This is a genomic window from Streptomyces sp. HSG2 (genome assembly GCF_016598575.1).
GTDB lineage: Bacteria > Actinomycetota > Actinomycetes > Streptomycetales > Streptomycetaceae > Streptomyces.
Genome location: NZ_CP066801.1, coordinates 4,150,295 through 4,265,637 on the forward strand (window position 1 = coordinate 4,150,295; position 115,343 = coordinate 4,265,637).

The 115,343-nt window shown below is 71.7% G+C and carries 100 protein-coding genes and 1 tRNA gene (2 of these 101 running past the window's edge); 70 read left to right on the forward strand and 31 right to left on the reverse strand.

The features are described 5' to 3' along the window. From murG to JEK78_RS17980, 8 genes are all read left to right on the forward strand, one after another. On the forward strand, positions 1-306 hold the final stretch of the coding sequence (murG, locus tag JEK78_RS17945; RefSeq protein WP_200260809.1) for an undecaprenyldiphospho-muramoylpentapeptide beta-N-acetylglucosaminyltransferase. It extends 780 nt beyond the left edge of the window; the window shows 306 of its 1,086 coding nt (coding positions 781-1,086); the start codon falls outside the window, past its left edge; the stop codon is at positions 304-306. 149 nt (positions 307-455) lie between these two features. Next, a complete protein-coding gene (locus JEK78_RS17950; protein WP_200260812.1) occupies positions 456-1,232 on the forward strand; it encodes an FtsQ-type POTRA domain-containing protein in 777 nt (258 codons plus the stop codon). Positions 1,233-1,514: 282 nt separating this feature from the next. Beyond that, entirely contained in the window at positions 1,515-2,720 is a 1,206-nt protein-coding gene (ftsZ, locus tag JEK78_RS17955) for a cell division protein FtsZ (RefSeq protein WP_200260815.1), read from the forward strand. Continuing rightward, entirely contained in the window at positions 2,717-3,442 is a 726-nt protein-coding gene (gene pgeF / locus JEK78_RS17960; RefSeq protein WP_200260818.1) for a peptidoglycan editing factor PgeF, read from the forward strand. The genes ftsZ and pgeF overlap by 4 nt, the downstream gene beginning before the upstream one ends. A gap of 6 nt (positions 3,443-3,448) precedes the next feature. Beyond that, complete coding sequence (locus tag JEK78_RS17965) at positions 3,449-4,168, forward strand: YggS family pyridoxal phosphate-dependent enzyme (protein WP_200260821.1); 720 nt, start codon at positions 3,449-3,451, stop codon at positions 4,166-4,168. Between the two features lie 129 nt (positions 4,169-4,297). Then, positions 4,298-4,951: a cell division protein SepF gene (sepF, locus tag JEK78_RS17970; protein WP_200260824.1), complete on the forward strand. Its 654-nt coding sequence runs from the start codon at positions 4,298-4,300 to the stop codon at positions 4,949-4,951. Positions 4,952-5,023: 72 nt separating this feature from the next. Beyond that, positions 5,024-5,308, forward strand: coding sequence for a YggT family protein (locus tag JEK78_RS17975; RefSeq protein ID WP_200260827.1), 285 nt, complete (start codon positions 5,024-5,026; stop codon positions 5,306-5,308). A gap of 55 nt (positions 5,309-5,363) precedes the next feature. Beyond that, complete coding sequence (locus tag JEK78_RS17980) at positions 5,364-6,587, forward strand: DivIVA domain-containing protein (RefSeq protein WP_200260830.1); 1,224 nt, start codon at positions 5,364-5,366, stop codon at positions 6,585-6,587. Between the two features lie 158 nt (positions 6,588-6,745). Here the strand turns inward: JEK78_RS17980 and ileS are convergent, their stop codons facing one another. Further along, positions 6,746-9,907, reverse strand: a complete 3,162-nt coding sequence (gene ileS, locus JEK78_RS17985; protein WP_200260833.1) for an isoleucine--tRNA ligase — start codon at positions 9,905-9,907, stop codon at positions 6,746-6,748. Positions 9,908-10,482: 575 nt separating this feature from the next. Between ileS and JEK78_RS17990 the strand changes: the two genes are divergently transcribed. From JEK78_RS17990 to JEK78_RS18000, 3 genes are all read left to right on the forward strand, one after another. Next, positions 10,483-11,295 carry a TraR/DksA family transcriptional regulator gene (locus JEK78_RS17990; RefSeq protein WP_200260836.1) on the forward strand — a complete coding sequence of 271 codons (813 nt, stop codon included), beginning with the start codon at positions 10,483-10,485 and terminating at the stop codon, positions 11,293-11,295. An 86-nt stretch (positions 11,296-11,381) separates the two neighbouring features. Continuing rightward, positions 11,382-12,050: a signal peptidase II gene (gene lspA, locus JEK78_RS17995; protein WP_200260839.1), complete on the forward strand. Its 669-nt coding sequence runs from the start codon at positions 11,382-11,384 to the stop codon at positions 12,048-12,050. 84 nt (positions 12,051-12,134) lie between these two features. Beyond that, positions 12,135-13,079 carry an RluA family pseudouridine synthase gene (locus JEK78_RS18000; protein ID WP_200260841.1) on the forward strand — a complete coding sequence of 315 codons (945 nt, stop codon included), beginning with the start codon at positions 12,135-12,137 and terminating at the stop codon, positions 13,077-13,079. A gap of 115 nt (positions 13,080-13,194) precedes the next feature. On the opposite strand, the gene JEK78_RS18005 is transcribed toward JEK78_RS18000, so the two are convergent. Further along, complete coding sequence (locus JEK78_RS18005; RefSeq protein ID WP_200260844.1) at positions 13,195-14,349, reverse strand: mechanosensitive ion channel domain-containing protein; 1,155 nt, start codon at positions 14,347-14,349, stop codon at positions 13,195-13,197. Positions 14,350-14,454: 105 nt separating this feature from the next. Here JEK78_RS18005 and JEK78_RS18010 point away from each other — a divergent pair, with 105 nt between their 5' ends. Further along, entirely contained in the window at positions 14,455-15,105 is a 651-nt protein-coding gene (locus tag JEK78_RS18010; protein ID WP_200260847.1) for a dienelactone hydrolase family protein, read from the forward strand. Here the strand turns inward: JEK78_RS18010 and JEK78_RS18015 are convergent. From JEK78_RS18015 to JEK78_RS18030, 4 genes are all read right to left on the reverse strand, one after another. Next, positions 15,090-16,751: an alkaline phosphatase D family protein gene (locus JEK78_RS18015; RefSeq protein ID WP_200260850.1), complete on the reverse strand. Its 1,662-nt coding sequence runs from the start codon at positions 16,749-16,751 to the stop codon at positions 15,090-15,092. The genes JEK78_RS18010 and JEK78_RS18015 overlap by 16 nt on opposite strands. A 134-nt stretch (positions 16,752-16,885) precedes the next feature. Beyond that, the gene (locus JEK78_RS18020; protein ID WP_200260853.1) at positions 16,886-17,686 is read right to left on the reverse strand and encodes a thioredoxin domain-containing protein; all 801 of its coding nucleotides are present in this window, start codon (positions 17,684-17,686) and stop codon (positions 16,886-16,888) included. A gap of 76 nt (positions 17,687-17,762) precedes the next feature. Then, positions 17,763-18,476, reverse strand: coding sequence for a hypothetical protein (locus JEK78_RS18025; RefSeq protein ID WP_200260856.1), 714 nt, complete (start codon positions 18,474-18,476; stop codon positions 17,763-17,765). 67 nt (positions 18,477-18,543) lie between these two features. Continuing rightward, positions 18,544-19,860 (reverse strand): DUF2252 family protein, encoded by a 1,317-nt coding sequence (locus JEK78_RS18030; protein WP_200260859.1) that lies wholly within the window; start codon positions 19,858-19,860, stop codon positions 18,544-18,546. A gap of 204 nt (positions 19,861-20,064) precedes the next feature. Between JEK78_RS18030 and dnaE the strand changes: the two genes are divergently transcribed. After that, positions 20,065-23,607, forward strand: coding sequence for a DNA polymerase III subunit alpha (dnaE, locus tag JEK78_RS18035; protein ID WP_200260862.1), 3,543 nt, complete (start codon positions 20,065-20,067; stop codon positions 23,605-23,607). A 65-nt stretch (positions 23,608-23,672) separates the two neighbouring features. Here dnaE and JEK78_RS18040 read toward each other — a convergent pair whose 3' ends face one another. Further along, entirely contained in the window at positions 23,673-23,843 is a 171-nt protein-coding gene (locus JEK78_RS18040; protein ID WP_200260865.1) for a hypothetical protein, read from the reverse strand. Positions 23,844-24,067: 224 nt separating this feature from the next. Here JEK78_RS18040 and JEK78_RS18045 point away from each other — a divergent pair, with 224 nt between their 5' ends. The 4 genes from JEK78_RS18045 to JEK78_RS18060 all read left to right on the forward strand — a co-directional run bounded on the left by JEK78_RS18045 (position 24,068) and on the right by JEK78_RS18060 (position 28,161). Further along, positions 24,068-25,273, forward strand: a complete 1,206-nt coding sequence (locus JEK78_RS18045) for an NYN domain-containing protein (RefSeq protein WP_200260868.1) — start codon at positions 24,068-24,070, stop codon at positions 25,271-25,273. A gap of 120 nt (positions 25,274-25,393) precedes the next feature. Then, a complete protein-coding gene (locus JEK78_RS18050) occupies positions 25,394-26,368 on the forward strand; it encodes an ABC transporter ATP-binding protein (RefSeq protein WP_200264236.1) in 975 nt (324 codons plus the stop codon). A 217-nt stretch (positions 26,369-26,585) separates the two neighbouring features. Next, positions 26,586-27,407, forward strand: coding sequence for an ABC transporter permease (locus JEK78_RS18055; protein ID WP_200260871.1), 822 nt, complete (start codon positions 26,586-26,588; stop codon positions 27,405-27,407). Between the two features lie 34 nt (positions 27,408-27,441). Further along, positions 27,442-28,161 carry an AAA family ATPase gene (locus JEK78_RS18060; RefSeq protein ID WP_242483130.1) on the forward strand — a complete coding sequence of 240 codons (720 nt, stop codon included), beginning with the start codon at positions 27,442-27,444 and terminating at the stop codon, positions 28,159-28,161. 12 nt (positions 28,162-28,173) lie between these two features. Here the strand turns inward: JEK78_RS18060 and ybaK are convergent, their stop codons facing one another. The 3 genes from ybaK to JEK78_RS18075 all read right to left on the reverse strand — a co-directional run bounded on the left by ybaK (position 28,174) and on the right by JEK78_RS18075 (position 31,154). Further along, positions 28,174-28,674, reverse strand: coding sequence for a Cys-tRNA(Pro) deacylase (ybaK, locus tag JEK78_RS18065; RefSeq protein WP_200260874.1), 501 nt, complete (start codon positions 28,672-28,674; stop codon positions 28,174-28,176). Positions 28,675-28,720: 46 nt separating this feature from the next. Next, entirely contained in the window at positions 28,721-29,461 is a 741-nt protein-coding gene (locus JEK78_RS18070; RefSeq protein WP_200260877.1) for an LON peptidase substrate-binding domain-containing protein, read from the reverse strand. A 115-nt stretch (positions 29,462-29,576) separates the two neighbouring features. Further along, entirely contained in the window at positions 29,577-31,154 is a 1,578-nt protein-coding gene (locus JEK78_RS18075; protein WP_200260879.1) for an oxidoreductase, read from the reverse strand. 182 nt (positions 31,155-31,336) lie between these two features. On the opposite strand from JEK78_RS18075, the gene hisD reads away from it, so the two are divergent. The 7 genes from hisD to hisF all read left to right on the forward strand — a co-directional run bounded on the left by hisD (position 31,337) and on the right by hisF (position 36,731). Next, positions 31,337-32,662 carry a histidinol dehydrogenase gene (hisD, locus tag JEK78_RS18080; RefSeq protein WP_200260882.1) on the forward strand — a complete coding sequence of 442 codons (1,326 nt, stop codon included), beginning with the start codon at positions 31,337-31,339 and terminating at the stop codon, positions 32,660-32,662. Continuing rightward, positions 32,659-33,765, forward strand: a complete 1,107-nt coding sequence (locus JEK78_RS18085) for a histidinol-phosphate transaminase (RefSeq protein ID WP_200260885.1) — start codon at positions 32,659-32,661, stop codon at positions 33,763-33,765. The genes hisD and JEK78_RS18085 overlap by 4 nt, the downstream gene beginning before the upstream one ends. Next, a complete protein-coding gene (gene hisB / locus JEK78_RS18090; protein ID WP_200260887.1) occupies positions 33,762-34,364 on the forward strand; it encodes an imidazoleglycerol-phosphate dehydratase HisB in 603 nt (200 codons plus the stop codon). Before JEK78_RS18085 ends, hisB begins: the two co-directional genes overlap by 4 nt. A gap of 2 nt (positions 34,365-34,366) precedes the next feature. Next, positions 34,367-34,525, forward strand: coding sequence for a hypothetical protein (locus tag JEK78_RS18095; RefSeq protein ID WP_200260890.1), 159 nt, complete (start codon positions 34,367-34,369; stop codon positions 34,523-34,525). A gap of 4 nt (positions 34,526-34,529) precedes the next feature. Then, positions 34,530-35,168 (forward strand): imidazole glycerol phosphate synthase subunit HisH, encoded by a 639-nt coding sequence (gene hisH, locus JEK78_RS18100; RefSeq protein ID WP_242483131.1) that lies wholly within the window; start codon positions 34,530-34,532, stop codon positions 35,166-35,168. Positions 35,169-35,170: 2 nt separating this feature from the next. Beyond that, complete coding sequence (priA, locus tag JEK78_RS18105; RefSeq protein ID WP_200260897.1) at positions 35,171-35,896, forward strand: bifunctional 1-(5-phosphoribosyl)-5-((5-phosphoribosylamino)methylideneamino)imidazole-4-carboxamide isomerase/phosphoribosylanthranilate isomerase PriA; 726 nt, start codon at positions 35,171-35,173, stop codon at positions 35,894-35,896. A 76-nt stretch (positions 35,897-35,972) separates the two neighbouring features. After that, the gene (gene hisF, locus JEK78_RS18110; protein ID WP_200260900.1) at positions 35,973-36,731 is read left to right on the forward strand and encodes an imidazole glycerol phosphate synthase subunit HisF; all 759 of its coding nucleotides are present in this window, start codon (positions 35,973-35,975) and stop codon (positions 36,729-36,731) included. 88 nt (positions 36,732-36,819) lie between these two features. Here the strand turns inward: hisF and JEK78_RS18115 are convergent, their stop codons facing one another. After that, on the reverse strand, positions 36,820-37,440 hold the full coding sequence (locus JEK78_RS18115; protein WP_200260903.1) for a TIGR03085 family metal-binding protein: 621 nt from the start codon (positions 37,438-37,440) through the stop codon (positions 36,820-36,822). A gap of 92 nt (positions 37,441-37,532) precedes the next feature. Between JEK78_RS18115 and hisI the strand changes: the two genes are divergently transcribed. From hisI to JEK78_RS18185, 14 genes are all read left to right on the forward strand, one after another. Continuing rightward, on the forward strand, positions 37,533-37,940 hold the full coding sequence (hisI, locus tag JEK78_RS18120) for a phosphoribosyl-AMP cyclohydrolase (protein WP_200260906.1): 408 nt from the start codon (positions 37,533-37,535) through the stop codon (positions 37,938-37,940). Positions 37,941-37,951: 11 nt separating this feature from the next. After that, positions 37,952-39,442, forward strand: a complete 1,491-nt coding sequence (locus tag JEK78_RS18125; RefSeq protein WP_200260910.1) for an anthranilate synthase component I — start codon at positions 37,952-37,954, stop codon at positions 39,440-39,442. A 119-nt stretch (positions 39,443-39,561) separates the two neighbouring features. Beyond that, positions 39,562-40,260, forward strand: coding sequence for a TIGR02234 family membrane protein (locus JEK78_RS18130; RefSeq protein ID WP_200260913.1), 699 nt, complete (start codon positions 39,562-39,564; stop codon positions 40,258-40,260). A gap of 128 nt (positions 40,261-40,388) precedes the next feature. After that, positions 40,389-40,640 carry an HGxxPAAW family protein gene (locus JEK78_RS18135; protein WP_200264237.1) on the forward strand — a complete coding sequence of 84 codons (252 nt, stop codon included), beginning with the start codon at positions 40,389-40,391 and terminating at the stop codon, positions 40,638-40,640. Positions 40,641-40,724: 84 nt separating this feature from the next. Beyond that, positions 40,725-41,177, forward strand: a complete 453-nt coding sequence (locus JEK78_RS18140; RefSeq protein ID WP_200260916.1) for a DUF2752 domain-containing protein — start codon at positions 40,725-40,727, stop codon at positions 41,175-41,177. 112 nt (positions 41,178-41,289) lie between these two features. Continuing rightward, complete coding sequence (gene trpC / locus JEK78_RS18145; RefSeq protein WP_200260919.1) at positions 41,290-42,099, forward strand: indole-3-glycerol phosphate synthase TrpC; 810 nt, start codon at positions 41,290-41,292, stop codon at positions 42,097-42,099. Between the two features lie 21 nt (positions 42,100-42,120). Beyond that, positions 42,121-42,309, forward strand: a complete 189-nt coding sequence (locus JEK78_RS18150) for a hypothetical protein (protein WP_200260922.1) — start codon at positions 42,121-42,123, stop codon at positions 42,307-42,309. A 197-nt stretch (positions 42,310-42,506) separates the two neighbouring features. Next, the gene (trpB, locus tag JEK78_RS18155) at positions 42,507-43,790 is read left to right on the forward strand and encodes a tryptophan synthase subunit beta (protein WP_200260925.1); all 1,284 of its coding nucleotides are present in this window, start codon (positions 42,507-42,509) and stop codon (positions 43,788-43,790) included. Beyond that, on the forward strand, positions 43,787-44,602 hold the full coding sequence (gene trpA / locus JEK78_RS18160) for a tryptophan synthase subunit alpha (RefSeq protein WP_200260928.1): 816 nt from the start codon (positions 43,787-43,789) through the stop codon (positions 44,600-44,602). The genes trpB and trpA overlap by 4 nt, the downstream gene beginning before the upstream one ends. An 83-nt stretch (positions 44,603-44,685) precedes the next feature. Beyond that, entirely contained in the window at positions 44,686-45,453 is a 768-nt protein-coding gene (locus JEK78_RS18165) for a thioredoxin domain-containing protein (RefSeq protein WP_200260931.1), read from the forward strand. A 206-nt stretch (positions 45,454-45,659) separates the two neighbouring features. After that, positions 45,660-46,688 (forward strand): prolipoprotein diacylglyceryl transferase, encoded by a 1,029-nt coding sequence (gene lgt / locus JEK78_RS18170; RefSeq protein ID WP_200260936.1) that lies wholly within the window; start codon positions 45,660-45,662, stop codon positions 46,686-46,688. Positions 46,689-46,817: 129 nt separating this feature from the next. Beyond that, complete coding sequence (locus JEK78_RS18175) at positions 46,818-47,549, forward strand: VIT1/CCC1 transporter family protein (protein ID WP_200260939.1); 732 nt, start codon at positions 46,818-46,820, stop codon at positions 47,547-47,549. Between the two features lie 318 nt (positions 47,550-47,867). Continuing rightward, complete coding sequence (gltB, locus tag JEK78_RS18180; RefSeq protein WP_200260942.1) at positions 47,868-52,493, forward strand: glutamate synthase large subunit; 4,626 nt, start codon at positions 47,868-47,870, stop codon at positions 52,491-52,493. Then, the gene (locus tag JEK78_RS18185; protein WP_200260946.1) at positions 52,486-53,949 is read left to right on the forward strand and encodes a glutamate synthase subunit beta; all 1,464 of its coding nucleotides are present in this window, start codon (positions 52,486-52,488) and stop codon (positions 53,947-53,949) included. The genes gltB and JEK78_RS18185 overlap by 8 nt, the downstream gene beginning before the upstream one ends. Positions 53,950-54,151: 202 nt before the next feature. On the opposite strand, the gene JEK78_RS18190 is transcribed toward JEK78_RS18185, so the two are convergent. Beyond that, the gene (locus tag JEK78_RS18190; RefSeq protein WP_200260949.1) at positions 54,152-55,051 is read right to left on the reverse strand and encodes a chitosanase; all 900 of its coding nucleotides are present in this window, start codon (positions 55,049-55,051) and stop codon (positions 54,152-54,154) included. A gap of 230 nt (positions 55,052-55,281) precedes the next feature. Here JEK78_RS18190 and JEK78_RS18195 point away from each other — a divergent pair, with 230 nt between their 5' ends. Then, positions 55,282-55,653, forward strand: coding sequence for a chorismate mutase (locus JEK78_RS18195; RefSeq protein ID WP_200260952.1), 372 nt, complete (start codon positions 55,282-55,284; stop codon positions 55,651-55,653). Between the two features lie 128 nt (positions 55,654-55,781). Continuing rightward, positions 55,782-58,286: an aminopeptidase N gene (gene pepN, locus JEK78_RS18200; protein WP_200260955.1), complete on the forward strand. Its 2,505-nt coding sequence runs from the start codon at positions 55,782-55,784 to the stop codon at positions 58,284-58,286. A gap of 106 nt (positions 58,287-58,392) precedes the next feature. Here pepN and JEK78_RS18205 read toward each other — a convergent pair whose 3' ends face one another. Further along, the gene (locus JEK78_RS18205; RefSeq protein ID WP_200260958.1) at positions 58,393-59,001 is read right to left on the reverse strand and encodes a superoxide dismutase; all 609 of its coding nucleotides are present in this window, start codon (positions 58,999-59,001) and stop codon (positions 58,393-58,395) included. Between the two features lie 443 nt (positions 59,002-59,444). On the opposite strand from JEK78_RS18205, the gene JEK78_RS18210 reads away from it, so the two are divergent. The 3 genes from JEK78_RS18210 (at position 59,445) to pyk (ending at position 63,823) form a co-directional block, all read left to right on the forward strand. Then, on the forward strand, positions 59,445-60,860 hold the full coding sequence (locus tag JEK78_RS18210; protein ID WP_200260962.1) for an aminotransferase class V-fold PLP-dependent enzyme: 1,416 nt from the start codon (positions 59,445-59,447) through the stop codon (positions 60,858-60,860). Positions 60,861-60,894: 34 nt separating this feature from the next. Next, the gene (locus tag JEK78_RS18215; protein ID WP_200260965.1) at positions 60,895-62,271 is read left to right on the forward strand and encodes a SidA/IucD/PvdA family monooxygenase; all 1,377 of its coding nucleotides are present in this window, start codon (positions 60,895-60,897) and stop codon (positions 62,269-62,271) included. Positions 62,272-62,395: 124 nt separating this feature from the next. Next, positions 62,396-63,823, forward strand: a complete 1,428-nt coding sequence (pyk, locus tag JEK78_RS18220; protein WP_200260968.1) for a pyruvate kinase — start codon at positions 62,396-62,398, stop codon at positions 63,821-63,823. A 146-nt stretch (positions 63,824-63,969) separates the two neighbouring features. Here the strand turns inward: pyk and JEK78_RS18225 are convergent. Then, positions 63,970-64,043 (reverse strand) — tRNA-Leu (locus JEK78_RS18225). A 101-nt stretch (positions 64,044-64,144) separates the two neighbouring features. Here JEK78_RS18225 and JEK78_RS18230 point away from each other — a divergent pair. After that, on the forward strand, positions 64,145-64,801 hold the full coding sequence (locus JEK78_RS18230; protein ID WP_200260971.1) for a response regulator: 657 nt from the start codon (positions 64,145-64,147) through the stop codon (positions 64,799-64,801). A gap of 60 nt (positions 64,802-64,861) precedes the next feature. On the opposite strand, the gene JEK78_RS18235 is transcribed toward JEK78_RS18230, so the two are convergent. The 6 genes from JEK78_RS18235 to JEK78_RS18260 form a co-directional block, all read right to left on the reverse strand. Next, entirely contained in the window at positions 64,862-65,578 is a 717-nt protein-coding gene (locus JEK78_RS18235) for an ABC transporter ATP-binding protein (protein ID WP_200260974.1), read from the reverse strand. Beyond that, the gene (locus JEK78_RS18240; RefSeq protein ID WP_242483132.1) at positions 65,575-66,525 is read right to left on the reverse strand and encodes an ABC transporter ATP-binding protein; all 951 of its coding nucleotides are present in this window, start codon (positions 66,523-66,525) and stop codon (positions 65,575-65,577) included. Before JEK78_RS18240 ends, JEK78_RS18235 begins: the two co-directional genes overlap by 4 nt. A gap of 1 nt (position 66,526) precedes the next feature. After that, positions 66,527-68,347, reverse strand: coding sequence for a branched-chain amino acid ABC transporter permease (locus JEK78_RS18245; RefSeq protein ID WP_200260977.1), 1,821 nt, complete (start codon positions 68,345-68,347; stop codon positions 66,527-66,529). Positions 68,348-68,352: 5 nt separating this feature from the next. Then, the gene (locus JEK78_RS18250; protein WP_200260981.1) at positions 68,353-69,285 is read right to left on the reverse strand and encodes a branched-chain amino acid ABC transporter permease; all 933 of its coding nucleotides are present in this window, start codon (positions 69,283-69,285) and stop codon (positions 68,353-68,355) included. Positions 69,286-69,409: 124 nt separating this feature from the next. After that, positions 69,410-70,651, reverse strand: a complete 1,242-nt coding sequence (locus JEK78_RS18255) for a branched-chain amino acid ABC transporter substrate-binding protein (protein ID WP_200260984.1) — start codon at positions 70,649-70,651, stop codon at positions 69,410-69,412. Between the two features lie 269 nt (positions 70,652-70,920). After that, positions 70,921-71,409, reverse strand: a complete 489-nt coding sequence (locus JEK78_RS18260) for a hotdog fold thioesterase (protein WP_200260987.1) — start codon at positions 71,407-71,409, stop codon at positions 70,921-70,923. 257 nt (positions 71,410-71,666) lie between these two features. Between JEK78_RS18260 and polA the strand changes: the two genes are divergently transcribed. Beyond that, positions 71,667-74,393 carry a DNA polymerase I gene (gene polA, locus JEK78_RS18265; protein WP_200260990.1) on the forward strand — a complete coding sequence of 909 codons (2,727 nt, stop codon included), beginning with the start codon at positions 71,667-71,669 and terminating at the stop codon, positions 74,391-74,393. Positions 74,394-74,565: 172 nt separating this feature from the next. Here the strand turns inward: polA and JEK78_RS18270 are convergent, their stop codons facing one another. Further along, positions 74,566-75,423: a DUF4184 family protein gene (locus JEK78_RS18270; RefSeq protein WP_200260993.1), complete on the reverse strand. Its 858-nt coding sequence runs from the start codon at positions 75,421-75,423 to the stop codon at positions 74,566-74,568. A gap of 242 nt (positions 75,424-75,665) precedes the next feature. Between JEK78_RS18270 and JEK78_RS18275 the strand changes: the two genes are divergently transcribed. From JEK78_RS18275 to JEK78_RS18285, 3 genes are all read left to right on the forward strand, one after another. Beyond that, the gene (locus tag JEK78_RS18275) at positions 75,666-77,618 is read left to right on the forward strand and encodes a lytic transglycosylase domain-containing protein (protein ID WP_200260996.1); all 1,953 of its coding nucleotides are present in this window, start codon (positions 75,666-75,668) and stop codon (positions 77,616-77,618) included. Positions 77,619-77,778: 160 nt separating this feature from the next. Beyond that, positions 77,779-77,913, forward strand: a complete 135-nt coding sequence (locus tag JEK78_RS18280) for an SPW_0924 family protein (RefSeq protein ID WP_200260999.1) — start codon at positions 77,779-77,781, stop codon at positions 77,911-77,913. A gap of 26 nt (positions 77,914-77,939) precedes the next feature. Then, positions 77,940-78,935 (forward strand): DUF3068 domain-containing protein, encoded by a 996-nt coding sequence (locus JEK78_RS18285; RefSeq protein WP_200261002.1) that lies wholly within the window; start codon positions 77,940-77,942, stop codon positions 78,933-78,935. Between the two features lie 31 nt (positions 78,936-78,966). On the opposite strand, the gene JEK78_RS18290 is transcribed toward JEK78_RS18285, so the two are convergent. Then, positions 78,967-79,779 carry a class I SAM-dependent methyltransferase gene (locus JEK78_RS18290; RefSeq protein ID WP_347341208.1) on the reverse strand — a complete coding sequence of 271 codons (813 nt, stop codon included), beginning with the start codon at positions 79,777-79,779 and terminating at the stop codon, positions 78,967-78,969. A gap of 366 nt (positions 79,780-80,145) precedes the next feature. Between JEK78_RS18290 and rpsA the strand changes: the two genes are divergently transcribed. From rpsA to JEK78_RS18310, 4 genes are all read left to right on the forward strand, one after another. Beyond that, on the forward strand, positions 80,146-81,642 hold the full coding sequence (rpsA, locus tag JEK78_RS18295; protein ID WP_200261008.1) for a 30S ribosomal protein S1: 1,497 nt from the start codon (positions 80,146-80,148) through the stop codon (positions 81,640-81,642). 154 nt (positions 81,643-81,796) lie between these two features. Next, on the forward strand, positions 81,797-82,735 hold the full coding sequence (locus JEK78_RS18300) for a PAC2 family protein (RefSeq protein ID WP_200261011.1): 939 nt from the start codon (positions 81,797-81,799) through the stop codon (positions 82,733-82,735). An 85-nt stretch (positions 82,736-82,820) separates the two neighbouring features. After that, positions 82,821-83,459, forward strand: coding sequence for a dephospho-CoA kinase (gene coaE / locus JEK78_RS18305; protein ID WP_200261014.1), 639 nt, complete (start codon positions 82,821-82,823; stop codon positions 83,457-83,459). 47 nt (positions 83,460-83,506) lie between these two features. Continuing rightward, positions 83,507-83,887, forward strand: coding sequence for a tetratricopeptide repeat protein (locus JEK78_RS18310; RefSeq protein ID WP_200261017.1), 381 nt, complete (start codon positions 83,507-83,509; stop codon positions 83,885-83,887). Positions 83,888-83,953: 66 nt separating this feature from the next. On the opposite strand, the gene JEK78_RS18315 is transcribed toward JEK78_RS18310, so the two are convergent. From JEK78_RS18315 to JEK78_RS18325, 3 genes are read right to left on the reverse strand one after another with little or no spacing between them, the layout of a single operon-like run. Next, entirely contained in the window at positions 83,954-84,439 is a 486-nt protein-coding gene (locus JEK78_RS18315) for an RNA-binding S4 domain-containing protein (RefSeq protein ID WP_200261020.1), read from the reverse strand. Positions 84,440-84,473: 34 nt separating this feature from the next. Then, on the reverse strand, positions 84,474-84,941 hold the full coding sequence (locus JEK78_RS18320; RefSeq protein ID WP_200261023.1) for a hypothetical protein: 468 nt from the start codon (positions 84,939-84,941) through the stop codon (positions 84,474-84,476). Next, on the reverse strand, positions 84,938-85,630 hold the full coding sequence (locus JEK78_RS18325; RefSeq protein WP_347341191.1) for an ATP-binding protein: 693 nt from the start codon (positions 85,628-85,630) through the stop codon (positions 84,938-84,940). Before JEK78_RS18325 ends, JEK78_RS18320 begins: the two co-directional genes overlap by 4 nt. Positions 85,631-85,917: 287 nt before the next feature. Between JEK78_RS18325 and JEK78_RS18330 the strand changes: the two genes are divergently transcribed. Both JEK78_RS18330 and JEK78_RS18335 read left to right on the forward strand, forming a co-directional pair. Continuing rightward, complete coding sequence (locus JEK78_RS18330; protein ID WP_200261029.1) at positions 85,918-86,778, forward strand: helix-turn-helix transcriptional regulator; 861 nt, start codon at positions 85,918-85,920, stop codon at positions 86,776-86,778. Continuing rightward, positions 86,779-87,042, forward strand: coding sequence for a DUF397 domain-containing protein (locus tag JEK78_RS18335; RefSeq protein ID WP_200261032.1), 264 nt, complete (start codon positions 86,779-86,781; stop codon positions 87,040-87,042). 104 nt (positions 87,043-87,146) lie between these two features. Here the strand turns inward: JEK78_RS18335 and JEK78_RS18340 are convergent, their stop codons facing one another. Beyond that, a complete protein-coding gene (locus tag JEK78_RS18340) occupies positions 87,147-88,640 on the reverse strand; it encodes a glutamate synthase subunit beta (RefSeq protein ID WP_200261035.1) in 1,494 nt (497 codons plus the stop codon). Positions 88,641-88,714: 74 nt separating this feature from the next. Continuing rightward, positions 88,715-89,740, reverse strand: a complete 1,026-nt coding sequence (locus JEK78_RS18345; RefSeq protein WP_200261039.1) for a glycerophosphodiester phosphodiesterase family protein — start codon at positions 89,738-89,740, stop codon at positions 88,715-88,717. Between the two features lie 203 nt (positions 89,741-89,943). Here JEK78_RS18345 and uvrB point away from each other — a divergent pair, with 203 nt between their 5' ends. The 3 genes from uvrB (at position 89,944) to aroQ (ending at position 94,069) form a co-directional block, all read left to right on the forward strand. Beyond that, positions 89,944-92,103, forward strand: coding sequence for an excinuclease ABC subunit UvrB (uvrB, locus tag JEK78_RS18350; protein WP_200261042.1), 2,160 nt, complete (start codon positions 89,944-89,946; stop codon positions 92,101-92,103). Positions 92,104-92,429: 326 nt separating this feature from the next. After that, positions 92,430-93,440, forward strand: coding sequence for a TerC family protein (locus JEK78_RS18355; RefSeq protein WP_200261045.1), 1,011 nt, complete (start codon positions 92,430-92,432; stop codon positions 93,438-93,440). 155 nt (positions 93,441-93,595) lie between these two features. Beyond that, positions 93,596-94,069, forward strand: coding sequence for a type II 3-dehydroquinate dehydratase (aroQ, locus tag JEK78_RS18360; RefSeq protein WP_200261048.1), 474 nt, complete (start codon positions 93,596-93,598; stop codon positions 94,067-94,069). A gap of 157 nt (positions 94,070-94,226) precedes the next feature. Here aroQ and JEK78_RS18365 read toward each other — a convergent pair whose 3' ends face one another. Together JEK78_RS18365 and JEK78_RS18370 are read right to left on the reverse strand one after the other, a co-directional pair. Beyond that, positions 94,227-94,880 carry an MBL fold metallo-hydrolase gene (locus JEK78_RS18365; protein ID WP_200261051.1) on the reverse strand — a complete coding sequence of 218 codons (654 nt, stop codon included), beginning with the start codon at positions 94,878-94,880 and terminating at the stop codon, positions 94,227-94,229. 38 nt (positions 94,881-94,918) lie between these two features. Then, positions 94,919-95,605 carry a maleylpyruvate isomerase family mycothiol-dependent enzyme gene (locus tag JEK78_RS18370; RefSeq protein ID WP_200261054.1) on the reverse strand — a complete coding sequence of 229 codons (687 nt, stop codon included), beginning with the start codon at positions 95,603-95,605 and terminating at the stop codon, positions 94,919-94,921. 215 nt (positions 95,606-95,820) lie between these two features. Between JEK78_RS18370 and uvrA the strand changes: the two genes are divergently transcribed. Then, entirely contained in the window at positions 95,821-98,916 is a 3,096-nt protein-coding gene (uvrA, locus tag JEK78_RS18375) for an excinuclease ABC subunit UvrA (RefSeq protein ID WP_200261057.1), read from the forward strand. Between the two features lie 132 nt (positions 98,917-99,048). Here the strand turns inward: uvrA and JEK78_RS18380 are convergent, their stop codons facing one another. Continuing rightward, positions 99,049-99,957, reverse strand: a complete 909-nt coding sequence (locus JEK78_RS18380) for a carbohydrate kinase (RefSeq protein ID WP_200261061.1) — start codon at positions 99,955-99,957, stop codon at positions 99,049-99,051. A 255-nt stretch (positions 99,958-100,212) separates the two neighbouring features. Here JEK78_RS18380 and JEK78_RS18385 point away from each other — a divergent pair, with 255 nt between their 5' ends. Next, entirely contained in the window at positions 100,213-100,635 is a 423-nt protein-coding gene (locus JEK78_RS18385) for a Rieske (2Fe-2S) protein (protein ID WP_200261064.1), read from the forward strand. A gap of 54 nt (positions 100,636-100,689) precedes the next feature. Here the strand turns inward: JEK78_RS18385 and JEK78_RS18390 are convergent, their stop codons facing one another. Beyond that, positions 100,690-101,634, reverse strand: coding sequence for a hypothetical protein (locus tag JEK78_RS18390; RefSeq protein WP_200261067.1), 945 nt, complete (start codon positions 101,632-101,634; stop codon positions 100,690-100,692). Positions 101,635-101,960: 326 nt separating this feature from the next. Between JEK78_RS18390 and uvrC the strand changes: the two genes are divergently transcribed. The 11 genes from uvrC to pgi all read left to right on the forward strand — a co-directional run. Continuing rightward, the gene (gene uvrC / locus JEK78_RS18395; protein WP_200261070.1) at positions 101,961-104,078 is read left to right on the forward strand and encodes an excinuclease ABC subunit UvrC; all 2,118 of its coding nucleotides are present in this window, start codon (positions 101,961-101,963) and stop codon (positions 104,076-104,078) included. Next, positions 104,075-105,100 carry an RNase adapter RapZ gene (gene rapZ / locus JEK78_RS18400; RefSeq protein ID WP_200261073.1) on the forward strand — a complete coding sequence of 342 codons (1,026 nt, stop codon included), beginning with the start codon at positions 104,075-104,077 and terminating at the stop codon, positions 105,098-105,100. Before uvrC ends, rapZ begins: the two co-directional genes overlap by 4 nt. Continuing rightward, positions 105,097-106,188 (forward strand): uridine diphosphate-N-acetylglucosamine-binding protein YvcK, encoded by a 1,092-nt coding sequence (gene yvcK, locus JEK78_RS18405; RefSeq protein ID WP_200261076.1) that lies wholly within the window; start codon positions 105,097-105,099, stop codon positions 106,186-106,188. Before rapZ ends, yvcK begins: the two co-directional genes overlap by 4 nt. Further along, positions 106,179-107,168: a DNA-binding protein WhiA gene (gene whiA, locus JEK78_RS18410; RefSeq protein ID WP_200261079.1), complete on the forward strand. Its 990-nt coding sequence runs from the start codon at positions 106,179-106,181 to the stop codon at positions 107,166-107,168. Before yvcK ends, whiA begins: the two co-directional genes overlap by 10 nt. A gap of 301 nt (positions 107,169-107,469) precedes the next feature. Next, the gene (locus JEK78_RS18415) at positions 107,470-110,427 is read left to right on the forward strand and encodes a M14 family metallopeptidase (RefSeq protein ID WP_200261082.1); all 2,958 of its coding nucleotides are present in this window, start codon (positions 107,470-107,472) and stop codon (positions 110,425-110,427) included. Between the two features lie 222 nt (positions 110,428-110,649). After that, entirely contained in the window at positions 110,650-111,657 is a 1,008-nt protein-coding gene (gap, locus tag JEK78_RS18420) for a type I glyceraldehyde-3-phosphate dehydrogenase (protein ID WP_200261085.1), read from the forward strand. A gap of 136 nt (positions 111,658-111,793) precedes the next feature. After that, on the forward strand, positions 111,794-113,005 hold the full coding sequence (locus tag JEK78_RS18425; RefSeq protein WP_200261088.1) for a phosphoglycerate kinase: 1,212 nt from the start codon (positions 111,794-111,796) through the stop codon (positions 113,003-113,005). 4 nt (positions 113,006-113,009) lie between these two features. Then, positions 113,010-113,786 carry a triose-phosphate isomerase gene (gene tpiA, locus JEK78_RS18430; RefSeq protein WP_200261091.1) on the forward strand — a complete coding sequence of 259 codons (777 nt, stop codon included), beginning with the start codon at positions 113,010-113,012 and terminating at the stop codon, positions 113,784-113,786. A 120-nt stretch (positions 113,787-113,906) separates the two neighbouring features. After that, the gene (secG, locus tag JEK78_RS18435) at positions 113,907-114,143 is read left to right on the forward strand and encodes a preprotein translocase subunit SecG (protein ID WP_200261094.1); all 237 of its coding nucleotides are present in this window, start codon (positions 113,907-113,909) and stop codon (positions 114,141-114,143) included. Between the two features lie 251 nt (positions 114,144-114,394). Then, positions 114,395-114,682 carry an RNA polymerase-binding protein RbpA gene (locus tag JEK78_RS18440; RefSeq protein ID WP_242483427.1) on the forward strand — a complete coding sequence of 96 codons (288 nt, stop codon included), beginning with the start codon at positions 114,395-114,397 and terminating at the stop codon, positions 114,680-114,682. Positions 114,683-114,874: 192 nt separating this feature from the next. Further along, a protein-coding gene (pgi, locus tag JEK78_RS18445) for a glucose-6-phosphate isomerase (RefSeq protein ID WP_200261100.1) crosses the window boundary here: on the forward strand, positions 114,875-115,343 show its 5' end (the start). Its footprint extends 1,184 nt past the window's final position; the window shows 469 of its 1,653 coding nt (coding positions 1-469); the start codon lies at positions 114,875-114,877; the stop codon falls past the right edge of the window.

Below are 115,343 nucleotides of genomic sequence, written 5' to 3' on the forward strand. Positions count from 1 at the left end.
CTCTGCCGGGCCGGTGCCATGACCGTCGCGGAGCTGTCCGCCGTCGGACTCCCGGCCGCCTACGTCCCCCTGCCCATCGGCAACGGGGAACAGCGACTCAACGCCCAGCCCGTGGTCAAGGCGGGCGGTGGGTTGCTGGTGGACGACGCCGACCTCACCCCCGAGTGGCTGCAACAGCACGTCCTCCCGGTGTTGGCCGACCCGCACCGGCTGTACGAGATGTCCCGCGCGGCCTCCGAGTTCGGCCGCAGGGACGCCGACGAGCTGCTCGTCGGCATGGTGCGCGAGGCCGTCGCCGCACGGTAGGGCGGGGCGAACGCGCGACCGAGGCCGGCCGCTGTGCCTCGTGGCGCGGGGGCGACGGCGCGGCGAGGCGTCGTGCCGTCGGGAGCCGGGCGAGACTGGCGAGGCGCGCGAGGACCCTCTCCCGCGCTCCTTCACGAAAGGCAGGGGATGTGGCCGGACCGACAGCCACCGCCGAGCGCGTTGCCCGTACCCCGGGGACGTCCGGCCCGGCCCGACGTCCCCGGCTCCGCGGGTGGTTTCGTAGGATCGTCATCCTGGGGCTTCCGTCCGTGTTCCTTGCCGCGTCGGGTTGGTCGCTGTACGGGTCGGACTGGTTCCGAGTCGAGCGGGTGTCGGTGGAAGGCGCCCGTGTCCTGACCGACGACGCGATCCGCGACGTTGCGGGCGTTCCCCTGGGCGACCCCTTGGTCTCCGTCGACACCGACGCCGCGGCGGAGCGAATCCGCCGCGAACTCCCCAGGATCGACACGGTCGATGTGCGCCGGTCCTGGCCCGGTGAGATCGTCCTCGCCGTGGTCGAACGCACCCCGGTGCTGGTGGTGGCCGAGGGGGACGCCTTCGTCGAGGTCGACGACGACGGAGTCCGGTACGCCACCGTCGCGCGCGCGCCCTCCGGAGTACCGCTCCTGGACATCTCGCCCCGTTCGACCGCCTCCAATCGGTTCGGGGAGGACCGTTTGGCGCGCGAGGCCGTGCTGGTGGCCCAGGAGATCCCGGACGAGGTCGCCCGGGTCGCCCGGACCGTCGAGGTCCGCTCCCTCGACGAGATCACGCTGGAGTTGAGTGACGGGCGCACCGTGTCGTGGGGGAGCGGCGAGCGGGGCGCCGACAAGGCACGCGCTCTCACCGCGCTGATGAAGGCGGCACCGGACGCCCGTCACTTCGACGTGAGCGCACCCAGCGCCCCCGCGTCATCGGGCAGTTGACGCACACCTGCGCGGCCCAGCACCCTGAGTGGGCAGCGCTACGGCTGATCACATAGGGTGAAAAGAAAAACGGGAGGTTCGGCGTGTTCGTTGAACGCGCGCCTCGTGTCGACCTAGTGTCCTGTTCGGAAGACTTCAGGGAACAGACACACTGGTAACCCTAAACTTCACCGTTAGGGTTCGGGTCGGCGCTACGGACCGCCCCATTCGGCATCAGTCGTCGTCGGCGAGGCAGCGCCTCGCGGGTCGGCGACACGTAACTCGAGGCGAGAGGCCTTCGACGTGGCAGCACCGCAGAACTACCTCGCAGTCATCAAAGTCATCGGTGTCGGCGGCGGTGGTGTCAATGCCATCAACCGGATGATCGAGGTCGGTCTCAAGGGCGTCGAGTTCATCGCCATCAACACGGACGCGCAGGCGCTGTTGATGAGCGACGCCGACGTCAAGTTGGACGTCGGTCGTGAACTCACCCGCGGACTCGGCGCCGGCGCCAACCCGGCCGTCGGCCGCAAGGCCGCCGAGGACCACCGTGAGGAGATCGAGGAGGTCCTCAAGGGGGCCGACATGGTCTTCGTGACGGCCGGTGAAGGCGGCGGCACCGGCACCGGCGGGGCACCCGTGGTGGCCAACATCGCCCGCTCGCTGGGCGCCCTCACCATCGGCGTGGTCACCCGTCCGTTCACCTTCGAGGGGCGCCGCCGGGCGAACCAGGCGGAGGACGGCATCGCCGAGTTGCGCGAGGAGGTCGACACCCTCATCGTCATCCCGAACGACCGCCTGCTGTCCATCTCGGACCGTCAGGTCAGCGTGTTGGACGCCTTCAAGTCGGCCGACCAGGTGCTGCTCTCCGGCGTCCAGGGCATCACGGATCTGATCACCACCCCCGGCCTGATCAACCTGGACTTCGCCGACGTCAAGTCCGTCATGTCGGAGGCCGGTTCGGCGCTCATGGGCATCGGCTCGGCCCGGGGCGACGACCGCGCGGTCGCCGCGGCGGAGATGGCCATCTCCTCGCCGCTGCTGGAGGCGTCCATCGACGGTGCCCGAGGGGTGCTCCTCTCCATCTCGGGAGGCTCCGACCTCGGCCTCTTCGAGATCAACGAGGCCGCCCAACTGGTCAGCGAGGCCGCGCACCCCGAGGCCAACATTATCTTCGGCGCCGTGATCGACGACGCCCTCGGCGACGAGGTCCGGGTCACCGTGATCGCCGCGGGGTTCGACGGCGGACAGCCTCCCGCGAAGCGGGACAACGTCCTGGGCAGTACCTCGACCAAGCGCGAGGACCCCGCGCCGTCCCGTCAGGCGGAATCCCGTCCCTCCTTCGGCTCACTCGGAAGCGTGGCCCCCAAGGAGGAACAGCCCGAGCCCGCCGCCCCCGAGCCGGCGGTCGACCTCCCGCCGGTCACGCCCGTACCACCGGTCCCCGCCTCCCGGAACTACGTGGACAGCGCGGCAGAGGAGCTGGACGTGCCGGACTTCCTCAAGTGATAGGTCGGCGCGAGACCCTCGACGGCGCGCACTTCGCCTTCACCGACCGGTGGGGCGGGGTGAGCGCCGTTCCGTACGAGGAGCTGAACCTGGGCGGGGCGGTCGGCGACGACCCGGCGGCGGTGCGGGCCAACCGGGAGTCGGCGGCCCGGTCGCTCGGCCTCGACCCGGCCCGGGTCGTCTGGATGAACCAGGTACACGGCGCGGAGGTCGCCGCCGTCACCGGCCCTTGGAGCGGTACGGCGCCCGGCGTGGACGCGCTGGTCACCACCGAGCGTGGCCTGGCCCTCGCGGTCCTGACCGCCGACTGCGTCCCCCTGTTGCTCGTCGACGTCCGAGCCGGTGTGATCGCCGCCGCCCACGCCGGCCGGCCCGGCCTCGTCGCCGGGGTGGTGCCCGCCGTGGTCCGCGTCATGGTCGAGCACGGTGCCGATCCGGCGCGCGTCGTCGCCCGTTCCGGCCCCGCCGTGTGCGGCGGCTGCTACGAGGTCCCCGAGGCGATGCGGGACGAGGTGGTCGCCGTGGAGCCCGCGGCCTGGGCTCGGACGGGCCGGGGCACCCCCGCGGTGGACGTCGCCGCCGGCGTGCATGCCCAGCTGTCCCGGTCGGGCGTGCGCGACCGGGAGCGCTCCCCGGTGTGCACCCGGGGCTCGGACGATCACTTCTCCTACCGCCGTGACCGGGTCACCGGTCGCCTGGCGGGCTACGTATGGCTGGATTGACGAGGCATGACGCACCGTAGGAACGAGATCACCGACAACCTCGGGCGCGTGGAGGAGCGGATCGCGGCGGCGTGCGCGGCGGCCGGCAGATCGCGCGACGAGGTGACCCTGATCGTCGTGACCAAGACCTATCCCGCGAGCGACGTGCGGATTCTCGCCGAGGCGGGTGTGCGACACGTTGCCGAGAACCGTGACCAGGACGCCGCTCCGAAGGCCGCGGCTTGCGCCGATCTCCCGCTCACCTGGCACTTCGTGGGGCAGTTGCAGACCAACAAGGTCCGGAGCGTGGTCGGTTACGCCGATGTGGTGCAGTCGGTCGACCGCCCACGCCTCGTCGCGGCCCTCTCCCGGGAGGCGGCGCGTGCCGGGCGGGAGGTGACGTGTCTGGCCCAAGTGGCTCTGGACGCCGGGGTGGACGGACGTGGCGGGCGGGCGGGCGTGGCGCCGGACGGCGTGGCGGAGTTGGCCGACCTCGTCGCCGGTTCGCCCGGTCTGCGACTCGGTGGACTGATGACGGTCGCCCCGCTGAGCGGTCCCTACGCGGGGCGCCGACCCGAGGCCTTCGGCCGGCTCCTCGCGTTGTCGAGGGAGCTGTGCCGCTCCCACCCCGCCGCGACCATGGTCTCGGCGGGGATGAGCGCGGACCTCGAGGACGCCGTGGCGGCCGGTGCGACACATGTGCGCGTCGGCACTGCGGTACTCGGAGTCAGACCCGGGCTCCGGTAACGTCGCCAAGAAGTCGGACCACAGTAGAAAATATGGTCATTACCGCCTGATGGCGGATGCAACGACCCCGTGGATCGCGGGCACTTGGCAGTCGTCAGTCGATCCACCACAGAGCGGAGGACTCAGAGCATGGCCGGCGCGATGCGCAAGATGGCGGTCTACCTCGGCCTCGTGGAGGACGATGGGTACGACGGTCGGGGGTTCGACCCCGACGACGACTTCGAACCGGAGCTGGATCCGGAGCCCGAGCGGGACCACCACCGCCGTCACGAAGCGTCTCACCCGTCCCACGACCCGCACGGTCCGCACCCCGCCCAAGCGGAGGACGGGGCGCGTCTCGTGGCGCCGGCCCCTCCGCGCGAGCCGGTGTCCCGGGTCTCTTCCCCGGCTACCGAATCCGGGCGTCCGGCGCGTATCGCGCCCGTGGCGTCGATCACACAAGAACGCGCGAGTCTGGAAAAGAGCGCACCGGTCATCATGCCCAAGGTCGTGTCCGAACGAGAGCCCTACCGGATCACCACGCTGCACCCGCGGACCTACAACGAGGCCCGTACCATCGGGGAACACTTCCGCGAGGGCACTCCGGTGATCATGAACCTCACTGAGATGGACGACACAGATGCCAAGCGACTTGTCGACTTTGCGGCGGGTTTGGTGTTTGGTCTTCACGGGAGCATCGAGCGGGTGACGCAGAAGGTGTTCCTGTTGTCGCCTGCTAACGTCGATGTCACGGCGGAGGACAAGGCCCGCATCGCAGAGGGCGGGTTCTTCAACCAGAGCTGAGACGCAGTCCGGTGAGAGTACGGACCGGGGAAGGATCCCGGGGATGGATCAGGGGAGAGGGAAGCGCAGACCATGAGCGTGTTTCTGGACGTCGTGTACATCGCGCTGATGTGCTTCCTCCTGGTGCTCATCTTCCGCCTCGTCATGGACTACGTCTTCCAGTTCGCCCGTTCGTGGCAACCCGGCAAGGTGATGGTGGTGGTCCTGGAGGCCACCTACACTGTCACCGATCCACCGCTGAAGCTTCTGCGGCGGTTCATCCCGCCGCTGCGTCTCGGGGGCGTGGCGCTCGACCTGTCCTTCTTCGTCCTGATCATCATCGTCTACATCCTGATCTCGATCGTGAGCCGGCTGTGAGCGATGAGAGACCTTCGGGCTTGCCGAATGCCGACGACAACGTTGAGGTGAAGAGATGCCGTTGACCCCCGAGGACGTGCGGAACAAGCAGTTCACGACCGTCCGCCTCCGAGAAGGCTATGACGAGGACGAGGTCGATGCCTTCCTCGACGAGGTCGAAGCCGAGCTGACCCGTCTGCTCCGCGAGAACGAGGACCTGCGGGCCAAGCTGGCCGCCGCCACCCGGGCCGCCGCGCAGAACCAGCAGAACATGCGCAAGCCCCCGGAGCAGCAGGACGGACCGCAGCAGGGCGGCATGCCCCAGCAGGGAGGCATCCCGCAGCAGGGCGGGATGCCGCAGCAAGGCGGCATGCAGCAACAGGGCATGAGGGGTCCCGGCGGACCGGTGCCCGCCGGAATATCGGGCCCGCCGCAGCAGCACGGTGGACCGATGGGTGGTCCGCCCCAGCTGCCGAGCGGTGCTCCGCAACTGCCCGCCGGCCCCGGCGGACAGGGAGGCCCCCAGCAGGGGCACGGACCGATGGGGCAGGGACCGGGACCGATGGGCCAGGGACCGGGGCCGATGGGTCAGGGTCCGATGCAGGGACAGATGGGCCAAGGACCCATGGGCGGACCGATGGGAGGCCCGCAGGGTCCTGGCGGCCCCGGCGGCCTGCCCGGACAGGGCGGCCCCGGCGGGGACAGCGCCGCCCGCGTGTTGTCGTTGGCCCAGCAGACGGCCGACCAGGCGATCGCCGAGGCGCGTTCCGAGGCCAACAAGATCGTCGGCGAGGCGCGGTCCCGGGCCGAGGGGTTGGAGCGGGACGCCCGCGCCAAGGCCGACGCCCTGGAGCGGGACGCGCAGGAGAAGCACCGCGTCGCGATGGGCTCACTGGAGTCCGCCCGCGCCACGTTGGAACGGAAGGTCGAGGACCTGCGGGGCTTCGAGCGCGAGTACCGCACGCGCCTCAAGTCCTACCTGGAGTCGCAGCTGCGTCAACTGGAGACCCAGGCCGACGACTCGCTGGCGCCGCCGCGCACCCCGGCGACGGCGTCCCTCCCGCCGTCCCCCGCTCCCTCGATGGCCCCGGCGGGAGCCGGTTCTCCCTCCTACGGGGGCAACCAGTCGATCAACGGCGGTGCTCCCGGCCCCTCCTCGGGTCCGTCCTACGGTGGTCAGCAGCAGATGTCCCCGGCGATGACCCAACCCATGGCGCCGGTCCGTCCGCAGGGACCCTCACCCATGGGGCAGGCACCCTCGCCGATGCGGGGCTTCCTGATCGACGAGGACGACAACTGATCTCTCATACGGTGTAGGCGTCGCACGCGTTCAGAGCGGGCCCGGGTTTCTTCGACCCGGGCCCGCTCGCGTTCCCCGCCCCGCGGCCGCCTTCCCGCTTGGACCGAGGCCGGCCGGCGCCCCTCGCGAGGGCCGGCCGGCCTCCGGAACTCCTGGCCTCACACCTTGCGAAGCCGGAAGGTGAGAGCGAGCGAGTCGTCGGTGAACGCCTCGCCGAAGCCGTCCTCCGCGTTCCCGGCGGCGAAGTCGGTGGCGAGGACCTCTTCGGCGATCAGCGCCGCGTGCTCGGTGATCGCCGCCGCGGTGGCCGGATCCGCCGCCGTCCAGCGCAGTGCGATCCGGTCGGCGACGTCCAGTCCGCTGTTCTTGCGTGCCTCCTGGATCAGCCGGATGGCGTCCCGGGCGAGGCCGGCGCGCCGCAACTCCTCCGTGACCTCCAGGTCGAGAGCCACGGTGAGTCCGGCGTCGGACGCCACCGACCAGCCCTCCCGCGGCGTCTCGGTGACGATGACCTCCTCGGGGGTCAGCGTGATCTCCTCGCCGTCGACCTCCACCGAGGCGGAACCCTCGCGCAGCGCGAGGGAGAGCGCGGCGGCGTCGGCCCGCGCGATGGCGCCGGCCACCTCCTGGACCCGCTTGCCGAACCTCTTGCCCAGGACTCGGAAGTTGGCCTTCGCCGTGGTGTCCACCAGGCTGCCCCCCACCTCGCCCAACGAGGCGAGCGAGGCGACGTTCAGTTCCTCGGCGATCTGGGCGCGCAGCTCCTGGTCGAGGCCGGCGAAGCCCGGCGCCGCGATCAGCGCGCGGGACAGCGGCCTGCGGGTCTTGACCCCGGACTCCGCCCGCGTGGCGCGGCCCAGCTCTACCAGGCGGCGAACCAGCGTCATCCGCCGGGACAGTTCGGGGTCGACCGCGGCCGAATCCACCTCCGGCCAGGAGGCCAGGTGAACCGACTCCGGCGCCCGGGGTGTCACGGGGACGACCAGGTCCTGCCATACCCGTTCGGTGATGAAGGGCGTCAGAGGGGCCATCAGCCGGGTCACCGTCTCCAGGACCTCGTGCAGAGTGCGAAGCGCGGCCTTGTCGCCGCGCCAGAAGCGTCGTCGGGAGCGACGCACGTACCAGTTGGACAGGTCGTCCACGAAGCCCGACAGGAGCTTGCCGGCCCGTTGCGTGTCGTATGCGTCCAGCGCCCGGGTGACCTCCTCGACGAGGGAGTTGGTCTCCGAGAGCAGCCAGCGGTCGAGCACCGGACGTTCCGCGGGCGCCGGGTCGGCATCACCGGGAGCCCACCCCGAGGTGCGGGCGTACAACGCCTGGAAGGCGACGGTGTTCCAGTAGGTGAGGAGCGTCTTGCGGACGACCTCCTGGATGGTTCCGTGACCGACGCGCCGGGCCGCCCAGGGCGAGCCGCCGGCCGCCATGAACCAGCGGACGGCGTCGGCGCCGTGCCGGTCCATCAGCGGGATCGGCCGCAGGATGTTGCCCAGGTGCTTGGACATCTTCCGGCCGTCCTCGGCGAGGATGTGACCGAGGCAGACGACGTTCTCGTAGGGAGACTTGTCGAAGACGAGCGTGCCGACGGCCATCAGGGTGTAGAACCACCCGCGGGTCTGGTCGATGGCCTCGCTGATGAACTGCGCGGGGTAGCGGGCCTCGAAGAGCTCCTTGTTCTTGTAGGGGTACCCCCACTGCGCGAACGGCATGGAGCCGGAGTCGTACCAGGCGTCGATGACCTCGGGCACCCGGACGGCCGTCTCCGCGCATTCGGGGCAGCCGAACGTCACGTCGTCGATGTAGGGACGGTGCGGATCGAGGTCCGACTGGTCGGAGCCGGTCAGCGCGGCCAGCTCGGCGCGGGATCCGACGCACGTCAGATGACCCTCGGCGCACCGCCAGATCGGCAGGGGGGTGCCCCAGTAGCGGTTGCGGGACAGAGCCCAGTCGATGTTGTTGTTCAGCCAGTCGCCGAACCGGCCGTGCTTCACGGTGTCCGGGAACCAGTTGGTCCGGTCGTTCTCCGCGAGCAGGCGGTCCTTGACCGCCGTGGTGCGGATGTACCAGGACGGCTGCGCGTAGTAGAGCAGCGCGGTGTGGCAGCGCCAGCAGTGTGGATAGCTGTGCTCGTAGGCGACGTGGCGGAACAGCAGCCCCCGGGCGTCGAGGTCGGCGGTGAGCCGCTCGTCCGCCTTCTTGAAGAAGACCCCGCCGATCATCGGCAGCTCCTCGTCGAAGGTGCCGTCCGGCCGGACCGGGTTGACCACCGGAAGACCGTAGGCTCGGCAGACCGCGAGGTCGTCCTCGCCGAAGGCGGGGGACTGGTGCACCAGACCGGTGCCGTCGTCGGTCGTGACGTACTCGGCGTTCACGACGAAGTGCGCCGCCGGAGCACCACCCTCGCCGGCGTCCGGGAAGGCGACCCACTCGAAGGGGCGCCGGTAGGCCCAGCGCTCCATCTCGGCGCCGGTGAACGATTGCCCGGTGGCCTCCCACCCTTCGCCCAGGGCCGTCGAGAGCAGGGGCTCGGCGACGAGCAGGCGCTCCGACCCGTCCGTGGCGACCACATAGGTCACCTCGGGGTGCGCGGCCACGGCGGTGTTGGACACCAGGGTCCAGGGCGTCGTCGTCCAGACCAGGAGTGATGCCTCGCCGGCCAGCGGACCGGAGGTCAGCGGGAAACGGACGTAGACCGACGGGTCGACGACCGTCTCGTAGCCCTGCGCCAGCTCGTGATCGGACAGGCCCGTGCCACAGCGCGGACACCAGGGCGCGACCCGGTGGTCCTCGACCAGCAGGCCCTTGTCGAAGATCGTCTTCAGAGACCACCAGACGGAGTCGATGTACTCCGGGTCCATGGTCACGTACGCTGCGTCGAGATCCACCCAGTAGCCCATGCGGGTCGTCAGCTCCGCGAAGGCGTCGGTGTGGCGCAGCACGGAGTCGCGGCACCGCTCGTTGAACTCCGCGACGCCGTACGCCTCGATGTCCTTCTTGCCGGAGAAGCCCAGCTCCTTCTCCACCGCCAGTTCCACGGGCAGCCCGTGGCAGTCCCATCCCGCCTTGCGGGCCACGTGGTAGCCCCGCATGGTGCGGAAGCGGGGGAAGACGTCCTTGAAGACCCGGGCCTCGATGTGGTGGGCGCCGGGCATGCCGTTGGCGGTGGGCGGGCCCTCGTAGAACACCCACTCCGGGCGCCCCTCGGACTGTTCCAGGCTCTTGGCGAAGGTCTTGTGCGTGCTCCAGAAGTCGAGCACCCCGCGTTCGAGGGCGGGCAGATCGACCTGGGCGGGCACCTCGCGGTACCGAGGCTGTGTACTCAACGGACTCCTCCGGCGGATGTGCTGCCTTCCGTCGGAGGGACGAGAGCCGTGCTCCCGCGGTACCACCCTCCTTGACCCTCGGCGCCGGTGTGCGCCGCGAGCCCCCTCGTTGGGTGCGAAGCCGGCTCTACCACCGTGACGCGAACGCCACGGCTTCCTCCGGCGGCTCCGGGGTGATCTTCACGACGCGCTGTGCCTCCGGGCTCCCACCGTCCCCGGATCGCTCTCGGCCGCCACGCCGCTACTCGTCCCCATCCACGCCTTTCGCTGCGCCCAGTGTAAGGCGGGGCGGCGCGGGCCGCCGACAGGTTTTCGACCGGCCCTTTCGCGCCGGCCGACCCACCCGAGCCGTTCGGGCGGAGTCCCCCGAACGGCGTCGTCGGGGCGGCGGCGGGCATCGGTCCTCCTCGTCCCGACGACCCGTGGGAGAGCCGAGGGTGAGGGTCCGGGTTCGGCCATCCGGGGGGTGCCTGGGGGCGATTCGGGCGGTGCGCCCCGTTGCCGTGGGGGTCGAGTCGATTTATCGTCCCAGCACGACGCGCGAGCAAGATCACAATACGTGAAGGGGCCGCGGGATGGTGGCGAAGAAGTCCGCCGCAGGCAGGGCGGCGTCCGACAGGCCCACCCGGGCGCGACCCGACGGCGAGGGCGCCGCCACGCCGACAGGCGAGGAACCGGTCGCCGAGACCACCGGAGCGGACGCCGCCACCGGCGGGGCCGGGCACCCCGCTGCGAGGAAGACGCCGGCGAGGAAGGCCACCGCCGAGAAGACGCCCGCGAAGAAGGCCACCGCCAAGAAGACGGCGACGAAGAAGACGGCGACGAAGAAGACCGGGGCGAGGAAGACGGCCGCGAAGCGCACCGCGACGGGTGTCGGAAGCGGGAACGGGAAGGCGGACGCGCCGCCGCCCGCGGAGCAGACGGGAGTCACGAGGGTGGTTGCGAAGAAGAGCGCCGGAACGGCCACGGCGACCGAGAGGGCGGTGGAGCCCGGTGATCTCGCCGTGCGCCCTGGCGAGGATCCCTGGACCTCCGAGGAGGTCGAGGCGGCCCGTGCCGAGCTGAGGTCCGAGGAGAGCCGACTGCGGACCGAGATCGACTTCTCGGAACGCTCCCTGGCCGGCCTCATGCGGGACTCGGGGGAGGGGGCGGGCCACGACGAGGCGGACACCGGGTCGAAGAACATCACGCGCGAGCACGAGCTGGCACTCGCCGCCAACGCCCGGGAGATGCTCTCGCAGACCGAGCGTGCCCTGGAACGGCTGGAGACCGGCACCTACGGTCGCTGCGAGAACTGCGGCAACCCCATCGGCAAGGCGCGCATGCGTGCCTTCCCCCGCGCGACGCTGTGCGTGGAGTGCAAGCAGAAACAGGAGCGCCGCTACTGAGAGCCCGCACACGGCCCGTCGGAGTGCCGGGTGGAGGGCGTGCCGTACGCTCGACCTCAATCAGGTACCTAGGCCGAGGGACTCACGTGACAGAGGCGGAGCGCATCATCGGTACGCCGGAGAACCCGGACGCGTCCGGGGAGGGGCGCGGGCGGCCCGACACCCCCGGGGTTCCGGCCCCGGCGGCCGACGCGGCCGGGGCCGAGGGCGCGCCCGAAGGCGCCGGAGCCGAGCCCGCCGACCGCGAGGACGCCGCTGCCGGCTCCCGGGGCCCCCGCCGGATCGCGGTGCTCTTCGCCGTCGCCGCCGTCGCCTACGTGCTCGACCTGGTCAGCAAGATGATCGTGGTGGCCAAGTTGGAGCACCACGCCCCGATCGAGGTGTTCGGGGACTGGCTGAGGTTCGACGCGATCCGGAACGCGGGCGCCGCGTTCGGCTACGGCGAGGCCTTCACCGTGATCTTCACTGTGATCGCCGCGGCGGTCATCGTCGTGATCGTCCGACTCGCCCGCAAGCTGTACAGCCTGCCCTGGGCCGTCGCGCTCGGCCTGCTGCTCGGTGGCGCCCTCGGCAACCTCACCGACCGGATCTTCCGCTCGCCCGGGGTCTTCCGCGGCGCGGTGGTCGATTTCATCGCGCCCAAGCATTTCGCGGTGTTCAACCTCGCCGACACGGCGATCGTCTGCGGAGGGATCCTGATCGTGCTGCTGTCCTTCCGCGGCCTCGACCCGGACGGGACCGTGCACAAGGACTGACGCCCGGGACGGCCACCGGTCGCCCGCCCCTCGGGCCCGAGCGCCGGTACGGAGTGGTGGGGCAGGTCCGGCATACTCGACGGAGTGAGCACGCTTCCCGATATTCGTACCCTGCCCGTACCGGACGGCCTGGAGGGAGAGCGCGTCGACGCCGCGCTCTCCCGTATGTTCGGCTTCTCCCGGACCAAGGCCGCCGAGCTCGCCGCGGCGGGAAAGGTGGCGGTCGACGGGGCGGTGGTCGGCAAGTCGGAGCGGGTCCGAGGCGGTGCCTGGCTGGAGGTCGAGATGCCCCGGGCTCCCGAGCCGGTCCGGGTGGTGGCCGAGCCGGTCGAGGGCATGGAGATCGTGCACGACGACGAGGACGTCGTCGTGGTCGACAAGCCGGTCGGTGTCGCCGCCCACCCCTCGCCCGGCTGGTCCGGACCCACCGTGATCGGCGGTCTGGCCGCCGCCGGGTTCCGCGTCTCGACCTCCGGCGCCGCCGAGCGCCAGGGCATCGTGCACCGACTGGACGTGGGGACGTCCGGCCTGATGGCGGTCGCCAAGTCCGAGCGGGCCTACACCTCCCTCAAGCGTCAGTTCAAGGAGCGCACCGTCGACAAGCGCTACCACACCCTGGTCCAGGGGCATCCCGACCCGACCAGCGGCACCATCGACGCGCCCATCGGTCGACACCCGAGCCACGACTACAAGTGGGCGGTGACGGCGGAGGGCAAGCCGTCCGTCACCCACTACGACCTGATCGAGGCCTGCCGTGCGGCGTCTCTGCTGGACGTGAAGCTGGAGACCGGCCGCACCCATCAGATCCGGGTGCACATGGCGGCCCATCGGCACCCCTGCGTCGGCGACCTGACCTACGGCGCCGACCCGACGCTCGCCAAGCGTCTGCGCCTCACCCGCCAGTGGTTGCACGCCGTCCGGCTGGGTTTCGAGCACCCCGGCACCGGCGACCGGGTGGAGTACGCCAGTGCGTACCCGGAGGATCTCCGGCGAGCGCTGGACCGGGTGCGCGAGGAGACCCACGGCTGACCGGCGGCGCCGGGAGGTCCACCGTCGCCCCGAGGGCGCGGCTGTCGCGGCGGCCGTCGGTTCGTGGCAGGCCGGGGACAGGGGGCGCGCGCCCTCGAACCGTCCCTCGCGAGCCTCAGCGGCCCCCGGCCTGACGTTCGGGGGAGGGACGTCCGTTCCGTTCGGCCAGGGGTCGGTCGGTCGCCCGGGGGTCCCGAGGGACCGGTGTGTCCGCGTCCTCGGTCGCTCCCGGCGGCGGGGCCGCCCGCGCGGTGGTGACGCGTGGGAGGGCGTACGGGTGCTCGGCCGTCAGCCAGCGCAGCATCTCCTCGCGCACGTGCACCCGGAGGGTCCAGATGTCGTCCGCGTCCTTGGCGGTCACCAGTGCTCGGACTTCCATGGTGGTGGGCGTGCTGCCGGTGACGCACAGGCTCTGGTTGCGGCCGTCCCAGGCGGCGTTCTCGCGCACGATGTCGCGGAGCCGCTCGCGCATCGCGTCGAGCGGTGCCGAGTGGTCCAGCTGCCAGAAGACGGTTCCCGTCATCTGCGCGCCGCCGCGCGACCAGTTCTCGAACGGCTTCGACGTGAAGTACGACACCGGCATGGTGATGCGGCGCTCGTCCCACGTGCGCACGGTGAGGAAGGTCAGGGTGATCTCCTCGACGGTCCCCCACTCGCCGTCCACGACCACCGTGTCGCCGATGCGCACCAGGTCGCCGAAGGCGATCGTGAGGCCGGCGAAGAGGTTGCCGAGGGTGGACTGGGCGGCGACACCTGCGACGATGCCGAGGATGCCGGCGGAGGCGAGCAGCGACGCCCCCGCCGCGCGCATCTCCGGGAAGGTGAGCAGCATGGCCGCCGCCGCCACCACCCCGACGACGGCGGAGACCACGCGCATGATCAAGGTCACCTGGGTGCGCACCCGCCGGACCCGTGCCGGGTCCCGGGTGGCGTTGGCCTGGGCGTAGCGGTAGTACGACGTCTCCACGATCGCCGCCGCGATCTGGATGACCAGCCACGCCACGGAGCCGATCAGCACCAGCGTCAGCGTCCGGCCCACCCCTGTCCGGTGGTCGGGCAGCACGCCCGCCTCGACGTAGGTGGCCCGCAGCAGCGCCGCGCAGAGCGCCAGCTGGTACGGGACGCGGGCCCGGCGGAGCAGCCCCCACAAGGGGGTCTCCGGGTGGCGTGCGTCTGCCTTGCGCAGGAGCAGGTCGGTGGCCCAGCCGATGATCAGTGTCAGTACGACGGAGCCCCCGACCACGGTCAGCGGGCGGAGTACGGTCTCCATTCCTCGAACCTAACCGGCATCCGCGCTCGCGAACGTGTGACTTCGCGGACATATCCTCTCGGGGCCCGTGTGCCCGGTGTCGGACCACGCCGGCACGATGGCCCGATGGACATCATCCTCTTTCACTCGATCCTCGGCGCGCGACCGGCGGTACGGCGGGCCGCGGACCTGCTGCGTGACGCCGGTCACCGGGTGTGGACCCCGGATCTCTTCGACGGCCGCGTGTTCGACTCGATGGAGACCGCGCGCGCCTACCAGGAAGAGGTGGGTCGGGAGGAACTGCTCGGACGGGCCGTGCGCGCAGCCGCGCCGCATTCGGACCGGGGCGTGGTCTACGCCGGTTTCTCGCTCGGCGCCGCGGTGGCGCAGACCCTCGCCCTCGGTGACCGTCGGGCCCGTGGCCTGCTGCTTCTGCACGGCACGTCGGACATCGCGCCCGACGTCGAGGTCGACGCGCTTCCGGTGCAGCTGCACGTGGCCGGGCCCGATGTCTTCGAGCCGGACGACTGGCTGAGCGCCTGGTATCTGGGGATGGTCCGGGCCGGCGCCGAGGTGGAGGTGTTCCGCTACCCGGGCGCCGGCCACCTGTACACCGACCCCGACCTGCCGGACCACGACGCCGAGGCCGCCGGGGCCACCTGGCGGGTGGCCCTCGGCTTCCTCGATTCCCTGGCCGATCCGGCGACCGGGACGGACGCGCCGTCGGTGCCGGTGTCGGAGCCGACGTCGGGGGAGGCGCGTCAGACCGGCGAGTAGGCGCGCTCGACCTCCTGGGTGCCGCTGCGCGTGCGGTAGGAGCGTGTCCAGGAGGACGAGGCGTCCGGGTCGGTCTTGTCGGACACCACGTAGTAGTCCATCTGCGCGCGCTCGGGGGTCACGTCCAGGACTCCGTACCCGTGTCGATCGGTGTCGACCCAGTGGACGTGCCGGTTGGCGGCGCGGATGATCGGTGAGGCGATCCCGGAGACGAGCCCCTCGCGGACCTTGACCATGTCGTCGAGGTTGTCGGAGGTCACGGAGGCGACGACGAACTCCGTCGCGGCCGAGCCGGAGTGCGGATAGGTTCCCGCCGTGTGCGGCACGTCGTTGGCCCACGCCATGTGGATGTCCCCGGTGAGGAAGACGGTGTTGCGGACGGCGTGTGTCCGGATGTGTTCCAGCAGCTCGCGGCGGTCGTCGGTGTAGCCGTCCCACTGGTCGGTGCTGAGCGCGATGCCCTCCCGGGGCAGACCGAGCAGCTCGGTGAGGGGCTTGAGCAGCTCGGCGGGGAGGGCACCGACGGCGAAGGGCGAGATCATCACCGAGTTGCCGACCAACCGCCAGGTGGTGTCGGACGAGGCCAGCCCCGATTTCAGCCAGTCCAGTTGGGCGCGGCCGGTCAGGGTTCGTTCGGGATCATCCACCTCGGCGTCGCCGACGCCGACCTGTTGGGAGCGGTAGGTCCGCAGGTCCAACAGGGACAGGTCGGCGAGCTTGCCGAAGCGCAGGCGGCGGTAGGTGGTGCCGGCGATGGCCGGCCGGACGGGCATCCACTCGAAGTAGGCCCGCTTGGCCGCGCTCTGGCGATCCGACCAGGTTCCCTCGATGCCCTCGGTGTGGTTCTCCGCGCCGTCGGACCAGGCGTCGTTGGCCAGTTCGTGGTCGTCCCAGATGGCGATGACGGGTGCCGCCGCGTGCAGCGCCCGCAGGTCGGGATCGGTCTTGTAGTGCGCGTGCCGCACGCGGTAGTCGGCGAGGGTGACGATCTCGTGGGCGGGCGCGGTGGACCGCACGGCGCCGCCGCGGGTCCCGTACTCGCCGGTCGGGTACTCGTAGAGGTAGTCGCCGAGGTGGAGCCAGGCGTCGAGGTCGCCTCGGTCGGCCAGGTGGCGGTAGGCGGAGAAGTGGCCCGCCTCCCAGTTGGAGCAGGAGACCACGCCGAACCGCAGGGCCGACACGTCGGCGTCGGTCGCCGGAGCCGTGCGGGTGCGGCCGACGGGGGAGTCGACGCCCCCGGCGGAGAAGCGGAAGTAGTAGTCCGTGGCGGCGCTCAGTCCGCGCACGTCCGCCTTGACGGTGTGGTCGGTCGCGGCCGTCGCCGAGACCGAACCGCGCGCCACGATCCGGGTGAAGGCCCGGTCGGTCGCGACGAACCAGTCGACGTCGGTGTCGGGGCCCGCTCCGGAGCCCGGTATCGCCTCGGGTGTCGGGGTCACCCTGGTCCACAGCAGGACGCCGTCGGACAGCGGGTCGCCGGAGGCCACGCCGTGCAGGAAGGCCGGGCCCGATTCGGCGGCGGCGGCGGACGCGGCACCGGCCAGCGGGGCGGCCAACACGGCGCTTGCGGCGGCGGCCTTGACGACCGTGCGTCGGGTGGGCGCGAGGGAGGGGGAACTGTCGGAGGATCTATATCGATTGATCACGGACGATCATGCTACTGATCAGTAGTGACCGAGAGGGGGCGAAATCGTGAAAGCTTCGCCCCCTCTCGGGTCGCTCCTCGTCCCGGAGTCCCGGACCACGCGGTCGACACCGACGCGCCGGCGACCCGGCGGTGTCACTCGGTGACGCCGGCCTCCTTCAACGCGGCCTCCCAGTCGGCCGCGGTGGCGGGGTTCTGGACGACCTTGTCGTTGATCTTGACGGTGGGCGTCGAGTTGACGTCCTCCGTGTCCTGGAACGACTCGCTCATCCGCATGGCCCAGGCGTCGTAGGTGCCCTTCTCGACGTCCGCCTGGAAGTCCTTGTCGCCCTTCAGGGCCTCCACCGAGTCGGCGACCTCGATCAGGTACGCGTCGTCGGCGAACTGGTCGGTCCCCTCGGAGGGGTGGTGCTCGGCGGAGAACAGGGCTTCCTTGTAGTCGAGGAACGCCTCGGGGCTGACGTTGAGCGCGGCGCCCATGGCGCTCAGCGCGTTCTTGGACCCCTCGCCGCCGGCGTTGTCGTCGATGAAGGTGCCGACGGTGAAGGCCAGCTTGTAACTGCCGTCCTCCATGCCCTTGTTGATGCTCTCGCCCATGGCCTGTTCGAAGGAGGCGCAGGCCGGGCAACGGGGGTCCTCGTAGACGCGCACGACGTTGTCGGAGTCCGAGTCTCCGATGAGGATCGTGGTGCCGTCCTTGCCCGAGGTGTTGGCCGGGGCCACCACCTCGGCCTGCGCCGCCTCTTCCCAGCCCGTCGGCTTGGACGCCTGGGACACGCCGTAGCCGATGCCGCCGGCCAGGGCGAGGGCCGCGACGACGGAACCGGCGACGATCAGGCGACGCTTGGTCCGGTCGCGCTTGGCCTGCCGCTCGCGCTCCTGGCGCAGCCGCTCGCGGGCCGCCGTCTTCGCGGCCTGACTGTTCCGCTTGCTCATGATGGGGTTCTCCCTGGGGACGCGCACACCGAGGTGTGCGGAGGTTCGCTGCGTGGGGTGTCGTGCTCGGCGCCGGTCACCCGAAGGCGACCGCGTGGGCCGGGCACGGTGGGCCGCGCAGCCCCAGGGCGTGGACCAGCAGTCGATCGCGGGCCGCCGCGGCGCGCCGGGTGGGTCGCCCGGAGAGGCGGGGCGCCGGAGTGGGGGCCGCGGAGAGCGAGGTGACGGCGAGCAGCAGCGGGCGGAACGTCGTCGCCGCGACCGCGCCCACCGTCCGGGCCAGCGCTCGCTCTCCTCGGCTCAGCCAGGCGGCGGCGAGCAGCCCGACGGCGACGTGGACGGCCAGCAACAGCCAGGCCGTCCCCGGGTGGGCCTCGGCGAGCAGGGTCGCCAGGTGGTCGGCCTCCGCTTCGGTGACTCGGGTGAGCGGCGCGGCGACGCCCGCGTGCACCGACGCCCCGTCGCCGCAGAGCACGTCGAAGCCGACGGTTCGCAGCGGACCGGCGACCGGCCCGCCCACCGGTCCGTAGCAGAGGTGTTGGCCGGTGGTGAAGACGGTGTCCGCCGCGAGTTCCAGCGGGACCAGGAGCAGGGCGATGCGACGGAAGGAGCGCTCCCGTCCCGCCAGGACGTACGCGGTCGCGAAGACGGCCCCCGCCACCGGGGCCACCGTGGTGACCGGCAGCGGGACCCCGGAAAGCAGCACGTGCGACGCGGCGGCGAGCATCACGACGAGTGCCGTGAAGTACGCCGCGCGGACGGCTCTGAGCGGGATCCCGGATATCTTCATACCGAGGACAGAGTGTGGCACGGAGGTCGGTAAAGGAACCCTAAAGTGTCCTGTGGGGTGGCCGATGTTACAGACCCGGAATCATCCCCCTGCGGAGCAGGTCGACGAAGATCCGGTGGTCCTCCAGGGCGCGCTCCGCGGAGGCGCGCGCGTGGTCGACGAGCAGAGGCGCGAAACCGTCCTCGTCGGCGGCGATCGCCGCGTCGATGGCCCGTCCGGTGGGGAAGGGAACCACCGAGCCGTCGGCCGGGACGGCCGACGCCGCGTGCGTCGTCGCCGTGACACGGCCCAGGTCCGCGGCGACATCGGCGACCTCCGAGGGTTCCACGACCGGGTCCCAGTCCAGGCTCACCGCGTACGGCGACACCTCGCCGACCAGCCGCCCCTCGCCGTCCAGCTCCGTCCAGCCGAGCCAGGGGTCGGCGTACGGCGTCAGGGCACGCCGGGCCACCACCGCGCGGTGTCCCTCGTGCGTGAAGTGGGCGTCGAGGGCGGCCTCGGCCAGGTGGCGCGCCACCGCGGGCGGCCCGATCCTCCTGATCCGCACCACCACGTCGTGCTCCAGGGCGTCGCTGCCACCTTCCACCAGGAGGTGGTGGGTCGACGGCTCGTCCTCGGCGGAATGGCGTCGCCCGACGACGTCCTTGACACGGTAGGCGTCCGGGCGGGAAAGAGAGGTGTCGGGGAGCGTCTCGAGGTATCCGTCGAACGCGGCCAGCACCTTGTACCGGGTGGCCGCGTCCAGTTCCACGGTGTCGTCGCACGAGCGGAAGCGACGCTCGGCGCCGCGGACCTCCGTGAGCGAGTCCAACAGCGTGGAGCGGGTGCGGGAACGGGCCGAGAGCAGCGTGTCCAGCAGGGGGCCGCGGGCGGTCTCCATCGTCGGAGCCGCCGTCTCGTGGCCCTCGGCGCCGGTGGCCAGAGCGTGCACGCGCTCGCGGTAGGCGTGTGCGTAGCCGCGCACCGCGTCGGCGATCCGCGCGTCGCTGAGCGCCCGCGCGTGTCCGAGCAGGGCGAGGGAGGCGACGAAGCGCTTCAGGTCCCAGGTGAACGGCCCCACGTACGCGTCGTCCAGGCCGGTGGCCTGGAAGACGAGCCGGCCGGTCCCGTCGAGACGGGCGCCGAAGTTTCCGGTGTGCAGGTCGCCGTGGATCCATACACGGGAGGTCCGTTCGTCCAGGTAGCGACCGCCTTCCGGGTCGGCGGCCAGATCGTGCGAGGAGAGGCACGCCGAGCCGCGGTGGAAGGCGAGGGGCGACGCGGCCATCGCTCGGAACCTGGCGCTGACCGCCGCCCGCCCGGCGGGGAGCCCGCCGAAGGCGGTGGCGAAGACGGCGAGGATCTCCTCGCCGCGCCGCTCGTCGCGGAACTCGGGGACAGGCATCGCGGGGTGCCTCCTGGAGGTGTGACGGTGGTGATCGAGGGTCCTCGACCGGGCAACGTGCGGCGGCCCGCGGTCGTGCCCGTGACCCTGGCAGTAGGTACGCGTCCGAGCCCGCCGAGTGTCACCGCGGCGGCATAGACTTCGGGACCGTCCCCCCCGGACCGAGCACCGACCGTCGCGCGTACTTTCCCCTGGAGGCCGAGCGTGTCCAAAGCGCCGTTCACGCACCTGCACGTCCACACCCAGTACTCCCTGCTGGACGGCGCCGCGCGGCTGAAGGACATGTTCGACGCGTGCGGCGAGATGGGCATGACCCACATCGCCATGTCCGATCACGGAAACCTGCACGGCGCGTACGACTTCTTCCACTCCGCCCGAAAGGCCGGCATCACCCCGATCATCGGGATCGAGGCGTACGTGGCCCCCGAGTCCCGCCGCACCAAACGCAAGATCCAGTGGGGCCAGCCGCACCAGAAGCGGGACGACGTCTCCGGTTCCGGTGGCTACACCCACAAGACGATGTGGGCGGTCGACCGCACGGGGCTGCACAACCTCTTCCGACTGTCGTCGGACGCCTATGCCGAGGGCTGGCTGCAAAAGTGGCCCCGGATGGACAAGGAGACCATCTCCCGGTGGTCCGAGGGCATCGTGGCCTCCACCGGCTGCCCCTCGGGCGAGGTACAGACGCGGCTGCGCCTGGGTCACTTCGACGAGGCGCTGCGCGCGGCGGCCGACTACCGCGACATCTTCGGCAAGGACCGCTACTTCCTGGAGTTGATGGACCACGGCATCGACATCGAGCGTCGCGTCCGCGACGGTCTGCTGGAGATCGGCCGGAAGCTCGGCATCCCCCCGCTGGTCACCAACGACTCGCACTACACCTACGCGCACGAGGCCACCGCCCACGACGCCCTGTTGTGCATCCAGACCGGCAAGAACCTCTCCGACCCGGACCGCTTCAAGTTCGACGGCACCGGCTACTACCTGAAGTCGACGGAGGAGATGTACGCCATCGACTCCTCCGACGCCTGGCAGGAGGGCTGCGCCAACACCCGGCTGGTCGCCGACATGGTCGACATCACCGGGATGTTCGAGAAGCGCGACCTGATGCCGAGGTTCGACATCCCCGAGGGCTACACCGAGGTCACCTGGTTCCAGGAGGAGGTCCGGCGTGGCATGGAGCGGCGCTTCGCGGGCGGAGTGCCCGACGATCGTCGCAGGCAGGCCGAGTACGAGATGGACGTCATCATCCAGATGGGGTTCCCGGGCTACTTCCTGGTGGTCGCCGACTTCATCATGTGGGCCAAGAAGAACGGCATCGCCGTCGGGCCCGGGCGAGGCTCCGCGGCCGGTTCGATCGTGGCGTACGCACTCGGCATCACCGACCTCGACCCGATCCCGCACGGGCTGATCTTCGAGCGGTTCCTCAACCCGGAGCGCGTCTCGATGCCCGACGTCGACATCGACTTCGACGAGCGCCGGCGCGTCGAGGTCATCCGCTACGTGACCGAGAAGTACGGCGCCGACAAGGTCGCCATGATCGGCACCTACGGCACCATCAAGGCGAAGAACGCGATCAAGGACTCCGCGCGGGTGCTGGGCTACCCGTACGCGATGGGCGACCGCATCACCAAGGCGATGCCCGCCGACGTCCTCGGCAAGGGCATCAACCTCGACGGCATCACCAACCCCGAGCACCCCCGGTACTCGGAGGCGGGCGAGGTCCGGTCGATGTACGAGAACGAACCGGACGTGAAGAAGGTCATCGACACCGCCAAGGGCGTCGAGGGCCTGGTTCGGCAGATGGGCGTGCACGCCGCCGGCGTCATCATGTCCAGCGAGACCATCACCGAGCACGTACCGGTCTGGGTGAGGCACACCGACAACGTCACCATCACCCAGTGGGACTACCCGAGCTGCGAGTCGCTCGGCCTGCTGAAGATGGACTTCCTGGGCCTGCGCAACCTCACGATCATGGACGACGCCGTGAAGATGGTGAAGTCCAACAAGGGGATCGACATCGATCTCCTCGGCCTCCCCCTCGACGACCCCAAGACCTTCGAGCTGCTCCAGCGCGGCGACACCCTGGGCGTCTTCCAGTTCGACGGCGGCCCGATGCGCTCCCTGCTGCGCATGATGAAGCCAGACAACTTCGAGGACATCTCCGCCGTCTCGGCCCTCTACCGGCCGGGTCCCATGGGCATGAACTCGCACATCAACTACGCCCTGCGCAAGAACGGTCAGCAGGAGATCACGCCGATCCACAAGGAGTTGGAGGAGCCGCTCACCGAGGTCCTGGACGTCACCTACGGCCTGATCGTCTATCAGGAACAGGTGCAGAAGGCCGCACAGATCGTCGCCGGGTACTCGCTCGGAGAGGCCGACATCCTCCGGCGCGTCATGGGCAAGAAGAAGCCCGAGGAACTGGAGAAGAACTTCGTCATCTTCCAGGGTGGCGCCCGGAAGAACGGCTACAGCGACGAGGCGATCCAGGCGCTTTGGGACGTGCTGGTCCCCTTCGCCGGATACGCCTTCAACAAGGCGCACTCGGCCGCCTACGGCCTCGTCTCGTACTGGACGGCCTACCTCAAGGCCAACCACCCCGCCGAGTACATGGCCGCGCTCCTCACCTCGGTCAAGGACGACAAGGACAAGTCGGCCGTCTATCTCAACGAGTGTCGTCGCATGGGCATTCGGGTGCTTCCTCCCAACGTCAACGAGTCCATGGCGAACTTCGCCGCCCAGGGCGACGACGTCATCCTCTTCGGCCTGTCCGCCGTGCGCAACGTCGGCACCAACGTCGTGGAGGCGATCATCCGGAGCCGCAAGGCCAAGGGGAAGTACGGCTCTTTCCCCGACTATCTGGACAAGGTGGAGGCGGTCGTCTGCAACAAGCGCACGACCGAGTCACTGATCAAGGCGGGCGCCTTCGACGAGATGGGTCACACCCGCAAGGGCCTCACCGCCCAGTACGAACCCATGATCGACAATGTCGTCGCGGTCAAACGCAAGGAGGCCGAAGGGCAGTTCGACCTCTTCGGCGGCATGGGTGACGACGACGGCGACGGCGAACCGGGCTTCGGCATGGACGTCCGCTTCACCGACGAGGAGTGGGACAAGACCTACCTCCTCGCCCAGGAGCGGGAGATGCTCGGACTCTACGTCTCCGACCATCCGCTGTTCGGGCTGGAGCACGTCCTGTCGGACAAGGCCGACGCCGGCATCTCCCAACTCACCGGAGGGGACTTCGGCGACGGCGCGGTCGTCACCATCGGGGGCATCATCTCGGGCCTTCAGCGCAAGATGACCAAGCAGGGGAACGCCTGGGCCATCGCGACCGTCGAGGACCTGGCCGGGTCCATCGAGTGCATGTTCTTCCCCGCGACCTACCAACTGGTCTCCACGCAACTCGTCGAGGACGCGGTGGTCTTCGTCAAGGGTCGGTTGGACAAGCGGGAGGACGTGCCGCGGCTGGTCGCGATGGAGCTGATGATCCCCGACCTCTCGCACGCCGGGACCAACGCGCCGGTCGTGCTGACCATCCCGGCGACCCGGGTCACTCCGCCCCTGGTGAGCCGCCTCGGCGAGATCCTCGGTCACCATCGGGGCGACAGCGAGGTGCGCATCCGGCTCCAGGGGCCGACGAGGACGACCGTGCTCCGACTCGACCGCCACCGGGTGAAACCCGACCCCGCGCTCTTCGGCGACCTCAAGGTCCTGCTCGGGCCGTCCTGCCTGACCGGCTGACGCCGGCGGGGGCGCGCCCGGTCTCGGGCGCGCCCCCGTCTCGCGCAATGACCGCCCGGTGTGTCTCAGTTGTGGCCGAAGCGCTTCTGGCGCTTCCCTCGCGGAGCGGACTCGCCGGGTATGAGGGCGGCGGCCTGGGCATCCGGCTCGGGGGACTCCCCGGCCGACGGGCGTGCCGAGGGAGAGGTGCGCTCGGCCTGCGGTCGCTTGCGATCGCGGTTCTTGTTCTTGGCCATGGTGATCTGCCTCCCGGAGGGGTCTGGGGACCAGGACCGGGATCAGATTCACACAACCGAACAAAGAACGCATGTCGGACAATTACGGTACGTGAGGGGGGTTCCAGGGGGTGCCGCGAGCCGGTTCGCCACGCCGAAGATCGAGTTCGGGCCGCTAACCCCCTTGCGGTCGGGCAGACTCGAGGGAAGCCCGAAGCAAACCTCCCGGAAAGAGGGTGGACCGCGTGGACCGCTGCATCGTCCTGGTGGACGCCGGGTATCTGCTGGGGGCCGCCGCCAGTCTCCTCGCCGGCGAGCCCTCGCGGTCCCGCATCCTGGTGGACCACGCGGCGCTGATCCAGGGTCTCCGCGAGCGCGCCCGGGCCGAGACCGGGCAGCACTTGCTTCGCATCTATTGGTTCGACGGCGCCCCCGACCGCGTGCCGCAACCGGAGCACCGCCGCCTGAGGGTGATGCCCCGGGTCACCGTGCGCCTGGGTGCGCTCACCCGAAGCGACGGCCGGTGGGCGCAGAAGGGCGTCGACGCCGCCATGCACGCGGAGTTGACGGAGCTGGCCCGCAACCGGGCCTGCTCGGACATCGTGCTGGTCACCGGCGACGGCGACCTCCTGCCAGGCATGATGGCCGCCAAGGAACACGGGGTGGCCGTCCATCTGTGGGCCGTGCAGGCCGCGGATGGCGACTACAACCAGTCCGAGGACCTCGTGGCCGAGGCCGACGAACGGCGGGTCCTGGACCGGGACTGGATCACACGCGCCGTTCGCGCCCGGGAACACGCCGGTACCGGCGCGCCGTCGTCGGTACCGAGACCGGAGATCGCCGCCATCCTCTCCGCTCCGCTCCCCGAGTCCGCGCCCACCGGCGAGCGCGCCGGACAGGCCCGGTCCGACACTTCCGCCGGGGCCGACCGCGACGGCGCCGAGGATCGCGGGCCGACCACTCGGGGCGTCCCCACCCCCAAGGACCTGGCCGCCCTGCGGGGACCGGGCAGCCCGTCGCCGGCCCAGCCGGCGACGGCCACCCTGCGCTGGTCCTCCGACCGGGGCTGGGTGGACCGGCCCGCGTCCGAGCCCGCCGAGGCCGGTGGCATGCCCACGCTGGCCCAACTCACCACCGCCGAGCAGCGCTGGGCGGACCGCGAGGAGGACATCACCACCGTCGGCGGCGACCCCTACGAGGTGGGGCAGGTCTTCGCCCGCCGCTGGGTGGCGCGGCTGGCCGACGAGGGGCAGTTGCGGAGGCTCTCGGCGATGTATCCGCGCGTCCCGCACCGCATCGACGGGGAGCTGCTGCGCTACGCCGCCCGGTTCGGGCTGCTGGCCCACAAGGACGACCAGATCGACGAGCACGACCGGTACGCGATCCGTGCCGGCTTCTGGCGGGAGATGGGTGTTCCGGCGGCCTCGGAGCAGAGTTCCGAGGCCGAGTGACCCGCCCTGACGGCGGACCCGCCGGGCGTCACCCGAGAGCGGCCCTCGGCCGCCGACCCCGTACTCTCGTCCCTTGTGGATACGCGTGCGGCAGGAACGAACCGACCCGGTGACGAGGTCGTGTGCGCCGTTCGCGGGCTGACCAAGACCCATCCCGCGGTGCGAGGACGGCGCGGCAGACCGGCCGTGCCCGCCGTGCGGGCCACGGACGGGGTGACCCTCGACGTCCGGCGTGGTGAGATCTTCGGGCTGCTCGGTCCGAACGGCGCCGGAAAGTCCACCCTGGTGCGCCAGTTGACCGGACTCATGCGACCCGACGGCGGCACGGTCGAGATCCTCGGCCACGACATCGTCCGTCACCCCGAGCGGGCCTCCCGCGTCCTGGCCTATCTCGGTCAGGAGTCCACCGCGCTGGACGAGCTGACCGTGTCCCTCGCCGCGGAGACCACCGCCCGGCTTCGGGGAATGGGCGCCCGCGAGGCACGCGCCGAGCGGGACGCCGTGCTGGGAGAACTGGGCCTGGAACCGATCGCCGGGCGCCCCCTGAACCGGCTCTCCGGCGGGCAGCGCCGGCTCGCCTGCGTGGCGGCGGCCTTGGTCGGAGAACGCTCCCTGCTGGTCCTGGACGAGCCGACGACCGGCATGGACCCGGTGGCGCGACGAGCGGTCTGGGCCGCCGTCGACCGCCGCCGCGCGGAACGCGGGACGACGGTGTTGCTGGTCACCCACAACGTCGTCGAGGCCGAGACGGTGCTCGACCGGGTCGCCGTCCTCGACCGGGGTCGGGTGATCGCCTGCGACAGCCCGACCGGGCTCAAGGAACGGGTGGCCGGAGAGGTACGGGTCGACCTGGTCTGGCGCGAGACCGCCCCGGGACACGTCCCCGAGGTCGCCGCGCTCCGCGACCGCGCCGTCGCGTCGGGGCGCCGCTGGACGCTGCGGCTGGCCCCCGAGGAGGCCCGAGCGGTCGTCGCCACGGTCACCGGCGGCGCCGCCTTCGCCGCGCTGGACGACTTCACCCTGACCACCCCCAGCCTGGAGGACGTCTACCTCGCTCTGGGAGGAGCCGCCCGGCAGGGCCTGGTGAGGGCGTGACCCGCCCCGCCGGTGGGGAACCGGGCACGCGTCGGGCCTCTCCGGGCCGCCGGGGGCGCGCCGTGCCGGTAGCGTGCTCCCGGGGGGCCGACGACGGCGCGCCTCGGCGGCGCCTCGCCGGTGCGTCGGGGCACACCGTCCCCCGTCCCCCGGGCGAGCCGGTCCTCGTGACCGGGTCAGGGCCGGCGATCGCCGCAGCGAAGAGGAGCAGCAGGACGTGAGTGGCGCATCCGCCGAGACCCTCCCGGGCGAGGTCCGTGACGCGGAGTCCCCGGTCCGCGAAGCGGCCGCGTTGGGCCCGCGCGCCCGGATGCTCCCCGCGCTGGCCGCCGTCTACCGGGCACAGTTGTCGCGTGCCCGGGTCGCGCGGATCCCCCTGCTCTTCGTCGCCACGTTCCAGTCGGTCGGGATCATGATCCTGATGCGGGGAGTGGTGGACGGTGGCGAGGAGGCACGCGCCGTGGTCGCGGGGGCCTCGGTGCTCGTCGTGGCCTTCGTGGCGCTCAACCTGCTCGCCCAGTACTTCGGCCAGCTCCGGGCCGGCGGCGGCCTCGACCACTACGCCACGCTGCCGGTGCCGCCCGCCGCCGTGGTCCTGGGCGCCGCCGGCGCCTACGCCTCCTTCACGGTGCCCGGCACCGTGGTGACGGCCGTGTTCGGGTGCGTGCTGTTCGGCCTGCCCCTCACCCACCTGTGGATCCTGGTGGCCGTGATCCCCCCCGCCGGCGCCGCGCTGGCCGGCCTCGGCGCGGCGTTGGGGCTGCTGGCCCCCCGTCCGGAGCTGGCCACGCTCCTGGGTCAGCTCGGCATGTCGGCCGCGCTGCTGCTCGGGGTGCTGCCGGCCGATCGGATGCCCGAGGTGGTGCGTCTCGCCCGCGACCTGCTCCCCTCGACCTACGGGGTGGAGGCCTTGGCCCGCACCTTCGCGCCGCGCCCCGACTGGGCGCTGGTCGTGGGCGACCTCGCCGTGTGCGGGGCGGTCGGTGTGTTGTCGCTCGCCGTGGCCACCTGGGCGTACCGCCGGGCGGCCGTCCGATGACGCGCCCCATGCGAGGGCCTGGCACGATGGCTGGGTGACCGCACCGCTGACGCCGCCGCCGCCGTCCCGCCCGCCCTCCCGGGAACACGCTCCGAGCCCCGAGCCCTTGGAGGAGAGGTCCGGCCCGGCGGAGGGCGAGGCCGGTGCCGGCGTCGCCCGGTACGGAGAACAGGACGGTCCGGGAATGAAGACCGAAGCGCGGGAGGCCGCCCTCACCGTGGTGGCCCTGGCCGTATCCGGGGTGCTGTTCGGCCTGCTGTGGTGGTGGCTGACCCCTCGGGTGCCGCTGATCGGCGAGCGGAACGACGGGAACTGGGTGGTCTACCTCAAGGACTCCGAGGGCGAGCAGTCGATCGCCGTCGACGGCACCTTCGCGCTGCTCGGCGTGGGCTTCGGCGTGTTGGCGGCGGTGATCCTCTTCGTGGTCAGGCGGCGTGGCGGACCGGCGCTCGTCGTGGCCCTCGGTCTGGGAACGCTGCTGGGGTCGCTCGTCGCGTGGCGGGTCGGGGTCTGGCTCGGGCCTCCGCAGGACGTGGTCGCCCACGCTCGGTCGGCGGGCGAGGGCGCGACCTTCCCCGCCCCGCTGAGACTGGGTGCCAAGGGGGCGTTGCTGGCCTGGCCGCTCGCGGCGCTCGCCGTGCATCTGGCCCTCACCGGGATGTTCGGTCCTCGGGATCCGGAGCAGGAGTCGGCCTTCCCCGAGCCGCCGCGGGAGGGGGAGGACTCCGAGGATCGTTCCCCGGGCGGACCGTGACCTCGGGCCGGGTCAGGAACGGCCGATCGGCGCCAGGACCGCGCCGGTGAGCGTGGCCAGGTCGGCCGGGGCCAGTTCCACCTCCAGCCCCCGACGGCCGGCCGACACGCAGATGGTGGGATGCGCGGGGGCGGAGTCGTCCAGCACCGTCCGCAGGCGTCTGCGCTGCCCCAGTGGGGAGATGCCTCCCCTGACGTAGCCGGTGGTGCGTTCCGCGAGGACCGGATCGGCCATCGCGGCGCGTTTGCCGCCGACGGCCGAGGCGAGCGCCTTCATGTCCAGCTTGCCCGCCACCGGGACGACCGCCACGGTGAGCGTGCCGTCGATGTCCGCCACCAGGGTCTTGAACACCCGCTCCGCGGGGACGCCCAGCGCCTCGGCGGCCTCCTCGCCGTAGGACGCCCCGGCGGGGTCGTGGTCGTAGGCGTGCAGCGTGTACGCCACCCCCGCCGCCGTGAGCGCCGAGGTGGCCGGGGTGCCGCCCGGCCGTTGTCGCCTGGTGTTCCTCGCCATTCGGCGGCCTCCTCGCGGGACCCGGGTGCCGCCCGGGTGGTGTCGGTCAGTTCGGGCTGGTGGGCCCGCGGGTCAGGTCCGACGCGGGCAGTGAGGGGAGCGTACGGATGAGGGCGGTCTCGGTGCGCAGGAGTCGCAGTTCCTCCCGCAGCCGGGAGGCGGTGTCCGGGGCCTGGAGGAGCCGTTGTCTGGTCGGCGTGTCGAGCATCATCGCCGCGGCCACGAGGTACGAGACCACCCCCGGCTCGTCCGGGAGTTCGGCACCAGCGGCCAGCGAGCGCTCCCGTGCTCCGGCGAGGCGTTTCTGGTAGGCGCGGAAGGCCCTCAGCACCCCCTCGGCCAGTGCCCCGGCCTCGTCGCCCGGCTCCTCGGGCAACGGCTCCAGCTCGGCGGTGAGGAAGGGGCCGTCGGTGTCCACCGACACCAGGCGCACCCGGGTCGTCCCCGTCGCGAGCACCTCGAAGGTGCCGTCCGGACGCTCCCGTACGGTCGCCGCGTCGGCCACGCAGCCGATCCGGTGGAACGCGCGGAGAGGGTCGGGCCCGAAACCGGCGGTCGGACCGCGGTCCCGCGCCGCGGTGGGGTCGGGTAGCCCCGGGCCGCTCGGCGCCACCTCGTGGCCGTCGCGGATGGCGACGAGGGCGAAACGACGTGGCTCGTCCTCGGGCGTCTTGAGCAGTTCGCGCATCATGGCGCGATAGCGCTCCTCGAAGACGTCGAGGGGGAGCACCAGCCCCGGGAACAGTACGGAGTTCAGCGGGAAGAGCGGCAGCCGGACGGTGGTCACGTCGCAGAAGCCTAGCGGCCGTCGTCGCGAGCGGGGCACGCCGACCGTCCGCCACGTTCGCGTGGTCGCGGCGCGTCGCCCGACGTGTGTCCCGCCCGAGCGCGCGACGCGCCCCTCACCCGCGTCGCAGCAGGCGGGTCGCTCCGGCCGCCACCGTGGTGGCGAGGATCCACCCCAGGAGGATCAGCGTGGCGGCGAGCCACTGCCAGGCGCCGCGGAGCTGCCAGTGGTCGACCTGCCCCAGTTCGATCACCGGGAGCAGCAGGTCCAGGGCGAACAGGGTCGGGTTCCAGGAGGGGTGCTCGTCGCTCTTCAGGGGGGCCAGGTCGGACTGGGCGAAGGCGATCGATCCCGCGGCCCACAACAGCGCCATCCACACCGCCGCCCGGCCGGGCCGGTACCCGTAGGCGACCGTCCAGTCCTGGACGTACCCCCACAGCTTGGCCGCCGCCGGCAGGCTCTCCCGCCGCCGACGCTGCTTGGCGAGCAGCACCTCCCGAGCCTGCTCGTCCTCGCCGCCCGCCCGCAACACCGCGGCCAGCCGTTCGTACGGCTCGGGGTGGTACTCGGCGGTGGCGGCTGCGACCCACCGCAGCCGCACGTCGAGAGGGAACGGGCCGCGCGGCACCAGGGTGTCGTAGGCGAAGCCGCCCATCTGAAGGCGCCCCGGCCCCGGCCAGCTGTCCGCCCGGTCCACCAGGCCGACCACCTTGGCCCCGGACAGCACGACCCGCCCCCGCTCGGGTCGCTCGCCGAGGAAGCGCAGTTCGGGGGTCTGGACCCGGCGCAGGGACAGTTCCTGCCCCTCCGCGAGGAGGAACCTGGCCAGCTCCAGGTCCAGGGCGTCGCCGAACCGGCCGTCGTCGAGCCGGACCCCTCCCCGGCACTCGAAACGTTGGATGCGGGTGCCCTGTGCCGGTGTGGTGCCGTGGAGAAGCGGATCGCCCACGCCGGCGGGTGTCAGGTAGAGGGTCCGGCCGACGGTGAGCTGGGGAGCGTTGAGAGCGAAGCGCGCGTAGGGGTGGTGCAGGCGCGCGCCGCGCAGGCTCAGCGACACCCCCACCGTCGCGCCGCGCAGGCTCGTCTCGCCGTGCGCCTCCAACAGCTCTCCTTGAAGGTCCTGACCGACGGCCAGACCGTCCGCCGCGATGGCCCGCCCGCTGCGGTCCCGATGGGCCACCGACTCGTTGAGCATCAGGTCCGTGCCGATCTGGGCGTCGGTCAGCCGGACCCCGCGATGGAAGCGGCAGCGCGGCAGGTGAAGATCGCCCTCGGTGTGCAGCCGGGCCGCCTCCAGTCGCGGCACGGAGCAGTCGATCAGTCGCACGGTGGCGCACCTGGCCTCGGGGAGCAGCACCTCGCGTTCGAATCGGCACCCGCGCAACTCGACATAGGGCACCACGACGCCCCCGGCGAGATCCATGGTGCCGCTGACCCGGACACCCGCCAGCTTCAACGCGGAGACCCGACCCGCCAGGGCGGGCGGCCCGTCCAGCAGGAGCCAGCACACCACCCGGGCCCGGACCGTTCGCTCCGGTCCCCAGGGATGGCCGCCGTGGGGGTCGTCCACCACCGAGTCTCCGCTGCTCAGGTCATACACCGTGCCATCGCGGAAGCGGTGCCACATGGCGGCCTCGGCCGACGTCAGATCCGCGGGCGGCCCCTCCGGCCGCGTGCGGGGTCTCTCGCTCAACCCCTGTCACCTCCCCGTCGCGTGCTCCCGGAGTCTCGTACACCCGTTCATGCCCCCGGGTGGTCGATCGGACACGTGGCGTGAGTGTCGAGGTGGAGAGGGCGCGCGGCCCCGTGCCCGCCGCGTATCAGCCCTCGATACGCGCGCACGGCGTCCGGCGGACGTCTGCGAGAATTGGTGACGTGATCTCCCGAATCGATCTGCGCGAGGAGGGCCTCCCCGAGGAGCCCGCCCTGCGCGCCCTGCTGCCCCGAGCCGACTTCGACGTCGCGGCCGCCCTGGAGAAGGTGGGCCCGATCTGCGAGGCCGTGGGCCATCATGGCGACACGGCGCTGATCGACTTCGCCGAGCGGTTCGACGGCGTGCGGCTGGACCGCGTCCGGGTCCCGGCGGCAGCCCTGACCCGAGCCCTCGAAGAGCTGGATCCGGCGGTGCGGGAGGCCCTGGAGGAGTCGATCGCGCGCGCCCGGCTGGTGCACCGGGCCCAACGCCGTACCACCCATACCACCCAGGTGGTGCCCGGTGGCACGGTCACCGAGAAGTGGGTCCCGGTGCGGCGGGTCGGCCTGTACGCGCCCGGCGGCAGGTCCGTCTACCCCTCCTCGGTGGTCATGAACGCCGTTCCCGCGCAGGAGGCGGGCGTCACCTCGATCGCGCTCGCCTCCCCGCCACAGCGGGAACACGGAGGCCTCCCTCACCCGACCATCCTGGCCGCCTGCGCTCTGCTGGGCGTCGACGAGGTGTACGCGGCCGGAGGGGCCACGGCCGTGGCGATGTTCGCCCACGGCACCGAGTCCTGCCCCGCCGCGGACATGGTCACCGGGCCCGGCAACATCTGGGTCGCTGCGGCCAAGCGCTACTTCACCGGGAAGATCGGCATCGACGCCGAGGCCGGACCGACCGAGATCGCCGTCCTGGCCGACGACACCGCCGACCCCGTCCACCTCGCCGCCGACCTGATCAGCCAGGCCGAGCACGACCCGTTGGCCGCCGCCGTGCTGGTCACGGATTCCGTCCCCCTGGCGGACGCCGTCGAGCGGGAGCTGGAGAACCAGGTCGCCGCCGCCCGCCACGTGGAGGACCGGATCCGGCCCGCCCTCACCGGGCGCCAGTCCGCCATCGTGCTGGTGCGTGGTGTGGAGGACGGGCTTCGCGTGGTCGACGCCTACGGTGCCGAGCACCTGGAGATCCAGACGGCCGACGCCGCGGCCCTCGCCGACCGGGTGCGGAACGCCGGCGCGATCTTCGTCGGCCCGTGGGCGCCGGTCTCCCTGGGCGACTACGCGGCCGGGTCCAACCACGTCCTGCCCACCGGCGGCTGTGCCTGCCACAGCTCCGGGCTGTCGGTCCAGTCCTTCCTCCGCGGCATCCACGTCGTGGACTACACCCGGGAAGCCCTGGCCGACGTCGCGCACCACGTGGTCACGCTGGCGGAGGCCGAGGACCTGCCGGCGCACGGCGCGGCGATCAAGGCCCGCTTCGAGTGGAAGGTCCCCGAGAGCACGTGACCGACATCGACGACCTCCCCGTGCGGGACGAACTGCGCGGCAAGTCCCCGTACGGCGCTCCCCAACTGGACGTACCCGTTCGGCTGAACACCAACGAGAACCCCTACCCGCTGCCGGACCCCTTGGTGGAGCGGATCGCCGAGCGGGTCCGTGAGGCGGCGCGCCACCTCAACCGCTATCCGGACCGCGACGCCGTGGAGCTGCGCGGGCGGCTCGCGGAGTACCTGACCCGTACCTCGGGTTTCCCCGTCGACCATCGGCGCGTCTGGGCGGCGAACGGTTCCAACGAGGTGCTCCAGCAGGTGTTGCAGACCTTCGGCGGGCCCGGCCGGACGGCCATCGGTTTCGAGCCGTCGTACTCCATGCACGCGCTGATCGCCAGGGGAACCGGCACCCACTGGGTCTCCGGCCCCCGCTCGGAGGACTTCTCCGTCGACGTCGACGCCGCCCGGAAGGCGATCGACGCGCACCGACCGCACGTCGTGTTCGTCACCACCCCCAACAACCCCACCGGCGCCTCCGTGCCCCGCGACACGGTCGTCGCGCTGTACGACGCCGCGCAGGCGGCGGGGCCCGCCATGGTGGTGGTCGACGAGGCGTACGTGGAGTTCAGCCACGGCGACTCGCTTCTGCCGCTGTTGGACGGCCGCCCCCACCTGGTGATCTCCCGCACGATGTCGAAGGCCTTCGGCGCGGCGGGGCTGCGCCTGGGCTACCTCGCCGCCGATCCCGCCGTCGTCGACGCCGTCCAGCTCGTCCGGCTGCCGTACCACCTCTCGGCGATCACCCAGGCGACCGCGCTGGCCGCGTTGGAACACACCGACACGCTGCTCGGCTACGTCGAACGACTCAAGGCCGAGCGGGACCGGCTGGTCGCGCGGTTGCGCGGGATCGGCTACGACGTGGTCGAGTCCGACGCCAACTTCGTGCAGTTCGGGCGTTTCCGTGACGCGCACGCCGCCTGGCGCTCGATCCTCGACCGCGGCGTGTTGGTCCGCGACAACGGCGTGCCGGGATGGCTGCGGGTCACCGCCGGCACCCCGGAGGAGAACGACGCCTTCCTCGACGCGGTCGAGGAAGTGAAGAAGGAGCAGAGCACATGAGTCGCGAGGCGCGTGTCGGACGCATCGAACGCACCACCAAGGAGACCTCGGTCGTCGTCGAGATCGATCTCGACGGCACCGGCCGGACCGACATCGCCACCGGCGTCGGCTTCTACGATCACATGCTGGACCAACTCGGTCGTCACGGCCTGTTCGACCTGACCGTGAAGACCGACGGGGACCTGCACATCGACTCCCACCACACCATCGAGGACACCGCCCTCGCGCTGGGGGCCGCCTTCCGGCAGGCGCTGGGGGACAAGACGGGGATCCACCGCTTCGGCACCTGCTCGGTTCCCCTGGACGAATCGCTCGCCCAGGTCACCGTCGATCTCTCCGGCCGTCCGTACCTGGTGCACACCGAGCCGGAGCGGATGGCGCCGATGATCGGCGAGTACGACACCACGATGACCCGACACATCCTGGAGTCCTTCGTCGCCCAGGCCCGGGTCGCCCTGCACGTGCACGTGCCCTACGGTCGCAACGCCCACCACATCGTGGAGTGCCAGTTCAAGGCGCTGGCCAGGGCGCTTCGCCAAGCCGCCGAACGCGACCCCCGGGCCGCCGGCATCCTGCCCTCGACGAAGGGCGCCCTGTAGCCGTGAACGGTCTGTCGACCCTTCTCATCGTCGTCGGCCTGTTCCTGGTGGGCGGGGTGATCTCCTTCGCCAAACAGGGCCAACCCAAGGGGTTGATCGTGCTGTTGTCGATCGGAGCGGGGATGGCCCTGCTCGCCGGTGTCCTACGGCTGGAGGTATAGGAACGTGAGCGCCAAGAGCGTCGTCGTCTTCGACTACGGCTTCGGCAACGTCCGCTCCGCCGAGCGTGCCCTCGCCAGGGCCGGAGCGGATGTCGAGATCACCCGGGACTTCGACCGCGCCATGAACGCCGACGGCCTGCTGGTCCCCGGCGTGGGCGCCTTCGCCGCGTGCATGAGCGGTCTGCGGGCGGCCCGAGGCGACTGGGTGGTGGACCGCCGGCTCGCCGGCGGGCGTCCCGTGATGGGCATCTGCGTCGGCATGCAGATCCTGTTCGCGCGCGGCATCGAGCACGGGGTGGAGACCGAGGGACTCGACGAGTGGCCCGGCACCGTCGGGCCACTCAAGGCCGAGGTCGTGCCCCACATGGGCTGGAACACCGTCGACGCCCCGGCCGACTCCCGACTGTTCGCGGGCCTGGACCCGGGGGCCCGCTACTACTTCGTGCACTCCTACGCCGTCCACGACTGGTCCCTGGAGACCCACAACCCGCTCATCGCGCCTCCCACGGTCACCTGGTCCACCCACGGCCGGCCGTTCGTCGCGGCGGTGGAGAACGGCGCGCTGTGGGCCACGCAGTTCCACCCCGAGAAGTCCGGCGACGCCGGAGCCCAGCTCCTCACCAACTGGATCGAGACCCTGTAGAGATGACCACGCTCGAACTCCTCCCCGCCGTCGACGTCCGCGACGGGCAGGCCGTCCGTCTGGTGCACGGCGAGTCCGGCACCGAGACCTCCTACGGCTCGCCGCTGGACGCCGCGCTCGCCTGGCAACGCGCGGGCGCCGAGTGGCTGCACCTGGTCGACCTCGACGCGGCCTTCGGCACCGGCACCAACCGCGAGCTGATCGCCGAGGTCACCGGAGCCATGGACATCAAGGTCGAGCTGTCCGGCGGCATCCGCGACGACGACACGCTCGCCGCCGCCCTCGCCACCGGCTGCACCCGCGTCAACCTGGGCACGGCGGCCCTGGAGGCCCCCGAATGGGTGGCGTCGGTCATCGCCCGCCATGGCGATCGGATCGCCGTCGGCCTCGATGTCCGGGGCACCACCCTGCGCGGTCGGGGCTGGACCCGGGACGGCGGGGACCTGTACGAGACCCTCGCCCGCCTCGACCGGGAGGGCTGCCCCCGCTACGTCGTCACCGACATCGCCAAGGACGGCACCCTCCAGGGACCCAACCTCGCGCTGCTGCGGAACGTCTGCGCGGCGACCGATCGACCCGTCGTGGCCTCGGGCGGCGTGGCCGGCCTGGACGACCTGCGCGCCCTGGCCGGGCTGGTGCCCCTCGGCGTCGAGGGTGCCATCGTCGGCAAGGCGCTCTACGCGAAGGCCTTCACCCTGGAGGAGGCCCTGCGGGTGGTGTCGGAGTGATGGTCGGGAAGAGGCGGCCGGTCGGCCGAGGAAGCCGCCAGAGAGGGCCGGTCGGGGCCCGGAGGAGCGCGGAGTCATGACCCTGGCGGTCCGAGTCATCCCCTGCCTGGACGTGGACGGCGGCCGGGTCGTCAAGGGTGTCAACTTCCAGGACCTGCGCGACGCCGGCGACCCCGTCGAGATGGCCAAGGTCTACGACGCCGAGGGCGCGGACGAGCTGACGTTCCTCGACATCACCGCCTCCTCGGGCAACCGCGAGACCACCTACGACGTGGTACGACGCACGGCCGAGCAGGTGTTCATCCCCCTCACGGTGGGGGGAGGCGTCCGTACCGCCGAGGACGTCGACCGACTGCTTCGGGCCGGTGCCGACAAGGTCGGCGTCAACACCGCCGCGATCTCCCGCCCCGAACTGATCAAGGAGATCGCCGAGCGTTTCGGCCGGCAGGTCCTGGTCCTCTCCGTCGACGCCCGACGCGTCGCGCCGGACACCTTCGAGGTGACGACGCACGGCGGCCGACGGGGCACCGGCCTGGACGCGGTCGAGTGGGCCCACCGCGCGGCCGAACTCGGCGCGGGCGAGATCCTGCTGAACTCGATGGACGCCGACGGCACCAGGGACGGCTACGACCTGGACATGATCGCCGCGGTGCGCCGGCACGTCACGGTGCCCGTCATCGCCTCCGGGGGCGCCGGAAGGCTCGCGGACTTCCCGCCCGCCGTCGCGGCGGGTGCCGACGCGGTCCTCGCGGCCTCCGTCTTCCACTTCGGGGACCTGCGCGTCGGCCAGGTCAAGGACACCCTCGGAGCGGCGGGCCACCCCGTGCGGCGGTGACCCGGCCGGCCCGCCGGTGGCCACGCCCACCCGGGCGATCCCGACGCGCAGGCTCGCCGCCCCGCGTCGGCATCGCCCGGTGCCGCCGTCAGGCCGCGTCGAGCTTGGCCAGCGCGTCCGCGTCGCCCTCCAACTCCACGCGCGCCGCGGCGCGCCGCCCGAACGCGAAGAGCAGAAGCTCCGAAGGCTCCCCCGTCGCCGTCACCACCGGCGTCCCGCGCCGGGCCACCACCGTCCGCCCGTCGGGGCGCCGCAGCACCAGGCCCGTCGGCAGTCCCCGCCCCAGCATCCGGGCCACGCGCTCCAGACGGGACCACAGGGCGTCCTGGAAGACGGGGTCCAGCTCTCGCGGCGCCCAGTCCTTCTGGGCACGTCGGACGTCCTCGGCGTGCACGTAGAACTCGACCGTGTTCGCCGCCTCGTCCACCTGCTTCACGGCGAACGGGGAGAAGCGCGGCGGACCGTTGCGGATCAGCTGGATCAGCTCGGAGTAGGGCTTGTCGGTGAACTCCTCGGTCACCTTGTCCAACCGAGCGGCCAACTGCTTGATCAGCATGCCGCCGGCGGCGTCCGGGCGACGCTCGCGCACCACGACGTGGGCGGCGAGATCACGGGTTCTCCAACCCTCGCACAGGGTGGGCGCGTCCGGTCCCGCCGTCTCCAGCAGTTCCGCGAGCAAGAGGCGTTCACGCTTGGCGAATGTCGACATGGGGCCAGCCTACGGGTGGCCCGGCCGCGCACCCAACAAGCCCGGGGCGGCAGCGGGCTCACTCGCGCGCCGCGCACGGCACAATGGGCGGCATGACCCGCACCACCACTCCGGCCGACGGCCTGGACCCGCGCATCGCGGCCCGCCTGAAGCGCGCCCCCGACGGGCTCCTGCCCGCCATCGCCCAGCAGTACGACACCGGCGAGGTGCTCATGCTGGGCTGGATGGACGACGAGGCCCTGCACCGCACGCTCACCAGCGGACGCTGCACGTACTGGTCGCGCAGCAGGGGCGAGTACTGGGTCAAGGGCGACACCTCCGGCCACGTCCAGTGGGTGAAGGCCGTGGCGCTGGACTGCGACGGCGACACCGTCCTCGTCCGCGTCGACCAGGTCGGCCCCGCCTGCCACACCGGCACGCGGACCTGCTTCGACAGTGACGTGCTCCTCGACGGCGACGGCGACGGCGACCGGGGCGGCGCGTCCGCCGCGGGTCAGTAGGGTCTGCGGTCATGGACCTCGAGACGTTCCGCAAGTTGGCCGGCGACCGCCGGGTCATCCCGGTCACCCGCAAGCTCCTCGCCGACGGCGACACCCCGGTGGGGCTGTACCGCAAGCTCGCCGCCGAGCGCCCGGGCACCTTCCTGCTGGAGTCCGCGGAGAACGGCCGTGCCTGGTCCCGCTATTCCTTCGTGGGCGTCCGCTCGTCCGCCGCCCTGACCGAACGGGACGGACGGGCGCACTGGCTCGGCGAACCGCCGACGGGGGTCCCCGTCGAGGGAGACCCCCTGGACGCGCTCCGCGCCACGATCCAGGCCCTGCACACCCCGCGGGACCTCGCCCACGACCTCGGTCTCCCTCCCTTCACCGGCGGCATGGTCGGATACCTGGGCTACGACATCGTGCGACGCCTGGAGCGGATCGGCCCGGGAGACCGCGACGACCTCCGCCTGCCCGAGCTGACCATGCTGCTCACCAGTGATCTCGCGGTCATGGACCACTGGGAGGGCTCCGTCCTGCTCATCGCCAACGCCATCAACCACAACGACCTCGCCACGGGTGTGGACGAGGCCCACGCCGACGCGGTGGCCCGACTGGACGCCATGCAGGCCGACCTGACGCGCCCGGTGGCGCAGCCGCCGGCCGCGTTGCCGCCCTCTCGTCTGCCCTCCTACACCGCCAGGTGGGGCGGCGCCGACTTCCAGGCGGCCGTCGAGGACGTCAAGGAGCGCATCCGCGCCGGCGAGGCCTTCCAGGTGGTGCCCTCCCAGAGGTTCGAGACGCCGTGCACGGCGAGCGCCCTCGACGTCTACCGAGTCCTGCGGGCCACGAACCCCTCGCCCTACATGTACCTGTTCCGCTTCGAGGGCTTCGACGTGGTGGGTTCCTCCCCGGAGGCCCTGGTCAAGGTCGAGGACGGACGGGCGATGCTGCACCCCATCGCCGGCACCAGGCACCGCGGGGCCACCCCGAAGGAGGACCAGGCCCTCGCGGACGACCTCCTCGCCGACCCCAAGGAACGCGCCGAGCACCTGATGCTCGTCGACCTCGGCCGCAACGACCTCGGGCGGGTCTGCGAACCGGGCTCGGTGGAGGTCGTCGACTTCATGTCCATCGAGCGGTACTCGCACGTGATGCACATCGTCTCCACGGTCACCGGGCGCGTCGCCGCCGACCGGACCGCCTTCGACGTGCTCACCGCGTGTTTCCCTGCGGGCACCCTCTCCGGCGCGCCGAAGCCTCGCGCCATGCAGATCATCGACGAGCTCGAACCCTCCCGGCGCGGCCTCTACGGCGGCTGCGTCGGCTATCTCGACTTCGCCGGCGACTCCGACACGGCGATCGCCATCCGGACCGCTCTGCTCAGGGACGGCGTCGCCCACGTCCAGGCCGGCGCCGGCGTCGTCGCCGACTCCGACCCGGTCGCCGAGGACACCGAGTGCCGCAACAAGGCGGCGGCCGTGCTCCGGGCGGTGGACACCGCGAACCGGCTGGGAGGCTGACAGGTGCCCACGGGCCCCGGCCCGCGAGGGCGTGCCCGGGAGCCGGGATCACCCCACACGGGACATTCCGGGGTGCCCCGGGTGACCGCTCGCCGGACGTTCGGGCGATAGTGGAGTACGTGACTGCCGAACCCCCCGCCCCCGCCGACCCCGAACCCCCCGCCCCCGCCGACCCCGGGCACCCCGCCCCCGCCGCGCGCCGGAGCCTCGCCCTCGCCCTCCTCGGGGGCGCGCTCGGCGTGGCCCTCGTACTGCTCTCCAGCCGACAGGAGTGGGCGACGGGCACCGTCTCGGTCGCGGGCGGCGACTTCCCGGCGACCGCGAGCGGCGGCGAGGTCACGGGGGTGCCCGCGGCCCTGGCCGTCGTCGGCCTCGCAGCGCTCGTCGCGCTCTTCGCGGTGCGCCGGGCCGGGCGCCGGGCCGTGGCGGTGGTGCTCGCGCTCAGCGGTGCCGGCGCCCTCGTCTCGGCCCTGCCGCGTGTCTGGGTCGGCGGGGCACTCGACGAGCGCGCCGCCGCCGTGGCCGGCGACACCACGGCCTCCGTCCACTCGGTGGCCACCACGGCGTGGCCGTACACGTCCGTGGCAGGCGGCGCGCTGATCCTGCTGGCCGGTCTGCTCGCACTCCGCCACGGACGGTGGTGGCCGGCGATGTCGGGGCGCCACGAGCGGAGCGGTCCGGACGGACGGCCGCGCGCCGTCCGGACCGCCGGCGTGCCCGAGCGCCCCGAGGACCTCTGGAAGGCCCTGGATCGCGGGGAGGACCCCACCGGTGGCGAGCCCGAGGCGAGCGGCGAACGCGTCGGCCCGTCCGACTGACCCGACGGCCGCCTGCGGACGACGCGTCCCACCGGGCCCGGCACCCCCGCTGCCGACTCCCGTGACGGTGCGGGACAATGACACCGAGCGTCCTGCTCAGACACGTACACAGCAACGAGGAGCAAGCAATGGCGGGCAGCAGCCACGGTCACACCCCGGCCGCCTGGACCGGTGTCATCATCGCCTTCGTCGGTTTCTGCGCGGCGGGCGCGTTCATGGTGATGGACCAGCCGTACGGCTTCTGGGCCGGCATGGCCGTCGTCCTCCTCGGCGGCGTCGTCGGCGGGATCATGCGGATGATGGGTCTCGGTCAGCCCAAGGAGGTCCACCCGGTCCACGCGGCCACCGACGAGCACCGCGCCGCCGGCGCGGCGGGCTGACCCCGGCCGGAGTCGCTTCCCGAACGTCGGGAGTCGGACCATCCATCTCTCGCGCGTCTCCCCCGAGCCGGGCACGATGCCTCCATGGACGTCCTCGACCGGCGGAGACCCGCCCCGACCCCGAAGAGGCCCGGCAGGGCCTCGACGGTCGCTCGGGTGGCCCGCCCGGTCGCGGTGCTCGCGGGCGTCGTCGGGGCCTTCGCCTTCGTCGCCGCCGTGGACCCCAACGAACCGGGCCACTACCCGGGCTGCCCGCTGTTGGAGTTCACCGGGATTCACTGCCCCGGTTGCGGTGGCCTGCGCAGCGCCCACGCCTTCGCCCACGGCGATCTGGCCACGGCGCTCCAGGCCAACGCGCCGGCGGTGTGCGGCTATCTGGCGTTCCTGGCGCTGTGGACCGCCTGGGTGGTGCGGGCCGCCCGCGACCGGCCGGCCCCCGGGGCACCCGGACGGGCGTACGCCTGGGGCCTGAGCGCTCTGCTCCTGGTCTTCACCGTCGTCCGCAACCTGCCGCCCGTCGACTGGTTGCGGCCCTGAACACCCGCCGGTCGGCCCCGGACCCGGCCCCCGCCGCGTGCGAGGTGCCCTGCCGGCTCCGGATACCATCGCAGTGACCATTGGTTTCACCGTCAGGAAGGGGGTCGCTCGCGTGAGTGTCCTCGACGAGATCATCGACGGAGTCCGGGCCGACCTCGTGGAACGGCAGGCGCGCGTCGGCCTCGACGAACTGAAGGAGCGCGCCGCCCGGGCCCCGGCCGCGAGGGACGGCGCGGCGGCCCTGCGCGGGGAGGGTGTCGGGGTCATCTGCGAGGTCAAGCGTTCCAGCCCCTCCAAGGGCGCGCTGGCGGCCATCGCCGACCCGGCCGGGCTCGCCGCCGACTACGAGGCGGGCGGGGCGTCGGTCATCTCCGTCCTCACCGAGGGGCGCCGCTTCGGCGGTTCGCTCGCGGACCTGGAGGCGGTCCGCGCCCGGGTGGACATCCCGGTGCTGCGCAAGGACTTCATCGTCACGTCCTACCAGTTGTGGGAGGCGCGTGCCCACGGCGCCGACCTGGTGCTGCTGATCGTCGCCGCGCTGGAGCAGCCGGCCCTGGAGTCCCTGATCGAGAGAGCCGTCTCCATCGGCCTGACCCCGCTCGTCGAGGTGCACGACGAGGAGGAGGCCGACCGCGCGGTCGACGCCGGTGCGAAGATCATCGGGGTCAACGCGCGCGACCTCAAGACCCTGGAGGTGGACCGGGGCACCTTCGGGCGGGTGGCCCCGGAGATCCCGGCGGGCATCGTGAAGGTGGCCGAGTCCGGTGTCCGAGGTCCGCACGACCTGATCGCCTACGCCAACGAGGGCGCCGACGCCGTCCTGGTGGGCGAGTCCCTGGTCACCGGCCGCGACCCGCGGACGGCGGTCGCCGACCTGGTGGCCGCGGGCGCTCACCCGGCGCTGCGACACGGGCGCGCCTGACCCCCCGCTATTCTTGACACGATGACGTCCGCGACCCCGCCGCCGACCCGCGACCCGTACGCCCGCCTGGCGCGTGGCTGCCGGCCGCGGGGATGCCGCGCACCCGCGCGCAGGGTGCGCGGTCGTCGTGTCCGGTACGTCATCGGCGCCGAGCCGGGGCAGGTCAACGGCCGGCGATGGCACGGCCCGCGAGAGGGCGGGGCGGTCTGACAGCGAGGTGCCCGGCGGGTTCCCGCGCGGTGCTTTCGCGTTCCGCTGTCGGGGAGCGCCGTCGCCGGGACCCCTCGTGGCGCCCTCGGAGCGCCCCTGCGGGCGTCCCGCGTCGAGGCCCCGTGCCGCCGTTCCCCGCGGACTCCCCGCCTTCCCCAGGCGAATCGTGCCCATCACACTCACCGCGAGGTGTCCCCATGCCCAGTGATTTCTTCGTCCCCGACCCGGGAGGCCGGGTTCCCGACGCCGGAGGCTACTTCGGCGCCTTCGGCGGGACCTTCATCCCGGAGGCGCTCGTCGCCGCCGTGGACCAGGTGGCCGTCGAGTACGACAAGGCCAAGGCCGACCCGGAGTTCGCGCGCGAACTCGACGGACTCTTGACGGACTACACCGGCCGGCCCAGCGCGCTCACCGAGGTGCCGCGTTTCGCGGAGCGGGCGGGTGGCGCCCGGATCCTCCTCAAGAGGGAGGACCTCAACCACACCGGCTCCCACAAGATCAACAACGTGCTGGGTCAGGCGTTGCTGACCAAGCGGATGGGCAAGACCCGGGTCATCGCCGAGACCGGGGCCGGTCAACACGGTGTCGCCACGGCCACCGCCTGCGCCTTGTTCGGTCTCGAATGCGTCGTCTACATGGGTGAGATCGACACCCGGCGGCAGGCCCTGAACGTCGCGCGGATGCGGATGTTGGGCGCCGAGGTCGTCGCCGTGAAGTCCGGCAGTCGCACTCTGAAGGACGCCATCAACGAGGCGTTCCGCGATTGGGTCGCCAACGTCGACCGGACGCACTACCTCTTCGGCACGGTCGCCGGTCCGCACCCGTTCCCCGCGATGGTCCGCGACTTCCATCGTGTCATCGGCGTGGAGGCCCGACGCCAGGTGCTGGAGCGCGTGGGGCGTCTGCCGGACGCCGCCGTGGCCTGCGTGGGTGGGGGGTCCAACGCGATCGGCCTCTTCCACGCCTTCATCCCGGACACCTCCGTCCGCCTGGTGGGTTGCGAGCCCGCCGGGCACGGCCTGGAGACCGGGGAGCACGCCGCGACCCTCACCGCGGGCGAGCCCGGCATCCTGCACGGTTCCCGCTCCTATGTCCTCCAGGACGACGAGGGCCAGATCACCGAGCCCTACTCGATCTCGGCCGGCCTCGACTACCCCGGCATCGGCCCGGAGCACGCCTATCTCAAGGACTCGGGGCGGGCCGAGTACCGTGCCGTCACGGACGACGCCGCGATGGAGGCGCTGCGGCTGCTGTCGCGCACGGAGGGGATCATCCCCGCCATCGAGAGCGCGCACGGCCTCGCCGGCGCGTTGGAACTCGGCCGGGAGCTGGGCCCCGACGCGGTGATCGTCGTGAATCTGTCCGGACGGGGCGACAAGGACATGGACACCGCGGCCCGTTACTTCGGGCTGTACGACACCGACGCCGAAGTCCCCGCGGAGGCGGGCGGCGAGGCCGAGATCGAGGGGGACGCCCGGTGAGCGGGAACGCGCGACTGCTGAAGGACACGCTCGCCGCGGCCCGGGCCGAGGGCCGATCCGCCTTGATCGCCTACCTGCCGGCCGGGTTCCCGACGGTGGACGGCGGCATCGCGGCGGTCGAGGCCGTCGCGGCCGGGGGCGCCGACGTCGTCGAGGTGGGACTGCCACACAGCGACCCGGTGCTGGACGGCCCGGTGATCCAGACCGCCGACGACATCGCCCTGCGCGGCGGGGTCCGCGTCGCGGACGTGCTGCGCACGGTCCGCGAGGCACACGCCGCCACCGGCAAGCCGATCCTCGTCATGACCTACTGGAATCCCGTCGACCGCTACGGTGTGGATCGCTTCGCCGACGAGCTGGCCGAGGCGGGTGGCGCCGGCTGCATCCTGCCCGATCTGCCGGTCCAGGAGTCGGCCCGCTGGCGGGAGCGGGCCGAGAAGAACGGGCTCGCCACGGTCTTCGTCGTGGCTCCCAGCACCCGGGACGCCCGCCTGGCGGAGATCACCGAGGCGGGCAGCGGCTTCGTCTACGCCGCCTCGATCATGGGCGTCACCGGCACCCGGGAGAGCGTGGGCGGTCAGGCCGAGGATCTGGTCCGGCGGACGCGGGCGGTGACTGATCTGCCCGTGTGCGTCGGCCTCGGGGTGTCGAGCGCCGGTCAGGCGGCCGAGGTGGCGCGCTTCGCCGACGGGGTGATCGTCGGTTCGGCCTTCGTCAAGCGCCTGCTCGACGCGCCGGATCAGGCGTCCGGGCTGACGGCCGTCCGCGCCCTCGCCGGTGAACTGGCTCGAGGCGTGCGCGGCGGACCGTAGCGGCGAGGCGGAGTGGATCGCTCGTACGGGTGGACCTTGGACCGGGGAGGCGCGGTGTGCCTCCCCGGTTCGTTCTGCGGGGTGTGAGCGAGAAGAATCGTGACGGAAAGCGCAACGCCCGCGAACGACTGGCAGTCGAGCGGGACAAGCGGAAACGCGCCGACAAGCGGCGCCGCGGACTGATCGTGGGGGCGGCGGTGGTCGGGGTCATGGGGTTGGCCGCCGTCATCGGGGTGATCGCCGCAGGGGCCGGTGGCGACGGCGAGTCGTCCGGTCCGGTGGTCGTGCCCTCCGGCGCGCAGGGGGAGGACGGGCTCGCCATCCCGGTCGGGCGGGACAGCGCAGGGTCCACGCTCACCGTCTGGGAGGACTTCCGCTGCCCGGCCTGCAAGGTCTTCGAGCAGAACTACAGCCCGGTGATCCACGAGCTGACCGAGGCGGGGCAACTCAAGGTCGAGTACCACCTGGCCACGCTCATCGACGGCAACATGGGTGGCACCGGCTCGGCGAACGCGGCGAACGCGGCGGCCTGCGCCCAGGACGCCGGGAAGTTCGTCCCGTACCACGACCTGCTGTTCGAGAACCAGCCGCCCGAGACCGACGACGCCTACGCCCAGGACGCCAAGCTGTTCGAGCTGGCCGGGAAGGTCGACGGGCTGGACACCCAGGCATTCCGCGAGTGCGTCGAGGAGGGCACCCACGACGCCTGGGTGGAGCGGTCGAACGCCGCCTTCCAGGACGGGAACTTCAGCGGTACTCCCACGGTGCTGCTCGACGGCACCGACATCTACCAGGACCGCGGCATGACCCCGGACAAGCTCAAGGAGATGGTCGAGGAGGCCAACGGCTGACGGCGGCGGGGCCCGGTTCCAGGTCCCGCCCGTGGCGGACCCGTGGCCGGTCCGGCGGTCTTGGCGACGTCGAGGGCCGCGTCGGCGTCCCGGTCCGGAGACGGCCCCGCACGCCGAGCACGTCCACACACGGCGTTCGGAGATTCGCTTCACCCCGCCCTGAAGGGCGGAGCACTGTGAACGAGCCTGGTAGCGTCGGACCTGCCATGGAACTCGCCTTCATTCCCAGCCCGTCGCGCGGGGTGCTCTACCTGGGCCCCGTCCCGCTGCGCGGCTACGCCTTCTGCATCATCATCGGCGTCTTCGTCGCCGTCTGGCTCGGCAACAAGCGCTGGGTCGCGCGCGGCGGACAGGCCGGCACAGTGGCCGACATCGCGGTCTGGGCCGTGCCCTTCGGCTTGGTCGGCGGCAGGCTCTACCACGTGATCACCGACTACCAGCTGTACTTCGGCGAGGGTCGGGACTGGGTCGACGCGTTCAAGATCTGGGAGGGCGGGCTCGGGATCTGGGGCGCCATCGCCTTCGGCGCGCTGGGCGCCTGGATCGGCTGCCGGCGGCGGGGCATCCCCCTGCCCGCCTACGCCGACGCCGTGGCGCCCGGCATCGCGCTCGCCCAGGCGATCGGCCGCTGGGGCAACTGGTTCAATCAGGAACTGTACGGGAAGGCCACGGATCTCCCCTGGGCCGTGGAGATCACCTCGTCGGCGGACGGCAGGGCGCCCGGCACCTACCACCCGACGTTCCTGTACGAGTCCCTGTGGTGTGTGGGCGTCGCCCTGCTGGTGATCTGGGCCGACCGTCGCTTCACCCTGGGCCGCGGCCGGGCCTTCGCCCTCTACGTGGCGGCGTACTGCGCCGGCCGCTTCTGGGTCGAGTACCTGCGAGTCGACGAGGCGCACCAGGTCCTGGGGCTGCGACTGAACAACTGGACGGCCGTTCTGGTCTTCCTGCTGGCCGTCGCCTACATCGTGGTGTCGGCGAGGACGCGGCCGGGCAGGGAGATCGAGGTCGAGCCGGGCGCGGCCGACCCCGAGCGGACCGGTGGCGAATCCGGGGCGGAATCCGCGGTCCCCGCCGCGGCGCGGCCCGCGGACGACGCGGAGCGCGCCGGCACCCCGCCGGACCGGCCCGTCGCCGCCGACGGCGGTGAGGGCGCGACAGACCCCACCGGCACGCCTCGGCCGGAATCCGCCGAGGCGGACCAGGCCGGGGTGGACCCGCTGAAGAAGGGCTGAGCGCCCTCCCGAGGCCGGTGAGCACAGCCTCACCTCGCCGGCGCCCGCGCCGGCACCGACGTAGCTTGGCTCCTGTGGAGAAGTCGAGGCGCGTCGGACGCGCCTGAGCGAGGGGTACCGGGGGTCGTCGTGTCCGCCATCGAACGCAGAGCCGCGCTCCACGCGGCGCACCGGCGCAACCACACCCACCGCGACGTCACGGGTGGGTGGCTCCGACCGGCCGTGTTCGGAGCCATGGACGGACTCGTCTCCAACTTCGCCCTGATGTCCGGTGTCGCGGGCGGCTCCCTGGACCGTCAGGCCATCGTGTTGAGCGGGCTGGCGGGCCTCGCGGCCGGTGCCTTCTCGATGGCCGCGGGGGAGTACACCTCCGTCGCCAGTCAGAGGGAGCTGGTCGAGGCCGAGCTCGACGTCGAACGCGGCGAACTGCGCCGGCATCCTCAGGACGAGCAGGCCGAGCTGGCCGCCCTCTACGTGGCGCGCGGTGTCGAGCCGGCCCTGGCCCGTCGGGTCGCACGACAGTTGTCACGCGACCCCGAGCAGGCCTTGGAGATCCACGCCCGTGAGGAGCTGGGCGTGGCCCCGGGCGACCTGCCCTCCCCCCGGGTGGCGGCCCTGTCGTCGTTCCTCTCCTTCGCCGTGGGGGCGGTGCTCCCGGTGCTGCCCTACCTGCTCGGTGCCCACGCGTTGTGGCCGGCCGCGCTGCTCGCTCTGGCCGGGCTCTTCGTCTGCGGGGCGTTGGTGTCCCAGGTGACCGCGCGCAGCTGGTGGTACAGCGGCCTTCGACAGCTCGCCCTGGGTGCCGGGGCGGCCGGCGTGACCTACGCTCTGGGTGCCCTGTTCGGCACCGCCCTGGGGTGATCGCTCGGCGCGCGTGTGCACGCCATCGGGGGAGGAGTCGTTACCCGCTGGTTTCGCGTGTGTGACCACGGGGCATGAGCCGTAAGCACTGTGAGCAAAGAGGCTCGCCGCACACCTGCGGAGGGGGCGAGGGAGCCCCCTCCTCCTCCGAGCCGACCATCTCGCCGCACCCCGGGCGTCGTCCGAATGGTGGAACGGGCTATCCGCTTCCCGAGATCGGACCCATCATGTAGCCTGCACGAAATTTTCTCGACCACGCAGAGGGCCAACGTCGTCCCTCGGCACCACACATGCCATTCGACGACGACGGGAGAGCCGATGCGTTCGCCGCGCCAGCCGTCCCAGCACTCCGTGACCGGCCGAAACCGGTCGTTCATGGATGCCCGCCCTGCCGCGCAGGGTCTGTACGACCCCCGTGACGAGCACGACGCCTGCGGGGTCGGCTTCGTCGCCACCCTGACCGGCGAGGCGTCCCACACCCTGGTGGACCAGGCGCTGAACGTACTGCGCAACCTCGAACACCGTGGCGCCACCGGCTCCGAACCCGACTCGGGCGACGGCGCCGGTCTGCTCTCACAGGTCCCCGACGCCTTCCTTCGCGCGGTGGCCGGTTTCGAGCTGCCCGAGGCCGGCGCCTACGCCGTCGGCATCGCCTTCCTGCCGGAGACGGCCACCGACGAAGCCGTCTCGGCCGTCGAGGCCGTCGTGGTCGAGGAGGGACTGGAGGTGCTCGGCTGGCGTGAGGTGCCCGTCGCCCCCCAGCTGCTCGGGGCCACCGCCCGCGCCACGATGCCGGTGTTCCGCCAGCTGTTCGTCGCGGACGGCGAAACCAAGGGCATCGCGTTGGACCGCAAGGCCTTCGTGGTACGCAAACGCGCCGAACGCGAGGTCGGCGTGTACTTCCCGTCGCTGTCCGCCCGGACCATCGTCTACAAGGGCATGCTCACCACGGGCCAGCTGGAACCCTTCTTCCCCGACCTGTCCGACCGGCGCTTCGCCTCCGCGATCGCCCTGGTCCACTCGCGGTTCTCCACCAACACCTTCCCTTCCTGGCCGCTGGCGCACCCGTACCGTTTCGTCGCGCACAACGGAGAGATCAACACCGTGCGGGGCAACCGCAACTGGATGCGCGCACGCGAGACGCAACTCCGGTCCGACCTCTTCGGCGGGGCGGGATCGGGCGACGCCCGGGGCACGGGGCTGGAGCGGGTCTTCCCGGTCTGCACGCCCGACGCGTCGGACTCGGCCTCGTTCGACGAGGTACTCGAACTGTTGCACCTGGGCGGCCGGTCGCTGCCGCACTCCGTGCTGATGATGATCCCGGAGGCGTGGGAGAACCACGACTCCATGGACCCCGCACGACGTGCCTTCTACCAGTACCACTCCACCATGATGGAGCCCTGGGACGGGCCGGCGTGCGTCACCTTCACCGACGGGACCCAGGTCGGCGCGGTCCTCGACCGCAACGGTCTGCGCCCGGGACGCTACTGGGTCACCGACGACGGCCTCGTCGTGCTCGGCTCCGAGGTCGGCGTGCTCGACATCGACCCGGCCCGGGTCGTCCGCAAGGGCCGGCTCCAGCCCGGCCGGATGTTCCTCGTGGACACCGCCGAGCACCGCATCGTCGAGGACGACGAGATCAAGGCCCGGCTCGCCGCCGAGGCGCCCTACGCCGAATGGCTGGAGGCCGGCGAGATCGACCTGGGCGACCTGCCGGAGCGCGAGCACATCGTGCACACCCACGCCTCGGTCACCCGTCGACAGCAGACCTTCGGCTACACCGAGGAGGAGCTGCGCGTCCTCCTCGCGCCGATGGCCCGGACCGGTGCGGAGCCCATCGGGTCCATGGGCACCGACTCGCCGATCGCGGCGCTCTCCGAACGCCCCCGTCTGCTCTTCGACTACTTCACCCAGCTGTTCGCCCAGGTCACCAACCCGCCCCTGGACGCCATCCGGGAAGAGCTGGTCACCTCGCTGCGGTCCTCCCTGGGGCCGCAGGGCAACCTGTTGGAGCCCACCGCCGCCTCCTGCCGCAGCGTGGTGCTGCCCTTCCCGGTGATCGACAACGACGAGCTGGCCAAGCTCATCCACATCAACGCCGACGGCGACCTGCCCGGCTTCGAGTCGGCCACGCTCTCCGGCCTCTACCGGGTGCAGGGCGGCGGCGAGGCACTGGCCGCGCGCCTCGCCGAGGTGTGCGCCGAGGCCGACGCCGCCATAGAGAACGGCGCCCGGCTCATCGTGCTCTCCGACCGGCACTCGGACGCCGAGCACGCGCCGATCCCGTCCCTGCTGCTCACCGCCGCCGTCCATCACCACCTCATCCGCACCAGACAGCGCACCCGGGTGGGCCTGCTCGTGGAGGCCGGCGACGTCCGCGAGGTCCACCACGTCGCCCTGCTCATCGGATACGGCGCGGCGGCGGTCAACCCCTACCTGGCCATGGAGTCCGTCGAGGACCTGGTGCGCGCGGGCACCTTCCTGCCGGGCGCCGCTCCGGAAGAGGCGATCGGGAACCTGATCACCGCGCTCGGCAAGGGCGTGCTCAAGGTGATGTCCAAGATGGGCATCTCCACCGTGGCCTCCTACCGCGGAGCGCAGGTCTTCGAGGCGGTCGGCCTCGACGAGGACTTCGTGGCGACGTACTTCCAGGGCACCGCCACCAAGATCGGTGGAGTCGGCCTCGACGTCGTCGCCCGGGAGGTCGCGGCCCGGCACGCCAAGGCCTACCCGGCCTCCGGCATCGCCCCCGCGCACCGGACGCTGGAGATCGGCGGCGAGTACCAGTGGCGCCGGGAGGGGGAACCGCACCTCTTCGACCCGGAGACGGTGTTCCGCCTCCAGCACGCCACGCGCGCGGGTCGCTACGACGTCTTCAAGAAGTACACCGCGCGGGTGAACGAACAGTCCGAGCGGCTGATGACGCTCCGGGGACTGTTCGGTCTGTCCTCCGACCGCGCGCCGGTGCCCCTCGACGAGGTGGAGCCCGTCTCCGAGATCGTCAAGCGCTTCTCGACGGGAGCCATGTCCTACGGCTCCATCTCGCAGGAGGCACACGAGACCCTGGCCATCGCCATGAACCGGTTGGGCGGCAAGTCCAACACGGGCGAGGGCGGCGAGGACCCCGAGCGCCTCCACGACCCGGACCGCAGGTCGTCGATCAAACAGGTCGCCTCCGGCCGCTTCGGTGTCACCAGCGAGTACCTGGTCAACGCGGACGACATCCAGATCAAGATGGCCCAGGGCGCCAAGCCGGGCGAGGGCGGCCAGCTCCCCGGCCACAAGGTGTACCCATGGGTGGCCAGGACGCGACACTCCACGCCGGGCGTGGGGCTGATCTCCCCGCCGCCGCACCACGACATCTACTCCATCGAGGACCTCGCACAGCTGATCCACGACCTCAAGAACGCCAACCCCTCGGCCCGCATCCATGTCAAGCTCGTCTCCGAGGTCGGCGTGGGCACGGTCGCGGCCGGTGTCTCCAAGGCGCACGCGGACGTGGTGCTCGTCTCCGGACACGACGGCGGAACCGGGGCCTCCCCCCTCACCTCTCTGAAGCACGCCGGCGGACCCTGGGAGCTGGGCCTCGCCGAGACCCAGCAGACCCTGCTGCTCAACGGCCTGCGGGATCGGATCGTGGTCCAGACCGACGGGCAGCTCAAGACGGGCCGGGACGTCGTGATCGCCGCCCTCCTCGGCGCGGAGGAGTTCGGGTTCGCCACCGCGCCGCTGGTCGTCTCCGGGTGCGTCATGATGCGCGTCTGCCACCTCGACACCTGCCCCGTCGGCATCGCCACCCAAAACCCCACGCTCCGGGATCGCTACGCCGGCAAGGCCGAGCACGTGGTCAACTTCTTCCGTTACATCGCCGAGGAGGTCCGCGAACTGCTCGCCGAACTGGGCTTCCGCACCCTCGACGAGGCGGTCGGCCGGGCCGAGGTCCTCGACGTCACCCGTGCCGTCGACCACTGGAAGGCGCGTGGGCTGGACCTGGCGCCGCTGCTCCACGTGCCCGAACTGCCCGAGGGAGCGGTGCGCCACCGCGTGGTGGAGCAGGACCACGGTTTGGAGAAGGCTCTGGACAACGAGCTGATCAGGCTCGCCGCGGACGCGCTGTCCGCGGACGACCCCGCCGACGCGCCGCCGGTGCGCGCCCAGGTCGCCATCCGCAACATCAACCGGACGGTCGGGACGATGCTCGGCCACGAGGTGACCCGGAGGTTCGGAGGCGCCGGCCTGCCCGACGACACGGTGGACATCACGTTCACCGGCTCGGCCGGCCAGTCCTTCGGCGCGTTCCTCCCTCGGGGCGTCACCCTGCGGCTGGAGGGCGACGCCAACGACTACGTCGGCAAGGGCCTGTCCGGCGGCAGGATCGTGGTGCGGCCCGACCGGCGCGCCGATCATCTCGCCGAGTACAGCGTCATCGCCGGCAACACGCTCGCCTACGGGGCCACCGGAGGCGAGATGTTCCTGCGGGGCAAGGTCGGCGAGCGCTTCTGCGTGCGGAACTCGGGCGCCACGGTCGTCTCCGAGGGCGTCGGCGACCACGGATGCGAGTACATGACCGGCGGCCACGCGGTCGTCCTCGGCGAGACCGGTCGCAACTTCGCGGCCGGCATGTCGGGAGGGGTCGCCTACGTCCTCGATCTCGACCGCGGCGACGTCAACCCGGGGAACCTGGGAGCCGTGGAGGAGCCCGACGACGCCGACCTGGCTCGGCTGCGGGACATGGTGCGCCGGCATCACGAGGAGACCGGTTCGACCGTGGCCGGGACCCTGCTCGCCGAGTGGGACGGGCCCTCCGGCGCCGCCCGCCGCTTCAGCAAGATCATCCCTGGTACCTACAAGGCAGTGCTCGCCGCCAAGGACGCCGCCGAGCGAGCCGGACTCCCCGAGTCCGCGACCCACGAGAAGATGATGGAGGCGGCGATCAATGGCTGATCCCAAGGGTTTTTTGGAGCACGGTCGCGAGGTCGCCCGATCCCGCCCCGTCGGCGAACGCGTCCGGGACTGGAGCGAGGTCCACGTCCCCGGCTCCCTGTTGCCGATCATCAGCACGCAGGCCGGCCGTTGCATGGACTGCGGTATCCCCTTCTGCCACAACGGCTGTCCCCTCGGGAACCTGATCCCCGAGTGGAACGACTACGCCTACCGGGAGGACTGGGGCGCCGCGTCCGAGCGGCTCCACGCCACCAACAACTTCCCGGAGTTCACGGGCCGCCTCTGCCCGGCCCCCTGTGAGGCCGCCTGCGTCCTCGGCATCAACCAGCCGGCGGTGACCATCAAGAACGTCGAGGTCTCCATCATCGACAAGGCGTGGGAGACCGGCGACGTCGCTCCCCGGCCGCCGGAGCGGCTGTCCGGTAAGACCGTCGCGGTGGTGGGGTCGGGCCCCGCCGGCCTCGCCGCCGCCCAGCAGCTCACCCGGGCCGGGCACACCGTCGCCGTCTACGAGCGCGCCGACCGCGTCGGCGGACTCCTCCGCTACGGTATCCCCGAGTTCAAGATGGAGAAGCGGCACATCAACCGTCGCATCGAGCAGATGCGTGCGGAAGGCACGCGCTTCCGCACCGGTATCGAGATCGGCCGCGATCTGGAGGCCGGCGACCTCAAGAAGCGCTACGACGCCGTCGTCCTGGCGGTCGGCGCCACCACCGCCCGCGACCTTCCGGTCCCGGGCAGGGACCTGAGCGGCATCCACCAGGCCATGGAGTACCTGCCGCTGGCCAACAAGGTGCAGGAGGGTGACCACGTCGCCCCGCCGATCACCGCCGAGGGCAAGCACGTCGTGGTCATCGGCGGTGGGGACACCGGCGCGGACTGCGTGGGCACCGCGCACCGCCAGGGCGCGGCGTCCGTCACCCAGCTGGAGATCATGCCGCGTCCGGGTGAGGAGCGGGACCCGCTGGCCCAGCCGTGGCCGACCTTCCCGATGCTCTACAAGGTCACCTCGGCGCACGAAGAGGGCGGTGAACGGGTCTACTCCGTCTCCACCACCCGCTTCGAGGGCGACGCGGAGGGGCGGGTGCAGTGGCTGCACCTGACCGAGGTGGAGCTCGGCGACGGTGGTCTCACCCCCAAGCCTGGCACCGAACGGCGGATCCCCGCACAGTTGGTCACCCTCGCCATGGGCTTCACCGGGACCGACCGGGACAACGGTCTCGTGGACCAGTTCGGCCTGGAGCTCGACGAACGCGGTAACATCGCCCGTGACGGCGATTTCCGGACCAGTGTCCCGGGTGTCTACGTCGCCGGGGACGCCGGCCGCGGTCAATCGCTCATCGTATGGGCGATCGCCGAGGGCCGTTCGGCGGCCCGGGGCGTGGACCGGTTCCTGGCCGGAGCGAGTGACCTCCCGGCACCGATCCGGCCCACCGATCGCGCACTGGTGGTCTGACGCCGCCCCGAGAACGTCCCGCACAACGGCGTGCGGAACACGACGGCACCCGCCCTCGTCCCCGACCGGACGGGCGGGTGCCGTCACCCTTTCGGCCTATGGTCGCCCGCCTCACGTCGGCACGGCGCCCCGGAGAGCCCCGGGCCCGAGGGCGAGAGGTACCCGCCGACGGCGGCGGGCCCGGGACCGCCGGGCGGCTCGACTACGGGACGCGGAACGTCTCCCCGTACATCCGCCACTCCAGCGGCGTCTCCAGGCTCAGGTTCCCCTCGCGCAGGAAGCGCCGCTGCGCGGTGTCCACACGCGAGGTGTCGCGGTCCGGGCGCGTCGCGGTCATCGCCTCCCGGCGGACGTCGAGGAAGGCCGACAGGTACGCGCGCTCCGTGCCGCCCTCGGCGGGCGTCTTCGCGCGTTGCCTCGCGCGCTCGCGCAGCCCGTAGAAGCCCTCCGGCTCGGTGTCCGGACCGTGGAAGACCATCGCGTCGTAGTAGACGAACTGCCCGAACGCGCGCAGGCCGTCGAGCTTGGCCAGGCGTACCGCCGGGTCGAAGTAGATCCGGTCGCGCATCCGCTCCTGAGCCCGGCGGAACTCCGGCCGCTCCGCCTCCGCCCGCCAGGCCTCGACGAAGCCGGGGTCCAGCCCCTCGTGCGAGTCCGTGCCGTCCACAGCGCGCAACGCCGGCAGGTAGCGCTCCAGGCCGTTGCCGGGATGCCGCTCGCTGTAGTACTCGACCAGCATCAACAGGTCGTGCGTCCCGGTGCAGAATCCGATGATCCCGGCGGTGTAGCCCTGGCCGTCCCCGAGATCCTCGATGCCGCCGTAGAGACCACGCCACTCCAGGGTGGAGTTCTCGGCGCTGGCGATCAACTGCTGGGCGAGTTCCTTCTGGCGCTCCCCCGCCAGGCCCGGGGGCAGCGTGGCGATCAAGGCGTCGTCCTCCGCGCGTTCCCGTTCGGCCCGATCCTTGGCGTCCGCCGGCGCGGACCGGGCCGGGGACAGCGGCGGCGAGGTGTCGTCCGAGTCGGGCGACGCCAGGAAGTACACCGCCGCCGTGGCGACGAGCGGCACCGCCGCGAGCGCCAGTGCGCCCTTGAGCCTCACGCGAGCTCCTTCCGAGACGTGCGGTCGGGGGCCGCCGAAGCGGCGGCGAACAAAATAGCGAACGTCGTGCCGGTCGTGTGCGGCGGGGTCGCGCGGCCCGCGCGGGGTCCGGGCGGCGAGGCGACGACGCGGGTCCGGAGTGGGCCGGGGCCGCCGAGGCACCGGCCGGAAGAGCCGCGCCGGGGGAGGGATGTACCCGAGCGCCGCCGGCGGCCGTAGGGTGGGCCGTCATGAGCACCAGCAACGCCGGCACCGGCTCCGCGGAACCCGCCGTCCACGAGGAACTCGCCCGCCTCCGGGACAGCATCGACAACATCGACGCGGCCGTCGTCCACATGCTCGCCGAGCGCTTCAAGTGCACCCAGCAGGTCGGCCACCTCAAGGCGCGGCACCAACTGCCGCCGGCCGACCCGGATCGCGAGTCCCGGCAGATCGCCCGGCTGCGGGGGCTCGCGGAGAGCGCCAAACTGGATCCGGCGTTCGCGGAGAAGTTCCTGACGTTCATCATCGGCGAGGTCATCCGCCACCACGAGCGGATCGCCGAGGACACCGAGGCGGGCGTTCCGACGGCGGAGGTCCCCCGGTCCGGCCGGGGGGCGTGACCCCGTAGCACGGTCGGGGCGCTTCCCTGGAGGCGCGCCGGGAGCGCACCCCGTGAACGGACCGCTGCCGGCATCGAGCCTCGCACCGCCCCTGTGCCCTTTCCCCGGCATCAGGCAGCATGGCCCGCATGTCCGTACTGACGCGCGACGAAGCGCAGACCCGTGCCCGGCTCCTCGATGTCCACCACTACCGGGTCCAACTGGACCTCACCGGTGGGGACGAGACCTTCGAGTCCCGGACGGCCGTCCGGTTCACCGTCCGCGGTGATCAGGCCGCCGCGGCGACCTTCGCCGAGGTCCGGCCCGCCGAACTGCGCTCCGTCACGCTCGACGGAAAGCCCCTCGATCCGGGTGCCCTGGACGGCGACCGGTTCCCGCTGCGCGACCTCGCCCCCGGCGAACACGAGCTGCTCGTGCACGCGGTGATGTCGTACTCCCGCACCGGTGAGGGCATGCACCGGTTCACCGATCCCGGCGACGGCGAGACCTACGTCTACACCCAGTTGTTCCTCGACGACGTCAAGCGCGTCTTCGCCGCCTTCGACCAGCCCGATCTCAAGGCGGTCTTCGACGTCGAGGTCGTCGCCCCGAGTGGCTGGAGCGTCCTCGCCAACGGCGTGACCGAGCGGGTCGGCGACGGCCGCTGGACGGCGGCGACCACCCCGCCGATCTCCACCTACCTGGTGGCCGTGGCCGCCGGTCCCTGGCACTCCGTCCGCACCGAGCACCGGGGCCTGCCGTTCGGCATCCACTGTCGGCGGTCGCTGGCCCCGCATCTCGACGCCGACGCCGAGGAACTCCTCGGGGTGACCCGCGCGCTCTTCGACCGGTATCACGAGAAGTTCACCGAGCCGTATCCCTTCGACTCCTACGACCAGGCCTTCGTCCCCGAGTTCAACGCCGGGGCCATGGAGAACCCGGGCCTCGTCACCTTCCGCGACGAGTACGTGTTCCGCTCCGCGGTGACCGACGCCGAGCGGCAGGCCCGCGCCGTCACGATCGCCCACGAGATGGCCCACATGTGGTTCGGAGACCTGGTCACGCTCGCCTGGTGGGACGACATCTGGCTGAACGAGTCCTTCGCCGAGTACATGGGATACCAGACCTGCGCGGAGGCGACGCGTTTCGCCGACGCCTGGACGGACTTCGCCGTGACCCGCAAACCCTGGGGCTACGACGCCGACCAGCGGCCCACCACCCACCCGGTCGCCCCCGAGAACGTACCGGACACCGCCTCCGCCCTGCTCAACTTCGACGGGATCTCGTACGCCAAGGGGGCGTCGGCCTTGCGACAACTGGTCTGCTGGCTGGGGGAGAAGGACTTCCTGGCCGGGATCAACACCCATTTCGAGCGGCACGGATTCGCCAACGCCACCCTCGCCGACTTCGTCGACTCCCTGGCCGCCGCGACCGACCGCGACGTCCACGCCTGGGCGAACGCCTGGCTCCGCACGACCGGGGTCGACAAGCTCACCCCGAGGTCGATCACCACCGAGCACGGTGCCCGAGCGCTCGTCGTCGACCGGGAGGGGAGCCGGCCGCACCGTGTCGGCGTCGGTGTCTACGACCGGGACCCCTCCGACGAGGGTCGTCTCGTGCTGCGCGAACGCCTCGATGTGGACGTGCCCCAGGCCGAGCCGCGAGCTGTCGGCAAGCCGCCGGCCATGCTGTTGGTCAACGACGGCGATCTCGGCTACGCGAAGGTCCGTTTCGACCAGGGGTCGCTCGCCACCGCACGTGACCACCTGTCGGGCCTGCCCGACCCGCTCACCCGGGCCGTCGTCTGGAACGCCCTGCGCGACGCGGTCCGCGACGGCGAACTCGCCCCCGCGGCCTTCCTGGACACCGCTCGCGCCCATCTGCCCCACGAGCGGGACCTCGCGCTCGTCCAAGGCGTCCTGGGCTTCGCCGTCGGGCAGATCGCGGGCCGCTTCCTGCCGGCCGAGCGGCGCCCCGCCGCCCTGGCCACCCTGACCGACCTGTGCCGTGACCTGATGCGTCGTACCGAGGACGGAGACCACCCGGATCTCCGGCTGATCGCTGTCCGCCACCGCGTCGACACCGCGGCCCACCCCGACACGATCGCGGCCTGGCTCGCCGACGGTATCGTGCCCGGCGGCCCGGAACTCGACCCGGAGCTGCGGTGGCGCGTGCTGGGCCGGCTCGCCGTCCTCGGCGCCACCGACGAGCGCGCCATCGACGCCGAACTGGAGCGCGACCCCAGCGCCGCGGGGCGGGAGGGGGCGGCGCGCTGCCGCGCCGCGTTGCCCGACCCCGAGGCCAAGGCCCGTGCCTGGGACGCCATGTTCGACGAGGGGGGCGAGCTGTCCAACTACCTGGTCATCGCCTCCGCGCAGGGCTTCTGGCAGCCCGAACAGGCCGACCTGGTCCGCGACTACGTGCCCCGCTTCTTCCCGGCCGCCGTCGCGGTCGCCGCCCGTCGCGGTCCGGCCATCGCCGAGGCGGTGGGTCGCTGGGCCTTCCCGGCCCACGCGGTCGATCCCGACACTCTCCGCCTCGGGCGGGAGTGCCTGGAGGGGGCCGACGTCCTCCCCGCGTTGCGGCGCAAGCTCGCCGACCAACTCGACGACCTCGCCCGCGCCCTGCGGATCCGGGGCGGCGGACGGGACTGAGCGGACGGGCCCGCCTCCCGACCGGTGAGCCGAGTCCGGCCCGGACGGCGGCGAAGGCGAGAGGCGGGCGCGGGCCCGCCGGCCCGCGGGGCGCCCGGCGGCTCGGTCAGGCCGTCGCGGCCGCGGCGTGACGCTCGGCGACGTCCTCCCAGTTCACCAGGTCCCACAGCTTGGTGACGTAGTCGGGACGGACGTTCTTGTACTGAAGGTAGTAGGCGTGCTCCCAGGCGTCGAATACCAGCAACGGGGTGGTCCCCTGGCCGACGTTGCCGTGATGGTCGTAGACCTGCTCGACGATCAGACGCCTGCCGACGGGCTCCCAGGCGAGCACGCCCCAACCGGAGCCCTGGACGGACGCGGTCGCGACGGTGAGTTGCCTCTTGAACCGCTCGAAGCCGCCGAAGTGCTCGTCGATGGCGTCGGCGAGGGCACCGTCCGGGCGGTCGCCGCCGTCCGGGGAGAGGTTCTGCCAGAAGATCGAGTGCAGGACGTGGCCCGAGAGGTTGAAGGCGAAGGTCTTCTCCAGTCCGACCAGGCCGGTGGGGGTGAGCCGGTCTTCGTCGCGGGCCTCGGCGAGTTGCTCCAGGGTGTCGTTGGCGCCCTTGACGTAGGCGGCGTGGTGCCTGGCGTGGTGCAGCTCCAGGATCTGCCCGGTGATGGCCGGCTCCAGTGCGGAGTAGTCGTAGGGCAGGTCGGGAAGCGCGTAGGTGCCCATCGGGCATCCCCTTTCCGGGTGGGTGATCGTCCGGGAACAGCCTGCCGCTATTGCGAAAAGGTTGCAACAGCGAGTGGGATGCATCAACATGGTCCGTGGCGGGGTCGGCCCGTCGGTCTTCGGTCTCCGAGCGCCACCCGTACGTCGGGCGGGCCCCCTTCCGGAGAGTGATCGTCTTCTCACCCGGCGCCCGCCGGTCCCGGCCGACTCCGCCACGGTGCGACGTCCACCGGTACGCCGCCGACGGGCGCCCAGCGGGGACCGGCGGGTCGGCCGTGATCCCCTCCGAGCGGGAGGTCAGGGGGGCCGGACCCCTTCGCCGTGTCGAGCGACCCACCCGTCGGATACCCCTTTCGAGTTCACTTGGGTGGGCTTCCCGGCCGCGGGCGCGCCCTCGCGGGGACGCTTGGAGCCCCGCCCGCGGAGTTCCGGAGGACAGACGTATGAGTTCCCTGCCGCCCCTGGCCTCGGGAGTCCGCGGCCCCCAGGACATGGCGCCGCTGGTGGACACCGTTCTGGACGCCCTGCGCGCGGGCACCGCTCTGCGCCGGGGGCCCTTCCCGGCCGGCGGTCCCGAGGCGGTGGCGGCCCGCCTGCGGAAGGCACTCGGCGACGTTCTGCCCGAGCACGGCGAGCCGGGTGCCTTGCGCGCCCTGGTGGCCGCGCTCGCCGAGGGGGCCGCCGATCCGGCCCACCCGCTGTGCGCGGCGCACCTGCACTGCCCGCCCCTGGCCGTTGCCGTCGCCGCCGACCTCGCGGCGGACGTCCTCAACCCGTCCCTGGACTCCTGGGACCAGGCGCCCGCGGCGGCCGAGGTGGAGTCGGCGGTCGGCCGGGCGCTCGCCGGGGAGGTCGGTGCCGCCGACGCGGTCGCCACCACCGGGGCCACCGAGTCCAACCACCTGGCCCTGCTCTTCGCTCGTGAGATCCACGGGCCCGGGGTCCGGTTGGTGTACGGGGCCAACGCACACGATTCCCTGCCCCGGGCCGGGTGGCTGCTGGGCCTGCCCGACCCCGTCGTCGTGCCCGCGCCGGGCGGCACGATCGACCTCGCCGCCCTCGACCAGGCCCTGACCGACGTGCCCGGCCCCCATCTGGTCGCCGCCACCGCAGGCACCACCGACGCGGGTCTCCTCGATCCGCTGGGGGAGATCGCGGACCGCTGCGCAGTCCACGGCGCGCGGTTCCACGTCGACGCCGCCTACGGGGGCGGCCTGCTGTTCAGCGAGCGGCGGCGAGCCCTGCTCGGGGGGCTGGACCGAGCCGACACCGTCGCCCTCGACCTGCACAAGCTGGGCTGGCAACCGATCCCCGCCGGATTGCTGACCGTCCGCGATCCGGCCGATCTGACCCCGCTGCACCACCACACCGACTACCTCAACGCGGTGGACGACACCGAGGCGGGCCTGCCCGATCTCCTGGGTCGGTCCCCCCGCACCAGCCGACGCCCCGACTGCTTCAAGATCGCAGTCACGCTGCGGACGCTGGGCCGGCGCGGTCTCGGCGACCTCGTGGACCGGGTCTGCGACCACGCTCTGCGCCTCGCCGACCGTGTCCGGGAACACCCGCGTCTCGAACTCCACGCCGCCCCGACCCTCAGCACCGTGCTGTTCCGGCCCTCCGAAGCCCCCGACTCCGCGGTCGCCGAACTGCGCAGGCTGCTGCTGCTCGACGGAAGCGCCGTCCTGGGCCGTGCCCGCCTGGGGGGGCGCCTCTGGCTCAAGGCCACGCTGCTCAACCCCCACCTCCGGCCGGACGACCTCGATGTTCTTCTCGACACCGTGGACGCGCGCGGTCGCGATCTGGCCCATCTCCCCACCCGGACCCCGGTGGGCGCCGACCGAGGTGGCGTGGCGTGACAGGGTGTCGTCCCCGTCGAGCGGGGAAGCCCCGATGAGGCGCTCACCGGTGCGCCGCCCGGCCCCCCTCAGGGACCTCGTCGGCGTCGGCGTCGGCCCCGCCAATCTCTCGCTCGCCGCCTTGGCCCAGCCCCTCGACGGCCTGGACGCCGTCTTCCTCGATCAGAGCGGCTCCTTCCGCTGGCACCCGGGGTTGCTCGTCGAGGGCGCCCGTCTCCAGGTTCCCTTCCTCGCGGATCTGGTCACCCTCGCCGACCCGGCCAGCGGCTGGAGCTTCCTCAACTACCTCAGGGAACACGAGCGGCTCTTCCCGTTCTATCTCGCGGAGCGTTTCCACGTGCGGCGCGCGGAGTACGACGCCTACTGCCGGTGGGTCGCCGAGCGCCTCCCCTCCCTCCGTTTCGGCCATCGGGTCGACACCGTTGGCTTCGACCCCGAGCGTGCCGTGTTCGACGTCCGCTACACCCGGACGGAGCCGGTCGACGGTGTCGAATCCCGGGGGCGGGTGAGCACCCGCGCCGTCGTGGTCGGCGTCGGCACCGAGCCGCACGTGCCCCAGGAGTTGCGGTCGTTGTGGGCCGCTCCGGGCGCGCCGGTGCTGCACGCGGCCGACTACTTGGAGCACCGGGAGACCCTGGTCGAGGCGGGCCACGTCACGGTCGTCGGCATCGGTCAGTCCGGCGCCGAGATCTTCCTGGATCTGCTGCGCCGACGCCCCGTCGGCCGTGAGCGACTGCACTGGCTCGGGCGCACCGAGGCGCTTGCCCCGATGGAGTACTCCCGACTCGGGCTGGAACACTTCACCCCGGACTACACCCGCTACTTCCACGGCCTCGCCGAGCCGGTCCGGGACCGGCTGGTCGCCTCCCAGTGGCAACTGCACCGGGGCATCGACGACGAGACCCTGACCGCCATCCACGACGAGTTGTACCGCCGGGCCCTGGGCGGCGGGTGGCCGGACACCGTGATCACCCCCGGTGTGAGTGTGCACGGTGCCCGCCGCCCGTCCCCCGCCGCGATCGAACTCCGCCTGGACCACGCCCAGCAGAACACGACCGGCACGCTGGCCACCGACGCCGTCGTCCTCGCCACCGGCTATCGGGAGCGCCCCCTGGACGGAGTCCTCGGCGACATCGCCGACCGCCTGGGCCGGGACGCTCGTGGGCGGTTCCGGGTCGACGAGAGGTTCCGCCTCGTCCTCGATCCGACCATCGCCGAATCCGGCTGCCGGGTGTACGTCCAGAACGCGGAGCGGCACACCCACGGCGTGGGCGCTCCGGACCTCGGTCTGGTCGCGTGGCGGTCCGCGTCCATCCTCAACGACCTCATCGGCGAGGAGCGGTATCCGTTGCCGCGGCGGTCCGCCTTCACGCGCTTCGGTCTCGCCGGGGGCGTGATGGCGGGGCCCTAACGGACGACGCGCCGACGGACGTGGGTGGCCTCCTCGCGGTGGTCCCCGACTCTTCACCCGATAGGTGTCAGGTCGTCGGGCGCGGCCGGATTTCTACCAGTGGGTAAGCGCCTAGGCTCGACTCATGCGCCGAGCGAAAATCGTCTGCACCCTGGGTCCCGCGACCGATGCGCCCGCCGACATCCACGCGTTGGTCGAGGCGGGGATGGACGTCGCCTGCTTCCGTCTGGGCGGCGGGGGGCGTGCGGAGCACGAGGCCCGCTACCGGAGCCTGCGTCGGGCCGGCGAGGAGACCGGGCGCGCCGTGGGAGCGCTTGCCGACCTCCGGGGGCCGAGGATCGGACTCGGACGTTTCGCCGGGGGGCCGGTGGTCCTGGAACGCGGGGACGCCTTCACGATCACGGTCGAGGAGGGGGTCGAGGGCGACCGCGAGATCTGCGGGACCGGCTATGCCGGGCTCGCCGACGACGCGGTGGTCGGTGAGCGGATTCTCGTCGACGACGGTGCGGTCTGCCTGGAGGTCACCGGGATCGACGGCCCGAGGGTGCGGACCCGGGTCGTGGAGGGCGGTGTGGTCTCCGACCATCGACGGTTGACCCTGCCGGGTGTCGCCGTCTCGGTTCCGGCGCTCACCAAGGAGGACGAGGACGATCTCCGCTGGGCTCTGCGGGCGGGCTTCGACGCCGTGGCCCTCTCCTTCGTCCGCGGCGGCCGAGACGCTGAACAGGCTCACCGGGTCATGGCGGAGGAGGGGCGGCGCGTCCCTGTCGTGGCCAAGATCGAGAGGCCTGAGGCGGTCCGGAACATCGCGGAGGTCGTCGCCGCGTTCGACGGCGTCCTGCTGGCGCGCGGGGACCTCGGGGTCGAGATGCCGCTTGAGCAGGTCCCGATCGTGCAGAAGCGGGTGATCAAGCTGGCGCGCAGGAACGCCAAGCCGGTGATCGTCGCGACGCAGATGCTGGACTCCATGATCGAGAACTCGCGTCCCACCCGCGCGGAGGCGAGCGACGTCGCCAACGCCGTCATCGACGGCACGGACGCGGTGATGCTGTCGGGGGAGACGAGCGTGGGGGAGCACCCCACCGAGGCGGTGCGGGTGATGGCCAGGATCGTCGAGGCGGTGGAGGAGGACGTTCTCGCCAAGGGGTTGCCGCCGCTCGACGCGAGCGGCAAGCCGCGCACGCACGGTGGCGCGGTCGCCCGCGCGGCGGCCGAGGTCGGCGACTTCCTCGCAGCGAGTGCCCTGGTGGCCTTCACACAGTCGGGGGACACCGCTCGCCGGCTTGCCCGCTACCGTTCGCCGGTCCCCCTGTTGGCCTTCACCCCGGACGCTGCCACCCGCTCCCAGTTGAGCCTCACTTGGGGGGTGGAGGCGTTCCTGGGGCCGCCGGTCGACTCGACCGACGCGATGGTCGCCAGGGTGGACGAGTCGCTGTTGCGGAGCGGTCGGTGCCGGAAGGGAGACCTGGTGGTGATCACGGCCGGCTCACCGCCGGGCGTGTCGGGCACGACCAACATGCTGCGGGTGCGCAGGGTCGGTGAGGACGGGTGAGCGCCCGGCCGGGCCTCGTGGTCTGGGTGGTGCGGGCGGGTGCGGTCCCGGGAGGGCGGGGGCGAGGCGCCGCTCCCGCGTCGTGGGACGCCTTGGCGGCGGATTGCTCGCGGTGGGTGCGGAGGGCCTTGTAAAGCAAGGAAAAGTGCCCCGGGTGGGATTCGAACCCACACTGAATACCTTTTGAGGGTATCGTCTCTGCCGATTGGACTACCGGAGCTCCTGCGAATCCAAGGTCAAGCTTGATCCGCTGCATTCCCACCATACAGCAGCTGGGTAGGCTCTTGTCAGCAGTACCCCTGTATCGAACGAGGAGCCCCCGTGACCGCCCCCGAGTCGCCCCAGCCCGCCGAGGTGCCCGATGACGACACGTCGCACGTGCCCCCGTCGACGACGCGTGTCGTCATCGCCGAGGACGAGGCGCTGATCCGACTCGACCTCAGGGAGATGCTCCAGGAGGAGGGCTACACCGTCGTCGGAGAGGCCGGGGACGGGGAGCGAGCGGTGGAGCTGGCCCGGGAGCAGCGGCCCGATCTCGTGATCCTCGATGTCAAGATGCCGAAGCTCGACGGCATCTCCGCCGCTGAGCGGATCGCGGAGGAGCGGATCGCCCCGGTGCTGATGCTGACCGCCTTCTCCCAGCGCGAGTTGGTGGATCGGGCCAGGGACGCCGGCGCCATGGCCTACCTCGTGAAGCCGTTCGGCAAGAGCGACGTCGTCCCGGCCATCGAGATGGCCGTCTCGCGTTTCACCGAGTTGAAGGAGTTGGAGAGGGAGGTCGCCGACCTCTCCCAGCGTCTGGAGACCCGGAAGCTGGTCGACCGGGCCAAGTCCGTCCTCCAGACCGAGTACGGACTCGGCGAGCCCGCCGCGTTCCGCTGGATCCAGAAGACGTCGATGGACCGGAGGATGTCGATGCGACAGGTGGCCGAGGCGGTCATCGAGGACGCGGAGGAGAAGAAGGCGGCCAAGGACTGACGGGGCGCGCCCGCCCCTTCGCTCTCCGCCTCCTGCTCGTCGCTCGGGACCGAGGCCGCGTCAGTCCTCGCCCAGGTAGGCCTTGCGCACCGATTCGTCGTGCAGCAACTCCCGGCCCGTTCCGGACAGGACGATGGAGCCGACCTCCATGACATGGCCGTGATCGGCTAGCGACAGCGCGGCCTGGGCGTTCTGCTCGACGAGCAGGATGGTGGTGCCCTGGGCCTTCAGCTCGGCGATCGTCGCGATGATCCTCTGCATCATGATCGGGGACAGACCCATGGACGGCTCGTCGAGCATCAGCAGTTTGGGCCGCGACATCAGCGCCCGTCCCATGGCCAGCATCTGCTGCTCGCCTCCGGAAAGGGTGCCGGCCGCCTGTCCTCTGCGTTCCCCCAGGATGGGGAAGAGGTCGTAGGCGCGCCGGATGTCCCGCTCGACGCCGGGCCGGTCGCGGCGGAGAAACGCCCCGAGACGGAGGTTGTCCTCGATCGACATGCGCGGGAAGATGTGCCGCCCTTCCGGGGAGTGCGCCAGCCCGAGGGCCACGATCCGGTGCGCGGGGACCTTCCTCAGGGACACCCCGTCGAACAGGATCCGTCCGCCCAGCGGGCGGAGCAACCCGGACAGGGTGCGCAACGTGGTGGTCTTCCCGGCGCCGTTGGTCCCGATGAGGGTGACCACCTCGCCGGTGTCGACGCTGAACGTGACGCCCTTGACGGCCTCGATCTTGCCGTAGGCGACGCGGAGGTCCTCGACCTCCAGGAGCGCGCTCAACTCGATCTCCTTCCGGGGTTCCCCGTCTCATGGGACGGGGGGTCGTCCGGGGCCGCGCCCCGGCCGCTCCGGGTCGCCGCCTCGGCCGCGTGTGCCTCGGCCGCCTCGACCTCCGCGACCTCGTCCGCCCCGGGCGCGCCCTGGAAGGGCTCGCCGAGGTAGGCGGCGACGACCCGTTCGTCACCCTGCACGGTCGACGGGTCTCCCTCGAGGAGCTTCTCCCCCTGGACGAGCACGGCGACCCGGTCGCACAGGTTGAAGATGAAACGCATGTCGTGCTCGATGACGAGGATGGCGACGCCCTGGTCCCGGATGGCGAGGACCAGTTCCTCCGTGGCGCGGGTCTCCTGCGGATTCATGCCGGCGGTGGGTTCGTCCAGGAGGAGCAGGCCGGGTTCGCTGGCCAGCGCCCGCGCGATCTCAAGTTTGCGTTGCTCGCCGTAGGGGAGGTTCCGGGAGAGGTGGCCGGCCTTGCCCGCCAGACCCACGAAGCGCAGCAACTCCATGGCGCGTTCGCGGGACTCCGCCTCGGCCCGGTGGAACCCCGGCCCGCGCAGCACCGCGGACCAGAAGCCCTCGCGGGTTCGCGTGTGCCGTCCGACCAGGACGTTCTCCAGCACGGTCATGTTGGCGAAGAGCCTGATGTTCTGGAACGTGCGGGCGATGCCGGCCGCCGTGACCTTGAAGGACTTGGGCGGCAGGACGGCGTCCCGGTAGCGGACCTCTCCCTCGGTGGGGGTGTAGAGGCCGGTCAGACAGTTGAAGAAGGTGGTCTTCCCGGCGCCGTTGGGGCCGATCAGGCCGACGATCTGCCCGCCGGAGACGGTGAGGTCCACTCCCCGTACGGCGGTGAGACCGCCGAAACGCATGGTGACGCCGCGCGCGTCGAGGACGGTACGGCCGGTCGTCGGTGTTCCGGCGGCTGCCGGGCCCGTGTCGGTGGTCAAGTCAATCGCCCCTTGTCTTCGCGAGGTCCGCGTGCTGTCCGGCGCCCTCGCCGCGCCCTGGTCCGTCCCGACGGTTGGCGATGAGGCCCTCGGGCCGGAACCGCATCAGCAGCACCAGTGCCAGGCCGAAGGCGAGCAGTTGGTAGTCCCCGAGGAACTGGAGCTTGTTGGGGATCAGGAAGAGCAGGGCGGCACCCAGCAGCGGGCCGCCGATGGTGCCCATTCCGCCCAGGACGACGGCCGCGAGCAGGAAGGCCGAGTTGGGCGGCGCGGTCCCCGCGAAGAGGTACTGCTCCGGGGTGACCACGTAGGTGACGTGCGCCTGGACGGTGCCGGCGAGGCCGGCGAGCGCGGCCCCGACGGCGAAGGCGACGAGCTTGACCCGGAACCCGTTGATGCCCATCGCCTCGGCGGCGGTCTCGTCCTCGCGGACGGCGACCCAGGCCCGGCCGATCCGGGAGTCGCCGCTGCGGCGGAAGACGAGGACGACGACGGCCGTGATCAGCAGCATCAGGAAGAAGTAGTTGGCGAACCGGCCGATGCCGAAACCCGCGATCTCGTGCCGGGCGCCGAGGTCGAACCCGAGGATCTCCAGGTCGGGGATCGAGGAGATCCCGTTGGAGCCGTTGGTGAGATCCGGGCCCGAGGTGCCGTCGAGGTTGTTGGCGGCGATGCGGAAGATCTCGCCGAAGCCGAGGGTGACGATGGCCAGGTAGTCGCCGCGTAGGCGCAGGGTGGGGGCGCCGATGAGGACGCCGAACACGAGCGAGGCGGCGGCGCCGACGAGAACGGCGGCCCAGAAGGGCAGCCGCAGATCGAAGGGCGAGGTGGGGGAGCCGGAGACGAGCGAGGCCGCGTAGGCCCCGACGCCGAGGAAGGCCACGTAGCCCAGGTCGAGGAGGCCGGCGAGACCGACGACGATGTTCAGCCCGAGCGCGACCGTGGCGAAGATCAGGATGTAGACGCCGATCGTGGCGTACTGATCGTCGGTCTGGGTGAAGGGGAAGAGGGCGGCGGCGACGAACGCGCCGCAGATCGTGACGTTCCTGTGTCGCGCGGTGATCTCGGTGGCGTGGGCGATCGACCCGGCTTTGCCCAGGGCGGCGAAACCGAACCCGGCGGTCAGCAGGAAGCCCACGAAGAGTTCGTCGTACTCCGTCCCGATGCCGTAGGTGAACACGGTCAGACAAAGGGCCATGATGCCGACGATGCCGAGGATCTCGACCCAGGAGGGGAGCGGGCCGAGCGGGCGGGGCGCGTCGGCGGCGAAGGCCGCCCTGACGGTGGCCCACCCTTCTCTCACTCGGTGTCCGAACCGCTCCCCGCCGTCCGCCGTCGGATCGACCGGCTCCGGGACGGGACGCCGGAAGGGCAAAGCGAGCGCCCCCAGCAGGCTCGCCAGACTGGCCGCCGCCACGAGCAGACCGCCGGGTTCGAGGTTGACCAGCCCGCCCAGCCGGAAGGTGAGGGCGAGGACGGTGTACCACGCGGTGAGGAACGTACCCAGGGCGGCGAGTCGGAGGGCGGCGCCCCCTCCGCCGGGGGCCGGCCGGCGCCCCCCGTGGGCGGCCAGGCCCAGCAGGGTGGTGAGCAGGCCGCCGACGAGGACCGGGACCTGAAGTCCCCCCGGATGGCCGTAGACGGTGAGGTCGCCGGGGAAGGCGGGGGTCCAGGTCCAGGCCAGGAAGGTGGAGAGGACGGTGAGGGCGCCGCCGCCGACGGCCAGGAGCCGTCCGGTACGCGGGGGGAGTGCGACGAGGCCGGCTGACCGGCCGGCGACCGGCGTTTGGGGACTCTCGGGGGCGGTGGTCGGTGTCGTCATCGGTGTCACGCCCTGTCCGCGACGCGCTCGCCGAGCAGGCCCTGGGGCCGGAACAGCAGCACGAGGATGAGGAGGATGAAGGCCCAGACGTCCGCCCAGGACTGGCTGCCGAACTGGTCCATCCCCGGGATGTCGGCCACGTAGGCGGTGGCCAGGGTCTCGGCCACACCCAGGACCACGCCGCCGATCATGGCCCCGTAGATGTTGCCGATACCGCCGAGTACGGCGGCGGTGAAGGCCTTGAGTCCCAGGATGAACCCCATCTTGAAGTCGATCTGCCCGTACTTCAGTCCGAAGGCCACACCGCCGACCGCCGCGAACACGGCACCGAGGGCGAACGCGATCACGATGATGCGGTCGGTGTCGACCCCCATCAGCTTCGCGGTGTCCCGGTCCTGGGCGGTCGCCTGCATCCCGCGCCCGGTGCGGGTGCGCATCACGAAGAAGGCGAGCACGGCCATGCCGACGGGGGCGACGACCAGGAGAAAGATGTCGCCGGTCTGGACGGTGACGCTTCCGAGGTGGAAGGGACCGCCGTCGATCTGCGGGAACCGCCGGGCCGACTTGGCCTCGGGGTACCAGGCCCAGACGGCCTGCTGGAGGGCGAGGGAGAGACCGATGGCGGTGATGAGGGGCGCCAGTCGGGGGGCACCGCGCAGCGGGCGATAGGCGAATCGCTCCGCTCCCACGGCCACGGCGCAGGAGACCGCCATCGCGCCGATCAGCATCAGGGGCAGGGCGGCGGTCATCGGGGTGCCGTCGGGCAGGAGGTAGAGGTGGACCGTGAGGGCGCCGAAGGCACCGGTCATGAAGATCTCGCCATGGGCGAAGTTGATGAGCTGGACGATGCCGTAGACCATGGTGTAGCCGATGGCGACGAGCCCGTACATGGATCCCAGGAGCAGGCCGTTGACCAGCTGCTGCGGCAGTTCGTGCACCGCATGTCCTCCGAGACGAGTCGATGAGTCGACAGGGGCGGCCGGGCGGCCGGGAGCGAGACCGCGCGGGGCGCCGGTGAGAGCGCCCCGCGCGGCCGTGCGGTGGTGCGGGTGGGCCTGGCCCTCAGTCGTCGAGGGTGCCGGACTTCACGTCCTTCCAATCGCCGTCCTCTACCGCGTAGACGGTGAGTTGCTTGTTCGTGGCGTCGCCGAACTCGTCGAAGGACACCGTGCCGGTCACACCGTCGAAGGAGACGCCCTGCATCGCCTCGGTGATCAGGGGACGGGGGTTGTCGGGGAGCTTCCCCCCGTTGGCGTCGACGACCTTCTTGACCGCCTCGACGATCGCCCAGGCCGAGTCGTAGGAGTAGCCCCCGTAGGCCTCGTAGTCCTCCTTGTAGCCGGCGGCCCGGTAGTCGGCGACGAACTCGCGGGCGGAGGGGAGTTCCTCGACCGGCGCGCCGACGGAGGTGGCCAGGTCGCCGGTGCCGGCGGAGCCGGCCAGCTTGACGAACTCGGCACTGTAGATGCCGTCGCCGCCGATGAGCGGGATGCGCGCGCCCGCGGCCTTGATCTGCTTGCTGAGCGGTCCCGCCTGTGGATATTCGCCACCGTAGTAGACGGCGTCCGCGCCGGAGTTCTTGACCTTGGTGGCGACGGCGGAGAAGTCCTTGGTGTCCGGGTTGATGTGCTCGGTGCCGACGACCTCGCCGCCGAGCCTCTCGAACTCCTCGGTGAAGGTGGCCGCCAGACCGGCGCCGTAGGTCTTCTTGTCGTCGATGACGAAGACCTCGCGCTTCTCGGCGTCGTGGTAGACGTACTGAGCGGCGAAGGGGCCTTGGACGGCGTCGGTGGTGGCGGTCCGGAAGTACGAGGCGTAGGGCCGCTCCTTCTCGGTCCGCCAGTCGACCCCCTGGGTCAGGGCCGGATTGGTGTTGGCCGGCGAGACCTGTACCAGGTCGGCCTCGCTGAAGACCTTCTGCATCGCCTCGGCGATGTTCGAGTTCAACGGCCCCACGACTCCGACGACCTGGTCGTCCGCCACGAGCTTCGAGGCGTTCTGCTGTCCGAGGGAGGGCTGCGCCTGGTCGTCGAGGGCCTGGACCTCGAAGGTGACGTCCTTGACATAGCCCTGCTCGTTGGCGGTCCGGGCGGCGAGGTCGACCGAGTTCTCGATGCCGAGGCCGAGCGCCGACAGGTCGCCGGTCAAGGGGGCGTCGACGCCGATGACCACGGTGGTGTCGCCGGCGTTCCCGGTGTCGGACCCACCGCCACCGCCGTCGTCGGCCCGCGATCCACAGGCGGTGAGGGTGAGTGCCCCGGCCGCCAGCGCGGCGGTGACGGCGATGAACGAACGTTGACGCACGATCAGTCCTTTCCCCTGGCGCGGCCGTCTCCCCGCGGAGGCGACCGAGTCCGAGCACTGGGCGGAGGTGGTGATCCCACGGCGCGGTGACTGGCCGCGACTCTAGGCGCGGGCGGGGAAGGGGGAGGAGGGGCGGGTAAAGGCTGTGACGCTCTTGTTATCGGGGCCTTCCCGGCCCGGGTGTCCCGGGGCCGGTTCGTCACCGCACCGGCCGGTGCGGTGACGAACCGGGTTTCGCGCGGCGGGTGTTCGCGCGAGAGGGCTCGTGCTCAGGAGGTCGCTCCCGACGCGGCGGAACCGCCCGGGGTCGCGTCGCGCAACAGGCAGGTCAGCCGGGCGCTGCACACACGCCGGCCCTCGTCGTCGCTGATCACGATCTCGTAGGTGGCCGTGGAGCGTCCGCGGTGCACGGGGGTGGCCACGCCGGTCACCGTGCCGGACCTGACCCCTCGGTGATGGGTGCAGTTCAGGTCGACGCCGACGGCCACCTTGGAGGCGCCCCCGTGCAGCATCGTGCCGATGGACCCGAGCGTCTCGGCCAGCACCGCCGAGGCTCCGCCGTGCAGCAGGCCGTAGGGCTGGGTGTTTCCCTCCACGGGCATGACCCCGACGACACGCTCGGCGGACGCCTCCCGGACGCGGACGCCCATCCGGGTCCCGAGGTGTCCGGCGGAGAAGAGGGCGGGAAGGTCCACTCCGAGCGCGGAGTACTCGTCGATGACCTCCTGCGGGAACTTCACGTGCTGCTGCTCGCCCATGGAACCGGCTCCGTTCGCGGTTGTCGTGCCTGGTGGGTCGTTCGCCGGCGTGTCTCCACGCCGACTGAGCGAACGCTCAGTCGGCGGCCGATTGTTCCCGACGGGCGATGGACGGCGCCCACCCCGGGTGCCCTCCACGCCGGGCCGACGACCGGGTGATCACGGTGGGTGGCGGACCAGGGGTGGTGGGCCACGCGGCGCGGGTGCCCCGAGGTGCCCCGACCCCGGTGTCGGTGGCTCGTGGCAGGATCGGGGGCGTGGCAAAGACAGCGGCGAAGCAAACCGACAATCCCCCCGGCGGGGCCCGCCCGCGCCTGATGCTCATGGACGGGCACTCGCTGGCCTACCGCGCGTTCTTCGCGCTACCCGCCGAGAATTTCACGACCTCCGCGGGCCGGCCGACCAACGCGGTCTACGGTTTCGCCTCGATGCTGGCCAACACTCTCCGTGACGAGGCCCCCACCCACTTCGCCGTCGCCTTCGACGTCTCGCGGCGCACCTGGCGGTCCGAGGAGTTCGCCGAGTACAAGGCGAACCGCTCCAAGACCCCGGACGAGTTCAAGGGTCAGGTCGAGCTGATCGCGGACCTGCTGGACGCCATGGGCGTCGCCCGCTTCGCCGTCGAGGGCTTCGAGGCCGACGACGTCATCGCCACGCTCGCCACCCAGGCGGAGGGCGAGGGGTTCGAGGTCCTGATCGTCACCGGCGACCGGGACTCCTTCCAACTGGTCAGCGAGCACACCACGGTGCTGTATCCGACCAAGGGCGTCTCCGAACTGACGCGTTTCACCCCGGAGAAGGTGATCGAGAAGTACGGCCTGACACCCACCCAGTACCCGGACTTCGCCGCCCTGCGCGGCGACCCGTCGGACAACCTGCCGGGCATCCCCGGGGTGGGCGAGAAGACGGCCGCGAAGTGGATCAATCAGTTCGGGTCGTTCGCGGAGCTGGTCGAGCGGGCCGACGAGGTCAAGGGCAAGGCGGGGCAGAACCTCAGGGACCACCTGGACGCGGTGCGCCTCAACCGCCGACTCACCGAGCTGGAGCGGCGGGTGGAGCTGCCCAAACACGTCGCCGAACTGGAGCGCGTCGCCTACGACCGCGAGGGGGTGAGGGCCTTCCTGGAGAACCTGGAGATCCGCAATCCCTCGCTCCGAGAGCGCCTGTTCGCCGTCGACCCCGGAGCGCGGGAGGCCGAGGCGGCTCCGGCCGCCTCGCAGGGCGTGTCGATCGACGGTGTGGTGCTCGGAGCGGGCGAGCTGGCCGGATGGCTCGCCGAGCACGGCACCCGCGCCCTCGGCGTCGCCACGGTCGACGCCTGGGCTCAGGGTGTGGGCTCGGTCGAGGAGGTCGCGCTCGCCGACACGGGAGGGGGGGCCGCGTGGTTCGACCCGTCGACCCTCGACGAGGCCGACCGGACGGCGTGGGCGTCCTGGCTGGCCGACGCGGACCGGCCCAAGGTCCTCCACAACGCCAAGCGCGCGATGCGGGCCTTCGCGGAGCACGGTTGGTCCGTCGACGGCGTCTCCATGGACACCGCGCTCGGCGCCTATCTGGCCAAGCCGGGGCGGCGCTCCCTCGACCTGGACGCGTTGTCGCTGGAGTACCTGCATCGCGAGTTGGGCCCGTCGGCCGCCGCGGACGGTCAGCTCGCCCTGGGGGCGGACGACGGCGCGGAGGCTGAGGCGTTGATGGCCCAGGCTCGCGCGATCCTGGATCTCGGGGAGGCGTTCGAGGAGCGACTGCGCGAGGTGGGCGCCGCGGATCTGCTGCGCGAGGTGGAGCTGCCCACGTCGTCGTTGTTGGCCCGGATGGAGCGTCATGGGATCGCGGCCGATCGGGACCATCTTCGGACGATGGAGGGGATGTTCGCCGACGCCGTCCAGCAGGCGGTGCGGGAGGCCCACGAGGCCGCGGGGCGCGAGTTCAACCTCGGATCGCCCAAGCAACTCCAGGAGTTGCTCTTCGGCGAGCTGAATCTCCCCAAGACCAAGAAGACCAAGACCGGTTACACCACGGACGCCGACGCCCTGGCGTGGCTGGCGACCCGCACGGAGAACGAGCTGCCGGTCATCATGCTGCGCCACCGTGAGCAGGCCAAGCTCAGGGTCACGGTGGAGGGTCTGATCAAGACCATCGCTCCGGACGGACGCATCCACACCACGTTCAACCAGACGGTGGCCGCGACCGGTCGTCTGTCCTCCACCGACCCGAACCTGCAGAACATCCCGGTCCGCACCGACGAGGGGCGGGCGATCCGGCGGGGGTTCGTGGTGGGGGAGGGGTACGAGACCCTGATCACGGCGGACTACAGCCAGATCGAGCTGCGCGTGATGGCCCACCTCTCCGAGGACGAGGGGCTCGTCCGGGCCTTCACCTCCGGAGAGGACCTGCACACCACGGCCGCCGCGCAGGTGTTCTCCGTGGCACCGGAGTCGGTGGACGCGGAGATGCGCCGCAAGATCAAGGCGATGTCCTACGGGCTGGCCTACGGCCTGTCGGCCTTCGGGCTGTCGCAGCAACTGGGCATCGAGGCCGCGGAGGCCCGCGGGCTGATGGACGCCTACTTCGAGCGGTTCGGAGGGGTGCGGGACTACCTCCGGCGGGTCGTGGACGAGGCGCGTGCGACGGGCTACACGGCGACGCTCTTCGGGCGGCGCCGCTACCTCCCCGATCTGAACAGCGACAACCGCCAACGCCGTGAGGCGGCGGAGCGCATGGCGCTCAACGCCCCCATCCAGGGCACGGCCGCCGACATCGTCAAGATCGCGATGCTTCAGGTGGACCGTGCTCTCCGGGAGGAGGGGCTCGCCTCCCGGATGCTCCTCCAGGTCCACGACGAGATCGTGCTGGAGACCGCGCCCGGCGAGCGGGCCGCGGTGGAGGAACTGGTCCGCCGCGAGATGGCCGGGGCCGTGCGGCTCCGCGTCCCGCTGGGGGTCTCGGTGGGGTCAGGACCGGACTGGGAGTCCGCCGCGCACTGATGTACCGGCGCGCCGGACCGGTTCGTTCGCCGGGGCCGTCGTGGGGAGCGCTCGTGTCGGCTCCGAGGAGGCCCACCCGCCGGCCGGTGGGGTGCCTCCCGGGCGGGGCGGTGATGTGCCGCCTCGGCGCCGGTGGGCGGGGGATCGGCGGGTTCGTGCCCCGGGCCCGCGGTCATCCGGCGGTGCTCGGGGTGCCGGCCCCGGCGCCCGCCGTCTCCGGCTCGCCGTGACCCCGACCCGGCCGGCCGGCCCTCACGAGCGTGGCGTACAGCAGGATGCCGGGGGCGAGACCGGCACCGGCGCCGAAGCACAGGGCGGGTATCAGGTCCCATGGCTCGGCGACCGAACCCCAGCGCGCCCACCAACTCGTCGCCCGCAGCGCCGCGCCGAGCCCGGCACAGCAGGCGAGGAGTGCGACGGCCGCGCCGCGTTCGCGGGCCGACGGCGAAGGAACCGCGAGCGCGGCCGGTGCCTCGGGCACGCGGCGCATGGCCCTCGTCACGAAGGCCACGAGTCCCCCCGCCGCGAGTGCCGAACCGCCGTACTGGAGGTACCAGTAGGCGGGCAGGCCCGCGAGGTCGTGGCCCAGCGCGGGCAGTGCCCGAGTCCCCCACCGGTCCGGATGGGTGAAGGCGTCCCACACCACATGGGTCAGTGCCCCGAGCGCCGCCGAGCCGTACCAGCGGACGACGCGACGGGCCGAGACACGCCGGCGCTCGCCGCAGCGCAGCAGCGTCGCCGCCCGACCCCGCACGCCCGGCGGCAGGAGACCCACCATCGGCTCCCGCACCCACAGCCACAGGGCGACCAGCAGCCACGCGAGCGCTACATCGACGGTGAGGACGCCGACGAGTCCGTGCGTGAAGGTGCCGAACCCCATGGCCCCCGGCACCACTCCCGCCAGGTAGTACGGCGTGTCGGGAGCGAAGGAACCGGCCACCAGCACGGCGGGCGCCAACCCCGCCCGCCCGGTGCCGTCCGCCCGTAGCACCGGAAGGACGGCCGCGGCGTGACTGAGTGTGAAGGGCATGGACGGACCTCCGGCTGTCGCGGTCGGGGAGGGAACGCGACCCGCGTGGCCGATCGGTGAAGGGCGTAGGCAAGCGGTGCCGACACAGAGGAAGTTGCCGTAAGGTCGCCTGGGCCACCGTACCGGTCGAACAGGCGGACGCCGTATTCGCGGGTTCCGGGGCGCGCTCGCACACGCCGACCGATCTTCGGACCGGCGTCGAGATGAAGAGGGGGACGGTGCCGTCCCCGGGAAGGGGTCACATGGCGGCGCAATTCGGCAGGAGGCTGCGCAAGGGCGCGGTCACCACCACCGTCGCGGCCGTGGCGGTCGCGGCCTTGTCGGCCTCCCAGGCGCCGGGGGCCGTCGTCGGTCTCGACGGCGGAGGCACGCCCGCGGGAGCCGCTCCTCCGGCCGGTACCGATCCCGGATCGAGCGCCACCGGCGACTCCCCCTACTACACCGATCTGCCGCCACTGGAGAGCCCGAACCCCGCACCCACCACGAGCGACCCGGTCGCCCAGGGCGCGACGGAGGCGGCCATCCCCGCCACCGTCCTCGACGCCTACAAGAAGGCCGAGGCGGAGTTGCGGGCTTCGAAACCCGAGTGCCACCTTCCCTGGGAACTCCTCGCCGCCATCGGGAAGGTCGAGTCCGGACACGCGAGCGGCGGCCGGGTCGACGCGGAGGGAACGACTCTCACCCCGATCATCGGACCCCAGTTGGACGGCAACGGCTTCGCGCTCATCAGGGACACCGACGGCGGCGCCTACGACGGGAACAGCGCGTACGACAACGCCGTCGGCCCGATGCAGTTCATCCCGTCCACCTGGGCCTGGGCGGGGCGGGACGGCAACGCCGACGGTGCGAAGGACCCGAACAACGTCTACGACGCCGCCCTGGCCGCCGGGCACTACCTCTGCCGGTTCGGATGGGACCTGTCCGTGCGGGCCGACCTCGACCGCGCGGTCCTCAGCTACAACAACTCGCGCGACTACCTGCGCACCGTGGTGTCGTGGTTGGAGTACTACCGCAAGGGCACCCACGAGATCCCCGACGGCAGCGGCGCCCTGCCCGAGAAGCGCAGCGACGAAGGATCGGTCGCGAAGCCGCCCGGGGACACCGACACCTCCGAGGGGGCCCCGGCCGGGGACACGGTTGCGCTTCCCGCCGAGAAGCCGGCCGACGAGGACTCAGACACCACCGAGGCCGACAGCCTCGACACCGACGAGGGCACCCGTGGCGTCGACACCCCGCCGGCGGTGGACGACGAGGCCGGGGGCGACGTCGACCCGAGCGACGGCGCCGACACCTCCGACGGGGACGGCCCGGTCGGGGACGACGACATCGCGAGCGGCGGCTCGTCGCGACCCGCACCCACCCCACCGGCGCCCCCGGCCGCGGACCGCACCCCGACCGACACGGTGGCGAGGTTGTGGCAGGTCGGGCGATCCCCGCTCACCGCCGTCACAGGCGAGGAGTTCGCGGAGCGGGCCGGTGTGCGCGCGGAGACCGCCGAGGGCGAGGCGGTCGGCAAGGTGAGGGTCCGCTTCGTCGTGGTCGGCGACACCGACGCCGCCTTCGCGGGTGGCGAGCGCGTCGCCACGGTGCTCACCGACGGCTCCGGGCTCGCCCTGGCGCCTCCGCTGGAGGCCGGCGAGCGGACCGGAGCCTTCGTCGTCCGGGCGGGCGTGGTCGGCAGGGACGTCCCGCCGGTCGTGTACCGGGCCGCGGTGTCGGCGCGTGCGGCCGACACCCTCACCCGCGTCGACGAGACGGAGCCCGCCTGCGAACCGGGCGGGGAGTTCGCGGGTCCCCTTGAGGTGCGGGTCACCCACGAGGGGGCCGCCGCCTCCGGCGTGACCGTCACGGCCGTCGTGGTCACCTCGGAGACCGAACCCTCCGAACGGGGGGACGGCCCCTACTTCGAGGACCCCGACGGTGTCGCGGTCCGCACCCTCGAGGGGGAGACCGACGCCGCGGGAGCGCTCGTTCTGCCGACGTTGTACGCGGACGACATCGCCGGCACGTTCACGCTCCGGCTCACCACGCCGGGCGGCGGGACGCTCGACATCCCGCTCACGGTGCTGCCGGACGACCCCGCCGACCCGACCGCCACGCCCGATCCGACCCCCACCGCCGGCCCTTCGGAGCCGTCGCCCCCGAGGCCGTCCGCCGGAGCCTCCGCGCCCGCTTCCCCGGTGACGAGGGGATAGCGCCCCCTGTCCGCGACGGCGGCGGCGCCCTTCCCGAACGGGGGCGTCGCCGCCGTCGCGCGTGACCGGTTCTCATCCCGGCCGTCCCTTGCTACGGTGCGTGAACTGACAGGTCGTCAGGTATGTGGGGTCGCCGCTCGGCGGCCGGCCGGGAGGCCGCATGCGTGTCCTGCTCGCCGTCGCGGTCGGTGTCGCCGCCGCTCTCGCCCTGACGCTGACCCTCGTCGCGGTGGGCACGCCCTCCGGAGAGACCTCCCCCCGCCCCCTGCTGACCACGGTCCCCGACCACCCCTGAGGCCCACCGTCCGGGAGGAGGGCGCCATGCGCCGGAAGGTCGCTCTGGTCCTGCTCGCCCTCGCCGTCTGCTGCGCGGCCCTCTCCCCGCTCCTGCGCTGGTACGCCTTCCCGCGCCTGGCCAGGGTCCCCGCCCATCACTACCAGGCGACCGTCATGGTCGCACGGGACGCGACCCTGCTGGACTACGCGACGATGCGCGCCCGGCGGGTGCCGGAAGTCACCATCGTGCAGACCCTGCGGGGCGACGTGGAGGCCGCCGAACGGATCGGTCGCGACACCGGTCGGGACGTCGTCGTCTGGGACGCGCTTTCCCACGTCCAAGGGCCCGACGGGGAGATGGTCTCCCGAATCCCCGAGCGCTACGTCTTCGACCCCCACACCCAGGAACCCGTCCACGCCGAGGAGGAGGCCGTCGACGGGGAGCCGGTGCGCCGGCGTGGTCTGGAGTTCAAGTGGCCGTTCCTCACCGAGAAGCGGGACTACGCCTACTTCGACGCGCAGACCCGTGTGGCGACACCCATCCACTACCGGGGGACGCGGGACTTCCGGGGCGTCGAGGTCTACTACTTCGAGCAGACGATCCCCTGGACCAGGGTGGAGTTCCCCCGGACGCTCCCGGTCGAGGGCCTCACGGCCGAGGCGGTCGAGGCGACCGGCACGACCCGCTGGTACACCACCGTCCGTCGCTTCTGGGTGGAGCCTCTGACCGGCGCCCCCGTGTACGGGGAGGAGACCCATCGCGAGGAGTTGCGCGGGGGCACCCTGCTGGCGGGCCGGGACCGGGTCACCGCCTTCTCCGGGCACGTCAAGATGCGGGAGGACTACGTCCGGCACACCGTCGACGCGGTCGCCGGGCAGCGGCTCCTCGTCCTGCTGCTCAGCTCCCACCTGCCCTGGGGTCTGGCCGTCGGGGCGGGGGCGCTCCTGGTGCTCGCGCTCCGGGCGGAGGCTCGGGGCGTCGACCCCGGCGGCCGGAGGGAGTGGCCCCGCCGCGGACGGCCGGACTCCGCCGTCCCGTGAGCAGCGCCCCCGGGACGGCGCGGGCCGGGTGTCAGTCCCGTTCGCAGACGAAGATCGCGGTGCCCGGGACGAGGCCGCCGCGCAACGGCGACCAGCCGTCCCACTCGGTGGTGTTCCATGCGGGCCACTCCGGCTCGACGAGGTCGAGCAGGCGGAACCCCGACGCCACCACGTCCCGTACCCGGTCGCCGAGGGTCCGGTGGTGCTCGACGTAGACGGCCTCGCCCGCCGCGTCCTGCTCGACGTACGGGGTGCGGTCGAAGTACGAAGCGGTGACGGTCAGGCCCTCCGGACCCGGCTCGTCGGGGAAGGCCCAGCGGATCGGGTGCGTCACGGAGAACACGAACCGACCGCCCGGCCGCAGCACCCGACGCACCTCGCGCAACACCGCCCGGGGGTCGGCGACGAAGGGCAGCGCGCCGTACGCCGAGCAGGCCAGGTCGAAGCCGGAGTCCGGGAAGGGGAGCGCCGCCGCGTCGGCGCACACCAACGGGATCGGGCCGCCGATCCGCCGGGCGTGCCTCAACTGGCGGTGCGAGAGGTCGAGGGCCACCGGACGCGCGCCGCGAGCAGCGAGCCACCGGGAGCACTGGGCGGCACCGGCGCCGACCTCCAGGACGCGTCTGCCACTCAGTTCCTCCGGGGGGCCGAGGAGGCCGGCCTCGGTCTCTTCGAGGCCCTCCGGGCTCCACACGAAGCGGTCGTCACCGAGGAACGTGCCGTGTTCCTCCTGGTAGGCGTCGGCGTTCCGGTCCCACCAGCCGCGGTTGGCGCGGGTGCTCTCCGTACTGTCCACGGCACGGCGGGTGGCCTCCGGCTCGGGTGCGTCGGACTCTTGGATGATGGGCTCCCTCGTCGTACTCTGCCGTTCGGGCCTGGTGGCCTCTCGGGTGGTTCGCGCGCCGGTCGCCGCCAAGCGCGGCGACCCGATCGGGTGTCGGTGATGTGCCGATCCGACCCGCGGTGCGCGTGCTGCGCGCATTGACCCTGCCCGGCCGCCCCCGTATGCTACAAGTTGCGCTGCGGGCCTGCGTGCCTCGGACGGAGCAGGCTGCGCTCGCATCTGTTGTATGTCCCCTCGGTTGTCGAGGCGCCGTCGCCGGTGTGTGGTGGGGCGCTTCTTTGGCTGTCCGGCTTCTGCAGAGCGAAACGGGCTCCCGGCGCAAGCAGTACCTACGACTTCAATGTCCGTACCGGAGCCCTTTCCCACATGACGAGCAGCACCGAGACCACCGCCACCACCCCGCAGGTAGCGGTCAACGACATCGGTAACGAGGAAGCCTTCCTCGCCGCGATCGACGAGACGATCAAGTACTTCAACGACGGCGACATCGTCGACGGCGTCATCGTGAAGGTCGACCGGGACGAGGTCCTGCTCGACATCGGTTACAAGACCGAAGGTGTCATCCCGAGCCGTGAGCTCTCGATCAAGCACGACGTCGACCCCAACGAGGTCGTCGCCGTGGGCGACGAGATCGAGGCCCTCGTCCTCCAGAAGGAGGACAAGGAAGGCCGGCTGATCCTCTCGAAGAAGCGCGCCCAGTACGAGCGCGCCTGGGGCACCATCGAGAAGATCAAGGAAGAGGACGGCATCGTCACCGGTACCGTCATCGAGGTCGTCAAGGGTGGTCTCATCCTCGACATCGGCCTCCGCGGCTTCCTCCCGGCCTCGCTGGTCGAGATGCGCCGTGTCCGCGACCTCCAGCCGTACGTCGGCAAGGAGCTCGAGGCGAAGATCATCGAGCTGGACAAGAACCGCAACAACGTGGTCCTGTCCCGTCGCGCCTGGCTGGAGCAGACCCAGTCCGAGGTGCGCCAGACGTTCCTCACCACCCTGCAGAAGGGTCAGGTGCGTTCCGGCGTCGTCTCCTCGATCGTCAACTTCGGTGCCTTCGTGGACCTGGGTGGCGTCGACGGTCTGGTCCACGTCTCCGAGCTGTCCTGGAAGCACATCGACCACCCCTCGGAGGTCGTCGAGGTCGGCCAGGAGGTCACCGTCGAGGTTCTCGACGTCGACATGGACCGCGAGCGTGTCTCCCTGTCGCTGAAGGCGACCCAGGAAGACCCGTGGCAGCAGTTCGCCCGGACCCACCAGATCGGTCAGGTCGTGCCCGGCAAGGTCACGAAGCTGGTTCCGTTCGGTGCGTTCGTGCGGGTCGACGAGGGGATCGAGGGTCTGGTCCACATCTCCGAGCTGGCCGAGCGCCACGTGGAGATCCCGGAGCAGGTCGTCCAGGTCAACGACGAGATCTTCGTCAAGGTCATCGACATCGACCTGGAGCGTCGCCGGATCAGCCTCTCGCTGAAGCAGGCGAACGAGTCCTTCGGCGCCGACCCGACGGCGGTCGAGTTCGACCCGACCCTGTACGGCATGGCCGCGTCCTACGACGACCAGGGCAACTACATCTACCCCGAGGGCTTCGACCCCGAGACCAACGACTGGCTCGAGGGCTACGAGAAGCAGCGGGAGGAGTGGGAGCACCAGTACGCCGAGGCGCAGACCCGCTTCGAGCAGCACCAGGCCCAGGTCATCAAGTCCCGGGAGGCGGACGCTCAGGCCGAGGCCGAGGGCGGCGAGGCCGCCGCGCCGGCGGCGTCCGGTGGCGGCGGTTCGTACTCCTCCGAGGGCGGCGACAACTCCGGCGCCCTGGCGTCGGACGAGGCGCTGGCGGCACTGCGCGAGAAGCTGGCCGGCGGCCAGAGCTGAGCGCACCCGCCGAGCGGGTACCTCCGCGCCGAGGGCCCGCACCCCACAGGGGGTGCGGGCCCTCGCCCTGTCGGCGAACGCGTCGGGCGCCTTCCGGGAATGCCCGCCATCCCCCGGGCGTTGACCACGACGGACACGAGGAGGAGCGGTCACAGTGCCTGATCCGCAGGGTTTGTACACGTGGGAGCAGAAGGGCCTGGCCGTCGTCGACACGGCGCTCGCCCAGGAATCGGCCGGCCTGGTCATGCTCTACCACTTCGACGGATACATCGACGCCGGAGCGACCGGCGAGCAACTCGTCGACCAGCTGCTGGGGTCACTGCCCCACCAGGTCGTCGCGCGCTTCGACCACGACCGCCTCGTGGACTACCGCGCACGACGCCCGCTGCTGGCATTCAAGCGCGACCACTGGAGCGCCTACGAGGAGCCCGCCATCGAGGTGCGGATGCTCCAGGACGCGACCGGCGCGCCCTTCCTTCTGTTGTCCGGCCCGGAACCGGACGTGGAGTGGGAGCGCTTCGCGGCATCGGTCAAGGAGATCGTCGAGCGGCTCGGCGTCCGCCTGTCGGTGAACTTCCACGGCATCCCGATGGGGGTCCCGCACACCCGCCCCGTGGGGATCACACCCCACGGCAACCGCGTCGACCTGCTGCCCGGTCATCGCAGTCCCTTCGAGGAGGCGCAGGTGCCCGGCAGCGCCGAGGCCCTCGTGGAGTACCGACTGAGCCGGGCGGGTCACGATGTCCTCGGCGTCGCCGCCCACGTGCCTCACTACATCGCGCGCTCACCCTATCCGGACGCGGCCTTGACCGTGTTGGAGGCGGTCACGGGCGCGACCGGGCTGGTACTGCCCGATGTCGCCCACGCGCTCCGCGCGGACGCGCACCGCACCCAGACGGAGATCGACCGGCAGGTCAAGCAGGGGAACGAGGAGTTGACCGCGCTGGTCCAGGGGCTGGAGCACCAGTTCGACGCCGCCGCGGGCTCGGAGACCCGTGGCAACATGCTCGCCGAGTCGCTGGAGATCCCTTCCGCCGACGAGCTGGGCCGTGAGTTCGAGCGCTTCCTCGCCGAGCGGGAGGGCGACGCCTGATGGCCGATCGGCCGGGCTCCCCATCGGCGGCGCCGTGCCTCCGGTCCGCTCCGGACGTCCGCGGAGGCGCGGGCGGGCTGCCGCCATGGTGAGAGTGGGGCTTACCGGTGGCATCGGCGCCGGCAAGAGCGAGGTGGCCAGGTTGCTCGTGGAGCGGGGGGCGACGTTGATCGACGCCGACCGGGTGGCTCGGGAGGTCGTGGAGCCCGGGACGCCGGGACTCGCCGCGGTGGTCGGGGAGTTCGGCGAAGAGGTCCTTCGGGAAGACGGCACCCTGGACCGGGCGCGGCTCGGGTCGATCGTCTTCGCCGACGCGGAGAGACTGGCTTCGTTGAACGCCCTGCTCCACCCTCTCGTCGCCGCCCGCTCGCGCGCCCTGGAGGAGGCCGCCCCCGAAGACGCGGTCGTCGTGCACGACGTGCCCCTGCTCACCGAGAACGGCCTCGCCCCCCGGTACGACGTGGTGATCGTCGTCGACGTGGACCCCGCCACCCAACTCGACCGACTCGTCCGGACACGCGGCATGACGGAGGAGGAGGCGCGGGCGCGGATGGCGGCGCAGGCGAGCCGTGCGGAGCGGCGCAGGATCGCGGACATCGTCATCGACAACGACGTGTCGCTGGAGGCGTTGGGACACCGGGTCGACGAGGTCTGGTCCGAGCTGCTCGGCCGCGCCCATCGGTCGGGTCGCGAGGCCCCTCCGCCGGGTCCGCCCCGGGAATAGAGGTCGTCGAGCCGGCGTTGAGCCGTCCATCGAAGGAAGGACCCGCAGTGTTCGAGACCCGAGGTACCCCAGGACGCAGCCCGGAGACGGATGTCATCGACTACCGTGCCGCCGAGGCGCTCCTCGCCGCCCGTGACCCGCGAGGAGCGGTGCGGCTCCTCGACGGCGTCGTGGCGGCCCACCCCGAGAACACCGCCGTGCGGCTGCTGCGCGCGCGTGCCTTCTTCGCGGCGGCCCAGCTGCGCCCGGCCGAACTGGAGTTCACCGTGGTGCTGGAGCGGGAGCCGGACAACGCCTTCGCGCACTTCGCGCTCGCCCGCACCTATGAGCGTCAGGCGCGGTCGGACGCGGCCCGGCGCCACTTCCGCCTCGCCGCTGCCCTCGATCCCAAGCCCGAATACCTGCGCCACGCGCGCTTCGAAGGCTGATCGGAGCCGGCACCCCGGTGCGTCCCGTGCGGTGTGTGGGGTGCCGGTGCCCGAGGGGCGTCGACCTCACCGCGCCCACCGGCGATCCGTCCCCGCGGAGTCGTCGGGGGCGGCCGACTCTCGCAGCCGGTCGAGTTCCCGTCGGTCGCGCTTGGTGGGGCGACCCGCCCCGCGATCACGGAAACCGGTCGGGGCGACGGCCTCCCGGGGTGGGGGCGGCGGGGATTCGTCGCGGTAGCACTCGACGGCCACCGGCGCTCCCACTCGCTTCCTGATCACCCGTGTGACCACGACGACCCGTCGGCGACCGGCGTGCCACAGTCGTACCTCGTCGCCGACACGCAGGGAAGAGGCGGGCTTGACCCGCTCGCCGTTGACCCGGACATGGCCGCCGCGGCAGGCGCCGGCCCCGAGGGATCGTGTCTTCACCAGCCGCACGGCCCAGATCCACACGTCGACACGGACGCTGTCGCCGGTGCGCGGCCCGCCCGAGCGGGCCGTCCCGCCCGGCAGGGGGGCGTCGGCGTCGTCCGCGTCGTACTCCTCGACCATGCCCCGAGCCTACGCGGTGGACGGTGCCCGAGGCTCAGGCGTGCTGAGTCCCCCCGCCGGTCAGGGAGCGACCGGAGTCGTGCGAGAGCCAGGTCGGGAGGGTGTCCGTCACTCTGCACAGGGCCAGGTAGAGCGGTATCGGCGGGGTGTAAGGAACGGTGTCGTCCGAGCGGTGGAGGAGACGCGGCTCGACACCACCGGCCCGGGACAGCAGCGCGCCCCGCACGTACTCGGCGGGTTCCGGCCAGTCCATCGCGTGGTCGGACTCCTCGGGGACGACCCACCACCAGCGGGTGTCGTCGGCGTAGACACACCCCACCCGGGGAACCAGGGCGAGGACTCGCGGGCCCAGGTTCGCGGGGACGGACACGGCGTCGCAGCCGAGGGGTGCGGACACGTCTCCGGGAAGGGGCAGGCGGCGTCCTCCCGCGGTCACCGGCGCACCCCGCCGGACACGCGCCAAGGAGTCCAGGCCGAGGACACCGCCGGACGACCTCCTCACCGCGAGGGGCCCTCGCCGGAGCGGTCCGGTCGTGCGGGGGCCGAGGGGAGGGACCGCCCGCGGGGCGGCCGTCCTACCGGCTGCGCGGTCCACAGGGACGAGGGCTCGCCGGGTCGCGGACTCTCCCGCTCCCCCTCGGGCTCGCGCTCGGGGGGGCCCGGCTTGGGCCGGGCGCCCCACCCCAGGTCACCGCGGGGGCGGACGACGCTCGGCTCCCGTTCCGCCCGGCACGGCAGGTCCGCCCAGACCAGCAGGCCACTCTCGTGCTCCTCGACGCCCCACGCGGCGCACACCGACTCCACCAACAGCAGCCCGCGACCTCGTTCGTCCTCCGGTCCGCTGCCGCGGACCACGCCGGGCCGGTCCGCGGCGCACCCCTCGTCGTGGACGACGACACGCAACACATCGTCCCCGCGGCGTAGTTCGCACACCACACGCCGACTCGCGGTGTGGACGACGGCGTTGGTGACCAACTCGGAGACGACCAGGACGGCGTCCTGACCGGTGGCCTCGCACAGCGACCAGTCGGCCAGTCGGGCCCGCGTCGTCCGTCGGGCCTCCGCGGGGGAGCCCGGGTGCGCGGCCAGTTCGAAGCGGAACCGGCGCTCTGTTCCTCTGGTGGATACGACTGGCGTGGCGGCGCCCGTGCTGAGGGGGGCCGCGGCGTCCAAGGGCGCGGGCGGAATCACGGTTGCCACTATCTCCCCGCCGTGCACACTTGGCAAGGGTCACTCTGAAAAATGCAGAGTGCACTGCGCGCGTTCGAACAGTCATGGCACACTTCTGCCGACAACCCGCCGAGCGACGGCGCTTCGGATCGCCGAGGGCCCCGTTCCTTCGACGGTCCTCGAAGGACGTGGCTCGGCCGTCCGTGTCCCTGGGGGCTCCGTCGACCCGACCTCCGGCGCGTACGCTCCGGCGCGCGTCGTGCCCGGGGCGCACGGTCGGGAACCAGGATCTGCGAGGAGGAGGAGCGGTGAGCGAACCGCGGTCGGCGCCGACGGTCGGTCAGGTCGTCCTCGGTCGACGCCTGCTCGACCTCCGGGAACGCGCCGGCATGCGACGAGAGGACGCCGCCGGCGTGCTCCATGTCGCGTCCGCCACGATCCGTCGTATGGAGACGGCCGAGGTAGCGCTGAAGATCCCCTACCTACAACTCCTGCTGAAGGCCTACGGCGTCCCAGACGACGAGGCGGAGACCTTCGTCCGCCTCGCGGAGGAGGCCAACCGGCCCGGCTGGTGGCAGCGGTTCCACGACATCCTGCCCGGCTGGTTCTCCATGTACGTCAGCCTGGAGGGCGCGGCCTGCCTGATCCGCTCCTACGAACCCCACTTCGTGCCCGGACTGCTCCAGACTGAGGACTACGCGCGCGCGGTCCTGCGATCCGGGGCCGTGGGGCAGAGCGGGCCCGAGGGCATCGAACGCCATGTGGCGCTGCGGCGAAGGCGGCAGGAGTTGCTGGCACGCCCCGACGCCCCCCGACTCTGGGTGGTCATGGACGAGACCGTCCTGCGTCGCCCCGTCGGGGGGTCGCGGGTGATGCGCGCCCAGATCGAGCGACTGCTGGAGGCGGTCGAACTGCCGCGAGTCACCCTTCAGGTGATCCCGTTCGACAGCGGGCCGCATCCCGGGACCTACGGTCCCTTCGTGTTGTTCCGGTTCGCCGTGCCGGAGTTGCCGGACATGGTCTACAGCGAGTACCTGACCGGCGCCGTCTACCTGGACGCTCGCCCGGAGGTGGCCGCGCACCTCGAGGTCATGGACCGCATGGCCGCGCAGGCCGCCACGGCCCATCGCACGAGGGAGATCCTCCGGGACCTCCGCAAGGAGCTGTGAATGGACGGCACCACGCCACCCCGCCCCGCCGAGCGCGTCTACAACGGCATGCCCGCCCGGGACCTGGGAAGCGAGGGCTGGCACCGTCCCTGGAGCGGGGGCAACGGCGGGAACTGCCTGGAGGCGATGAAACTCTCCGACGGGCGAATCGCCGTACGGCAGTCCACCGACCCAGAGGGACCGGCGCTGATCTACACCACGGACGAGATGACCGCCTTCATCGAAGGGGCGAAGGCCGGAGCAGCGGACTTCCTGCTCTCCTAGGGTGTGCTTCGACAGTCACGCCGTGGCCCACGCCCGGCAGGCGGGGCTCTCGGAGCACGCCCCGAGCGGCCGCGAGGCAGGCGCCCCCGCCCCTGCGCCCACCGTCAGGCCCGCAAGGGACGGTCGCCCGGACGGACCGGCGCCGGGAGCCGCGATTCCGCGCCGTCGGCGAGAAACCGGTCGACGGCGGACGCCACGGAGCGCCCCTCCGCGATGGCCCACACGATCAGCGACTGGCCGCGGGCGGCGTCCCCCGCCGCGAAGACCCCCGGGACGCGGGTGGCGAAGGAGTCGTCCCTGGCTATCGTCCCGTCGGGATCCAGCCCCAGCCCCAGCTGATCCACGAGGCCGTCGGCGGGGTCGGGACCGGAGAACCCCAGCGCGAGAAGGACCAGTTCGGCGGGCAGGGTTCGTTCACCGTCGGGGAGGGGCCGACGGTCTCCGTCCACGTCGACCAGACGGAGCGACCGCACGTGCCCGTCTCCGTCGCCGGACAGGCGGAGCGCGGAGACGGCGAACAGACGCGCGTCCGCCTCCGCGGTCGGGGCGGCCCGCAGGTCGCGAGCCTCCTCGTGGGCCGGGGAGAGTCGGTAGAGCCCCGGATACGTCGGCCAGGGGTCGCGCTCCGCGTCGCGTTCCGTCCCCGGGCGCGGGGAGATGTCCAGCTGTGTCACGGACGCGGCGCCTTCCCGGATCGCGGTGCCCAGGCAGTCGGCGCCGGTGTCCCCGCCACCTATGATCACCACGTGCCGACCGGCCGCGGACAGCGGGGACACCTCCAGATCTCCCTCGCACACCCGGTTGGCGAGCGGGAGATACTCCATCGCCTGATGGACCCCGGCGAGATCCCGACCCGGCACCCCGAGTTCCCGCCACGCGCCGGCCCCCACGGCGACCACCAGGGCGTCGTGCCCGCTCGCCAGCTCCGCCGCCCCGACATCGCGTCCCACCTCGGTCGACGTGCGGAACCGGGTGCCCTCCGCCCGGATCTGGTCGATCCTCCGGTCCAGAAGGCCCTTGCGCATCTTGAACTCCGGAATGCCGTACCGCAGCAGTCCGCCGAGGCGATCGGCCTTCTCGTACACCGTGACCGTGTGCCCCGCCCGCGTCAGTTGTTGCGCCGCCGCGAGCCCCGTCGGCCCCGAGCCGACCACCGCCACGCTCTTCCCGGAGAGGCGCTCCGGCGGGCGGGGCGGCGCGAAACTCTCCTCCCAGGCGCGGTCCGCGACGGCGCACTCCACGTTCCTGATGGCGACCGCCGGCCGATCGATCGCCAGCACACAACCGGCCTCGCACGGCGCCGGGCACAACCGCCCGGTGAACTCGGGGAAGTTGTCGGTGGCGTGCAGTCGATCGGCCGCCGCTCGCCAGTCGTCCCTGTACACCAGGTCGTTCCACTCGGGGACCAGGTTGCCCAGCGGACAGGCCTCGTGGCAGAACGGGACGCCGCAGTCCATGCACCGGCCGGCCTGCCCTCCCACGATCGGCAGCAGCGCTCCGGGCACGGTGACCTCGTCCCAGTCCCGGACGCGTTCGTCAACCGGCCGGCGAGGCCATTCCATTCGGCTCGTCGTCAGGAAGCCCTTGGGATCGGCCATGGCCGTCGTCCTCACGTGCCGCGGCCACCGGGCGCGGGCGCCCGGTGGCGCTCCTCCTCCCACGGTACGCCCGGTCAGCGGGCGGCCGACGGGTCCCGTACCGCGTCGCGGACCAGGTCGGGGCGGTTGGAGATGATGCCGTCCACCCCGTACTCGGCGACCCGGCGCGCGGTGTCGACGTCGTCGATCGTCCAGGTGAAGACCTCAAGGGGCTCGCCGTGCGGCCCCGCCAACGCGTGCGCCGCGGCCACGAAGTCCGGGGTGAGGTCGGTGTGACGTGGGTTGACCTGGTCGGCGAAGGCCGCGTACACGGGGAGCGCGGAGACCGCGGGCGTACCGATGAACCCGGTCCGCACCGAGGGCGCGAGGCCGTGGACGGTCCGCACGCTCTCGGCGCTGAAGCTCTGCACGATCAGTCGTTCCGTCGGGCCGTGGGCCCGCGGCGCGATCCACCCCTCGGCGGTCAGGACACGGAGGATCTGCCCCTCGATCCCCGGGTACGACTCCGGGTGCTTGATCTCGACCAGGAGCGAGACACCGCGCGATTCGGCCCGTCGCGCGAACTCCGCCAGTGTGGGCACGCCCTCGCCCGCGTAGGCGTCGCCGAACCAGCCACCGGCGTCCAGACGGTCGATCTCCGCCGCCGTGAAGTCCTTCACCAGCCAGGGCGCCCGGTCCGGGAAGACCTCCTCCACGTCCGTGGTGCGCTCCAGGTCGCGGTCGTGGACCACGACCAGCTCGCCGTCCCTGGTGCGCTGGACATCGTTCTCGACCCACCCGATCCCCAGCTCGGCCGCTCTGTCGAGGGCGGCGAGAGTGTTCTCGGGGGCGTAGGCGGAGGCACCCCGGTGGGCGACGACCTCCGGACCGGACACGAGGGTGAGGGCCGCGCCCGCCACCTCCCTGTCGGATCCGCCGGGTCGGCCGGTCGTCTCGCGGGCCGACCGGTCGGTGGTGAGGCGACCTGGGGCCGACACCGTCTCGACTTCGGTCACCGGCCCGGCGGGGACAGGGGTGGCCCGGACGGGGGCGACGGGGGCGGGCAGCGCCACGATCCCCAGGAGCCCGACGATCGCCAGGGTCGCTGTGCGGGTGTGCATGCGTACTCCTCGCTCTGGTGGCCACGGAAAGTCCCACGGTGACAGCAGAGCGTCAACGGCCGAGGGTTTCGAGATGACCGTGGGCTGAATGGCGGGTCCCGTCCGGCCGCGGCCGGGGACCGCCGGCCGCGGAAGCCCCGTCCCGAGCCGCCGAGCCGCACGGCCCCGCCCCGCTGTCGGTGCGGAGTCGTACGGTGGGACCCATGCGGCCCGTTTCCGATATCGAACGCACGGTGGCGCCCTTCGAGGTCGTCAGCCCCTACCAGCCCAGCGGCGATCAGCCGACCGCCATCGCCGACCTCGCCCGGCGCATCGGCGAGGGGGAGAAGGACGTCGTCCTCCTCGGCGCGACCGGCACAGGCAAGTCCGCCACCACCGCGTGGATGATCGAGCGGTTGCAGCGCCCCACCCTGGTCATGGCGCCGAACAAGACACTCGCCGCACAGTTGGCCAACGAGTTCCGCGAGCTGTTGCCGAACAACGCCGTCGAGTACTTCGTCTCGTACTACGACTACTACCAGCCCGAGGCGTACGTTCCGCAGTCGGACACCTACATCGAGAAGGACTCCTCCATCAACGAGGAGGTGGAGCGTCTTCGGCACTCCGCGACGAACTCCCTGCTCACCCGCAGGGACGTGGTGGTCGTCGCCTCGGTCTCCTGCATCTACGGTCTCGGCACGCCCCAGGAGTACGTCGACCGGATGGTCCCGCTGCGAGTCGGCGAGGAGATCGACCGGGACGAGCTGCTCCGCCGGTTCGTCGACATCCAGTACACCCGGAACGACGCGGCCTTCGCCCGGGGGACGTTCCGGGTGCGTGGCGACACGATCGAGATCTTCCCCGTGTACGAGGAGCTCGCCGTCCGCATCGAGATGTTCGGCGACGAGATCGAGGCCCTGTCCACGCTGCACCCCGTGACGGGCGAGATCGTCGGCGAGGAGCGCGCGCTGTACGTCTTCCCGGCCTCCCACTACGTCGCGGGGCCGGAGCGGCTGGAACGCGCCGTCACCGCCATCGAGCGGGAGCTGACCGAGCGGTTGGCCGAGCTGGAGAAGGGAGGCAGGCTGCTGGAGGCGCAGCGCCTGCGGATGCGCACCACGTACGACATCGAGATGCTCCGCCAGATCGGCACCTGCTCGGGCGTGGAGAACTACTCCATGCACTTCGACGACCGCTCGCCCGGCTCCCCGCCGAACACGCTGCTCGACTACTTCCCCGACGACTTCCTCCTGGTCATCGACGAGTCGCATGTCACGGTGCCGCAGATCGGCGCCATGTACGAGGGCGACGCCGCCCGCAAGCGCACGCTGGTGGAGCACGGTTTCCGGTTGCCTTCGGCATTGGACAACAGACCCTTGAAGTGGGAGGAGTTCCAACAGCGCGTCGGGCAGACCGTGTACCTCTCGGCCACGCCCGGCCAGTACGAGCTGTCCCGCTCGGACGGCGTCGTCGAGCAGATCATCCGCCCCACCGGGCTCGTCGACCCGGAGGTGGTCGTCAAGCCGACCGAGGGGCAGATCGACGACCTGGTGCACGAGATCCGCTCCCGCACGGAGAAGGACGAGCGGGTCCTGGTCACCACGCTCACGAAGAAGATGGCCGAGGACCTGACCGACTACTTCCTGGAGCTCGGTATCCAGGTGCGCTATCTGCACAGCGACGTGGACACCCTGCGCCGCGTGGAGCTGCTCCGGGAACTGCGCGCCGGGGAGTACGACGTCCTCGTCGGCATCAACCTCCTCCGGGAGGGGCTGGACCTGCCGGAGGTGTCGCTGGTGGCCATCCTCGACGCCGACAAGGAGGGCTTCCTGCGCTCCGGCACCTCCCTGATCCAGACCATCGGGCGGGCCGCCCGCAATGTCTCCGGTCAGGTGCACATGTACGCGGACAAGATCACACCGGCGATGGAGAAGGCGATCGAGGAGACCAATCGGCGGCGTGAGAAGCAGATCGCGTTCAACACCGCGAACGGCGTGGACCCGCAGCCGCTGCGCAAGAAGATCAACGACATCGTGGCCCAGATCGCCCGGGAGGGGGTGGACACCGAGCAGCTCCTCGGCTCCGGGTACCGAGGGCAGGCGAAGGGCGCGAAGGGCGCCAAGGCCCCCGTGCCCGCTCGGGCCGAAGGTGCGGCCGGTGGGCGTCGGACCGCGGCGCCCGCCGATCGTGCCGGTCGTGAGGGTGGCCCCTCCTCCTCCACCGACCGCCCGGCGGCGGAGCTCGCCGAGCAGATCGAGGACATGACGGCGCGCATGCGGGCGGCGGCGGCGGACCTGCAGTTCGAGATCGCGGCGCGGCTGCGGGACGAGGTCTCGGAGATGAAGAAGGAGCTTCGCCAGATGCGGGAGGTCGGCCTGGCCTGAGGGCCCCCTTGCCCGGACCACCCGCCGCCCGTCGCCGGGCGCCGACGGTGGTGCCCGGCCTCCCCGCGGCGGCTGCGTGACCCCGCTGAGCAGCAGCCTTGGCCATACCTTGCGCGACTCTTTACCTTTCCTTGGGGTGCGGGTACTCTCGACGGCACGGAGGGGAGTACTCCCTGGCTTTTCACGGCGCGCCCGTCAGTACGGACTCGGTCCCGGGGCGCCGGCCCCGTGGGCTCGTGCGCGTATCCGGCGTCGGACACGGGGTGGAGGAGACCTCCGGCAGCGACGAGCTGATCCATGCCGTGTGACGCACTGCCGGAGGCGTAGTGGACGTTTCGACGACCCTGTGGGTCTGTACCATCGTGGGCCTCATCGCCCTGATCGCCGTCGACTTCGTCGTCGGCCGCAAGCCGCACGATGTGTCGATCAAGGAAGCCGGCGCTTGGACGGTCGTCTGGATCTTCCTGGCCTGCCTCTTCGGGGCGGGCCTCTACATCTTCGCCGGCGGCGCGCCGGCGGGCGAGTTCTTCGCGGGCTTCATCACCGAGAAGTCCCTCAGCGTGGACAACCTCTTCGTCTTCGTGTTGATCATGGCGAAGTTCGCGGTGCCGTCGCAATACCAGCAACGCGTGCTCCTTGTCGGGGTCCTCATCGCGCTCGTCCTCCGGGCCGGCTTCATCGCCGCAGGTGCGGCGATCATCGCGAGTTTCTCGTGGGTGTTCTATCTCTTCGGGGCATTCCTGATCTGGACCGCCTGGAAGCTCGTCCGGGAGGCCCGGGCCGAGGAGCGGGACGAGGAGTACGAGGAGAGCAAGCTGCTCAAGATCGTGGAGCGGCGATTCGGGGTGGCGGAGCGCTACCACGGCACGAAGCTCTGGGTCCGGGAGAACGGCAAGCGCGTGATGACGCCGATGCTCGTGGTGATGCTCGCCATCGGAAGCACCGACGTCCTGTTCGCCCTGGATTCCATCCCGGCCATCTTCGGTCTGACCCAGGACCCGTACATCGTCTTCACCGCCAACGCCTTCGCGCTCATGGGCCTGCGCCAGCTGTACTTCCTGATCGGCGGGCTGCTGAAGAAGCTGGTCCACCTCTCCTACGGGTTGTCCGTCATCCTGGGCTTCATCGGGGTCAAGCTCGTCCTGCACGCGCTCCACGAGTCGGGCGTCCACGTCCCGGAGATCAGCACGGCGTTCTCGCTCGGCGTGATCTGCTCCGTCCTGGTCATCACCACGGTCTCCAGCCTGCTGGTGTCGCGGAACCGGCGACTGCCGGAGGAGGACGTGGCCGTCGCCCCTCCCCGAGCGGAAGCGGACCGGGACCCCGCCGACGCCTGACCAGGCGGTTCCGCCCGGTCCGCCGGTGCGGTAGTGGACGGCCGGCCAGACCACACGGAGTCGGACGGCCGCCGTACCCGGGCGGCTCCGTGATAGACCGAGGAGGCGAAGAGCGGTCGTGACGGCCGCGCCACCGTGAGCGGACCGGAGGAACCGTGCCTCGAACCCTGGCCAATGCCCCGATCATGATTCTGAACGGCCCCAATCTGAACCTCCTGGGGCGCCGCCAGCCCGAGATCTACGGATCATCGACCCTGGAGGACATCGAGGCGATGTGCGCCGAGGCGGCCTCCGCCCACGGCGGCACGGTTGATCTGCGTCAGTCCAACCACGAGGGCGAACTCGTCGACTGGATCCACGAGGCCCGCCTCGACCACTGTGGCGTCGTGATCAACCCCGCCGCCTATTCCCACACCTCCGTCGCGATCCTGGACGCGCTCAACGCCTGCGACGGACTCCCGGTGGTGGAGGTCCACATCTCCAACGTCCACCGGCGGGAGGAGTTCCGGCACCGCTCCTATGTCTCGCTGCGGGCCGACGGGGTCATCGCGGGCTGCGGCGTGCAGGGTTACGTCTTCGCCGTCCAGCGAATCGCCGCGCTGGCCCGGGCCGGGACGGCCGAGACCTGAGCGTCTCTCGTCGGACGGCACCGGCGGCGGGGTGACTTCGCACCGAGGCGTGTGCGTGCGAGGGGTGGGGGCCGGCCTGCGGATCCGCGCCGACCCGTGAGCGCGCGCCGGCACGCGCCACGGCCGGCGGCCGTGTGGGGCCGCCCGGTCCGTCGCCCTACCAGCCGCGCGACCGCCACTCGGCGAGATGGGGGCGTTCGGCACCGAGCGTGGTGTCCCGGCCGTGCCCCGGATAGACCCAGGTCTCGTCGGGCAGGAGCCCGAAGACCGAGGCCTCCAGCGCGTCCATGAGCGTGGTGAAGTCCTTCGCGTCGGTCGTGCGTCCGGGCCCACCCGGGAAGAGGCAGTCGCCGGTGAAGAGGTGGGGGTGGCCGTGTGGGTCGTCGTAGACGAGGACGAGGGAACCGGGGGTGTGCCCCGGCACCCGTCGTGCGGTCAGCTCCACCCGACCCACCCGCAGGGTGTCCCCGTCCGCCACGGGGACGTCGGTCGGCACGGGGATGCCCTCGGCGTCGTGGCGGCCGGCGTACGTGCGGGCCCCGGTGAGCGCGACGACCTCCGCCAGGGCCTGCCAGTGGTCCGGGTGCCGGTGCGTGGTGACCACGGCCGCGATGCCGTCGTCGCCGATCGCCCCCAGCAACGTGTCCGGTTCCGCCGCGGCGTCGATCAGCATCTGCTCGTCGGTGGCCCGACAACGCAGGAGGTAGGCGTTGTTCTCCATCGGCCCGACCGCGATCTTCGTGATCATCAGATCCTTGAGTTCGTGCACGTCCGCCGGGCCGCCCACGGTCACTTCTCCGCTGTACGTCATGGAGGGGAGGGTAGCCCCCATACTTCGGGGCGCCGCCTCTACAGCGGGGGCAGCGCGGGGAGCGGGCCGGGGCGGACGGTCAGCGCGGATCCGTCCCTCCGCCCGGCCAACCAGCCCAGCAACCCGACGGTCGGTCCCTCGACCCGCACGGGACCTCCGGTCGGCCCGCCCCCGGTCGTCCAGGAGCGTGAGCCGTCCCCGAGGGTCGTTGCCGGCACCCGAGGGTGCCCCGCGAACCGCTCCGCCAGGAACGCGATCTCCCGTTCGACGAACTCCGCGGGCAGGTCCTCCAGCTCGTAGCCGATCCCGAGGTCCACGTGGTGGAGCTCGACCTCGACCCACCGCCGGAAGGGGACGCGGGCGGCGCTGTCGGTGACCCCGTTGCGCAGTTCCACGGTGCGGGACCAGTCGGTCTCGGCGGACCACGTCTTGCGCAGGAGGTCGCCGCTGGTGCGCAGGTCCGCCAGGTGGTCCCGCACGGTGCGCTCGGCGTCCCGTGCGATGTCGGCCTCGCGGGTCGCCGCGTCGGCGTACATCGGGCGACCCTCTATCACGTTGACCAGAGCGTCCGCGTTGCGGGCGAGGTGGGCCAGGACGTGGCCTCGGCTCCAGCCGGGGAGACGTGAGGGCTGTGTCACGGCCGGGTCGTCCAGCGAGGCGACGGCGCTCAGCAGTCGTTCGGTGGCTCGATGCAGGGCTTCCAGGTCATGGGCTTGATCGATCATGCGACGACCCTAGTTCGGTTGGTGGCGGGGCGGGCCCGAACGTGAACGACGGCCAGAAATCGAACACGTATGCTATACGATCGGGTTCGCCGTCCGGCATGCTGGAGGGCCGGGTGGTCGCCCGATTCCCACCGGCAATGTCGGTGGCTCCCTCTACGCTGAGAAGCACGGGGCCCCGGGCCCTGTCGCTTCTCTCAAGAAAGGTGCGGACCGGCGTGGCCGACCGTCTCATCGTCCGTGGCGCGCGCGAGCACAATCTCAAGAACGTCTCGCTCGACCTGCCTCGCGACTCGCTCATCGTCTTCACCGGCCTGTCCGGTTCCGGCAAGTCCTCCCTGGCCTTCGACACCATCTTCGCGGAGGGTCAGCGCCGCTACGTGGAGTCGCTCTCCTCGTACGCCCGCCAGTTCCTCGGGCAGATGGACAAGCCGGACGTCGACTTCATCGAGGGGCTCTCCCCGGCGGTCTCCATCGACCAGAAGTCGACCTCCCGCAACCCCCGATCCACGGTCGGCACCATCACCGAGGTCTACGACTACCTGCGGCTGCTCTTCGCCCGGGTGGGCAAGCCGCACTGCCCCGAGTGCGGGCGGCCCATCACGCGGCAGTCTCCGCAGGCCGTCGTGGACAAGGTCCTGGCCCTGCCCGAGGGCAGTCGTTTTCAGGTGCTCTCGCCGCTGGTGCGGGAGCGCAAGGGCGAGTTCGTCGACCTCTTCGCCGACCTGCAGACCAAGGGGTACTCCCGCGCCCGTGTGGACGGCGCGACCATCCAGCTCTCGGAGCCGCCGACGCTGAAGAAGCAGGAGAAGCACACCATCGAGGTGGTCGTCGACCGTCTCACGGTCAAGGACTCGGCCAAGCGCCGGCTCACCGACTCCGTGGAGACCGCCCTCGGCCTCTCCGGCGGCATGGTCGTCCTCGACTTCGTCGATCTGCCCGAGGACGATCCCGACCGCGAGCGGATGTACTCGGAGCACCTGTACTGCCCCTACGACGACCTGTCCTTCGAGGAACTGGAGCCCCGCTCCTTCTCCTTCAACTCGCCGTTCGGCGCCTGCCCCGACTGCACCGGCATCGGCACGCGCATGGAGGTCGACGCCGAACTCCTCGTGCCCGACCCGGAGAAGTCCCTCGACGAGGGGGCCATTCACCCCTGGTCGCACGGCCACACCAAGGAGTACTTCGGTCGGTTGATCGGCGCTCTCGCCGACGCCCTCGGCTTCCGTACGGACATCCCCTTCGCCGGGTTGCCGCAACGCGCCAAGAAGGCCCTGCTCCACGGGCACCGCACCCAGGTGGAGGTGCGCTACCGCAACCGCTACGGTCGCGAACGCCGCTACACCACCGCGTTCGAGGGTGCCGTCCCCTTCGTCAAGCGGAGGCACAGCGAGGCCGAGAGCGACACGGGCCGGGAGCGGTTCGAGGGGTACATGCGCGAGGTGCCCTGCCCCAGTTGCTCGGGCAGTCGGCTCAAGCCCGTCGTCCTGGCGGTCACGATCATGGAGAAGTCGATCGCCGAGGTCTCCGCCATGTCCATCAGCGACTGCGCGGAGTTCCTGGGAGGGCTGAGGCTCACCGCCCGGGACAAGAAGATCGCGGAGCGGGTGCTGAAGGAGGTCAACGAACGCCTCCGCTTCCTGGTCGACGTGGGCCTGGACTACCTCTCGCTGAACCGGGCGGCCGGCACGCTCTCCGGCGGTGAGGCCCAGCGCATCCGGCTGGCCACCCAGATCGGGTCAGGCCTGGTCGGGGTGCTCTACGTCCTCGACGAGCCCTCCATCGGCCTGCACCAGCGCGACAACCACCGGCTCATCGAGACCCTCGTCCGTCTCCGGGACATGGGCAACACGCTCATCGTGGTGGAGCACGACGAGGACACGATCAAGTCCGCGGACTGGATCGTGGACATCGGACCGGGAGCCGGCGAGCACGGCGGCGCGGTGGTGCACAGTGGACCCTTGAGGGAGCTGCTGGACAACCCCGACTCCCGGACGGGGCTCTACCTGTCCGGCGAGAAGGCCATCCCGCTGCCGGACGAGCGTCGCCCGCCGGACCCGTCGCGGACGCTCGTCGTCCGGGGGGCCCGGGAGAACAACCTGCGCGACATCGACGTGTCCTTCCCTCTGGGCCTGTTCACCGCCGTGACCGGCGTCTCGGGTTCGGGCAAGTCGACACTGGTCAACGACATCCTGTACACCCACTTGGCGCGCGAGCTCAACGGCGCCCGCGGGGTGCCCGGTCGGCACACCCGGGTGGACGGGGACGACCGGGTCGACAAGGTCGTGCACGTGGACCAGTCGCCCATCGGTCGCACCCCGCGATCGAACCCGGCGACCTACACCGGTGTGTTCGACCACGTCCGCCGGCTGTTCGCGGAGACGACCGAGGCGAAGGTCCGCGGCTACCAACCGGGGCGCTTCTCCTTCAATGTCAAGGGCGGACGCTGCGAGAACTGCGCGGGCGACGGCACGATCAAGATCGAGATGAACTTCCTGCCGGACGTCTACGTCCCCTGCGAGGTCTGTCACGGAGCCCGGTACAACCGGGAGACGCTGGAGGTCCACTACAAGGGCAAGTCCATCGCGGACGTGCTGAACATGCCGATCGATGAGGCCACCGACTTCTTCGAGGCGGTCCCCGCGATCTCCCGCCACTTGAGGACGCTGAAGGACGTGGGGCTGGGCTACGTCCGACTGGGGCAGTCCGCCACCACGCTCTCCGGCGGTGAGGCCCAGCGGGTGAAGCTCGCCAGCGAGCTGCAACGGCGTTCCACCGGACGCACGGTCTACGTCCTGGACGAGCCGACCACCGGCCTGCACTTCGAGGACATCGGCAAGCTTCTGGAAGTGCTGTCGGGGCTGGTGGACAAGGGCAACACGGTCATCGTCATCGAGCACAACCTGGACGTGGTCAAGACCGCCGACTGGATCGTCGACATGGGCCCCGAAGGGGGCGCGGGCGGCGGCCTGGTCGTGGCGGAGGGAACCCCCGAGGACGTCGCCGGGGTCTCCACCAGCCATACGGGCAAGTTCCTCCGGGACGTCCTCGGAGCGGACCGGATCAGCGACTCGGGACCGCCGCGTGGTGCGGGCGGGCGGGCGGACGCGGCCGCCGGGGCGAAGGCCGCGGCGAAGAAGGCCGTGGGCAGGACACCCGTCGCCAAGACCCCGACCAAGAAGGCCCCCGCCAAGAAGGCCCCGGCCAAGAAGGCCCCCGCCAAGAGGGCGGTGGCGAAGAAGGCGGGCGCGGACACCGCGGCGAAGGCGGCTCGGACCACGTCCAAGCGGGCGGCGGGGTCGAGCGACGCCTGATCCCGGCCGGTACCCGGATCGCGTCCGGGCGGCTCCGGCGGGGGCACCACCGCCCGAGGACGGACGCCGCCTCGTGCCGATCGGGGGGCGGGGTCCGCCCGGGCGGGCCCAGGCGCGGCCCACCACCGCGACTCACCCGGCCAGCTCGTCCGGGTACGGGGGATCCGCCCCCTCGCGCGAGCAGGTGACCGCGGCGGCGCGGGCCGCGAAACCCAGCAGTTCCCGCCAGTCCGTCGCCCCCAGCGCGGCCATCGCCCGAGGCGCGAGCGCGCCCCGGGCGGCGAGGCCGTGCAGCAGCGCCGCGTTCACGGTGTCACCGGCGCCGATCGTGTCGACCACGGGCACCCGCCGACCGGGCACCGAGTGGATCCCGCCGTCGCGGGTGTGGACGGTCATTCCCTCGGCCCCTCGGGTGACGACCACCGCCGCGGGCCCCGCCCTCAGCCACTCGCGAGGGCTTCCGCCCAGCCACGCGGCGTCCTCGGTGGACAGCTTCAGCAGCGACACCGAAGGCAACCATTCGCGAAACCGGGTCCGGTAGCGGTCGGGGTCGTCGATGAGCGCGGTGCGGACGTTCGGGTCGAGCATCGTGAGGAGCCCCTCGCGTGCGGCCTGTCGCAGCACCTCCTCGTACGTGGAGGCCCCCGGCTCCAACACCAGTGAGCAGGTGCCGAAAGCCACGGCCCGGCAGTCGGGGGGCAACCGGACGGGCCCGGTGAACAGCCGGTCGGCGGTCCCCTCCACATAGAACCCGTACCCCGCCGAACCCTCGTCGGCGACGGAGGCGAGCGCCAGGGACGTGGGCTCGGGGCCGCGCTGCACCGACGAGACGTCCACCCCGGCTCCCCGCAGCCGATCCAGCAGTGCCTCGCCGAAGGGGTCCAGGGACACCCGGGAGCAGAAGGCGGTGGGCGAACCGAGCCGGCCCAGTGCCACGGCGGTGTTGTGGGGACCACCGCCCGGTGTCGGGGTCAGCGGGGCCAACGGGCCGGGGCCGGTGGGAACCAGGTCGATCAGGGCCTCGCCGGCGACGACGATCATGATTGCCCCTTCCGCCGGTCCGGTCCGGCGCGGGAGGGTCCTCGGTCGGGAGCGTGCCCGGGCCCGGCGCGACCGGCCGACGGGCGTCTTCCCCGCGCCCGCTGGCCGGGACCGTACCCCATCGGGCGATCCGGCTCAAACGCGACCCGGCGCCGTCCCTGGCCCCGCCGTACGGCCCGGTCGGGGTGGTCGCTATCGTCGGCGCCGGGGGACCGACGAGGGACCTCCTGTCGCATTCGACCCGTGGAGAGAGCCATGCCCGGCCCCGCCGCCCCGAGCCGTCGCACCGTTCTGAGAGGGGCCGCGGCGGTACCGGTCGCCGGGGCTGTCGTGGCCGCGTGCTCCCCCGGGGAGCGGTCGGACCCGACGCCGCCGGCCGCGCCGGTCGACCTGGGCGGCGAGAAGGACGTCGGCCCGGGGGAGTCGAGGTTGTACCGGGACGAGCGGGTCGTGGTGAGTCGGTCAGCGGAGGGCTCGCTGCGCGCGTACAGCGCGGTGTGCACCCACGGGGGGTGCCCCATGACCAAGCTGGAGGGGGCGGAGCTGACCTGCTTCTGCCACGGCAGCCGCTTCGACGCCACCACCGGAGAGGTGCTGCGGAAACCCGCCACGGTCGCGCTGCCCGAGCTCCCGGTGCGTGTGGAGAGGGGCAGGATCGTGGCCGGTCCCGAGGCCTGAGGTCCCGGCCGGTGCCGGGGACCGCGCGCCCACCCCCGCGGCGACGGTGGTGGTTCAATCCCAGTCCCAGCCGATGCCCAGGATCCCCGACCGCACCCGAGCCTCCACGACGTGCACGGAGTGGTGGCGTTCGCTCAGCGTCAGCTCCTCGCGTCCGCCCCGTGGCGCCGCGGCGGAGTGCTGGCTGAACCGGTGGCAGCGGGTGGGCAGAGCGGCGGGGTCGAATCGGACCTGCAACGCGTACTGCTCGCCCGGCGTGTCGAAGGACCGTACACACTCCCGAGACTCGCCGGCGGTGCCGTCCTCGACGGCGTAGCGGAACAGGTAGGTGTCGCCGGCCCCCAGTCGGGTGTCGAACAGCAACTCCGCGACGAGGACCCCGGTCTCGTGATGCCGACGCACCCGTCCCGTCCGGCAGTTCTCCAAGGCGTGCACGGTCATCCTGCCCGGAGCGCATCCGGGATCGCCGTGGTGGACGGCCACGAAGCGGTCGGCGCCGTCCCGGGGGGCGCTCACGATGAGTTGCGACTCGCGTCCGGCCAGCTCGCGCCGGCGCCCGACCTCGACCCGCTCGTGGTGCGACAGGGTGTGCACCCCGCCGCCCGCGGGCTGGTCGAGGTCGGCGAGTAACCACTCCAGGGCCCCCGAGGCCGCGAGATGGGCGCGATAGGAACGCGCGGGCCGGTGGCCCGAGGGGTGTGCCTCCGCCTCGGAGAGCAGGCGGATCAGGGATTCCTCGGGCAGTCGGAGGATCTCCTCCAAGGCACGCACGGCACGCAGGGACTCCGGGCGCTGCGGCCGGCGGGCCCCCTGCTGCCAGTAGCTGAGACTGGTGACACCCACGCGCACCCCATGGCGACTCAGGTGGTGCTGCACGCGCTGCAACGGCAGTCCGCGCGCGGCTATGGCCGTGCGCAGGGCGACATGGAAGGGGCCGCCCCGCAGAGCGGAGGCGAGTTCCTCGGTGGCGATGTCCGCGTCCTGTGTGGCGTGCGGCATGCGGGGGCCTTTCTGTGAAGGTACGGAACGGTTGGTCAGACCGTCCGACGCTCGCTGCCCCGGGACCTCCCTCGGGCCAGGCGCGGGAAGGGCGCGGCGCGGCGAGGCATCGGCACGTCCGTACGTCGCCGTTCGGGGCCCCGGGGTTCCCCCGCATTGAAGCGCGTCGCCCTGGCCCCGACAACACCCGAGGGGGTCGGGCGGCGCCCCGCCGGCCGAGATCGCACGGCCGACCCGGCCGCCCCGCCGGGAGCGCGGACCGTGGTGGGCGGGGCGTCGTCCACAGGCTCGCCGGGCTGTCGGCCCGCGCCAGTAGGGTGTGGGTCATGGCCGACCCCTCCCGCTATCGCCCCAGTCCGGGACAGATTCCGGACGCCCCCGGGGTGTACCGCTTCCGCGACGAGCACCGCCGGGTGATCTACGTCGGAAAGGCCAAGAGCCTTCGCCAGAGACTCGCCAACTACTTCCAGGATCTGGCCGGCCTGCACGCGCGCACGCGCTCGATGGTGACCACGGCCGCCTCGGTCGAATGGACCGTCGTCTCCACGGAGGTCGAGGCGCTCCAACTGGAGTATTCCTGGATCAAGGAGTACGACCCCCGCTTCAACGTCAAGTACCGCGACGACAAGAGCTACCCCTACCTCGCGGTGACGATGGGCGAGGAGTTCCCGCGCGTCCAGGTGATGCGGGGACACAAGCGCAAGGGCGTGCGGTACTTCGGTCCGTACGCGCACGCGTGGGCCATCCGGGACACCGTCGATCTCCTCCTGCGCGTCTTTCCCGTCCGCACCTGTTCCGCCGGGGTGTTCAGGAACGCCGCCCGCACGGGTCGGCCGTGCCTGCTCGGCTATATCGACAAGTGCTCGGCGCCATGCGTCGAGCGCGTCTCGGCGGAGGAACACCGCGGGCTGGCGGAGGAGTTCTGCGACTTCATGGCCGGCCGGACGGGTGCCCATCTGCGCCGGCTGGAGGAGCGGATGGCCCGTGCCGCCGAGGACATGGAGTACGAGCGGGCCGCGCGGCTCCGTGACGACATCGCCGCCCTGACCAAGGCCATGGAGAAGAGCGCGGTGGTCCTCGCCGACGGGACGGACGCGGACCTCGTCGCCGTCGCCGAGGACGAGCTGGAAGCGGCGGTCCAGATCTTCCACGTGCGCGGGGGGAGAGTGCGCGGCCAGCGGGGCTGGGTCACCGACAAGGTCGAGGACGTGACCACCGGCGGCCTCGTCGAACACGCGCTGCAACAGCTCTACGGAGAGGAGCACGGCGACGCCGTCCCCAGGGAGGTCCTGGTCTCCTCGCTTCCGGAGCCGGCGGAGCCCCTGCGCGAGTGGCTGACCGGGCGTCGAGGTGCGACGGTCTCGCTGCGTGTTCCCCGGCGCGGCGACAAGAAGTCCCTGATGGAGACCGTGCGGCGCAACGCCGTCGAGTCGCTGGCGCTGCACAAGACCCGGCGCGCCTCCGACCTGACCACCCGTTCCAGGGCCCTGGAGGAGATCGCCGAGGCGCTGGGCATGGAGAGCGCGCCGCTGCGGGTGGAGTGCTACGACATCTCCCACCTCCAGGGTGACGACATCGTGGCTTCCATGGTCGTCTTCGAGGACGGACTGGCCCGGCGGAGCGAGTACCGGCGCTTCCAGATCAAGGGGCGCGCCGGAGACCGGGAGCTGTGGCACGGCTCTGGGCAGGACGACGTCCGCTCCATGCACGAGGTGATCACCCGCAGGTTTCGACGCTACCTCGCCGAGAAGGAGCGGACTGGCGAGTGGCCGGAGGGCGGGGAGCCGTCCGGCCACGGGGAGGGCGGGGGCCTCGGTGGCGGGGCCGTGCCCGGTCCGCAGGACGACGACGGCCGTCCCCGGCGGTTCGCCTACCCGCCACAGCTCGTGGTCGTCGACGGAGGCCGCCCACAGGTGGCCGCCGCCCGGCGCGCTCTGGAGGAGCTGGGGATCGACGACATCGCGGTGTGCGGTCTGGCCAAGCGCCTGGAGGAGGTGTGGCTTCCCGACGAGGACGACCCGGTCGTGCTGCCCCGGACCAGCGAGGGGCTGTATCTCCTGCAACGGGTCCGCGACGAGGCGCACCGCTTCGCCATCGCCTACCAGCGCAAGAAGCGCGCCACGCGGCTTCGGTCAAGTCCTCTGGACGATGTTCCCGGCCTGGGAGAGACCCGCAAGCAGGCGTTGATCAAACATTTCGGCTCGCTGAGGAGACTGCGGGGGGCGACCCTGGAGCAGATCCGCGAGGTTCCGGGCATAGGTCGCAAGACGGCGGAGAGCGTGCTCGTGGCGCTGGCACGGCAGCAGGGAAGCGCTCCCGCGGTCAACACCGCGACCGGAGAGATCATGGAAGACGAGGGCGGCGCGCCCGAGACGGCCTCGGGTGACCCGACGGAGTCCGTGCCCGCGGGCTCCGTGGAAGAGCGACGGATGCGTGAGAGATGAACGAGCACGACAGTGACCCCGGCGGCGAGCGGGACGGGGAGCGGCGAGCGGTCGATTCGGGACCGTCCGGTTCGCAGGGGAGCCCCGGCCACGTCGAGGTCGCCCAGGACGGCGGACCACGTGTGAGTCCGGGACAGGACCCCGCCGGGTCGGGTGACGCGGCGACACCGGAGCTGGTGATCATCTCCGGGATGTCCGGCGCGGGTCGCTCGACCGCTGCGAAGTGTCTGGAGGACCTGGGTTGGTTCGTCGTCGACAACCTGCCTCCCGCGCTGATTCCGACGATGGTGGAGCTGGGGGCACGCTCCCAGGGGAACGTGGCCCGGATCGCGGCCGTCGTGGACGTCCGCGGGCGTCGCTTCTTCGACGCGCTGCGGGAGTCCCTCGCCGACCTGGACGCCCGAGGCATCGCCCGGCGTACGGTGTTCCTGGAGTCTTCCGACGAGGCCCTGGTCCGGCGGTTCGAGTCGGTGCGGCGTCCGCACCCGTTGCAGGGCGAAGGCCGGATCGTGGACGGGATCGCCGCCGAGCGGGAGCTGTTGCGCGAGTTGCGTGGCGACGCGGACCTGGTGATCGACACCTCCGGTCTCAACGTCCACGAACTCCGCGCCAAGATGGACGCCCGCTTCGCCGCCGAGGGTGAGCCCGAGCTGCGGGCGACGGTGATGTCCTTCGGTTTCAAGTACGGGCTCCCGGTCGACGCCGACCTGGTCGTGGACATGCGTTTCCTGCCCAATCCCCACTGGGTGCCGGAGCTGCGCCCGTTCACGGGTCTCAGCGAGGAGGTGTCCTCGTACGTCCTCGGGCAGCCGGGTGCCAAGGAATTCCTGGACCGCTACACAGAGCTGCTCCGATTGGTCGCCGCGGGCTATCGCCGTGAGGGCAAACGCTACGTGACCGTCGCGGTGGGGTGCACGGGCGGCAAGCACCGTTCCGTGGCGATGTCGGAGAGGCTCGCCGCGCGACTCGTCGCGGAGGGCGTGGAGACGGTGCTCGTCCACCGGGACATGGGACGGGAATGACCGGGCGTACGCCGAGGCTGGGCGGACTTCGCCGGGTGGTGCCCGAGACGCGGGGAGGCAGGGGAGGGGCCGCTCGCGCGGCGCGGATCTCCGAGGCGCGCGGCGCGCGCGCACGCCGTCGGGGGGCTCAGCCCAAGGTCGTCGCGCTCGGTGGCGGCATGGGACTGTCCGCCTCGCTCGCGGCGCTGCGCCGCATCACCGGAGATCTGACCGCCGTGGTCACGGTGGCCGACGACGGCGGCTCCAGCGGGCGGCTCCGCGACGAGATGGGCGTACTGCCTCCCGGCGACCTTCGCAAGGCACTGGCCGCCCTGTGCGGTGACGACGATTGGGGCCAGACCTGGGCCCGCGTCATCCAGCATCGTTTCCAGTCCCGGGGGGAGATGCACGGCCACGCCGTCGGCAATCTGTTGATCGTGGCCCTGTGGGAGCAGTTGGGGGACCATGTCCGGGCGCTGGACCTGGTCGGACGCCTGCTCGGCGCGCAGGGGCGGGTGTTGCCGATGTCCGCTGTCCCACTGGAACTCCGGGCTCTGGTCAAGGGTCATGATCCGGGGCGTCCCGAGGAGGTCGACACCGTCCGGGGGCAGGCGACGGTCGCCCTCACTCCGGGCGAGGTCCAGTCGGTGCACCTGCTGCCGCCGGAGCCGCCGGCGGTCCCCGAGTCGGTGGCGGCCGTGCTCGACGCCGATTGGGTGGTGCTCGGCCCGGGTTCCTGGTTCTCCTCCGTCATCCCGCACCTGCTCGTCCCGGACCTGCTGGACGCCCTCGCACGGACCAAGGCGCGGCGGGTGCTCTCTTTGAACCTGGCTCCGCAGCCCGGCGAAACCGAGGGCTTCTCACCGCAGCGTCATGTGGAGGTTTTGAGGCGACACGCCCCTAAACTCGCCCTGGACGTGGTGCTGGCCGATGAGGCCGCCGTGCTCGACCGGGAGTCGTTGACCGACGCCGCCAAGGAGTTCGGCGCCGCGGTCGAGTTGGCTCCGGTGGCTCGTACCGACGGGACCCCGCGGCACGACCCGGAGCTGTTGGCCGCCGCGTACGACCGTATTTTTCGGATGCATGGAAGGATCGGCCCATGGCGATGACGGCAGCGGTGAAGGACGAGATCTCCCGGCTTCCCGTCACCCGGACCTGCTGCAGGAAGGCGGAGGTCTCCGCCATGCTGCGGTTCGCGGGGGGCCTCCATCTCGTCAGCGGGCGCATCGTGATCGAGGCGGAGCTCGACACGTCCATGGCGGCGCGCAGGCTCAAGCGGGACGTTCTGGAGATCTTCGGCCATGCGTCCGAGCTGATCGTGATGGCTCCGGGCGGGCTCCGCCGGGGCTCGCGCTATGTCGTGCGCGTGGTCGCCGGAGGTGATCAACTGGCCCGTCAGACGGGTCTGGTCGACGGCCGGGGAAGGCCGATCCGGGGCCTGCCGCCGCAGGTGGTCTCCGGCGCGACCTGTGACGCCGAGGCGGCCTGGCGCGGTGCCTTCCTCGCCCACGGCTCACTCACCGAGCCCGGCAGGTCGTCCTCCCTGGAAGTCACGTGTCCGGGGCCCGAGGCCGCGCTCGCCCTCGTCGGAGCCGCGCGCCGGCTCTCGATCCCTTCCAAGGCGCGCGAGGTGCGGGGCGTGGATCGCGTCGTCGTCCGGGACGGCGACGCCATCGGCGCGCTGCTCACACGCCTCGGCGCCCACGATTCGGTCCTCGCCTGGGAGGAGCGGAGGATGCGTCGCGAGGTACGCGCCACGGCCAACCGTCTCGCCAACTTCGACGACGCCAATCTCCGCCGGTCCGCCCGAGCCGCCGTGGCGGCGGGCGCCCGGGTGCAGCGGGCGTTGGAGATCCTGGGTGAGGAGGTCCCCGAGCACCTCGCCGCCGCCGGCCGCCTGCGCATGGAGCACAAGCAGGCCTCTCTGGAGGAGCTGGGCGCGCTGGCCGACCCGCCGTTGACCAAGGACGCGGTCGCCGGTCGCATCCGGCGACTGTTGGCCATGGCCGACAAGCGGGCGGCCGACCTCGGCATCCCCGGGACGGAGGCCAACCTCTCGGACGAACTGGAGGACAAGCTCGTCGGCTGACCGGGGCGGATCGGACCGAGGGGCGTACCCGGCCGCCCCGGGCCGCTCGATCCGGTCGGCCCGCGGGTGCCGGTCCGGATGCCGGCTCGCTTCCCTCGCGCCACCTCGGCAGGGGGCGCGAACCTCCAATCCGTATCCACCCACGTCGACCCCTCCGCGCGCCGCGCGACCGTGACTCCGGCGCCGCTCGGGTGACCCCCCTCGGGGCCGCGTGTCGAAGTCGCGCTCTTGACTCGATCTTGCGGTGTCATGAGCCTGGCAACCCGTTCGCTGTTGTGGCGGACCTCTGCATGGGGGGTTCATGAGACATAGAGCGAGATCGATCGTCGCCGTCGGCGCGTTGTTGCTCGGCGGAGCGGGCCTGGCACCCGTGGCACGCGCACAACCGCCGTCCCCGTCCCCGGTCGACGAGATCAAGGTCTTTCACGCCGAGGTCGCCCAGAGCCAGGTGCCCCTGTTGCTCGCGGCCGGCCAGGACGGACACGAACTCGGCGAGCAGGTCCCCGAGAAGGGCTCCGCGACCGTCGAGGTGCAGCTCACCGAACGGCAGGCCGGGAAGCTGCGCGCGCAGGGTGTCGAACTCGCCGAACACACCCTGTCCGCCACGGCCGAGCGTCGGGTCGCCGACTCCTCCGACGGCGTCTTCCGTCCCTACGGGGGCGAGGGCGGCCTGAAAGAGGAGATCCTCCGGGTCGCCCGTGACCACCCCGACCTGGCGAAGGCGGTCTCGATCGGCCGCACGTTCGAAGGACAGGACATCCTCGCGGTCAAGGTCACCAAGGACGCCCGACGCACGCGGGACGGCTCCCGGCCCGCGGTGCTGTACGTGTCCAACCAGCACGCCAGGGAATGGATCACGCCGGAGATGACCAGGCGGTTGCTCCACCACTACCTGGACGAGTATCAGCGGGACAAGCGGATCAAGCGCGTCGTCGACTCCACCGAGCTCTGGTTCGTCATCTCGGCCAATCCCGACGGCTACGACCACACCTTCACCTCTGACGAGAATCGCCTGTGGCGCAAGAACCTGCGGGACGTCAACGGCGACGGCGTGATCGGGACCGGTGACGGAGTCGACCTCAACCGGAACTTCGCCTACAAGTGGGGATACGACGACGAGGGTTCCTCCCCCCATCCCACGAGCCAGACCTACCGCGGCTCCGCTCCTCACTCGGAGCCCGAGACCCGGGCGCTGGACGCCCTCCAGAAGCGGATCGGTTTCACCTACGGCATCAACTACCACTCCGCCGCCGAGCTGATCCTCTACGGTGTGGGCTGGCAGGTCGCCACCGACACCCCGGACGACGTCCTCTACCGGGCGCTCGCGGGAACCCCGGAGCGCCCGGCCGTCCCCGGCTACCACCCGCAGGTTTCCTCGGAGCTGTACACGACCAACGGGGAGGCGGACGGGCACGCCGCGAACGTCAACGGCGTGAGCATGTTCACCCCGGAGATGTCCACCTGCCAGACGGCCTCGCAGGTCCACCCGGACGACGCCTGGGAGCCGGCCGACTGCCGCTCGATCTTCACGTTCCCCGACGACGAGAACTTGATCCAGGAGGAGTTCGCCAAGAACGTCCCCTTCGCCCTCTCCGTCGCCGAGTCGGCGGCCCGTCCCGACCGGCCGATCTCTCCCGTGGCAGCGCCCCCGGCCGACCTGACGGCGGCCGAGTTCCCGGTGTCCTACGCGCGCGGCGCCTCCCAGGAGGTCGCGGTCGTGGCGCGCAAGTCGCTGAGGGACAAGGAGCTGCGCTATCGGGTCGACGGCGGACGCGTGCGCACCCGGGCGCTCGGCGCGTGGAAGGGCGGTGAGACCTACGGCGGCGAGGACAACCTGCACTTCGACGAGTACCGGGCCCGGGTACGGGGGGCCCGGCCGGGCGACGAGGTCGAGGTCTGGTTCACGGGCCGTTCCCGGGAAGGCGGACGCGGCGCGCGCGTGTCGAGCGAGCACTTCACGTACACCGTCGAGGAGCGACCCTCCGCCGACGTCCTGGTGGTCGCCGAGGAGGGAACCGAGGCCACCCAGGCCGAGGTCTACGTGCGGGCCCTGCGCGACAGCGGGCGCCGGGCGGTCGTTTGGGACGTCGCCGAGCGGGGCGCTCCCGACGCGCTCGGGGTCCTCTCCCACTTCCCCGTCGTCGTGCACTACACCGGGGCGTCCGTGCCCGGTGTCGACACGCAGCTGCGACTGCGCGCCTACCTCAACGAGGGCGGGAAGTTGATCGAGGCGGGCGAGCGGGCGGGCGGCAGCGTCGACCTCGGCGAGGGGACTCTCTCGAACGACTTCAGCCAGTACTACCTCGGGGCCTACACGCGCACCTCGACCCCGGGAGCCACCGACTTCTCCGGCTCCGGAGCCCTGGCCGGGGTCGACGGTGCTCTCGGCGACGCCCCCGGGAACCCGCTGGACCACGCCGGCAACTATGGCCTGACCTCGGACGAGTTGTCGGTCGACACCCATCCGCGGTTCGCCGGCGCGGGCGCCGGCCGCTTCGACGGAGCCGTCGACCCCTACGGCCCGTACGCGGGCGATCACATGGCCGCGGCAGTCCACACCGACGACGCGTACAAGCGTCTCACCAGGACCGTCGACCTGACGGGGGTCGCCGAGTCCGACGCGCCCACTCTGCGCACCCGCCTTCTGTGGGACACGGAGCCAGGGTACGACCACGTGCTCGTGGAGGCCCATACCGTCGGGGCGGACGACTGGACCACGCTCCCCGAGAAAGGCGGAGCCGGCTCCTCCGCCGTGCCGGCCGAGTGCGAGGCGGGGTTCTATGTGGGGGAGCACCCCTGGCTGCGGCGGTACCTGACGGTGTCGGACGCCGGTTGCGAGGCCACCGGCACCACCGGCGCCTGGCACAGTCTCACCGGCTCGTCCGAGGGCTGGCGGCAGGTGGAGTTCGACCTGGCAGCCTACGCGGGGAAGACCGCCGAGGTCTCGATCGGCTACGTCACCGACCCCGGCACCGGGGGACGCGGAGTGCTGGCCGACGAGACCGCGCTCGTCGTCGACGGCGTGGAGCGGGACGTGGAGGGGTTCGAGGAGTCGTTGGGTGAGTGGAAGCCTGCCGGGCCACCCCCCGGCAGCCCGTCCGTGCGCCGTGACTGGACCCGGTCCGGTGTGCTGTTCCGCACCTACGGGGCCGTGACGACCGACGACACCGTCCTGCTCGGTTTCGGTCTGGAGCATCTCTCCTCGACCGACGACCGGGCCGCGCTGACGCGGGCGGCGCTCGCGTCCCTGCGGGAGTGAGGGCCCGGTCGGCACCGGTCCGAGGCGGCGAAATCGGGCGATCCGTCCCGTCGCCCCGGGCGGTCCGTACCCGTAGCGACAGGTACGGGTCGCCGTGCCGTGTATGGGCCGTCTCGATGTCACTCCGGGGTTTCCGGAGAGGTAGGGTCGTAGACGGTCGGGGACATCCCAAACACAGCTCGCCGGCGCATCGGGCCGGCGTACCAACGAGGAGATCGGTTCGTGACGATCCGCGTAGGAATCAACGGCTTCGGCCGCATCGGTCGCAACTACTTTCGCGCGCTGCTGGAGCAGGGCGCGGACATCGAGATCGTGGCTGTCAACGACCTGGGGGACACCGCGACCACCGCCCACCTGCTGAAGTACGACACCATCCTCGGTCGCCTCCCGTACGAGGTGTCGCACACCCAGGACACCATCACCGTGGGCGACAGGACGATCAAGGTGCTCGCCGAGCGCGACCCCGCGGACATTCCCTGGGGCGAGCTCGGTGTGGACGTGGTGATCGAGTCCACCGGCATCTTCACCAAGAAGGCCGACGCCGAGAAGCACCTCGCGGGCGGGGCGAAGAAGGTCCTCATCTCGGCTCCGGCCAAGGACGAGGACGTCACGGTGGTGATGGGGGTCAACGACGACCAGTACGACCCGTCGGCCCACCACGTCGTCTCCAACGCCTCCTGCACCACCAACTGCGTGGCGCCGATGGCCAAGGTCCTGGACGAGAGCTTCGGCATCGTCAAGGGCCTCATGACGACGGTGCACGCATACACCAACGACCAGCGCATCCTGGACTTCCCGCACAAGGATCTGCGGCGCGCGCGGGCCGCCGCCGAGAACATCATCCCCACCACCACCGGCGCGGCGAAGGCGACCGCCCTGGTCCTCCCGCAGCTCAAGGGCAAGCTGGACGGCATGGCGATGAGGGTGCCCGTGCCCACCGGCTCGGTCACCGACCTCGTACTGGAGCTCGGTCGCGATGTGACCAAGGAAGAGGTCAACGCGGCCTTCCAGAAGGCCGCGGAAGGCGAGCTGAAGGGCATCCTCCACTACACGGAGGACCCGATCGTCTCCTCCGACATCGTCAACTCCCCCGCCTCGTGCACCTTCGACGCCTCCCTGACCATGGTCCAGGAGGGCCGGAACGTGAAGGTCATCGGCTGGTACGACAACGAGTGGGGCTACTCCAACCGCCTCGTCGACCTGACGGTCTTCGTCGGAGAGCGACTCTGATCACCTGACGGCGGACCTCCGGACACGGTGGCAGGGCCCGGGTGGCGCGACGCCGCGCCACCCGGGCCCTGCCCCGCGTCCGACACCATCGGCCCTCGTAGGATCACGAGCGATCAAGAGCTCCGGGAGTCCCTGTATGAAGACGATCGACGAACTCCTCTCCGAAGGCGTCGCGGGCAAGCGTGTCCTCGTCCGCGCCGACCTCAACGTGCCGCTGAACGGCACGGACATCATCGACGACGGGCGCGTCCGCGCCGTGCTGCCCACCGTGAGGGCCCTGGCCGAGGCCGGGGCGCGGGTGATCGTCGCCTCGCACCTGGGCCGACCCAAGGGAGCGCCGGACCCGGCGTTCTCGCTGGCCCCCGTCGCGGCCCGGCTCGGCACGCTGCTCGGCCGCGAGGTCGCCTTCGCCGAGGACACCGCGGGCCCCGCCGCCCGAGCCGTCGTCGCCGACCTGCGCGACGGGCGGGTCGCGGTCGTCGAGAACCTGCGGTTCAACGCCGGCGAGACGGCGGCCGACGACGCCGAGCGGGCCGCCTTCGCCGAACGGCTGTCGGGCCTGGCCGACGTGTACGTCGGTGACGGCTTCGGCGCGGTGCACCGCAAGCACGCCTCGGTCTTCGACCTGCCGCGCCGGCTTCCCCGCTACGCCGGGTATCTGATCGCCGCCGAGGTCGCCGTCCTGCGGAGACTGACCGACGACGTCCGGCGGCCGTACGCGGTCGCCCTCGGCGGCGCCAAGGTCTCGGACAAGCTCGCCGTGATCGACCGGCTGCTCGGCCAGGCCGACCGGCTGTTGATCGGCGGCGGGATGGCCTACACCTTCCTCAAGGCACGGGGCCACGAGATCGGCGCGTCCCTGGTGCAGGAGGACCAGCTTCGGGCCGTAGCCGAGTACATCGAGCGCGCCGAGCGCGACGGCGTGGAACTCCTCCTCCCCGTCGACGTGGTGGTGGCGAGCGAGTTCCCGGACCTGAGGGGCAAGACTCCGAGCGACCCCGTCACGGTCGCCGCCGACGGAATCCCGGTCGACCGGCAGGGGCTGGACATCGGTCCCGAGACCCGCAAACTGTACGCCTCGAAGCTGGCCGACGCGGCGACCGTCTTCTGGAACGGCCCCATGGGCGTCTTCGAGCACCCCGACTTCGCCGAGGGCACCGAGGCCGTCGCCCGCGCCCTGGCCGACTCCCCGGGGTTCACCGTGGTGGGGGGCGGGGACTCCGCCGCGGCGGTGCGTACCCTCGGCTTCGACGACACCGCTTTCGGCCACATCTCGACCGGCGGCGGCGCCTCCCTCGAATACCTCGAGGGCAAGACGCTCCCCGGCCTCGCCGCACTGGAGGACTGACCCGATGAGCAACCGCACGCCGCTGATGGCCGGCAACTGGAAGATGAACCTCAACCACCTGGAGGCCATCGCGCACGTCCAGAAGCTCGCCTTCGCCCTGGCCGACAAGGACCTGGAGGCCGTGGAGGTCGCGGTCCTGCCGCCCTTCACCGACCTTCGCTCCGTGCAGACCCTGGTCGACGGCGACAAGCTGAGGATCAGGTACGGCGCGCAGGACGTCTCCGCGCACCCCCAGGGCGCCTACACCGGCGAGATCTCGGGTCCGATGCTGTCCAAGCTGGGGTGCGCCTACGTCGTGGTGGGTCACTCGGAGCGCCGGCAGTACCACGGCGAGACGGACGACCTCGTGAACGCCAAGGTCAAGGCCGCCTACCAGTACGGTGTGACGCCGATCATGTGCGTGGGCGAGCAGTTGGACGTCCGTGAGGCGGGCGAGGCCGTTCCCCACACCCTGGCGCAGGTCGAGGCGGGCCTGCGGGACCTCGCTCCGGAGCAGGTCGAGACGATCGTGATCGCCTACGAGCCGGTGTGGGCGATCGGCACCGGCAAGGTCTGCGGCGCGGGAGACGCACAGGAGGTGTGCGCGGCGATCCGTGCCAGGGTCGCGGAACTGTACGCGCCGGAGATCGCCGACAAGGTGCGCGTCCAGTACGGCGGCTCCGTCAAGTCCGACAACGTCGCGGAGATCATGGCCCAGCCCGACATCGACGGCGCCCTCGTCGGCGGCGCCTCTCTGGACACCGACGAGTTCGTCAAGATCGTGCGTTTCCGCGATCAGTAGATCCGCGGGGCGCCCACCGGCGAGTATGCGCCGGCGGCGTTCCGTCGTACCCTTGCGGGGGCACGGTGTGCCCGTGCGCGTGCCCGTCGTCCGTCAGAGTCCGAGGAAGTTGGTCCAGCCGTGGTTTTGGGGTTCTCGATCGCCCTGATCGTCTTCAGCCTGCTGCTGATGCTGCTGGTGCTGATGCACAAGGGGAAGGGCGGCGGTCTGTCCGACATGTTCGGTGGCGGCATGCAGTCCTCCGTCGGTGGTTCCTCGGTCGCCGAGCGCAACCTCGACCGCATCACCGTCGTCGTCGCCCTTCTCTGGGTCGCGTGCATCGTGGCGCTCGGCCTGCTGATGAAGGTGAACAACTGAGCCGTCCGCCGGTCGCGGCGTACCTCCCAGGCCCCGTGGTGGGTCCCCGTCCTGAGACGTGGACCCACCACGGGGCCTACGCCGTCCGGGCGGTGGTAACTCCGGGCACTGGACGCGCGTTGGGCCTTACGTAGACTGAGGCGCTCGCAGCGGAGCGGAACGCCGACTCGCTTCGCGGCACCTTCACCCAGGGAGTGACGACCGTGGCAAGTGGCAACGCGATCCGAGGAAGCCGGGTCGGGGCGGGGCCGATGGGCGAGGCCGAGCGCGGCGAATCCGCCCCCCGGCTGCGTGTCTCCTTCTGGTGCTCCAACGGACACGAGACCCAACCGAGTTTCGCCAGTGACGCGCAGGTGCCCGAGACGTGGGACTGCCCGCGGTGCGGCTTCCCGGCCGGGCAGGATCGGGAGGAGCCGCCGGCCCCCCCGCGCACGGAGCCCTACAAGACGCATCTGGCCTATGTGCGCGAGCGCCGCAGTGACGCGGACGGCGAGGCCATTCTCGCCGAGGCGCTCGCCAAGCTCCGGGGCGAGCTCTGAGACCTGCCTCGCCGGTGTGCGGCGCCCGCTGGGCTCCCCGGCGGCGCGCCGGTGCCGGGTCGCGGCGGTCGGCCGGCCTCCACGCGCGGTGAGGCCGGGTTCCCGGGTGTCGCGGCGGTGCGAACGCGGGCGGTCGCGGCGCTAGGTTGGGACCGGCAGCAGGACAGGCACGAGAGAAGGCTGAACCCGGAGATGAACGCACACGCCCGCACCAGGCTCGATCGGACGCCGGAATGGACCGCGCTGGCCGCGCACCGCGAGGAATTCGGCGACACGCACCTGCGTGAGCTGTTCGGAGCCGATCCGCGGCGCGGCACCACGTACCACCTCCGTGTGGGGGACCTGTACGTCGACTACTCCAAGCACCTCGTCACCGACGAGACGCTGCGGCTGCTCAGGGAACTGGCCGACGCCACGGGCGTCTTCGACCTGCGGGACGCGATGTTCCGGGGCGAGAAGATCAACATCACCGAGGACCGGGCGGTCCTGCACACCGCGCTTCGGGCTCCGGCGGACGCGGTGATCGAGGTCGACGGAGAGAACGTGGTGCCCGGGGTGCACGCGGTCCTCGACAAGATGGCCGCCTTCGCCGAGCGGGTCCGTTCCGGTCGGTGGACCGGTCACACCGGCAGGCCCCTCAAGAACATCGTCAACATCGGGA

What these genes read in the sequence shown, in the direction of transcription:
- JEK78_RS18285 (WP_200261002.1), top strand. Translation starts at nt 77,940, where the DNA reads ATGCGCCGGAAGGTCGCTCTGGTCCTGCTCGCCCTCGCCGTCTGCTGC.
- rapZ (WP_200261073.1), top strand. Translation starts at nt 104,075, where the DNA reads ATGAACGAGCACGACAGTGACCCCGGCGGCGAGCGGGACGGGGAGCGG.
- JEK78_RS18040 (WP_200260865.1), bottom strand. Translation starts at nt 23,843, where the DNA reads ATGGCCAAGAACAAGAACCGCGATCGCAAGCGACCGCAGGCCGAGCGC.
- coaE (WP_200261014.1), top strand. Translation starts at nt 82,821, where the DNA reads ATGGTGAGAGTGGGGCTTACCGGTGGCATCGGCGCCGGCAAGAGCGAG.
- rpsA (WP_200261008.1), top strand. Translation starts at nt 80,146, where the DNA reads ATGACGAGCAGCACCGAGACCACCGCCACCACCCCGCAGGTAGCGGTC.
- JEK78_RS18390 (WP_200261067.1), bottom strand. Translation starts at nt 101,634, where the DNA reads ATGCCGCACGCCACACAGGACGCGGACATCGCCACCGAGGAACTCGCC.
- JEK78_RS18415 (WP_200261082.1), top strand. Translation starts at nt 107,470, where the DNA reads ATGAGACATAGAGCGAGATCGATCGTCGCCGTCGGCGCGTTGTTGCTC.
- JEK78_RS18370 (WP_200261054.1), bottom strand. Translation starts at nt 95,605, where the DNA reads ATGATCGATCAAGCCCATGACCTGGAAGCCCTGCATCGAGCCACCGAA.
- gltB (WP_200260942.1), top strand. Translation starts at nt 47,868, where the DNA reads ATGCGTTCGCCGCGCCAGCCGTCCCAGCACTCCGTGACCGGCCGAAAC.
- JEK78_RS18440 (WP_242483427.1), top strand. Translation starts at nt 114,395, where the DNA reads ATGGGCGAGGCCGAGCGCGGCGAATCCGCCCCCCGGCTGCGTGTCTCC.
- JEK78_RS18425 (WP_200261088.1), top strand. Translation starts at nt 111,794, where the DNA reads ATGAAGACGATCGACGAACTCCTCTCCGAAGGCGTCGCGGGCAAGCGT.
- JEK78_RS18245 (WP_200260977.1), bottom strand. Translation starts at nt 68,347, where the DNA reads ATGACGACACCGACCACCGCCCCCGAGAGTCCCCAAACGCCGGTCGCC.
- pyk (WP_200260968.1), top strand. Translation starts at nt 62,396, where the DNA reads ATGCGCCGAGCGAAAATCGTCTGCACCCTGGGTCCCGCGACCGATGCG.
- JEK78_RS18385 (WP_200261064.1), top strand. Translation starts at nt 100,213, where the DNA reads ATGCCCGGCCCCGCCGCCCCGAGCCGTCGCACCGTTCTGAGAGGGGCC.
- yvcK (WP_200261076.1), top strand. Translation starts at nt 105,097, where the DNA reads ATGACCGGGCGTACGCCGAGGCTGGGCGGACTTCGCCGGGTGGTGCCC.
- priA (WP_200260897.1), top strand. Translation starts at nt 35,171, where the DNA reads ATGACCACGCTCGAACTCCTCCCCGCCGTCGACGTCCGCGACGGGCAG.
- trpB (WP_200260925.1), top strand. Translation starts at nt 42,507, where the DNA reads ATGCCCAGTGATTTCTTCGTCCCCGACCCGGGAGGCCGGGTTCCCGAC.
- JEK78_RS18260 (WP_200260987.1), bottom strand. Translation starts at nt 71,409, where the DNA reads ATGGGCGAGCAGCAGCACGTGAAGTTCCCGCAGGAGGTCATCGACGAG.
- JEK78_RS18150 (WP_200260922.1), top strand. Translation starts at nt 42,121, where the DNA reads ATGACGTCCGCGACCCCGCCGCCGACCCGCGACCCGTACGCCCGCCTG.
- JEK78_RS17980 (WP_200260830.1), top strand. Translation starts at nt 5,364, where the DNA reads ATGCCGTTGACCCCCGAGGACGTGCGGAACAAGCAGTTCACGACCGTC.
- JEK78_RS18185 (WP_200260946.1), top strand. Translation starts at nt 52,486, where the DNA reads ATGGCTGATCCCAAGGGTTTTTTGGAGCACGGTCGCGAGGTCGCCCGA.
- ybaK (WP_200260874.1), bottom strand. Translation starts at nt 28,674, where the DNA reads ATGGCGAGGAACACCAGGCGACAACGGCCGGGCGGCACCCCGGCCACC.
- hisF (WP_200260900.1), top strand. Translation starts at nt 35,973, where the DNA reads ATGACCCTGGCGGTCCGAGTCATCCCCTGCCTGGACGTGGACGGCGGC.
- JEK78_RS18345 (WP_200261039.1), bottom strand. Translation starts at nt 89,740, where the DNA reads ATGCACACCCGCACAGCGACCCTGGCGATCGTCGGGCTCCTGGGGATC.
- JEK78_RS18210 (WP_200260962.1), top strand. Translation starts at nt 59,445, where the DNA reads ATGAGTTCCCTGCCGCCCCTGGCCTCGGGAGTCCGCGGCCCCCAGGAC.
- JEK78_RS18215 (WP_200260965.1), top strand. Translation starts at nt 60,895, where the DNA reads ATGAGGCGCTCACCGGTGCGCCGCCCGGCCCCCCTCAGGGACCTCGTC.
- JEK78_RS18125 (WP_200260910.1), top strand. Translation starts at nt 37,952, where the DNA reads ATGGACCTCGAGACGTTCCGCAAGTTGGCCGGCGACCGCCGGGTCATC.
- JEK78_RS18005 (WP_200260844.1), bottom strand. Translation starts at nt 14,349, where the DNA reads ATGGAGACCGTACTCCGCCCGCTGACCGTGGTCGGGGGCTCCGTCGTA.
- JEK78_RS18020 (WP_200260853.1), bottom strand. Translation starts at nt 17,686, where the DNA reads ATGAGCAAGCGGAACAGTCAGGCCGCGAAGACGGCGGCCCGCGAGCGG.
- tpiA (WP_200261091.1), top strand. Translation starts at nt 113,010, where the DNA reads ATGAGCAACCGCACGCCGCTGATGGCCGGCAACTGGAAGATGAACCTC.
- JEK78_RS18195 (WP_200260952.1), top strand. Translation starts at nt 55,282, where the DNA reads ATGAGCACCAGCAACGCCGGCACCGGCTCCGCGGAACCCGCCGTCCAC.
- JEK78_RS18380 (WP_200261061.1), bottom strand. Translation starts at nt 99,957, where the DNA reads ATGATCGTCGTCGCCGGCGAGGCCCTGATCGACCTGGTTCCCACCGGC.
- sepF (WP_200260824.1), top strand. Translation starts at nt 4,298, where the DNA reads ATGGCCGGCGCGATGCGCAAGATGGCGGTCTACCTCGGCCTCGTGGAG.
- JEK78_RS18270 (WP_200260993.1), bottom strand. Translation starts at nt 75,423, where the DNA reads ATGCCCTTCACACTCAGTCACGCCGCGGCCGTCCTTCCGGTGCTACGG.
- JEK78_RS18335 (WP_200261032.1), top strand. Translation starts at nt 86,779, where the DNA reads ATGGACGGCACCACGCCACCCCGCCCCGCCGAGCGCGTCTACAACGGC.
- JEK78_RS18030 (WP_200260859.1), bottom strand. Translation starts at nt 19,860, where the DNA reads ATGCCTGTCCCCGAGTTCCGCGACGAGCGGCGCGGCGAGGAGATCCTC.
- uvrB (WP_200261042.1), top strand. Translation starts at nt 89,944, where the DNA reads ATGCGGCCCGTTTCCGATATCGAACGCACGGTGGCGCCCTTCGAGGTC.
- JEK78_RS17990 (WP_200260836.1), top strand. Translation starts at nt 10,483, where the DNA reads ATGGTGGCGAAGAAGTCCGCCGCAGGCAGGGCGGCGTCCGACAGGCCC.
- JEK78_RS17975 (WP_200260827.1), top strand. Translation starts at nt 5,024, where the DNA reads ATGAGCGTGTTTCTGGACGTCGTGTACATCGCGCTGATGTGCTTCCTC.
- JEK78_RS18365 (WP_200261051.1), bottom strand. Translation starts at nt 94,880, where the DNA reads ATGACGTACAGCGGAGAAGTGACCGTGGGCGGCCCGGCGGACGTGCAC.
- hisB (WP_200260887.1), top strand. Translation starts at nt 33,762, where the DNA reads ATGAGTCGCGAGGCGCGTGTCGGACGCATCGAACGCACCACCAAGGAG.
- uvrC (WP_200261070.1), top strand. Translation starts at nt 101,961, where the DNA reads ATGGCCGACCCCTCCCGCTATCGCCCCAGTCCGGGACAGATTCCGGAC.
- JEK78_RS18025 (WP_200260856.1), bottom strand. Translation starts at nt 18,476, where the DNA reads ATGAAGATATCCGGGATCCCGCTCAGAGCCGTCCGCGCGGCGTACTTC.
- JEK78_RS18275 (WP_200260996.1), top strand. Translation starts at nt 75,666, where the DNA reads ATGGCGGCGCAATTCGGCAGGAGGCTGCGCAAGGGCGCGGTCACCACC.
- JEK78_RS18280 (WP_200260999.1), top strand. Translation starts at nt 77,779, where the DNA reads ATGCGTGTCCTGCTCGCCGTCGCGGTCGGTGTCGCCGCCGCTCTCGCC.
- JEK78_RS17965 (WP_200260821.1), top strand. Translation starts at nt 3,449, where the DNA reads ATGACGCACCGTAGGAACGAGATCACCGACAACCTCGGGCGCGTGGAG.
- hisI (WP_200260906.1), top strand. Translation starts at nt 37,533, where the DNA reads ATGACCCGCACCACCACTCCGGCCGACGGCCTGGACCCGCGCATCGCG.
- JEK78_RS18010 (WP_200260847.1), top strand. Translation starts at nt 14,455, where the DNA reads ATGGACATCATCCTCTTTCACTCGATCCTCGGCGCGCGACCGGCGGTA.
- lgt (WP_200260936.1), top strand. Translation starts at nt 45,660, where the DNA reads ATGGAACTCGCCTTCATTCCCAGCCCGTCGCGCGGGGTGCTCTACCTG.
- JEK78_RS18135 (WP_200264237.1), top strand. Translation starts at nt 40,389, where the DNA reads ATGGCGGGCAGCAGCCACGGTCACACCCCGGCCGCCTGGACCGGTGTC.
- pepN (WP_200260955.1), top strand. Translation starts at nt 55,782, where the DNA reads ATGTCCGTACTGACGCGCGACGAAGCGCAGACCCGTGCCCGGCTCCTC.
- JEK78_RS18140 (WP_200260916.1), top strand. Translation starts at nt 40,725, where the DNA reads ATGGACGTCCTCGACCGGCGGAGACCCGCCCCGACCCCGAAGAGGCCC.
- JEK78_RS18315 (WP_200261020.1), bottom strand. Translation starts at nt 84,439, where the DNA reads ATGGTCGAGGAGTACGACGCGGACGACGCCGACGCCCCCCTGCCGGGC.
- JEK78_RS18340 (WP_200261035.1), bottom strand. Translation starts at nt 88,640, where the DNA reads ATGGCCGATCCCAAGGGCTTCCTGACGACGAGCCGAATGGAATGGCCT.
- JEK78_RS18205 (WP_200260958.1), bottom strand. Translation starts at nt 59,001, where the DNA reads ATGGGCACCTACGCGCTTCCCGACCTGCCCTACGACTACTCCGCACTG.
- JEK78_RS18115 (WP_200260903.1), bottom strand. Translation starts at nt 37,440, where the DNA reads ATGTCGACATTCGCCAAGCGTGAACGCCTCTTGCTCGCGGAACTGCTG.
- whiA (WP_200261079.1), top strand. Translation starts at nt 106,179, where the DNA reads ATGGCGATGACGGCAGCGGTGAAGGACGAGATCTCCCGGCTTCCCGTC.